Source organism: Salegentibacter holothuriorum (assembly GCF_900168045.1).
In the GTDB taxonomy this organism is placed as follows: Bacteria; Bacteroidota; Bacteroidia; order Flavobacteriales; family Flavobacteriaceae; genus Salegentibacter; species Salegentibacter holothuriorum.
On sequence record NZ_FUYY01000002.1, the window covers coordinates 115,344 to 230,686 of the forward strand.

Annotated in this window: 107 protein-coding genes (2 of these 107 cut by a window edge); 40 read left to right on the top strand and 67 right to left on the bottom strand. The window is 36.9% G+C overall.

Features of this window, described 5'->3' with window-relative positions; all coding sequences use genetic code 11:
- Positions 1–1,458, bottom strand: the 5' portion of a protein-coding gene (locus B5X51_RS04825) for a GH92 family glycosyl hydrolase (RefSeq protein ID WP_079719762.1). The gene continues 801 nt to the left of window position 1, outside the view; 1,458 of the gene's 2,259 nt are visible here — the first part of the coding sequence; its start codon is at positions 1,456–1,458; its stop codon lies beyond the left edge, outside the window.
- 430 nt (positions 1,459–1,888) lie between these two features.
- Here B5X51_RS04825 and B5X51_RS04830 point away from each other — a divergent pair, with 430 nt between their 5' ends.
- Together B5X51_RS04830 and B5X51_RS04835 are read left to right on the top strand one after the other, a co-directional pair.
- Positions 1,889–2,707: a sensor histidine kinase gene (locus tag B5X51_RS04830; RefSeq protein ID WP_317042105.1), complete on the top strand. Its 819-nt coding sequence runs from the start codon at positions 1,889–1,891 to the stop codon at positions 2,705–2,707.
- A complete protein-coding gene (locus tag B5X51_RS04835; protein ID WP_079719764.1) occupies positions 2,704–3,405 on the top strand; it encodes a LytR/AlgR family response regulator transcription factor in 702 nt (233 codons plus the stop codon). Before B5X51_RS04830 ends, B5X51_RS04835 begins: the two co-directional genes overlap by 4 nt.
- Here the strand turns inward: B5X51_RS04835 and B5X51_RS04840 are convergent.
- Complete coding sequence (locus tag B5X51_RS04840; RefSeq protein WP_079719765.1) at positions 3,402–4,424, bottom strand: helix-turn-helix domain-containing protein; 1,023 nt, start codon at positions 4,422–4,424, stop codon at positions 3,402–3,404. The genes B5X51_RS04835 and B5X51_RS04840 overlap by 4 nt on opposite strands.
- A gap of 685 nt (positions 4,425–5,109) precedes the next feature.
- Here B5X51_RS04840 and B5X51_RS04845 point away from each other — a divergent pair.
- The 10 genes from B5X51_RS04845 to B5X51_RS04890 all read left to right on the top strand — a co-directional run bounded on the left by B5X51_RS04845 (position 5,110) and on the right by B5X51_RS04890 (position 15,433).
- Positions 5,110–5,445: an arsenosugar biosynthesis-associated peroxidase-like protein gene (locus tag B5X51_RS04845; RefSeq protein ID WP_079719766.1), complete on the top strand. Its 336-nt coding sequence runs from the start codon at positions 5,110–5,112 to the stop codon at positions 5,443–5,445.
- Positions 5,446–5,510: 65 nt separating this feature from the next.
- Entirely contained in the window at positions 5,511–6,569 is a 1,059-nt protein-coding gene (gene arsS / locus B5X51_RS04850) for an arsenosugar biosynthesis radical SAM (seleno)protein ArsS (protein WP_079719767.1), read from the top strand.
- Between the two features lie 24 nt (positions 6,570–6,593).
- Entirely contained in the window at positions 6,594–7,223 is a 630-nt protein-coding gene (locus B5X51_RS04855; protein WP_079719768.1) for a TIGR04282 family arsenosugar biosynthesis glycosyltransferase, read from the top strand.
- The gene (locus B5X51_RS04860; RefSeq protein ID WP_079719769.1) at positions 7,216–8,028 is read left to right on the top strand and encodes a purine-nucleoside phosphorylase; all 813 of its coding nucleotides are present in this window, start codon (positions 7,216–7,218) and stop codon (positions 8,026–8,028) included. The genes B5X51_RS04855 and B5X51_RS04860 overlap by 8 nt, the downstream gene beginning before the upstream one ends.
- Positions 8,029–8,128: 100 nt before the next feature.
- Positions 8,129–9,415: an NAD(P)/FAD-dependent oxidoreductase gene (locus B5X51_RS04865; protein ID WP_079719770.1), complete on the top strand. Its 1,287-nt coding sequence runs from the start codon at positions 8,129–8,131 to the stop codon at positions 9,413–9,415.
- A gap of 53 nt (positions 9,416–9,468) precedes the next feature.
- Entirely contained in the window at positions 9,469–10,038 is a 570-nt protein-coding gene (locus B5X51_RS04870; RefSeq protein ID WP_079719771.1) for a transposase, read from the top strand.
- 49 nt (positions 10,039–10,087) lie between these two features.
- Positions 10,088–11,671: a 4Fe-4S binding protein gene (locus B5X51_RS04875; protein ID WP_079719772.1), complete on the top strand. Its 1,584-nt coding sequence runs from the start codon at positions 10,088–10,090 to the stop codon at positions 11,669–11,671.
- Positions 11,672–12,457, top strand: a complete 786-nt coding sequence (locus B5X51_RS04880; protein WP_079719773.1) for a glycosyltransferase family 2 protein — start codon at positions 11,672–11,674, stop codon at positions 12,455–12,457.
- Entirely contained in the window at positions 12,457–13,923 is a 1,467-nt protein-coding gene (locus tag B5X51_RS04885) for a cellulose synthase family protein (RefSeq protein WP_079719774.1), read from the top strand. The genes B5X51_RS04880 and B5X51_RS04885 overlap by 1 nt, the downstream gene beginning before the upstream one ends.
- Positions 13,924–14,047: 124 nt before the next feature.
- Positions 14,048–15,433, top strand: coding sequence for an MptA/MptB family glycosyltransferase (locus B5X51_RS04890; RefSeq protein ID WP_079719775.1), 1,386 nt, complete (start codon positions 14,048–14,050; stop codon positions 15,431–15,433).
- Here B5X51_RS04890 and B5X51_RS04895 read toward each other — a convergent pair.
- The 11 genes from B5X51_RS04895 to mvaD all read right to left on the bottom strand — a co-directional run bounded on the left by B5X51_RS04895 (position 15,404) and on the right by mvaD (position 24,702).
- Positions 15,404–16,030, bottom strand: a complete 627-nt coding sequence (locus tag B5X51_RS04895; RefSeq protein ID WP_079719776.1) for a lipid-A-disaccharide synthase N-terminal domain-containing protein — start codon at positions 16,028–16,030, stop codon at positions 15,404–15,406. The genes B5X51_RS04890 and B5X51_RS04895 overlap by 30 nt on opposite strands.
- A 209-nt stretch (positions 16,031–16,239) precedes the next feature.
- Entirely contained in the window at positions 16,240–17,211 is a 972-nt protein-coding gene (locus B5X51_RS04900) for a deoxyhypusine synthase family protein (RefSeq protein WP_079719777.1), read from the bottom strand.
- Entirely contained in the window at positions 17,204–18,079 is an 876-nt protein-coding gene (gene speB, locus B5X51_RS04905) for an agmatinase (protein ID WP_079719778.1), read from the bottom strand. The genes B5X51_RS04900 and speB overlap by 8 nt, the downstream gene beginning before the upstream one ends.
- 45 nt (positions 18,080–18,124) lie before the next feature.
- Positions 18,125–19,528 carry an arginine decarboxylase gene (locus tag B5X51_RS04910; protein ID WP_079719779.1) on the bottom strand — a complete coding sequence of 468 codons (1,404 nt, stop codon included), beginning with the start codon at positions 19,526–19,528 and terminating at the stop codon, positions 18,125–18,127.
- Between the two features lie 285 nt (positions 19,529–19,813).
- Entirely contained in the window at positions 19,814–20,656 is an 843-nt protein-coding gene (locus B5X51_RS04915) for a pseudouridine synthase (RefSeq protein WP_079719780.1), read from the bottom strand.
- 94 nt (positions 20,657–20,750) lie between these two features.
- A complete protein-coding gene (locus B5X51_RS04920; RefSeq protein ID WP_079719781.1) occupies positions 20,751–21,227 on the bottom strand; it encodes a nucleoside deaminase in 477 nt (158 codons plus the stop codon).
- A 22-nt stretch (positions 21,228–21,249) separates the two neighbouring features.
- Positions 21,250–22,155, bottom strand: a complete 906-nt coding sequence (locus B5X51_RS04925) for a geranylgeranylglycerol-phosphate geranylgeranyltransferase (RefSeq protein ID WP_079719782.1) — start codon at positions 22,153–22,155, stop codon at positions 21,250–21,252.
- An 11-nt stretch (positions 22,156–22,166) separates the two neighbouring features.
- Positions 22,167–23,105 (bottom strand): mevalonate kinase family protein, encoded by a 939-nt coding sequence (locus tag B5X51_RS04930; protein WP_079719783.1) that lies wholly within the window; start codon positions 23,103–23,105, stop codon positions 22,167–22,169.
- The gene (locus B5X51_RS04935; RefSeq protein WP_079719784.1) at positions 23,102–23,362 is read right to left on the bottom strand and encodes a DUF2442 domain-containing protein; all 261 of its coding nucleotides are present in this window, start codon (positions 23,360–23,362) and stop codon (positions 23,102–23,104) included. Before B5X51_RS04935 ends, B5X51_RS04930 begins: the two co-directional genes overlap by 4 nt.
- Positions 23,337–23,600 (bottom strand): DUF4160 domain-containing protein, encoded by a 264-nt coding sequence (locus tag B5X51_RS16085; protein WP_217699536.1) that lies wholly within the window; start codon positions 23,598–23,600, stop codon positions 23,337–23,339. The genes B5X51_RS04935 and B5X51_RS16085 overlap by 26 nt, the downstream gene beginning before the upstream one ends.
- A complete protein-coding gene (gene mvaD, locus B5X51_RS04945) occupies positions 23,596–24,702 on the bottom strand; it encodes a diphosphomevalonate decarboxylase (protein WP_079719786.1) in 1,107 nt (368 codons plus the stop codon). The genes B5X51_RS16085 and mvaD overlap by 5 nt, the downstream gene beginning before the upstream one ends.
- A gap of 168 nt (positions 24,703–24,870) precedes the next feature.
- On the opposite strand from mvaD, the gene B5X51_RS04950 reads away from it, so the two are divergent.
- Entirely contained in the window at positions 24,871–25,347 is a 477-nt protein-coding gene (locus B5X51_RS04950) for a TspO/MBR family protein (RefSeq protein ID WP_079719787.1), read from the top strand.
- Here the strand turns inward: B5X51_RS04950 and B5X51_RS04955 are convergent.
- Entirely contained in the window at positions 25,344–26,564 is a 1,221-nt protein-coding gene (locus tag B5X51_RS04955; RefSeq protein WP_079719788.1) for a BaiN/RdsA family NAD(P)/FAD-dependent oxidoreductase, read from the bottom strand. The genes B5X51_RS04950 and B5X51_RS04955 overlap by 4 nt on opposite strands.
- Positions 26,565–26,637: 73 nt before the next feature.
- Entirely contained in the window at positions 26,638–27,324 is a 687-nt protein-coding gene (locus tag B5X51_RS04960) for a glycerophosphodiester phosphodiesterase (protein ID WP_079719789.1), read from the bottom strand.
- A gap of 192 nt (positions 27,325–27,516) precedes the next feature.
- Between B5X51_RS04960 and B5X51_RS04965 the strand changes: the two genes are divergently transcribed.
- From B5X51_RS04965 to B5X51_RS04980, 4 genes are all read left to right on the top strand, one after another.
- The gene (locus B5X51_RS04965) at positions 27,517–28,038 is read left to right on the top strand and encodes a DUF421 domain-containing protein (RefSeq protein ID WP_079719790.1); all 522 of its coding nucleotides are present in this window, start codon (positions 27,517–27,519) and stop codon (positions 28,036–28,038) included.
- A gap of 125 nt (positions 28,039–28,163) precedes the next feature.
- Complete coding sequence (gene gntA / locus B5X51_RS04970) at positions 28,164–28,859, top strand: guanitoxin biosynthesis heme-dependent pre-guanitoxin N-hydroxylase GntA (protein ID WP_079719791.1); 696 nt, start codon at positions 28,164–28,166, stop codon at positions 28,857–28,859.
- Positions 28,860–28,861: 2 nt separating this feature from the next.
- Positions 28,862–29,479 (top strand): FMN-binding negative transcriptional regulator, encoded by a 618-nt coding sequence (locus B5X51_RS04975; protein ID WP_079720719.1) that lies wholly within the window; start codon positions 28,862–28,864, stop codon positions 29,477–29,479.
- Complete coding sequence (locus B5X51_RS04980) at positions 29,470–30,051, top strand: DUF1989 domain-containing protein (protein ID WP_079719792.1); 582 nt, start codon at positions 29,470–29,472, stop codon at positions 30,049–30,051. Before B5X51_RS04975 ends, B5X51_RS04980 begins: the two co-directional genes overlap by 10 nt.
- Before the next feature lie 111 nt (positions 30,052–30,162).
- On the opposite strand, the gene clpX is transcribed toward B5X51_RS04980, so the two are convergent.
- The 8 genes from clpX to B5X51_RS05020 form a co-directional block, all read right to left on the bottom strand.
- Positions 30,163–31,395, bottom strand: a complete 1,233-nt coding sequence (gene clpX / locus B5X51_RS04985; protein ID WP_079719793.1) for an ATP-dependent Clp protease ATP-binding subunit ClpX — start codon at positions 31,393–31,395, stop codon at positions 30,163–30,165.
- Between the two features lie 52 nt (positions 31,396–31,447).
- Complete coding sequence (gene clpP / locus B5X51_RS04990) at positions 31,448–32,125, bottom strand: ATP-dependent Clp endopeptidase proteolytic subunit ClpP (protein ID WP_079719794.1); 678 nt, start codon at positions 32,123–32,125, stop codon at positions 31,448–31,450.
- A 107-nt stretch (positions 32,126–32,232) separates the two neighbouring features.
- Positions 32,233–33,555, bottom strand: a complete 1,323-nt coding sequence (gene tig / locus B5X51_RS04995; RefSeq protein ID WP_079719795.1) for a trigger factor — start codon at positions 33,553–33,555, stop codon at positions 32,233–32,235.
- Between the two features lie 87 nt (positions 33,556–33,642).
- Complete coding sequence (locus B5X51_RS05000; protein WP_079719796.1) at positions 33,643–33,984, bottom strand: phage holin family protein; 342 nt, start codon at positions 33,982–33,984, stop codon at positions 33,643–33,645.
- An 89-nt stretch (positions 33,985–34,073) separates the two neighbouring features.
- Positions 34,074–35,612, bottom strand: coding sequence for an SGNH/GDSL hydrolase family protein (locus tag B5X51_RS05005; protein ID WP_079719797.1), 1,539 nt, complete (start codon positions 35,610–35,612; stop codon positions 34,074–34,076).
- Between the two features lie 9 nt (positions 35,613–35,621).
- On the bottom strand, positions 35,622–36,881 hold the full coding sequence (locus B5X51_RS05010) for an OmpP1/FadL family transporter (RefSeq protein WP_079719798.1): 1,260 nt from the start codon (positions 36,879–36,881) through the stop codon (positions 35,622–35,624).
- Between the two features lie 119 nt (positions 36,882–37,000).
- Positions 37,001–37,765, bottom strand: a complete 765-nt coding sequence (locus tag B5X51_RS05015) for an alpha/beta fold hydrolase (protein ID WP_079719799.1) — start codon at positions 37,763–37,765, stop codon at positions 37,001–37,003.
- Between the two features lie 25 nt (positions 37,766–37,790).
- Positions 37,791–38,504, bottom strand: a complete 714-nt coding sequence (locus B5X51_RS05020; RefSeq protein ID WP_079719800.1) for a pyridoxine 5'-phosphate synthase — start codon at positions 38,502–38,504, stop codon at positions 37,791–37,793.
- A gap of 90 nt (positions 38,505–38,594) precedes the next feature.
- On the opposite strand from B5X51_RS05020, the gene B5X51_RS05025 reads away from it, so the two are divergent.
- The 8 genes from B5X51_RS05025 to murI all read left to right on the top strand — a co-directional run bounded on the left by B5X51_RS05025 (position 38,595) and on the right by murI (position 46,563).
- Positions 38,595–39,251, top strand: coding sequence for a CBS domain-containing protein (locus B5X51_RS05025; protein WP_079719801.1), 657 nt, complete (start codon positions 38,595–38,597; stop codon positions 39,249–39,251).
- Positions 39,248–40,132: an NAD kinase gene (locus B5X51_RS05030; RefSeq protein ID WP_079719802.1), complete on the top strand. Its 885-nt coding sequence runs from the start codon at positions 39,248–39,250 to the stop codon at positions 40,130–40,132. The genes B5X51_RS05025 and B5X51_RS05030 overlap by 4 nt, the downstream gene beginning before the upstream one ends.
- Before the next feature lie 100 nt (positions 40,133–40,232).
- Complete coding sequence (gene porG / locus B5X51_RS05035; RefSeq protein ID WP_079719803.1) at positions 40,233–40,937, top strand: type IX secretion system protein PorG; 705 nt, start codon at positions 40,233–40,235, stop codon at positions 40,935–40,937.
- A gap of 1 nt (position 40,938) precedes the next feature.
- Positions 40,939–41,679 (top strand): isoprenyl transferase, encoded by a 741-nt coding sequence (locus B5X51_RS05040; protein WP_079719804.1) that lies wholly within the window; start codon positions 40,939–40,941, stop codon positions 41,677–41,679.
- A gap of 7 nt (positions 41,680–41,686) precedes the next feature.
- The gene (gene bamA / locus B5X51_RS05045; protein ID WP_176132726.1) at positions 41,687–44,305 is read left to right on the top strand and encodes an outer membrane protein assembly factor BamA; all 2,619 of its coding nucleotides are present in this window, start codon (positions 41,687–41,689) and stop codon (positions 44,303–44,305) included.
- Between the two features lie 33 nt (positions 44,306–44,338).
- A complete protein-coding gene (locus B5X51_RS05050) occupies positions 44,339–45,142 on the top strand; it encodes an OmpH/Skp family outer membrane protein (RefSeq protein ID WP_079719805.1) in 804 nt (267 codons plus the stop codon).
- A gap of 43 nt (positions 45,143–45,185) precedes the next feature.
- Positions 45,186–45,695 carry an OmpH/Skp family outer membrane protein gene (locus B5X51_RS05055; RefSeq protein WP_079719806.1) on the top strand — a complete coding sequence of 170 codons (510 nt, stop codon included), beginning with the start codon at positions 45,186–45,188 and terminating at the stop codon, positions 45,693–45,695.
- 70 nt (positions 45,696–45,765) lie between these two features.
- The gene (murI, locus tag B5X51_RS05060) at positions 45,766–46,563 is read left to right on the top strand and encodes a glutamate racemase (protein ID WP_079719807.1); all 798 of its coding nucleotides are present in this window, start codon (positions 45,766–45,768) and stop codon (positions 46,561–46,563) included.
- Here murI and B5X51_RS05065 read toward each other — a convergent pair.
- Positions 46,560–47,606 (bottom strand): PorP/SprF family type IX secretion system membrane protein, encoded by a 1,047-nt coding sequence (locus B5X51_RS05065; RefSeq protein WP_079719808.1) that lies wholly within the window; start codon positions 47,604–47,606, stop codon positions 46,560–46,562. The genes murI and B5X51_RS05065 overlap by 4 nt on opposite strands.
- A 60-nt stretch (positions 47,607–47,666) precedes the next feature.
- On the opposite strand from B5X51_RS05065, the gene B5X51_RS05070 reads away from it, so the two are divergent.
- The gene (locus B5X51_RS05070; RefSeq protein ID WP_079719809.1) at positions 47,667–48,590 is read left to right on the top strand and encodes a NifU family protein; all 924 of its coding nucleotides are present in this window, start codon (positions 47,667–47,669) and stop codon (positions 48,588–48,590) included.
- Positions 48,591–48,602: 12 nt separating this feature from the next.
- Here the strand turns inward: B5X51_RS05070 and B5X51_RS05075 are convergent, their stop codons facing one another.
- On the bottom strand, positions 48,603–50,855 hold the full coding sequence (locus B5X51_RS05075) for an inorganic phosphate transporter (RefSeq protein ID WP_079719810.1): 2,253 nt from the start codon (positions 50,853–50,855) through the stop codon (positions 48,603–48,605).
- A 439-nt stretch (positions 50,856–51,294) separates the two neighbouring features.
- On the opposite strand from B5X51_RS05075, the gene B5X51_RS05080 reads away from it, so the two are divergent.
- The 3 genes from B5X51_RS05080 to B5X51_RS05090 all read left to right on the top strand — a co-directional run bounded on the left by B5X51_RS05080 (position 51,295) and on the right by B5X51_RS05090 (position 54,560).
- Positions 51,295–51,495, top strand: coding sequence for a dodecin family protein (locus B5X51_RS05080; RefSeq protein WP_079720721.1), 201 nt, complete (start codon positions 51,295–51,297; stop codon positions 51,493–51,495).
- 68 nt (positions 51,496–51,563) lie between these two features.
- Positions 51,564–53,603 carry a thioredoxin domain-containing protein gene (locus B5X51_RS05085; RefSeq protein ID WP_079719811.1) on the top strand — a complete coding sequence of 680 codons (2,040 nt, stop codon included), beginning with the start codon at positions 51,564–51,566 and terminating at the stop codon, positions 53,601–53,603.
- A gap of 72 nt (positions 53,604–53,675) precedes the next feature.
- The gene (locus B5X51_RS05090; protein WP_079719812.1) at positions 53,676–54,560 is read left to right on the top strand and encodes a mechanosensitive ion channel family protein; all 885 of its coding nucleotides are present in this window, start codon (positions 53,676–53,678) and stop codon (positions 54,558–54,560) included.
- On the opposite strand, the gene tsaB is transcribed toward B5X51_RS05090, so the two are convergent.
- The 35 genes from tsaB to B5X51_RS05265 all read right to left on the bottom strand — a co-directional run bounded on the left by tsaB (position 54,557) and on the right by B5X51_RS05265 (position 100,101).
- Positions 54,557–55,216 carry a tRNA (adenosine(37)-N6)-threonylcarbamoyltransferase complex dimerization subunit type 1 TsaB gene (gene tsaB / locus B5X51_RS05095; protein ID WP_079719813.1) on the bottom strand — a complete coding sequence of 220 codons (660 nt, stop codon included), beginning with the start codon at positions 55,214–55,216 and terminating at the stop codon, positions 54,557–54,559. The two genes, B5X51_RS05090 and tsaB, sit on opposite strands and share 4 nt — an antisense overlap.
- Positions 55,217–55,231: 15 nt before the next feature.
- Positions 55,232–56,464: an efflux RND transporter periplasmic adaptor subunit gene (locus tag B5X51_RS05100; RefSeq protein WP_079719814.1), complete on the bottom strand. Its 1,233-nt coding sequence runs from the start codon at positions 56,462–56,464 to the stop codon at positions 55,232–55,234.
- Between the two features lie 3 nt (positions 56,465–56,467).
- Complete coding sequence (locus tag B5X51_RS05105) at positions 56,468–57,907, bottom strand: TolC family protein (RefSeq protein WP_079719815.1); 1,440 nt, start codon at positions 57,905–57,907, stop codon at positions 56,468–56,470.
- 62 nt (positions 57,908–57,969) lie between these two features.
- On the bottom strand, positions 57,970–59,088 hold the full coding sequence (locus B5X51_RS05110) for an efflux RND transporter periplasmic adaptor subunit (protein WP_079719816.1): 1,119 nt from the start codon (positions 59,086–59,088) through the stop codon (positions 57,970–57,972).
- Between the two features lie 109 nt (positions 59,089–59,197).
- Positions 59,198–60,463, bottom strand: coding sequence for an ABC transporter permease (locus B5X51_RS05115; RefSeq protein ID WP_079719817.1), 1,266 nt, complete (start codon positions 60,461–60,463; stop codon positions 59,198–59,200).
- 1 nt (position 60,464) lies between these two features.
- Positions 60,465–61,712: an ABC transporter permease gene (locus B5X51_RS05120; RefSeq protein WP_079719818.1), complete on the bottom strand. Its 1,248-nt coding sequence runs from the start codon at positions 61,710–61,712 to the stop codon at positions 60,465–60,467.
- Positions 61,705–62,406: an ABC transporter ATP-binding protein gene (locus B5X51_RS05125; protein ID WP_079719819.1), complete on the bottom strand. Its 702-nt coding sequence runs from the start codon at positions 62,404–62,406 to the stop codon at positions 61,705–61,707. Before B5X51_RS05125 ends, B5X51_RS05120 begins: the two co-directional genes overlap by 8 nt.
- Before the next feature lie 106 nt (positions 62,407–62,512).
- Positions 62,513–62,746 (bottom strand): hypothetical protein, encoded by a 234-nt coding sequence (locus B5X51_RS05130; protein ID WP_079720722.1) that lies wholly within the window; start codon positions 62,744–62,746, stop codon positions 62,513–62,515.
- A gap of 90 nt (positions 62,747–62,836) precedes the next feature.
- On the bottom strand, positions 62,837–63,376 hold the full coding sequence (locus tag B5X51_RS05135; RefSeq protein WP_079719820.1) for a DUF420 domain-containing protein: 540 nt from the start codon (positions 63,374–63,376) through the stop codon (positions 62,837–62,839).
- The gene (locus B5X51_RS05140) at positions 63,373–64,110 is read right to left on the bottom strand and encodes an SCO family protein (protein WP_079719821.1); all 738 of its coding nucleotides are present in this window, start codon (positions 64,108–64,110) and stop codon (positions 63,373–63,375) included. The genes B5X51_RS05135 and B5X51_RS05140 overlap by 4 nt, the downstream gene beginning before the upstream one ends.
- Position 64,111: 1 nt before the next feature.
- The gene (locus tag B5X51_RS05145) at positions 64,112–64,756 is read right to left on the bottom strand and encodes a thioredoxin domain-containing protein (RefSeq protein WP_079719822.1); all 645 of its coding nucleotides are present in this window, start codon (positions 64,754–64,756) and stop codon (positions 64,112–64,114) included.
- A gap of 87 nt (positions 64,757–64,843) precedes the next feature.
- On the bottom strand, positions 64,844–65,206 hold the full coding sequence (locus B5X51_RS05150; RefSeq protein WP_079719823.1) for a cytochrome C oxidase subunit IV family protein: 363 nt from the start codon (positions 65,204–65,206) through the stop codon (positions 64,844–64,846).
- Positions 65,207–65,224: 18 nt separating this feature from the next.
- Complete coding sequence (locus B5X51_RS05155) at positions 65,225–66,205, bottom strand: cytochrome c oxidase subunit 3 (RefSeq protein ID WP_079719824.1); 981 nt, start codon at positions 66,203–66,205, stop codon at positions 65,225–65,227.
- A 47-nt stretch (positions 66,206–66,252) separates the two neighbouring features.
- Positions 66,253–66,834: a cytochrome c oxidase subunit 3 gene (locus tag B5X51_RS05160; RefSeq protein ID WP_079719825.1), complete on the bottom strand. Its 582-nt coding sequence runs from the start codon at positions 66,832–66,834 to the stop codon at positions 66,253–66,255.
- Positions 66,825–67,727, bottom strand: coding sequence for a heme o synthase (cyoE, locus tag B5X51_RS05165; RefSeq protein WP_079719826.1), 903 nt, complete (start codon positions 67,725–67,727; stop codon positions 66,825–66,827). Before cyoE ends, B5X51_RS05160 begins: the two co-directional genes overlap by 10 nt.
- A gap of 129 nt (positions 67,728–67,856) precedes the next feature.
- Complete coding sequence (locus B5X51_RS05170; protein WP_079719827.1) at positions 67,857–69,974, bottom strand: gliding motility protein RemB; 2,118 nt, start codon at positions 69,972–69,974, stop codon at positions 67,857–67,859.
- A 120-nt stretch (positions 69,975–70,094) separates the two neighbouring features.
- Complete coding sequence (locus tag B5X51_RS05175) at positions 70,095–70,817, bottom strand: energy transducer TonB (RefSeq protein WP_079719828.1); 723 nt, start codon at positions 70,815–70,817, stop codon at positions 70,095–70,097.
- 44 nt (positions 70,818–70,861) lie between these two features.
- Positions 70,862–71,266 carry a VanZ family protein gene (locus tag B5X51_RS05180; protein ID WP_245828704.1) on the bottom strand — a complete coding sequence of 135 codons (405 nt, stop codon included), beginning with the start codon at positions 71,264–71,266 and terminating at the stop codon, positions 70,862–70,864.
- Positions 71,256–71,636, bottom strand: coding sequence for a glycine cleavage system protein GcvH (gcvH, locus tag B5X51_RS05185; protein WP_079719829.1), 381 nt, complete (start codon positions 71,634–71,636; stop codon positions 71,256–71,258). The genes B5X51_RS05180 and gcvH overlap by 11 nt, the downstream gene beginning before the upstream one ends.
- 62 nt (positions 71,637–71,698) lie before the next feature.
- Positions 71,699–78,865 carry a T9SS outer membrane translocon Sov/SprA gene (sov, locus tag B5X51_RS05190; RefSeq protein WP_079719830.1) on the bottom strand — a complete coding sequence of 2,389 codons (7,167 nt, stop codon included), beginning with the start codon at positions 78,863–78,865 and terminating at the stop codon, positions 71,699–71,701.
- Positions 78,866–78,869: 4 nt separating this feature from the next.
- Positions 78,870–79,451: a Holliday junction branch migration protein RuvA gene (gene ruvA, locus B5X51_RS05195; RefSeq protein ID WP_079719831.1), complete on the bottom strand. Its 582-nt coding sequence runs from the start codon at positions 79,449–79,451 to the stop codon at positions 78,870–78,872.
- Positions 79,452–79,541: 90 nt separating this feature from the next.
- The gene (locus tag B5X51_RS05200; RefSeq protein ID WP_079719832.1) at positions 79,542–81,827 is read right to left on the bottom strand and encodes an NADP-dependent malic enzyme; all 2,286 of its coding nucleotides are present in this window, start codon (positions 81,825–81,827) and stop codon (positions 79,542–79,544) included.
- Positions 81,828–82,039: 212 nt separating this feature from the next.
- Positions 82,040–82,963 (bottom strand): tRNA epoxyqueuosine(34) reductase QueG, encoded by a 924-nt coding sequence (gene queG, locus B5X51_RS05205; protein WP_079719833.1) that lies wholly within the window; start codon positions 82,961–82,963, stop codon positions 82,040–82,042.
- 62 nt (positions 82,964–83,025) lie between these two features.
- On the bottom strand, positions 83,026–84,399 hold the full coding sequence (locus tag B5X51_RS05210) for an FAD-binding oxidoreductase (protein ID WP_079719834.1): 1,374 nt from the start codon (positions 84,397–84,399) through the stop codon (positions 83,026–83,028).
- A gap of 136 nt (positions 84,400–84,535) precedes the next feature.
- Positions 84,536–85,408 carry an AtzH-like domain-containing protein gene (locus B5X51_RS15885; RefSeq protein WP_176132728.1) on the bottom strand — a complete coding sequence of 291 codons (873 nt, stop codon included), beginning with the start codon at positions 85,406–85,408 and terminating at the stop codon, positions 84,536–84,538.
- A 247-nt stretch (positions 85,409–85,655) separates the two neighbouring features.
- Entirely contained in the window at positions 85,656–86,990 is a 1,335-nt protein-coding gene (locus tag B5X51_RS05220) for a cytochrome P450 (RefSeq protein ID WP_079719835.1), read from the bottom strand.
- 9 nt (positions 86,991–86,999) lie between these two features.
- On the bottom strand, positions 87,000–88,022 hold the full coding sequence (gene ruvB / locus B5X51_RS05225) for a Holliday junction branch migration DNA helicase RuvB (RefSeq protein ID WP_079719836.1): 1,023 nt from the start codon (positions 88,020–88,022) through the stop codon (positions 87,000–87,002).
- A 160-nt stretch (positions 88,023–88,182) separates the two neighbouring features.
- Positions 88,183–90,009, bottom strand: a complete 1,827-nt coding sequence (locus tag B5X51_RS05230) for a cytochrome c oxidase subunit I (protein WP_079719837.1) — start codon at positions 90,007–90,009, stop codon at positions 88,183–88,185.
- A 27-nt stretch (positions 90,010–90,036) separates the two neighbouring features.
- Complete coding sequence (locus B5X51_RS05235) at positions 90,037–91,104, bottom strand: cytochrome c oxidase subunit II (RefSeq protein ID WP_079719838.1); 1,068 nt, start codon at positions 91,102–91,104, stop codon at positions 90,037–90,039.
- A 30-nt stretch (positions 91,105–91,134) separates the two neighbouring features.
- Positions 91,135–92,514 carry a quinol:cytochrome C oxidoreductase gene (locus B5X51_RS05240; RefSeq protein WP_079720725.1) on the bottom strand — a complete coding sequence of 460 codons (1,380 nt, stop codon included), beginning with the start codon at positions 92,512–92,514 and terminating at the stop codon, positions 91,135–91,137.
- Between the two features lie 25 nt (positions 92,515–92,539).
- Complete coding sequence (locus tag B5X51_RS05245; RefSeq protein ID WP_079719839.1) at positions 92,540–93,241, bottom strand: c-type cytochrome; 702 nt, start codon at positions 93,239–93,241, stop codon at positions 92,540–92,542.
- A 5-nt stretch (positions 93,242–93,246) separates the two neighbouring features.
- On the bottom strand, positions 93,247–93,774 hold the full coding sequence (locus B5X51_RS05250) for a DUF3341 domain-containing protein (protein WP_079719840.1): 528 nt from the start codon (positions 93,772–93,774) through the stop codon (positions 93,247–93,249).
- 5 nt (positions 93,775–93,779) lie between these two features.
- The gene (gene nrfD, locus B5X51_RS05255; protein WP_079719841.1) at positions 93,780–95,588 is read right to left on the bottom strand and encodes an NrfD/PsrC family molybdoenzyme membrane anchor subunit; all 1,809 of its coding nucleotides are present in this window, start codon (positions 95,586–95,588) and stop codon (positions 93,780–93,782) included.
- A 32-nt stretch (positions 95,589–95,620) separates the two neighbouring features.
- Positions 95,621–98,689 carry a TAT-variant-translocated molybdopterin oxidoreductase gene (locus B5X51_RS05260; protein WP_079719842.1) on the bottom strand — a complete coding sequence of 1,023 codons (3,069 nt, stop codon included), beginning with the start codon at positions 98,687–98,689 and terminating at the stop codon, positions 95,621–95,623.
- Positions 98,690–98,742: 53 nt separating this feature from the next.
- Entirely contained in the window at positions 98,743–100,101 is a 1,359-nt protein-coding gene (locus B5X51_RS05265; protein WP_079719843.1) for a c-type cytochrome, read from the bottom strand.
- A 222-nt stretch (positions 100,102–100,323) separates the two neighbouring features.
- On the opposite strand from B5X51_RS05265, the gene B5X51_RS05270 reads away from it, so the two are divergent.
- A complete protein-coding gene (locus B5X51_RS05270; protein ID WP_079719844.1) occupies positions 100,324–100,713 on the top strand; it encodes an SPOR domain-containing protein in 390 nt (129 codons plus the stop codon).
- Positions 100,714–100,795: 82 nt separating this feature from the next.
- Here the strand turns inward: B5X51_RS05270 and infB are convergent, their stop codons facing one another.
- Genes infB through rimP form a run of 3 tightly spaced genes read right to left on the bottom strand, consistent with a single transcriptional unit; the run spans position 100,796 to position 105,365 of the window.
- Positions 100,796–103,603 (bottom strand): translation initiation factor IF-2, encoded by a 2,808-nt coding sequence (infB, locus tag B5X51_RS05275; protein WP_079719845.1) that lies wholly within the window; start codon positions 103,601–103,603, stop codon positions 100,796–100,798.
- Between the two features lie 55 nt (positions 103,604–103,658).
- On the bottom strand, positions 103,659–104,891 hold the full coding sequence (gene nusA, locus B5X51_RS05280) for a transcription termination factor NusA (RefSeq protein WP_079719846.1): 1,233 nt from the start codon (positions 104,889–104,891) through the stop codon (positions 103,659–103,661).
- Positions 104,892–104,903: 12 nt separating this feature from the next.
- Entirely contained in the window at positions 104,904–105,365 is a 462-nt protein-coding gene (gene rimP / locus B5X51_RS05285; RefSeq protein ID WP_079719847.1) for a ribosome assembly cofactor RimP, read from the bottom strand.
- A gap of 159 nt (positions 105,366–105,524) precedes the next feature.
- Here rimP and B5X51_RS05290 point away from each other — a divergent pair, with 159 nt between their 5' ends.
- Positions 105,525–106,355, top strand: coding sequence for a universal stress protein (locus B5X51_RS05290; RefSeq protein WP_079719848.1), 831 nt, complete (start codon positions 105,525–105,527; stop codon positions 106,353–106,355).
- Here the strand turns inward: B5X51_RS05290 and B5X51_RS05295 are convergent.
- Positions 106,352–107,875 carry an AsmA family protein gene (locus B5X51_RS05295; protein WP_079719849.1) on the bottom strand — a complete coding sequence of 508 codons (1,524 nt, stop codon included), beginning with the start codon at positions 107,873–107,875 and terminating at the stop codon, positions 106,352–106,354. The two genes, B5X51_RS05290 and B5X51_RS05295, sit on opposite strands and share 4 nt — an antisense overlap.
- 181 nt (positions 107,876–108,056) lie before the next feature.
- Here B5X51_RS05295 and B5X51_RS05300 point away from each other — a divergent pair, with 181 nt between their 5' ends.
- The 8 genes from B5X51_RS05300 to B5X51_RS05335 all read left to right on the top strand — a co-directional run bounded on the left by B5X51_RS05300 (position 108,057) and on the right by B5X51_RS05335 (position 112,792).
- Positions 108,057–108,269: a hypothetical protein gene (locus B5X51_RS05300; RefSeq protein ID WP_079719850.1), complete on the top strand. Its 213-nt coding sequence runs from the start codon at positions 108,057–108,059 to the stop codon at positions 108,267–108,269.
- Between the two features lie 68 nt (positions 108,270–108,337).
- A complete protein-coding gene (locus B5X51_RS05305; RefSeq protein ID WP_079719851.1) occupies positions 108,338–108,967 on the top strand; it encodes a metallophosphatase domain-containing protein in 630 nt (209 codons plus the stop codon).
- A gap of 217 nt (positions 108,968–109,184) precedes the next feature.
- A complete protein-coding gene (locus tag B5X51_RS05310) occupies positions 109,185–109,520 on the top strand; it encodes a hypothetical protein (RefSeq protein WP_079719852.1) in 336 nt (111 codons plus the stop codon).
- A gap of 166 nt (positions 109,521–109,686) precedes the next feature.
- The gene (locus B5X51_RS05315; protein ID WP_079719853.1) at positions 109,687–109,938 is read left to right on the top strand and encodes a DUF3098 domain-containing protein; all 252 of its coding nucleotides are present in this window, start codon (positions 109,687–109,689) and stop codon (positions 109,936–109,938) included.
- A gap of 6 nt (positions 109,939–109,944) precedes the next feature.
- Positions 109,945–110,739, top strand: a complete 795-nt coding sequence (locus B5X51_RS05320; RefSeq protein ID WP_079719854.1) for an undecaprenyl-diphosphate phosphatase — start codon at positions 109,945–109,947, stop codon at positions 110,737–110,739.
- Between the two features lie 14 nt (positions 110,740–110,753).
- The gene (truB, locus tag B5X51_RS05325; protein ID WP_079719855.1) at positions 110,754–111,467 is read left to right on the top strand and encodes a tRNA pseudouridine(55) synthase TruB; all 714 of its coding nucleotides are present in this window, start codon (positions 110,754–110,756) and stop codon (positions 111,465–111,467) included.
- A gap of 30 nt (positions 111,468–111,497) precedes the next feature.
- Positions 111,498–112,208 carry an energy transducer TonB family protein gene (locus tag B5X51_RS05330; RefSeq protein WP_079719856.1) on the top strand — a complete coding sequence of 237 codons (711 nt, stop codon included), beginning with the start codon at positions 111,498–111,500 and terminating at the stop codon, positions 112,206–112,208.
- 2 nt (positions 112,209–112,210) lie between these two features.
- On the top strand, positions 112,211–112,792 hold the full coding sequence (locus B5X51_RS05335; RefSeq protein WP_079719857.1) for a DNA-3-methyladenine glycosylase I: 582 nt from the start codon (positions 112,211–112,213) through the stop codon (positions 112,790–112,792).
- 34 nt (positions 112,793–112,826) lie between these two features.
- Here B5X51_RS05335 and aat read toward each other — a convergent pair whose 3' ends face one another.
- The 3 genes from aat to B5X51_RS05350 all read right to left on the bottom strand — a co-directional run bounded on the left by aat (position 112,827) and on the right by B5X51_RS05350 (position 114,896).
- Entirely contained in the window at positions 112,827–113,474 is a 648-nt protein-coding gene (aat, locus tag B5X51_RS05340) for a leucyl/phenylalanyl-tRNA--protein transferase (RefSeq protein ID WP_079719858.1), read from the bottom strand.
- Between the two features lie 167 nt (positions 113,475–113,641).
- A complete protein-coding gene (locus B5X51_RS05345; RefSeq protein WP_079719859.1) occupies positions 113,642–114,016 on the bottom strand; it encodes a DUF3127 domain-containing protein in 375 nt (124 codons plus the stop codon).
- Position 114,017: 1 nt separating this feature from the next.
- A complete protein-coding gene (locus B5X51_RS05350) occupies positions 114,018–114,896 on the bottom strand; it encodes a flavin reductase family protein (protein WP_079719860.1) in 879 nt (292 codons plus the stop codon).
- Positions 114,897–115,008: 112 nt separating this feature from the next.
- On the opposite strand from B5X51_RS05350, the gene B5X51_RS05355 reads away from it, so the two are divergent.
- Positions 115,009–115,343 carry the 5' portion of a sensor histidine kinase gene (locus tag B5X51_RS05355; protein WP_079719861.1) on the top strand. 820 nt of this gene lie beyond the right edge of the window, so the window shows 335 of its 1,155 coding nt (coding positions 1–335); the start codon lies at positions 115,009–115,011; its stop codon lies off the right edge, out of view.

Sequence of the window (115,343 nt, forward strand, 5' to 3'; positions counted from 1 at the left end):
CATTTGTGCTACACACCAATCGTTGTAAGCATATTCCAAAGTTTTGGTCACCGATTCGTTACCTAAGTTATAAGGTATATAACCATACTCCTTTAACTCCTTTAAACTTCTTTGGTCTTGCATCATAGTAACCTTCAAAGCTTCATAAGCTTTTTCTACATCAAAACCTTTAATTCCTTTAAAATAAGCTTCAACAATTACAGGAACAGAATGGTAACCAGTCATAGTATTGGTTTCGTTTCCATAAAGCGTCCAAACCGGTAAGCTTCCACTTTCCTCGTAATACACCAACATACTATTTACAATATCTGCGGTGATCTCAGGATTGGTTAAAGTCAATAAAGGGTTTTGAGCTCTAAACGTATCCCAAAGTGATAAGGTAGAATATGTAGTAAAATCTTTTTGAACAATACTATCGTTTTGCAAACGAAATTCTCCGTTTTTATCACTAAAAATAACCGGTGCTAATTTTGTATGATAAAGCGCCGAATAGAAAATAGTTTTTAAAGAATCTGTTGGAGATTCTACAATGATATCTGAAAGTGCCTTCTCCCAGGATTCGTTAGCTTCTTTTTTAGTGGTATTAAAATTGAAATTAGCATCGCCATCCATATTTTCCCTCGCATTCTCAATACTTACTGAAGAAAGGGCAACAGCTACCTTCAACTCCTTACTATCTTTATCGAAATAAAGTTGAGCTGAAGTTTTCTTATTACTAACCTCTGATGCTGCTACCGCATTTTTCCCTGAGAACAATTCAGATTCTATGATTGGCGCTGAGAACTTAGCGACAAAAAATACTTTTTGATTATTTGCCCAACCAATGCTGTGACGATAACCGGTTATAGTATATTCATCTTCTACTTTAATCGCAGTTTCTGTGGGCTCATCCCAGTTTATAGCAAAACCCAGGTCTATTACTACAGATTTTTCTTCTCCTTTCCCAAAGGTATACTTATGATAAGCAGTTCTTTGGGTTGCACTAAGCTCTACATTAATATCAAAATCTTCAAGGAATATTTGATAATAGCCAGGCCTGGCGGTTTCATCTATGTGCGAATATTTAGAGAGGTACGGAATATCTTTTCTTTCCTTTACCTCTTTTCCAAGGTCAATCTTTCTGTTTACGGGCATAAACAAGATATCGGCAAGATCACCAATTCCGGTTCCAGAAAGATGCAAATGACTAAAACCTGCAACCAGGGAATCTGAATAATGATAACCAGAAACCCAGTCCCATCCACTAGTACCATTATCAGGACTCACCTGAACCATACCAAATGGACTGCTTGCACCGGGATAAGTATGGCCATGCCCCCCAGTTCCAATAAAAGGATCTACATAAGAAGTTAATTTTTTAGTTGATTTTTGAAAATCAGTAGCTTTATCATCTTGTTCTTCACAAGAAACCAATGCCAATAGAAAAATAAAAAAGAGAAGGGGAAATTTTTTAAACATTTTTTTCTTAAGTTATGTTGTATTAAATAAAATACAGGTAGATATTTCATAAATATTTATATATTCAGCCACCCAAAAAATAATATTAGACAAACAACATTTAAAAAAAGCCGAATAGCCAAAAACTATCTTTTTCCATTCTATGCCACTACGAAAACGTTTTAAACGAGACTTTTTTTTAAATGATAAATGGGAGTATAAAATCACTCCATTAGATCATATAATTTTCTGGTCGGTCTATTTTATTTTTAACACATTAAGATGGGGAAGTTACTATGGTGATTATCTTTATTCACTCAAAACTAACTCGTTAGGCTTTCCCATACATATTATTTTATGCTATCTCACTATCTATCTGCTGATACCTAAATTTATTTACACCAGAAAGTTCTTATGGTTTATTTCCATTTTGATTATTGCCATATTTTTGATGGTATTATTAAAATTTGAACTCACCTACCTTCTAATAAGCAATAATGTTTGGCCAGAAGGCCCTGGCGAAACTTCTACCTTCAGTTTAAATTATATAATGGTAATGATGCTGGGCGAACTTTATGTAATATCATTCGTTACTGCTATAAAGGTCACTATAAATTGGATGAGTGAAAATAAAAGAGCCGCAAAACTGGAAAAAACGCAGCTTGAGACCGAATTAAGGTTTTTACGCTCACAGATATCACCACATTTCTTTTTTAATACATTAAATAATATTTATTCCCTTAGTCTTAGTAAATCTAATAAAACTCCCGAAACAATTTTGAAACTTTCAGAATTAATGCGGTATTTGCTTTATGAAACTAAACCAAATTCACAACCTTTAGATAAAGAGATTAATTGCATAAAAAACTATCTGGACCTGGAAAAAATTAGATATGGCGAGAAGTTAAGCTTAGATCTAAAAGTTGAGGGAAATACAGCTAATAAAAAGATCACCCCAATGCTACTTATACCATTTATTGAAAATGCTTTTAAGCATGGAGCCAATAAAAGTATTAAAGCCGTCTTTATTAAGATAGAACTCATTATTAAAGGGGATATTTTGTATTTTAGAGCCAGCAATAGCCTACCTAAACCAGAAGAAACTAAAACCTACCTTCAGAAAGGTTTGGAAGACAAACAACAAGGAGGAATAGGAATTGAAAACGTAAAAAAACGCCTTAGTCTTTGTTATAATAAAACAGATTATGAACTAAAAATCACTAAAGATGAAACTGAATTTTTAGTCGACTTAAAGTTAAAATTAGAATGAACCTTAATTGTGTAATTATTGATGATGAGCCTTTAGCGGTAGACGTAATTAAAAACTACATCTCCCAGGTAAAAGGTCTGGAAATAATAGCAAGCTTCAATAGCGCCCTGGACAGCATTGAATTTTTGCAGGAAAACCGGGTAGATTTACTATTCTTAGACATAAACATGCCTATTTTAGACGGCTACAGCTTTTTAAAGAGTACAAACATTAAGTCGCAGGTAATCATCACCACAGCCCATGAGGAATATGCTGTAAAAGGATATGAGCTTGAAATTTTAGATTACCTGGTAAAACCCATCCCTTTTCCCCGATTTTTAAAAGCAATAAACAAGGCTAAGAAAACTAAAGAAGAAAACAAGGACGAAAACGAGAGCTGGAAAAACAAACATCTTTTTTTAAAAATCAATAAGAAAAAGATGAAAAAAGTTTACCTGGATGACATTCTGTTAATTGAAAGTTTAAAAGATTACATCAAGGTAATTACACCTAACAAGAGTTATATAATCCATCAAACTTTAAGCAGCTTCACTGAAAGCTTACCTCCCAACAGATTTATAAGAATTCACAGGTCCTACACAGTTTCTCTGGATAAAATTGAAGCATTAGAAGGCAACAGCCTGGAAATTAATGGTAAAAGATATGTTATTGGACGTAGCTATTTATCAGAAGTTAAGGATATTATTCTAGAAGACTAATCCTCTAAAACCTTTCGTGTTTTCAAAAAATATTTAGGATTTACACCGTATTTCTCTTTAAATATTTTAGAAAAATAACTTCTATTATTAAGACCTATAGCAGTCACAATTTCAGAAATATTTTTATCGGTGGTCATTAGCATTTCTTTGGCGGCCTCCAATTTCTTATGCTGCATATATTTATTCACGGTAAGATCGTAAACATATTTAAAACCTTCCTGGAGCTTATTTACATTAGTGCCAGCCTCCTTGGCCAATGATTCTACCGTTAAATTACTCCCCAAATCACCCTGGATACGTTTTACCACATAATCTACTTTCTGAATATCTGATTGCCTTAAAATTTGTGGAAGCTTATCCCCAGATTCATCATCTTCATATTGTGAAATTTGTATCACCAGCATTTGAAAAGTTTTTGCCTCAAGATATAAGGAACGCAGGAATCCTGAAAACTCCTTGGTATTTATCTCGTTCATGATATCAGCAGCTTTAATGCTATAATTCCCCTGGTAGAAGAATTGTCGCTCTGCAACCGCATCTTTAAAAAGCTCTTTTAAAGTAGGATCAAGATTTACAAAATCGTAATTTCTACGGTGCGCAAACACAGAACGAATTATCTCCAAGCTCGAAACGTGAGTCGGTTCGTTGGCTTTAAAATAAAGTACATGACCATTATGGGCACTACTGGAAACCACAATGTTTTGATAGGCTTTAATATCATTGACTTTTTCGGTATCCTGAAAAGAATGCCCAACGGTGCCAGCAGAGCAAAATATGAATTTTAGCGGATGTACGGTATTTAAGGAAAAGCAGATCTTTACATCTTCATAAAACTTACAATTGTAAGTGATAAACCCCATGCCGGAATCAAAGCTGATCCCCCTAATAAATCCTTCACCTACATGTTTTGGAAGCTCTATAGTATGCTCTCCACTACCATTTTGAACCGGCACATCCAGGCTTTCAGAAATATCTTGAATAATTTCCTCTACCGGCAAGGTTTTAACATCTATTCTCATAAATTTAATTCTTAGGGAAACCCCTGTAAATCAATTATTTATTTCTTGATATTCATACTAATTCAGTAATTATCATCAGAATTAACGTTGAATAAATCAATGTAAAGATAAAACACTTAGCAAATATACACTTAAAAGTCATTATCATTTTTATTTTAGACTAATGTTAATGTAATATAGGCTACAGGTACCTCTCCTAATTATTGAGTAGTTAAAATACATAATTAAAGGCTAAAGCACCTTATAAACAGTAACTTTTATTTGAATAGTGGCAAGCAAAACAGATTAATTATCAGATATTTACACTATTAATAATCACGCCCTTGCCTACTCTGGCTAGGTCCTCAATACCAAACACCTATGGATCTTATTTATATATTTTTGGGCTTAGAAATTCTAGCTATACTGGCCGTTTCTGTTTTTTATGCAAATAAAATAATTAAAACGCTTAGAAGAAAGTAAATTAATTTGCGCAAGCTCACCAGTCAGGTATCAAATCAACACAAGCCTTTTGAGTATTTGAATCTCAATTACAGAGTACTCGTAACCCATTCTTTTCTTAAACTTTCTAGCTTGTAAAATTTCCAAAGAAATTCAATTACTGCCATTTCCCTAAAAATTGATTGGTCGCGTAAGTTTTAATAGATATTTTAGACCAAAATAACTTTAAAACCTAATAACTGCTATGGCTAAGACCTATTATAATCCCGACGATCTAAGAAAATTTGGTGAAATAACCGAGTGGAGCGAAGAGCTAGGAAATAAATTTTTTGATTACTACGGAAAAGTTTTTGAAGAAGGAGCGCTCTCCGCAAGGGAAAAATCACTGATAGCTCTTGCCGTTTCTCACGTGGTAAAATGTCCTTACTGCATTGATGCCTATACTAAAGACGGCTTACAAAGAGGAATCACCAAAGAAGAAATGATGGAAGCCGTACACGCTGGTGCCGCTATAGAAAGCGGGGCAACCCTTGTACACGGCGTACAGATGATGAATAAATATGATAAGTTAAGCATGTAAGACCTTATCTTACCGCTCAATCTTACAAATCATTTTCTTCAAATAGCACAAAATGTAATTTTTACATGGCCTTATTAAAATCTTTATCGGCTAGAAAAAACGATCTTTCTAAACCAGAAAATCAATTAGCCTTTTTGAGTAACGGAATTTTTAAAGAAGGGGAACTTCCTTTTTTTAAAGATAAAATTGCCAAAACCGGTAATTACCCGTTAAAACCTAAAAAACTGGAAATTCTTCAGCTTAATTTAGGTTATATGTGCAACCAGGTTTGCTCCCATTGTCATGTAGACGCCGGTCCAGACCGCAAAGAGATTATGACCAAAGAAACCATGCAGCAGTGCCTGGAGGTTATTAAAACCACGAAAGCCCATACTCTAGATCTCACCGGAGGTGCTCCAGAGATGAACCCAAATTTTAGGTGGTTTGTAGAAGAAGCTTCAAAAGCAGGGATCAAAGATTTTATTGTTCGCTCAAACCTTACTATAATTCTGGCGAATAAAAAATACCATGATTTACCAGAATTCTTCAAAAAATACAATGTGCACGTAGTTTCATCACTGCCTTTTTATAAAAAGGAAAAAACAGATAAACAGCGTGGCAATGGCGTATTTGACAAATCTATCAAAGCTCTACAAATGCTTAACGCTGTGGGCTACGCACAGCCAGAAACCGAACTGAAACTGGACCTGGTTTATAATCCCGCCGGTGCCTTTCTACCTACCAACCAGCAAGCATTAGAACAGGATTTTAAAACCGCACTTAAAGAAGATTTCGATATAGATTTTGATAATCTTTTTGCTATTACTAACCTACCAATAAGTAGGTTTCTGGAATTTTTAATCGCTTCAGAGAATTATGAAGATTATATGTATGCGCTTGTAGAGGCTTACAATCCCGCCGCGGTAGAAAGTGTGATGTGCACCAATACCATTTCGGTGAGTTGGGATGGCTGGTTATACGACTGTGATTTTAATCAAATGCTGGAATTAAAAGTAGACAGCAAAGTGCAGCATATTAGCGATTACAACGAAGATTTACTCAATAACCGGGAAATAAGAATTTCGCAACATTGCTACGGCTGTACTGCAGGCGCAGGAAGTAGCTGCCAGGGATCAGTCGCATAATTTTCACTTCTTAAATTTTAAACTTTGAGCCTTAAACCTACCGAAGCTTTATTAATTATCTTTACCAGGAATCCAGAACCCGGAAAAGTAAAAACCCGGCTCGCCATAGATATAGGCAATAACGCTGCTTTTGAAATTTATAAGTTTTTACTAAACCATACTGTTTCGGTTACTAAAAATCTTGCCGTTAGCAAAGAAATATATTATTCTGAAACAATTGCCAACAACGACATTTGGAAACCTGAAATTTATTCTAAAAACCTTCAGCAGGGAAAAGAATTGGGAGAACGAATGAAGAACGCCTTTAAAGAAGGTTTTGAAAATGGTTATAAGAATATTATAATTATTGGCAGCGATCTTTACGATTTAAATCAGGAAGATCTGGAAAAAGCCTTTCAATTACTTCAGGAAAAGGATGCGGTAATTGGCCCGGCTACAGATGGCGGCTATTATTTATTGGGAATGAATCAATTGTTTCCGGAAGTTTTCCAGGAAAAAGAATGGGGAACCTCATCGGTATTGGAGGATACTTTAAAAGATTTAAAAGAAAAAAATATCGGATTCCTTGAAGCCAGGAACGATGTAGATTATTATTCAGATATTAAAGATCATAAAGATTTTCAGCAATTTTTCAATAAATTAAAAAATGATTAAAGATATACAGGAAACTACTAAATACCTGAAGGAAAACGGATTTGAAAACCCGGAAATCGGGATTATCCTGGGTACTGGTTTAGGCCAACTTTTAGACGAAATCAAGATAGAAATTGAGGTAAGCTACAATCATATTCCGCATTTCCCAACCGCAACGGTAGAATTCCATAAAGGGAAATTAATTTTTGGAGAACTGAAAGGCAAAAAAATAATGGTTATGCAAGGCCGTTTTCATATGTACGAAGGCTATACTATGCAAGATGTAACTTTTCCTGTTCGCATTATGCATCAGCTGGGTATAAAAAAACTGCTGGTTTCCAATGCTTCCGGCTCGGTAAATTTAAAGTTCAAAAAAGGAGAACTTATGTTAATTGACGATCATATTAATTTGCTGGGAGATTCTCCTTTAGCATTTAAAGAGGTCTCACAATTGGGGGAGCGTTTTGTTGATATGAGTGCGCCTTACGATGCTGAAATGAATGCAGCATTTGAAACTATCGCTAAAAAAGAAAGAATTACACTGCACAAAGGAGTCTATGCGGCACTTTTAGGTCCGCAATTAGAAACCCGTGCAGAATATAGAATGTTGCAGGTATTGGGAGCAGATGCTGTAGGAATGAGTACCGTCCCCGAAATTATTGTGGCCAATCATTTAAAGCTACCGGTTTCCGCTATCTCTGTAATTACCGATGAAGGTGACCCAGACAACCTAAAACCGGTAAATATCGATGAAATTATTGCTATGGCCGCAAAAGCAGAACCAAATATGATTAAGCTTTTTAAGGAAGTAGTAAAATCTGTTTAAGTAAAATTGCTCTGAACAAATTCAAAAGGATATTTAGAAAATAAATCTTTAATTTCGAAGCAAGCCCTGGAGCTTTTTAAATTTCGATCATCGAGCAAATATGGAACACATCGTTATTATAGGAAATGGAATTGCAGGAATTACCTGTGCGCGGCATATCAGGAAAAATTCCGACGCAAAAATCACCGTGATTTCTGCGGAAAGCGATTATTTCTTTTCCCGCACCGCGCTAATGTATGTGTATATGGGCCATATGAAATGGAATCACCTGAAACCTTATGAAGACTGGTTTTGGAAGAAAAATAGAATTGAACTAAAAAAAACCTGGGTTGATTCCATAGATTTTGAAGAAAAAACCTTGCAATTTTCCTCAGAAGAAACAATGAGTTACGATAAGCTGGTTTTGGCAACAGGTTCAGTTTATAATAAATTCGGTTGGAAAGGTCAGGATCTAAATGGCGTGCAAGGCCTGGTTTCTAAACAGGATCTAGAGCTCCTGGAAGAAAACACGCAAAACTGCAAAAAAGCAGTAATTATTGGTGGGGGTTTAATTGGTATTGAACTCGCCGAAATGCTCAAAACCCGAAATATTGAAGTCACTTTCCTGATTCGGGAAGAAGCTTTTTGGCATAATGTATTGCCAATTCAGGATGCTAAAATGATCTCTAAACACATCAAATCCCACGGCGTAGATCTTAGAGAAAAAACAGAACTGGATAAGATTATTGGCGATGAAAATGGAAGCGTTAAATCTATAATCACAAAATTGGGCGAAGAAATTGAATGCCAATTGGTAGGACTTTGTACCGGGGTTAGACCCAATATAGATTTTCTTAAAAAATCTGCATTGGAAACCGATAAAGGAATTCTGGTTAATGAATTTCTCCAGACCAATATTAAAGACGTTTATGCTATTGGGGATTGCGTACAATTAAGGGAGCCTCTACCCCATCGAAAACCTATTGAAGCCGTCTGGTATGCCGGCCGTATGATGGGCGAAACCCTGGCACAAACCTTAACCGGGAATGCCATGAAATACAAACCCGGGAACTGGTTTAATTCAGCTAAATTCTTCGATATTGAATATCAAACTTACGGCAATGTTTCAGCAAAACCGGGTGGCAACGAAATGCATTTTCACTGGCAGCATAAAGATAACACCAAAGCCATTACTATCGCTTTTGATGCTAATTCTAATAAATTCCTTGGAATAAACACCTTCGGGATTAGGATGCGTCATGTAATTTTTGATCAATGGTTAAATGAAAATAGAAAAATAGATCACGTCTTGGCCAACCTAAAACAAGCCAATTTTGATCCTGAATTTTATACTCGTTACGAGAAAGACATTTTTAAAAGTTTTAAAGAGAATCTAAAGAAATCTTGATGAAACAGACCCCACAGGTCTCCGAGACCTGTGAGGTCTAAACACCTTAGAATATGAAATATGAACCAATAATCGCTGATAGGTACTACCACATTTATAATCGGGGTAATAACAAGCAGTCTATATTCTTTGAAGAAAAAAATTACGATTATTTCATCAGCCTTATTGTAAAATATTTAATTCCTGTAGCTAATATTTACTCCTACTGTTTGATAAAAAATCATTTTCATATTCTAATAAAAACCAAAACTGATATTCCAAATTTAAAAATTTCTAAAGCTCTTTCGAATTTATTTAATGCATATGCCAAGGCTATAAATAAGGCTTACAGCCGCTCAGGCAGTCTTTTTCAAGACCGTTTTAAACGGAAGATTATTGAAAATGAAGAATACCTAGAAACTTTAATTATATACATTCATCTAAATCCGAGAAATCATAAGTTAATAGAAGATTTTAGAGCCTATAGACATTCCTCTTATTCAAAAATAATTTCAACGGAAAATTCCTTTTTGAGCAAGGAGCAGATAATTGACCTTTTTTATGATAAATCTAATTTCGCGTCTGTTCATTTTCAAAGACAGGAAGAAATACTTGAACTGGATAAAAATATTTTTTTAGAATAAACTCAAACCTCACAGGTTTTGAAAACCTGTGAGGTTTAACGCACAATATATGAGCAAAATAGAACACAATATGTCTCTCACACCAGAGGCACCGGCAAAGCTTTCTACTACCCAACGTTTGGCCAGTGGCATAGGTTTGGTTGGGCTTTTTATTTTAGTGCTTGCCCTGGCTAATGTAAACTTCCCCAGCAAAACCTTATTCCTAAGTTTATCTTTAGGACTTATTGCCTTAGGAACGGTAATCTTTGCAAATGATCTATACCTCGGCAAACACGCCGGTATCAAAAACGACGGAGTTTGGTTTAAATCGCTTAGCGGGCGCGGATTTTGGGCCTGGGTTCTTGGAATTGTTCTTACACTTTTTTACGTAGTGCTATATTGGTTCCCGCAGTATTTAGGATTAAATGCCGATGGAGAAAATACCGGAATCATATCTTTATTCGATCCATTAAGCTATTTGATTAGCGGGAATCCTGCCAGCCAATGGTTTGTTTATGGAACGCTTTACACCCTGGCTATCCTCACTTTTGGTTATAAATTTATTTTAAAATACCGCAATAATCGCTACGAGGTAATTCGTACTTTTTCGGTGATGTTCTTTCAGTTGGGTTTCGCATTTCTACTTCCCGAAATTTTAATTCGGTTGAATCAGCCTTACTATAATCCCGCAAATATTTGGCCACTTAACTACGATCTGTTTACCGATTATAAGATCAACGAATTCCTTTCTGCAGGTAATGTTGGCGTAATTATGCTAGCTTTTGGTTTGATTTCAATCTTTGTAATTACCCCTATTTTAACTTATAAATATGGAAAACGATGGTACTGCAGCTGGGTTTGTGGCTGTGGTGGCCTCGCAGAAACCGCCGGCGACCCTTACCGCCATCTTTCTGACAAATCTCAACATGCCTGGAAAATTGAACGCTGGGTGATTCATAGCGTATTGGTTTTTGTTACGGTAATGACCATCGCGGTTTTATATTCATTTTTAGGCGACAGCGCCAATGATTTCTGGCTTACCAAAGATGTTTTTCTTTGGGGTACTGCCGGATTTCTTACTTTGCTTTTTGCCGTAATTATGATCTTTAAACGTAAAGAATTGGCGAAGGATGCTAAATATGGTGCGATTGGTTATTTAGTAGTGATTCTATCAATAATAACCCTCAATTATTTCAGCGGAAATGGGAATATCTTTTTCTTCGGAGGTTATCAACTTAGAGAATGGTATGGCTTTTTGATTGGTGCCGCTTTTTCAGGAGTTATTGGCGTAGGCTTTTACCCAATTTTTGGGAGTCGCGTTTGGTGCCGCTATGGTTGCCCAATGGCAGCCATCTTAGGAATGCAGCAACGACTTTTTTCAAGATTTAGGATTACTACAAACGGCGGCCAGTGTATTTCCTGCGGAAATTGCTCTACCTATTGCGAAATGGGAATTGATGTACGCGCTTATGCTCAAAAAGGTGAAAATATAGTGCGCTCCAGCTGTGTAGGCTGCGGAATTTGCTCGGCAGTTTGCCCGCGCGGCGTTTTAAAACTCGAAAATGACGATATGGACGGGCGCATAAACTCGGAAGAAGTGCTTTTGGGAAATGATGTAGATTTAATGGATTTGGTAAACCAGAAATCGAAGTAAATGCCGCAAGAAAATCTAGAACCTCAGGGCAATCAAACGAAGCATAGATCAGAAAACAATTCCTTTAAAAAAGTTAAATCTGAAGAAATCGAGTCTTCTGAAGTTATTAAAGTAATTATTCCGGCTTATAACGAAGAAGAATCCATAGCCAAAGTTATTGCAGAAATTCCGGAGATTGTTCAGGAAGTCATTGTGGTAAGCAACAATTCCACCGATGCTACCGAAAAAAATGCCCAAAATGCAGGTGCCACAGTGCTTCGGGAAAACCGAAAAGGTTATGGTTACGCCTGTTTAAAGGGAATGGATTATATTTCAAAACAAGAAAACAAACCCGGTATTATCGTTTTCCTGGATGGAGATTACAGCGATTTCCCTGCCGAACTAATTAAAATCATCAACCCAATTATTAAGGAAAATAAAGATTTGGTTATTGGTTCCAGGGTTAAAAGATGGCGTGAAAAAGGTTCAATGACTTTTCCGCAGATATTCGGAAATTGGTTGGCAACTACCCTAATGAAATTATTTTTTAACGCCAGGTTTACAGATCTGGGTCCTTTTAGAGCAATTAAATACCACAAGTTGCTTGAACTTGAAATGCAGGACAAAACTTACGGATGGACGGTAGAAATGCAATTAAAAGCCTTAAAAAAAGGATTTTCTTATACCGAAGTGCCGGTACATTATAAAAACAGGATTGGCACCTCAAAAGTTTCCGGCACTGTAAAAGGTGCTATCTTTGCAGGAGTTAAAATACTGGGTTGGATCTTTAAATACAGCTTCAAATAATGGATTTAGCCGTTATCATCATATACACACTTGCCCTGCTATTTATTTTCTTTTATAGTATCTCGCAGCTGCAATTATTATTGAATTACCTAAAGGCAAAAAAAGAAGTGGATGCTTCAGAAAAATTCGACCTTAAAAATCCTTCCGAAACTCCTTTTATTACCATTCAGCTTCCACTTTACAACGAACTCTATGTCGTGGAACGCCTGTTGAAAAATATTGCGGAAATTGATTATCCACGTAAAAAATTAGAGATCCAGGTTTTAGACGATTCTACTGACGAATCCATTAAAAAAATTGAGCTGTTAGTAAAAGAACTCCAGCAAACCGGACTCGACATCCAACATATTACCCGAAAAGACCGAAGCGGATTTAAAGCCGGTGCTTTAAAAGAAGGTTTAAAAATCGCAAAAGGAGAGTTTATCGCCATTTTCGATTCAGATTTTTTACCTAAAAAAGATTGGTTGCTACAAACAGTGCCTTATTTCAAAAATCCTGAAATCGGGGTAGTGCAAACCCGCTGGGGACATATTAATCGTGATTACTCCCTACTCACCAAAATCCAGGCTTTTGCATTAGATTTTCATTTTATCCTGGAACAAACCGGCCGTAATTTTGGCAGGCATTTTATCAACTTTAACGGCACCGCCGGAATATGGAGAAAGGAATGTATTTTAGATGCAGGAAACTGGAGCGGAGACACCTTAACTGAAGATCTTGACCTTAGTTACCGCGCGCAACTTAAAAACTGGCAATTTAAATACCTGGAAGATGTTGAAACCCCAGCCGAACTACCGGTGGCAATAAGCGCGGCGCGTTCGCAACAATTTCGGTGGAATAAAGGTGCTGCAGAGAATTTTAAAAAGAACTTCAAGAAGTTACTAAAAGATAAATCGGTTCCCGTCGGGACGAAATTTCACGCATTCTTTCATCTTCTAAATTCCAGTATGTTTTTAATTATTCTGGTTTTAGCAGTTTTAAGTATTCCGGTATTATTTATTAAAAACAATAATCCGCAGTTTGGCTGGTATTTTAATTTTGTGGCATTCTTTTTAGTAAGCACGGTAATTTTCTTTCTATGTTATTACACGGCCTACGCGAAAATTCACGGAAAAAGCTTTAAAAGTTTTTTGAGTTTTATAGGGATGTTCTTTACTTTCTTCTCGGTAGCGATGGGATTCTCTGTTCACAACTCCCTGGCGGTTCTGGAAGGACATTTGGGGAAAAAATCGGATTTCATTAGAACCCCAAAATTCAATGTAAGTTCCCTGAACGATTCCTGGAAAAAGAATATTTATATTCAGCAGAAATTTTCATTAAGTATTGCAGTTGAATTCGCGCTATGGCTGTATTTTGGTTTCGGAGTCTATAGCGCTTTTATGCTGAACGATTTTAGCCTGGCTATTTTTCACTTGATGTTATTTATAGGCTTTGGTTTTGTGGTTTTTAGATCGGTGAGAATATAGTAGAATGAATCAAAAACCGTAATTGCGTCATTACGAACGAAGTGAAGTAATCTCTTCATTATTACTCCAAGTACAGATTACTTCGTCCCTCGCAATGACAACTAATTTTCAATAAAAATATGCCGTGTCAGATTTCCTTAAAAATCATAAGTTTTCCATCCTCCTAATCTTAACAGGAATTGCTTTTTATTGGTCTTTCGCTTACGATCTAAACCGTGCTGATTTTATAAAATTGATTAGTCTTTATACCGGCTTGTTTTTTATCAGTTTTAAGCTTATTCAGTTAGAAAAGAATAATTTTTGGTTGTTAGCCGGAACCGCAGTTCTATTCCGACTCGTCTTTATTGCAGCCACACCAAATCTTTCGCAAGATTTTTATCGCTTTATCTGGGACGGACAATTGATCCTGGAAGGAATAAACCCATATTTATCGGTGCCTAATGATTTGAAAGAACTCACAACTTCTCTCGAATTCACAGAGCAAAAACTACTACAGGGAATGGGCAGTTTAAGTGCCGGCAATTTCACCAGTTATCCACCAATAAATCAATTGCTATTTGCGATTTCAACATTTTTAGGAGGGAGAGGTATTTTGGGTTCTGTGGTCGTGATGCGATTTTTTATCATCCTGGCTGACCTAGGGACGCTATATTTTGGAAGAAAATTATTGCTAAAATTAAAGCTACCTGCGCAGCAGATCTTCTGGTTTATCCTCAATCCTTTTATCATTATAGAACTCACCGGAAATCTACATTTTGAAGGTGTAATGCTTTTTTTCTTAATCTGGTCAATTTACTTATTGCATCAAAAAAAATGGCTTTGGAGTGCGATGCTTTTGGGAATTTCAGTTTCGGTTAAATTGCTTCCTTTATTGTTTTTGCCGCTGCTATGGAATTATTTTATAAAAAGTAAAAAGATAGAAAATTCAGATATTCAAGCTCTAAATTTCAAAAAACTCCTGGGCTATTATTTTATAGTTGGGCTAACCGTAATAGCTAGTTTTCTGCCTTTTATTTCTTCGGAATTTATCTCAAATTTCTCAACAAGTATCGCGCTATGGTTTCAGAAATTCGAGTTTAATGCGAGTATTTATTACGTAGTTAGATGGGTTGGATTTCAACTGAAAGGATATAATATTATTGCCACCGCCGGGAAGATCTTACCCTTAATTGTAATTTTAATTCTAGCAGGACTGGCCTTTTTCCGAAGAAATAATTCTACCCAAAAGCTAATTGGCACCATGCTTCTGGGAGTTTCAGCCTATTTCTTTCTAGCTACCACGGTGCATCCCTGGTATATTACCACGCCACTTTTACTTTCGGTTTTTACTAAATTTAGGTTTGCGCTAGTTTGGTCTTTTTTGGTCGTGTTAAGTTATTCGGCTTATACTGAGGCCGGATTCCGGGAGAATTACTGGTTAATTGGGATTGAATATATTGTAGTAATTGGGATTTTTCTGCTCGAAATTTTTAAGTCAAAGCTACTTACGAGACTTCCTTATTATAATTAAATTCCTAATATAAACCAGGCCTCCAAAAAAGTGGGCTGCGAGTAAAACGGGATCGTACCTTAATATTCCATAAATAAAAATAAGACCGGACCCTAAAAGGCTAATCACCCAAAAATTCCAGGGTAAATCTGATTCCTGATTTTTTTCGGCATGAATCCATTGATAAATAAAACGTGAAGTATACACGAGTTGTCCCACTATTCCCAAAACTATTATCCATGTAGAAATATTTTCTCCTTTAAAAAGATCGGCCCAATCTAATTGACCTAGGAAAATGAGATATAATGCAATAAGGATTGGTAGAGCGATAACATAGATTTTAAACATAATTCCAGACTTCTCCCACTCTCCCTGAAGTTGTAGGTTTCTAAAATAGCCACCATAAACTAATAGTTGCCCAAGCATAATAGCCATATCATCCCGAAGATATCCATAGATAAATAATAACACCGCACCTTGAAGACTAAGTTTCCAAAACAGCGTTGGCGTTTCAATTTTATTTGTTTTCTCAGATTTGATCCACTGCATCACTAAACGCGCGGAAAATAAAAGCTGGGCTAAAAAACCAATCGCATAAATAAACCAACTACTACTCATATTTCAACTAAATTAGATCCGGGGGAATTAATAAATCACCTCGCGGTAAGTCCATTAGGCATCAAATGAAAAATATTTTGAATTTCGAGGTAAGTCCCGGAGCCTTTAGACATTGATTATCGAGTAAATTTCACCCATAAAAAAAGCTGTTCAATACTACACAAAATAATGTAGGCGAACAGCTTTAAACACTTATAATTCTATGTTAATTACATATCCAACAAATACGCAAAAATCAGAGGTGCCACAATTGTAGCATCACTCTCTATAATATGTTTTGGTGTATCTATATCCAATTTTCCCCAGGTAATTTTCTCATTAGGAACTGCTCCCGAATAAGATCCATAACTGGTAGTTGAGTCTGATATTTGACAAAAGTAACTCCAAAAAGGTGTATCAGTACGCTCCATATCCTGATATAACATAGGCACAACGCAAATTGGGAAATCGCCGGCAATTCCGCCACCAATTTGGAAAAATCCAATTCCGTTTTTAGAATTGTCGGTATACCAATCTGCAAGGAAAGTCATATACTCAATTCCAGATTTCATAGTGCTGGCTTTTAGTTCGCCTTTTAACACATAGGAAGCAAAAATATTCCCCAGGGTACTATCTTCCCATCCGGGAACTACAATTGGCAAATTCTTTTCTGCTGCAGCATACATCCAGGAATCTTTTAGATCAATTTCGTAGTGCTCTTCCAATACGCCTGAAAGCAATAATTTATAAAGAAATTCATGCGGAAAATAACGTTCTCCATTAGCTTCGGCGTCTTTCCAAATCTTTACAATATGCTTCTGAATTCTTCTAAAAGCTTCTTCTTCCGGAATACAGGTATCGGTAACCCTATTCAGGCCCTTTTCTAACAGATCCCATTCTTCTTGCGGGCTTAGATCGCGATAATTTGGCACACGCTTATAATGTGAATGCGCCACGAGATTCATCACATCTTCTTCTAAATTGGCACCGGTACAGGAAATGATTTGTACTTTATCTTTCCTTATCATTTCGGCAAAAATCTTACCGAGTTCTGCTGTACTCATAGCACCGGCAAGCGAAACTAACATTTTAGAACCGCCCTGAAGTTGCTTTTCGTAATCTTTGGCCGCATCTACAAGTGCAGCCGAGTTAAAATGTAAATAATATTTTTCTATAAATTGAGAAATAGCTCCTTTACTCATCTTCGTCTTCTTCGTTATAATTTTGATATTTAAATTTGTAGCTCAACATTTTATAATACAACTTGGCCGCAAGAAAATCTGATGATCTTTCATTTTTATTTGGGCAAAGTTCTACGATGTCAAAACCTACTACATTTTTCTTTTTGAACATCATTTTAAGAAACTCCAGGGTCTCATACCAGAAAAGTCCGCCTGGCTCCGGGGTGCCGGTAGATGGCAAGATAGAAGGATCAAAAGCATCTAAATCTATAGTAATAAACACATTTGGCGTCATTTGTCCAATGGCATCATCCTGCCAGTCTTCGTAAAGATCGTGAGCAAAATAAACCTGATTATCGTCCATATGCTCTACTTCAGAAACATCCATAGACCGAATTCCCACCTGAACAAGATTTGTCGTTTTACTGGCTTCATGAACCGCACAAGCGTGGTTGCAGGAAGAACCTTCATATTCTGGTCTTAGATCGGCATGTGCATCAAGTTGTACAACCGTAAGGTCTGGAAAACTTTCACTAAATGCCCTTATAGAACCAATAGAAATAGAATGTTCGCCACCAAAAAGCGTCACAAATTTCTCCTGTTTAATGTAGTTTTTAGTGGTTTTATAAACCGCTTCTACCATTTTTTCTGGAGAAGAATTTTCTGTAACCGGTGGTGCGAGATATATTCCCTTTTTATAGACTTCGCTGCGGGTTTCGATATCGTAAAGTTCCATGTTTTCTGAAGCTTCTAAAAAGGCTTCAGGCCCTTTATCAGATCCTTTTTGCCAGGTACTGGTGCCATCGTAGGGAACCGGGATCAATACCACTGTCGCATCGTCTATGCGAGAATATTTATCTGGTATTCCGGCGTAATTCTTTTTGTTCATTGTAAATGCTTAATTGGTTGTTGGTTATATAAAGTTATTAATTTTTTATTTGGCACCATTATAGCCCAGTATTTTTAGCATATCACTAGCATCCTGCTGCTCGCTAAAAAGCTTAGTGCTTATATTCCCATCTGAATCTTTATCTATTAAAAGATGTTTTGGCTGCGGAATTAAACAGTGATGCAAGCCTCCAAAGCCACCAATACTTTCCTGATAGGCTCCTGTATTAAAAAAGCCAATATATAATGGTTTCTCCTTCTTAAACTTAGGAAGATAAATAGCGTTTACATTCTGCTCTGAATTATAATAATCGTCACTATCACAGGTTAAACCGCCAAGCAAAACCCGCTCATACTCATCGTTCCAACGGTTTATGGCCAACATTACAAATTTCTTGCTAATGGCCCAGGTATCTGGTAAGGTGGTGATAAATGAAGAATTGATCATATTCCATTTCTCACGATCATTTTGCTGCTTTTGGTATAAAATCTCATAAATAGCGCCGCCGCTTTCTCCCACGGTAAAACTTCCAAATTCAGTAAAAATATTGGGGACATCAACTTCAGCTACTTCACAATATAATTTAATCTGGTTGATGATCTCATCTACCATATAAGCATAATCGTACTCAAAATGAAGGGAATTCTTAACTGGAAACCCGCCTCCAATATTTAAACTATCCAACTCTGGACAAACTTTTTTTAAGTTTACATAAACCCGTAAACATTTCTGCAGCTCGTTCCAGTAGTAAGCTGTATCCCTAATCCCGGTATTGATAAAGAAATGCAGCATCTTTAGTTCTACCTGCTCATTTTCCTTAATCTTTTTATTGAAAAACGGAACAATGTTCTTATAACCAATTCCAAGCCTGGAAGTGTAGAATTCGAATTTTGGTTCCTCTTCTGAGGCGATCCTTATTCCAATAGGAAATTTCCCTTCTATTTTTTCTGAAAGTAGATCTATCTCTTCATAATTATCTATAATGGGCATACAGTTTTTATGACCATTATTAAGCAAGCGCGCAATGTTTTCTATATACTGGTCGCGTTTAAAGCCATTACAAAGCACATAAGTATCATCGGTAATTTTCCCAGATGCTTTTAATTCTTCCACAATATTAATATCAAATGCCGAAGAGGTTTCAATATGGATATCGTTCTTTAAAGCTTCATTTAAAACGTGTTGAAAGTGAGAGCTTTTTGTACAATAACAATAATTATAATTAGCCTTATAATCGTGTTTTTCCATGGCATCTGCAAACCATTTTTTGGCTCTGTGAATGTTTTGGGAAATCTTAGGCAAATAGGTGAATTTTAATGGAGCTCCGTATTCTTTGATCAACTCCATTAGATCTATATCGTGAAACTTTAATTCTGTTCCCTCCAGGGTAAATTCTTCCTGCGGAAAGTAATAGGTCTGGTCTATTAAATCGCTGTATTTTGTATTCAATTGATAAGTTTATATGTATTAGAGATAAAAATTAGGCATTAATTTTTCGCATCAAAAAAATTGAGTGGTAAATTAATGTTAAGAAAAAATGATAAGCGCTTGAAATAAAGCGCAGAAAGGGCGCTAAACAAAGAATTTTAGTAGACGAAAAGGCTCGTCTATCATCGGCATAATAAATTCCTGTCAATTAAATAGGTACATTATAAATTCAAAATAAAAAACCGGAAAAGGAGTCTCCTAATCCGGTTCAAAAATATTAAAAAACTTAATACGGAATTACTTTTTTTAAAGCATTCCTAAATTTATAACTTCCTGATCTGTAAGCCTTCTAAAACGACCTCTTGGCAGATCCTTTTTTGTAAGTCCGCCAAAAACTACACGATCCAGTTTTTCAACCTCAAATCCCATGCTTTTAAACATTCTTTGAATCACGTGGTTTTTGGTACTTTTAGTTTCTATACCAACTTCATTCTTAGGCCTGTCAGCAATAAAACTAACGTCCTGTATATTCACTTTTCCATCTTCAAGGAAAATTCCATTTCTAATTTTCTCCAAATACTCTACTGAAAGTGGCTTGGTTAAGTTTACCTGGTAAATTTGTCTAATTCCATTTTTGGGTTTACCAAGTCTTTTAGCTAAAGTACCATCGTTGGTGAACAACAAAAGGCCCATGGCCTGGGTATCTAATTTACCTACGGGATCCAGTTTTGCTTTAGTGGCTTTTGCCATAATATCCATTACTGTTTTCCCACCTTTCTCAATACTTCCAGTTACATAAATACCTTTTGGTTTATTTAAAACAAAATATTCAGGTTTTTCTGGATTAACACTTCTTCCGTCAAATTTCACTTCATCGGTTGGCGCTACTTTAAAGCCCATTTCGGTTACAATATTTCCATTAACGGTCACATTTCCGGCAGAAATAAAGATATCGGCATCACGGCGGGAACAAATCCCGGCGTTGGCAATATATTTATTTAAACGAATTCCATCGGTCTTAGAAGGGGCTTTAGGGGCTGATGCTTGCTTTTTAATGGGTGCGTTACCGCGGGCAAAAGACTTCTTGGTCTTACCACCGCCCTGTCTTCCGCTAAACTTTCCGCCTTTAGATTTATCGTCTCTACTCATATCGCTAATTTTTTGCAAAGGTACTCTATTGATTTAGAGTGGCATTCTATTTAATTGAAAGTTTTTATACTGATTTATACTAAAAATAGCGTATCTAATAATCAATTTTATCGCCTTTTGCTTCCCATTTTTGGAAAATTGGAAGGCCTTCTTCTCGCATCATATTAATAAAAGGAATCTTACGCTCGTTCATATTAAGAGCAATTTCATCATAAACAAACTGATCGTCAAAACCGATCCTGGCAGCATCTTCCCGACTTAAAGCGTAATACACTTTGCTAGGCCGCGCCCAGTAAATAGCACCCAAACACATTGGGCAGGGCTCACAAGATGTATAAAGAATGCAATCTTCTAACTGGAAATTCCCCAGTTTTTCACAAGCCTCTCTTATTGCTGCCACCTCGGCATGTGCGGTAGGATCGTTGGTAGAAGTTACTTTATTACTGGATTCGGCAATAATTTTTCCATTCTTTACGATTACAGCACCAAATGGGCCGCCAGAACCTTTATCCATTCCTTCTTCTGCTAACTGAATAGCTCTTTTAAGAAAATAGCTATGATCTTTTTCCATAAATAACTTTTGAATTTAAATCTTAAAAAACACGGTTTAGCACCTCATCAATATCGATAAGCAAAATACTAAAAACTCCGGCTACAATAATAAACTTTAAAATATTGTGTAACAGTAAAAATTGCCATTTCACTTTACTGAAAAATAAAAACAGCGTAAAAAACACCAATAAAATAAGAGAGGTATAAAAGTAATATTCCATATAACCGGTATCAAAACGCCTAATTAAAAGCACCGTTGGGATTATCGCTAAAATACTTAAGATAGAAAGAAAAAATTTACTGAGTTTCTCTCCATATACTATTGGTATGGTATGATAATTTTGAAGCAAATCGCCCTGCATATTCTCCAAATCTTTCACCAACTCGCGCATCACGATCATTAAATAAAGGAAGGTTGCGTGAATAAAGATTACCGTTTCAAAATTTTTATAATATATAAAAACTACAAAAAAAGGCGTAATGGTAAGTATTGAGGCTACCAGATTTCCAAGAAATAAAATCCGTTTTAAACGATGGGAATACAACCAAATGCCGAAAATATAAATTGAAAAGAAGACTACGGCTTTAAATGAAACATAGCTGGCAAAAAATATAGCCAGCAAATTGAGAATAAAGTAAACCGAAAGCTTGGTGCGTTGGCTTACAAACCTATCAAGCATTGTCTTTTTAGGCCTGTTTATTAGGTCTTTTTCACTATCGTAAAAATTATTGATAATATATCCAGAAGCAATTACCGTTGCAGAAGAAAGAATAAGAAAGAATAAGTTATCGTCAAAAAGAATTTCTCTTAAAGGTAGCTCTGGTGCTAAAATAAAGGCTGATGTAAGGTATTGTGCTAAAATAAGCACCAAAATATTATACCCGCGAACCACCGAAAATAAACTAAACATTTTCAGCAATAAGCGCTTGTTAGAAATAGACGCCATGTAAGGGTTGTTTAGAAGTTGTAAACCACTTCTAATTTGTAATCTTTAAGTGATTTTCTGGCTTTCTCAATATCTTCTGTAAAACCCAGGATATAGCCACCACCACCAGAACCACAAAGCTTGAGGTAATAATCGTTAGTATCTATACCGTGTTTCCAAAGTTTATGAAATTGAGCGGGGATCATTGGCTTAAAGTTATCCAACACCACGTGAGAAAGACGTTTTACATTAGAAAACAACGACTTCACATCTCCTTTAAGAAAATCTTCTACGCAAGCATCGGTATGTTTTACAAATTGCTCTTTAAGCATTTGTCTAAAGCCTTCCTGCTTCATATTTTCCATAAAAATATTCACCATTGGGCCTGTCTCACCGGTACTGCCACTGTCTAATAAAAATACGGCACCAAGTCCATTTTCGGTTTGGGAAGGTATTCCTGCCGGTTCAATATTATCTTTAGAATTAATTAAAATAGGAATGCTTAAATAACTATTTAAAGGATCTAAGCCTGAAGATTTTCCGTGGAAAAAAGACTCCATTTCTCCGAAAATCTTTTTCAGTTTTAATAACTTATCACGGGTAAGATTTTCTAAAACCGTGATCTTTCCGGTTGCATATTTATCATAAATAGCCGCCACCAAAGCACCACTACTTCCCACACCATACCCCTGAGGAATAGTAGAATCGAAATACATGCCTTTTTTAATATCAGCTTTAAGTTTTGTCAAATCAAATTGCACCAAATCAGGATTGTTTACCTGCAGTTCACCTAAGTAATCAGCAAAACGGTTTAAACTTCTATTAGAGGCAATCGCAGCTTCAGAAGGATCTTCATCTACTTTTAAAGCTCCATTATAAAAATTATAAGGAATGGATAAACCTTTGGAATCTTTAATGATTCCGTACTCTCCAAAGAGTAAGATTTTTGAATAAAATAAAGGTCCTTTCATACTGTTTTGGTATTTTTCTCTTGGCTATAATTTAGCATTCCGTAAGCAGAAAGATCTTCATCTACTTTATTCCAATGCACGCCATAACCACCCGGCGAAATTTCAAAATCCAGGAGTTCATCTTCAGAAGCCTGGTTTAATTTAGGATACCATTTTAAAGGAGCGCCAATCTCACGACCGTCTTCGAGTAGAAAAAAAACTTTCCCTTCCCTAAACTTCACTTCGTTAATTTTAATATGCGCTTCCGTTAAATTCATAGTTTGTAAAACTCGTCCCACTTTTAATAAAAAAGAATCTGTTCTTTTCAGCAATTTCCATAATTGCCTTTAAATCATTCTTTTTCACTCCAAAATTATATACCAAAGTTAAGGAATCTAATTCAATTTTAACTTCGCCCCCTTTTCCAGTAACATGAATATGTTTTGGAAGATGCTCATTTGAATAAAAAAAGAACCGAAATCCCTTTTCGTTAAATATTGTGGGTATTAGTTTAATTTAGCTTTTCTGCTCCCTTTCCAACCTGGTCGCAAATATACTGCCCTTTTTCACAATAGGCAACAAGCTCATTCTTAATGAATTCTAAAACTTTTTCTTTATGTTTTTCCGGGTAAAGCAGGTGTACATTGGCACCGGCATCGAGAGTGAAACAAATTGGAGTTTTAGTGCTTTCCCTAAACTCCCATATTTTATTGATGATTTCAAGCGTATTAGGCTTCATTAAAATAAAATAAGGATTGCTGCTCATCATCATTGCGTGCAACGTAAGCGCCTCACTTTCTACAATAGCAATAAATTCTTCTAAATTTCCGGAAGCAAAAACTTGCTTCAATTTATCTAAATTTGAATGCGCCTGGGCGAAACGTTCTTCAGCAAATGGATGGCCGTGCATTAATTTATGGCCAACACTACTGCTTACCTGCTTTTGTCCTTTATCTACCAGCAAAATTGTATCCTGGAAACTTTTAAAAACCTCATCAATCTCAAACGGATATTTTATTCCGAATAAATCACTGCTTCCTGGGATATTCTTGTGCTCGCCCCATTCAATCAATTCGCCTTCCAAACTACGGCAGGCGCTTCCAGAACCTAACCTGGCTAAAAAAGAAGCTTTCCTATAAAAAAACGCTTCATTCGTAATCTCAGCAAGAGTAGAAAGTTCAGGATTCAATTCTTTTTCCAGGCTCATTACGCAAAGCGCAAGGGCGCTCATCCCGCTTGCAGAAGATGCTATCCCGCTGCTGTGTGGAAAAGAATTTTCAGTATCTATAGTCAGCTTGTAATCTTTTAAGAACGGAGCATATTGCTCAATACGTTCAAAAAACTGCTGAATTTTTGGTTTAAAATCTTCTTTCTTTTTTCCTTCAAAATAAAGTTCAAAATCAAAAGTTGCAGATGGCTCCGGTTTCTTCTGAAACTCCATCTTTGTGGTAGTTTTACAATTTTTCAAGGTAAAACTTACCGAAGGATTAGCCGGAATCTGATTTTCTTTTTTTCCCCAATATTTCACGAGGGCTATATTGCTGGGGGACTTCCAGGTTACTTCTCCTTTTTCTACTTTGTTTAAAAATTGCTTTGGAATAAAATCCTGTTCGCGCATAGCAACGTTTTAGTAAACACACCTCTTGCCGAAGCTTAAAGCGTTGGATTGAACATTTAAATCATACTTAGTGGGCAAAGATATGTTTTATGTTTTGGGAATTTTCTTTCCCTCTCCAAATAAATTTTTATTTTAGTAGGGACGGTACTCGGCATTAGAAACTAAATAATGACCAAAAAACTTATTTTACAAAGTTCTGTATCCATTGGCATTTGTTTGCTCTTTGGACTTATGGGTGTAATTGCCACACAAACGGGCCATGAAATCTGGTACCCCAATTTAAACAAACCCTGGTTTAAGCCTCCCGATATATTTTTTGGTTTTATTTGGCTAATAATGTACATACTAATGGGTATTGCTGCCGGAATTGTATGGAACAAAGGTTTTTATCATAAATGGGTAAAAACCGCTTTATATCATTTTGGATTTCAATTGCTCATAAACGGTTCCTGGTCCTTACTTTTCTTCGGACTACAAAAACCATTTTTAGCTTTACTAAGCATCACGCTGCTATTTATACTTATACTACTCACCATCAAATGGTTCAAAGTGGTAAGCAAAACCGCAGCTTATTTAATGATTCCATATGCAGTTTGGGTATTATTCGCAATGATCTTAAATTTTGAGATCTGGCGACTTAATTAATCTTCACTCATTGCTTTTGCGGCAAGAAATCCACCCGTCCAGGCATTTTGAAAGTTAAATCCGCCGGTTATGGCATCTATATTTAAAACTTCTCCCGCTAAAAACAGGTTTTTATGAAGCTTGCTCTCAAAAGTTTTAAAATTAATTTCTTTCAAATTAACTCCGCCTGCAGTTACAAATTCTTCTTTGAATGTACTTTTCCCGTTTACTTTAAAGATCCCTTTAATGAGTTGATCACTTAAATCTTGAAGCTGATTTTTATTTAAATCGGCCCAGGTAGTACCTTCTAAGATATTAGAAGCTATCACCAGGTTTTTCCACAAGCGTTTAGGCAAATCGAATTGCGCATTTTTTACCACCTGTTGTTTAGCTAGTTCTGTTTTTAGATCTTTTAAATCAGCTAAGATTTCTTCTGAAGTAAACCCGGGCAACCAGTTTACCAGTATTTCAAATTGATAATTTAGCTTCTCCAGATCCCTTGCCCCCCAGGCTGATAGTTTTAAAATCCCCGGACCACTCATTCCCCAGTGGGTTATTAACAAAGGCCCTTTACTTTCTAAATTAATCTTTTTAGAATTTATTTTCACCTCTGCCTCAGTAGTGATCCCGGGTAGATCTTTAATTCGGACATCTTGAATATTGAAAGTAAAAAGAGAAGGTACCGGTTCTATGATCTGATGACCGAGTTTCTTTAGCATGCTCCACATCTTAGGATTACTCCCGGTGGCGAGCATAATTTTTCCTGCTGAAAAATCACCTTTATTCGTTTTAACACTCCAGAAGTTTTCTTCCTTTCCAAAATTTTGAACCGCGTGACTCTTAAAAACCTGAATCTTTAATCTTTCGGTTTCCTGCAAGAAGCAGTTGATAATACTTTGCGAATCATCTGAAACAGGAAAAACCCGGCCATCATCTTCAATCTTTAACTCAATTCCCCTTTTCTCAAACCACTCCATGGTATCCCCGGTCATAAACCCATGAAAAGGCCCCAGCAATTCTTTTTCCCCACGAGGGTAATTAAGGCTAAGTTCTTTCGGAATAAATTCGGCGTGAGTTACATTACACCTGCCACCGCCAGAAATTTTTACTTTGGTTAGCACTTCTTTGCCGCGTTCAAAAATGGCAATTTTTAGATTGGGATTAAATTCAGCTGCATTTATCGCTGCAAAAAAACCTGCCGCTCCACCGCCTATAATTATAATGTCTAAATACTGCATTTTTCTTTGGTTCAAAGTTTCGAGTTCAAAAATTCAAGATTTCAGCATTCTTGTATTTTGACTCGTATTTTCATTAAAAAAGTCTATCCGGAAAATCAGAAATAATTCCGTCTACCCCAAATTCGCGCATCCGCTGAATATCCTTTAGTTCGTTTACCGTCCAGACATTTACCTTAAATCCGGCCTTGTGAGATGCCTTCACATTATCTCGGGTAATTATTCCCAAAGAAGGATGAATTGCCGATGCTTTTAGAAGTTTTCCCAGCTCTATTGCTTCGGCAACACTGGCTTTACTCAAAATCCCCAATGCTATATTTTCGTCTAGTTGCCGCATCTGAAACAACTCATTTTTCTGAAAACTGGAAACGATAAAATCTTTATAGTTCCAGTTTTTTTCGGCTATATATTTTTTGATGATTTCGGCAGTAGCCGTCGCAGTATTCAAACCTTTTAATTCAATATTTATAGTGCATTTTCCCTGAATAAAATCCAGAACCTCGGTAAGTTGAGGTACTTTAAATGCATTCTCCACTTTTAAAGCTTTTATTTCGGCTAAAGACTTTTTAGCGACTTCACCACTTCCATTGGTATTTCGGTCTAAAGTAAAATCGTGAATCACGACCAACTCACCGGTTTTACATCTATGCACATCAATTTCTATAGCATCAACGCCAAAATTCAATGCCTTTTGTATGCTTTCCAGGGTATTTTCTGCCAAATGCCCTTTGGCTCCACGGTGACCAATTTTCAATAAATCCATTTTGCAAAGGTATTCAATTAACTCAAATGCGTGTTTTTTTAACGATATCTGGTTTTTTGTTGAACGTTTAGAAACTCTTATAAATTCTTAACATTTTATTGTAACCGATGCTGCTTAATTTTATGTTGTACCTCTCGAAAACCTATTATATAATATTAATTTTAAAGGTTTCCGGATAAATTAAACTACACTATGGAAAAATGGTTTGAAGCGTCGTGGACGTCTATAATAGCAATTTTATTAACCGCTTTAGGAATTTACGTGGCCATTATACTTTTTACAAGAATTGCGGGAAAACGTAGTTTTTCTAAAATGTCAAGTTTTGACTTTGCGATGACGGTTGCGGTAGGTTCAATTATAGCCTCAACTATTTTATCTAAATCTGTTAGTTTGGTACAGGGAGTTGTAGGTCTCGCCGCAGTATATATTTTACAAATCTCGGCCGCGTTCTTAAGACGTTGGCCCGCGGTTCAAAAAGTAATAGATAATGCTCCCTTACTAATTATGGATAGGCAAACTATTTTATATGATAACTTAAAAAAAGCCAGAGTAACCGAAAGTGATTTGCGCTCTAAATTAAGGGAGGCAAATGTTTTACACCTCTCACAGGTTCGTGCGGTAGTATTTGAATCTACGGGAGACATTTCAGTTTTACATACCTCACAAGAGGACCAGGAGCTGGAGGACTGGCTCACAAAAGATGTAAGGAGGTAAATCTACCTTTTAAAATAGATTATAGGGCTGCCTGTTAATCTTATTAAATTTTGAATTAATTTATTCTTAAACCTTATGGAACGCCAGCTTAGAGATGGTAGTTTTATAAAAAACCATTCGATATTATGATTTCTTCCGGAGTAAAACCTAAAGTGAAAAAGTGGAAAGTTAATGCAGATGAAGCTGCAGAATTAGCATTTGAAGATTTTGTTCTAACTAAAGACCATCCCTGTATGATGGCACAAACCGTGGTGGGCCAGAATCATTTAGACCTGCATACCTACGATGAATTTCCAAGCCGAAGAACAGCCAAAGAAATATATAAAGATTTACAGAACTATATAGAAAACTACGATTTTGAGTCTAATGAATTCTATACATTTATGGCGGTTTTTAAAGACCAGGATTCATTTTCTGAAACGCAATTTGAAACTGCACTTTGGAAACAACTGGAGTTCTTACACGATATAGATAATGAAGACTGGGATCCTGAAGTAAGCGATAATCCCAAAGACAAAAATTTTAGTTTTAGTATTGCCGGAAAAGCTTTTTATATAGTAGGCATGCATCCAAACAGCAGCCGCAAAGCCAGGCAAAGTCCTTATCCCGCAATTGCTTTTAATTTACACTGGCAATTTGAAAAGTTAAGAGAAATGGGGGCATTTAATACCGTTCGTGATAAGATTAGAGAACGTGATATAGAACTGCAGGGAAATATAAATCCTATGTTGGAAGACTTTGGAGAAAATAGCGAGGCCAGGCAATATAGCGGCCGTAAAGTTGAAGAGGAATGGAAATGTCCTTTTCACAGAAAAAAATAACTATGTATCAGCCAAAAAAATACAAAAAGGACGATCCTGAATTCCTTTTTAAATTTATACAACAGCATCCTTTCGCAACTTTTATACTTAATGGCGAAAAATTCTTAGCTACGCATATTCCGGTCCTGACGAAAGGGACTGCAAACGACTTTCGTCTCTTTTCGCATATAGCAAACCATAATGAGCAGTTTAAATACTTAAAAGACGATACAGAAGCATTATTGATTTTCCAGGGTCCACACGGCTATGTTTCTTCTTCCTGGTATAAAGAAAAAGACATTAGCACCTGGGATTATTCAGCGGTACACGTAAATGTAAAGCTTAAAATGCAATCCCGGCAGGAACTGGAAGACTCGCTAAAAGAACTGGTTGGCACTTTTGAAAAACCACAGGAAGATCCATTATACTATAAAGATATTCCAAAGAAAATGATTGAAGAGCATTTGCCCTTAATTACAGGTTTCTGGTGTGAAGTAGAAGAAATTAAGGGTATTGCAAAACTGCATCAGGGTTATGATAAGGAAGATATTAATTCGGTAACCGCACATTTGGAAAAACAGCAAAATAATTTAAATTCCGCGTTAAGCGAAAACATTAAAAGAGAGCATAAATGCAAGTAATAAAAAAACAATCTGGAGCTGCCTTTAAATTAAAAAAAGGACAGAAACTGAAAGTGATAGATGCCGAAGGTGAACAGGTTAGTGATATGGTTTTATTTAATGCAAAAGACAGGAGAGAGAAAATATCATCGGGAAAAACCCTTGACTTTGAAGAATCTGTTTTAATAAGCTCAGGCCACTTTCTTTGGAGCAATCGCAGCAATAAAATGGCAGAAATTCTTGAAGATACAAATGGGAGAAACGATTTTCTACTCGCGCCATGTAGCCCCGAAACATTTAAGGTGATGTATGATGATTATGATGGCTACCACCCCAGTTGTTTTGAAAATTTATATACCAGCTTGGAAGAATTTGAAATTCAGCCAGACGATATTCCTACGGCTTTCAACATTTTTATGAACGTTCAATTTGATGAGAAGGGAAAAATTAGCGTTGAACCACCATTAAGTAAAGCGGGCGATTACGTATTATTTGAAGCTAAAATGGATCTCATTGTAGCTTTAACCGCTTGCTCTGCCGAAGACAGCAACAACGGTAGTTTTAAACCTATACATTACGAGATAGTGAAATAAAACCTCAAGTTTAAAAATAAAAAAAGCTGTCTGGAAGATGAGTTTTAAAACACAATTTACAGACAGCTTTCACCCATTAAAAAATGAGCACTAAAATATACCTACAACGTTTTAAGATACCGCTTTAAGCTTATTTATAGTAGATTTATTTAATTTTTCTTCAGCATATTCACGAGTTACCTCAAGTTTACTTTTACCGCTTTCGGGCATTTCAAACATCGCATCAGTAAGGATTGCTTCACATAAAGATCTCAATCCTCTTGCCCCCAATTTATACTCTACCGCTTTTTCCACAATATAATCTAAAGCATCATCGGTCATATCGAACTCAATATCGTCCATTTCGAACAACTTCTTATATTGTTTAATAATAGCGTTTTTTGGTTCGGTTAAAATAGATCGAAGCGTACTTTGATCCAGCGGGTTCATATAAGTTAAGGCTGGTAACCTTCCAATTATTTCAGGAATAAGTCCGAAATCTTTTAAATCCTTCGGAATAATATATTTAAGAAGGTTGGTTCTTTCTATACTATCATCACTCTTTGAAGCGCTAAAACCAACCGCCTGCATATTCAAACGCTTGCTGATATTTCGCTCAATACCGTCAAAGGCTCCGCCTGCAATGAAAAGGATATTTTCGGTATCTACCTCAACAAATTTCTGATCGGGGTGTTTACGCCCTCCTTTTGGAGGCACATTAACCGTAGTTCCTTCCAGTAATTTCAGCAAGGCCTGCTGAACTCCTTCCCCAGAGACATCTCTGGTAATAGAAGGATTATCGCTTTTACGGGCAATTTTATCTATTTCATCAATAAATACAATTCCGCGTTGTGCTTTTTCAACATTATAATCGGCTGCCTGAAGCAATCTTGTTAAAATACCTTCTACATCTTCCCCAACATATCCTGCTTCGGTAAGCACCGTAGCATCTACAATAGCCAAAGGCACATTAAGCATTTTTGCAATGGTTTTAGCAATAAGGGTTTTCCCTGTACCGGTTTCCCCAACCATGATAATGTTAGATTTTTGAATTTCAACATCATCACCGCTTGCCGGCTGCAAGAGTCTTTTGTAATGGTTATAAACCGCTACAGACATCACTTTTTTGGTTGCTTCCTGCCCAATTACATATTGATCTAAAAATTCTTTGATCACTTTGGGTTTACTCAACATCAAATCTGAGGACAATTCTTTCGCCTCACCCTGTTTGAGCTCTTCTAAAACAATGCCGTGAGCCTGCTCTATACATTTATCACATATATGCGCATCCAGCCCTGCTATAAGCAAATTAGTTTCAGGTTTTTTTCTACCGCAAAACGAACATTCTAATTCTTCTTTCGCCATTTCATCAAATTTCAATTCTCAGTATATAAAATAATCAACTGAAAATTAATTCTTATCCTTCTCTCGTTAAAATTTCATCTATCATACCGTAATCTTTGGCTTTATCGGCCTTCATCCAGTAATCGCGATCACTATCTTCTTCTATCTTCTCGTAAGTTTGTCCAGAATGTTTAGCGATAATATCGTATAACTCTTTTTTAAGGGTTAAAATTTCCCTTGCGGTGATTTCTATATCACTAGCCTGCCCCTGGGCACCACCAAGAGGTTGGTGAATCATCACCCTGGAATGTGGCAAACCGCTTCTTTTTCCTTTTTCACCTGCACAAAGTAATACAGCTCCCATTGAGGCTGCCATTCCTGTACAAATTGTAGCCACATCTGGTTTTATAAACTGCATAGTATCATAAATTCCCAAACCTGCATAAACACTTCCTCCGGGTGAGTTAATGTATATCTGGATATCTTTAGAAGCATCTGTGCTTTCTAAAAACAACATTTGCGCCTGGATAATATTTGCAACCTGGTCGTTAATTGCTGTTCCCATAAAGATAATTCTATCCATCATTAGCCTGGAAAAAACGTCCATAGCCACAGCGTTCATTTGTCGCTCTTCAATAATATTAGGAGTCATCCCTGTTGGAGTCATACTGCTCACTATTTTCTGGTAATAATTACTATTTATACCGTGATGCTTAGTGGCGTATTTTTCAAATTCTTTTCCGTAATCCATTAATCTTCTTTTTTTTAAGCTTTTTCTCTTAGCTGCCTTTTAAGTGAAAAGGCGTTAACCCGAATGGTTTAACGCCTTAAATATAAGTATAAATTTATAGAAAAAGCTTACTCGTAAATCTCTTTCACAAATTCATCATAAGTCACTTCTTTTTCTTCAAAAGACATTTTCTCTTTGTAGAAACCAAGCAATTTCTCATTCATTAATTGCTCTGACATTCTTTTTACTTCGTCCTGATTAGATAGGATTCTTGCCGCGATATCGTCAAGTTCCTTATCTTCAGGGTTCATTTGGCCAAACTGCGCCATCTGTTCTTTGATCTTTTCTTTCGCAAAAGCTTTAAGATCTTCAAACTCTACTGTAAGTTTATTTTCGTTTACAATTTTACCTTCAATTAACTGGTAACGCAAACCTTCTTCGCTCTTTTCATATTCTTCTTTGGCTTCATCTTCTGTCATTGGCTTTTCACCAACTGTTTGAATCCATTTTTGAAGAAATTCTTTAGGAAGTTCAAATTTTGTTTGCTCAATAAGCTGCTTGGTCACATCGTTCATTAACTGCTGATCGCTTTGCTGCTTAAATTGCTTTGCTGCATCTTCCTTGATCTTTTCTTTAAGCTCGTCTTCACTGGTTACTTTACCTTCTCCAAAAAGCTTATCGAATAATTCCTGATTAAGTTCAGCAAGTTCTCTATGACTTATTTCATTTACCGTAAACTCAACTTCAATATCAAGATCGTGAGCTTTATCGTGCTCTACATCCAGATGCTGAACAAGGTCATGATCATCTTCAAAAAGACTTTTGGTCTTTAAAGTAATCACATCTCCAATTTTAGCCCCAACAAATTTATTTAGATTTCGTTTGCCCTTGATTTTTTCTAATTCAACTGAAGTGTTCTTCTCAATTCCCTCTTCTTCATTTTTGAAAGTTCCGGCAACGATATCTCCTTCTTCGGCTTCATCTTTAGAAGTGATCTTCCCATATTGCTTACGCATAGACTCAATCTGGCTATTTACCATTTTCTCGTCTGCAACAATATTATAATGAGTTACCGGTTTTTCAAGTTCAAGCTTTACATCAAAATCTGGAGCCAAACCAAGTTCAAACTCAAAAGTATATTCTTCTTTATTCCAATCGAAATTCTCCTGTTCTTTAGGAATAGGATTTCCAAGAACATCCAGTTTTTCTTCGGTAAGGTATTTATTTAATGAATCCTGTAAAAGCTTATTTACCTCATCTACCAAAACGGCCTGACCGTATTGTTTTTTTACCATTCCCATAGGCACATGACCTTTTCTAAAGCCGGGAATATTGGCGTTTTTACGGTAATCTTTTAGGATCTTTTCAACTTTACCGGAATAGTCTTCTTTGGCGATATCTACTTTTACCACCGCATTCAATTCATCAATATTCTCTCTGGTAATATTCATCTTGACTTGTTATAAAAATTGGAGTGCAAAATTACACTTTTTTCCCAAGCCAACAAAGTTTCAAATTATTGAATTCCAGTATAGTTCCTAATCTTTTCCCAATAACGAAAAAAGCAAGGATTGAAACAAGGATAAAAGCAAGCTAAAAAGCAGCGCAATGAAAAAGCCACTAACCCCAAATCCTGAAACAAAAGCATCAGCTAATAAAATAATTATCGCATTGATAACCAGCAAAAATAAACCTAGCGTTAAAATAGTTACGGGTAAGGTGAAGATCACCAAAATAGGTTTCACCAGCAAGTTTAATATGGCAATAACCAGTGCTACAACAATGGCAGTTAAATATCCGCTTACTTCAACACCAGGTAAAAATTTAGCCAGGATCACCACAGCAAGTGCGGTAAGTAAAATTCTTAATATAAAATTCATAATATTTAGATTAGTTAGTTTCTGAAAAATACAAAAAAAGCGCCGGAATAGATCCGGCGCTTTATATTTATAAACTAAGTAGTGGTTTTTTATTGCACCTCGTTACTTGCAGTAACAGTGCTATAAGTACCAACATTTACTTTAGGCACACTAGCGCTATAAGTTGAGTTAATAGCATCAATGATTTCGTTGGCCATCACTGCATTTCCTCGGGGGGTTAAATGAATTCCATCAAGAGAAAAAGCTCCGCCTGTGGCGAAAGTGGAAGTTATAGTTCCTCCATCAAAAGAAATGCCGCCTTCGGCCAATTGTTTCAGCATTGCATTTGCATCTACTAATGCAAGACCATTTGCCTGAGCCAATCCAGAAATAACCTGGTTATATTTCTGAGTAGCGTTTCTAACCAAAGCCTGCTCAGCATTTGTCAATACATGCTGATCTCCTAATGGAACAGAAACTCCGTTCACCATATTAGGATTATCACCTACGGTAGTTCCCAGGAAACCGGCACTGGTTAAAGGAATAAGATCTGTTGGAGTTGCCTGTCTCAACTGACTTAACAAAGCAGCAGTTTGGGGATCAAGGTTAAAAGGCTCCCCCTGAATGGCCTGACCTATATTAGTAAGCGATTCATCTTGCAATGTCACATAATTTTGACCTTCAGCAAAGTTAATTTGTCTTGCCTGAGCTTCTTCTGCTGTAATAAAACCGGCTTGAACCAAACCTGGAAGAACTTGCGTATTATACGCTGAAAACTGCTGATTAAGCGCTCCTGCTGTTGCCGCGTCTAACGGAATAGCCTTAATAGGAACGGTAGTAAAAAAAGGAACCGATGCAACATCAGGAATATTTACAAGCACCCCTCCACTGGCGTTGGCAGCCAGACTTTGTACCATTTGACTGTATACGCTACCAAAAACATTAGAATCTGTGATATCACTATCACCGTAAGTAGTAGGATCGGTATTATTAGTTTGATCTACACCTGTCCCTCCAGAAGTAGCATAACCCAACACATCGTTATTTCCTATCCATAAAGAGAAAAAAGTTGGGTTTTGGGCAAGTGCATCTTGCATAACTGTGGCATCTGGCGAAGAGGCAAAACGAACAAAATACGGGTTAGCAGATTGCGTAGCCAGGTTTTGAATATTTCCGTAGCCAGAAAAACCTAGATGATAAGACTTAGCTCCCGGCACACCCATATTACTAAATGGCCCCTGCAATACATTTCCAACTTCGGTGGTTGGCTGCATTCCTGAATAAACCCGCGGAGAAGGATCACCATTTGCATCAACTGCCAATACCAATCGGTTTTGCGTAATTTGGTTTCCACCTAATAGGAGCCCACCGGCATTATCACTCATAAACGGAATGGTAAATTCCTCTACATCCTGAGTTTTTTCAAACTGCTGAGAAAGAATGTTTGGATACGCGTTTTCCTGCCCGGTAATATAAAGGGCATTGTCTGCATAACCGGCCGTAAGGGAATTACCCAGGGCTACATATCTTGAAAAGTCGGCTTCACCATTGGTATAAGCACCGGCTTCGTCTACCGGATTATCAAATTCTGGCTCACAGGAAACAATTCCCAAAGCCACCACTGCTATATATTTAAAATAATGTCTCATCTTCTAATTTTATAATTTATAGGTTACACCAAGTCCCGGAATAAAGGCTGAAGTCTTATAAGTTCCTTTAAATGGAACTCCGTCATAATTTGGAAAGTCTGCCGGATCTGGAGCGTAAGATTCGTCTACCTCTTCATATCTATTATAAAGGAAAGCAGCATCTATAGAAAATTTATCACTCACATTTACAGAAAGACCACCGGTGAATCCGTGTGCGTCGTTTCTTGGAGTTTCTGGCGCAAAATAACCAGACTGTACCGGAGACTCATCAAAGTAATATCCAACTCTCAAAGTAATAGTTTCATTAGCAAGATATTGTAAACCAAATCTATAGGTAGAGGAGTTTTTATAATTACGTGGATTTTCAGAATCTGGAATTTGCGGATTTGCAAAGTCCAGGTCTAAAGAATTATACACATCCCAATAAGTCATATTATAATCAAAAGCTAAAAGCCATTTATCTAGAAGTGCATAAGACACCCCTACCGTAAGCTCGGCTGGCATTGGTAAAGACGCATCAAATTCTGTATCCTGAAATGGCGCTAATGGAGAATTAGGAATATTCTCAAAAGTAGCATCTCCACCTTCGGCATCCACCATAATTTCACTTCGGTAATTAACACCAAAACGCAAATCTTCAGTCGCATTATACATGGCACTGGCAGACCATCCAAAAGCGCTAACCCCACTGGCGTCTACTGTTACATTAGCACGATTACCGTCTAAATCGGTTAATGTACGGTTAAGGTTACGGTTAAAGTTTACCGATCCATTTACATAGATTGGTCCTCCCCCAACACTTATTTTATCTGAAATCTTTACAGAAGCTAAAGCCTGGAAGTAAATAGCCTGAAGATCTATATTATTCACTAAATGAGATCCCGCCCAATCTGTTGGCCATTCTACACTACTTCCATAGGGAGTATAAGCCGCTAAACCTAAGGTTAACCAATCGTTTACACGATAAGAACCATAAGCATAAAAAGGAGTTCCCACCGCACTATCAGTTTCAGAACTAAGCCCGAATTCTGAATTTTGATATTTCACATTAGAAAATACAGCACTGGCGCCTGCAGCTACATTTATTTTGTTTTCAAGGTACACGAGTCCTGCCGGGTTAAAGAAAGCAAGTTCAGCATTGTTAACCACCGCCACTCCTGTGTGGCCCATAGCAAGCGATCTTTGCCCCTGAAGACTCACCCTATACCCACCAGCATAAGTTACCGCCGCCATTAGACCAAAAAGGCCAAGGAAAAGTAATTTTTTCATAATTGATTTGGATTTATTTCTATTCTAATAATTTATTGCTTTCAAATTTAGCATAAATTACATATTACTCAAGAAAATTGCAATATTTATTATGCGCACATAATAAATTGAGAAGGATTTTAAAGAAAATTAACCACAATGCTATAGAAATCGTTCATTTTCTCAGCATGCACCCAGTGACCTGCATTTGCAATTTCTTTAAATTCTGCCTTTGGAAATTGACTTTTTATATCGGCTTTGTCTTCTTCTTTAATATAATTTGAATTTCCACCTTTTACAAAAAGCGTAGCCTCCTTAAAAGTTTTATCTTGCGGAAGCGCCCTGCCAATTTCTTCAATATTATTTTTTAAAGTTTCTAAATTCACTTTAAGGCAATAAGTGCCCTCAGATTTGCGCTTTAAGTTTTTTAACAGAAAAAGTCGCACCGGTTTTTCTGAAATAAATTCTGAAAGTATTTTATCGGCATCCTGCCTTGATTCCAGATCGGTATCCTCCAGGGCCGTTAAGCCTTTCAAAATTTGCTGATGATGTGGTTCGTAATATTTTGGAGCAATATCCACTACGATAAGTTTTTTTACAAGATTAGGGTAATTTGCAGCGGCAAGCATTGCAGTTTTACCCCCCATGGAGTGCCCCATCAATATAATATTTGATAAAGAATGCTGCTCACAATATTCCTCAATATCTTTAGCCATTAATTCATAACTATGAGCATCTGTATGCGGACTTTTCCCATGATTACGCTGATCTATAAGATGAACCTGAAGATTCTCTTCTTCCGCAAGCTTATTACCAATGGTTTTCCAATTATCGCTCATCCCCAAAAAACCGTGGAGAATTAAAAGCGGCGCACCCTCTCCTATTATTATAGAATTTAATTTCATGTTTATTCTTATTTCGAAAAATGAATTATTTCAACAGCTCAAGATATTTATTGATTGTAGATTCCAATCCCATATATAGAGCTTCAGCGATTAGTGCATGTCCAATAGAAACCTCATCCAGATGAGGAACATTGTCATTAAAAAATTTAATATTTTCCAAAGAAAGATCATGACCGGCATTAATCCCTAAACCTAATTTATGCGCTAATTCTGCACATTGCTGGTAAGGCTTTACAGCAGATTTATCACCTTTGGCAAAATTTACTGCAAAATCTTCGGTATATAATTCAATACGATCTGTTCCTGTTTCTGCAGCACCTTCAATCATTTTCTCATCTGGATCTACAAAAATTGAAGTCCTAATTCCGTTATTCTTGAATTCCTGAATTACTTCCTGTAGAAATTCTTTGTTTTTAATAGTATCCCAACCCGCGTTTGAGGTAATAGCGTCTTCAGCATCTGGCACTAAAGTAACCTGGGTCGGTTTAGCTTGCATTACGAGATTAATAAATTTAGCCACCGGATTTCCTTCAATATTAAATTCGGTTTTCACTATAGGTGAGAGATCCCTAACATCCTGATAAGTTATATGCCGTTCATCTGGCCTGGGGTGTACGGTAATACCCTGCCCTCCAAAAGATTCTATATTTTTAGCTGCTTCAACCACATTGGGAATACTGCCTCCGCGAGCATTTCTTAAAGTGGCAATTTTATTGATGTTTATACTTAATTTCGTCATTTTATAAGCTTTTGTTTAACAAAAATACAAACTTGGAAATGCCCTAATGAATTTTATTTTAATTAATTTGCATAAAAAGGAAACGACATCATGAAGATGGATGATTTTATAATAAACGATGTCTCCATAAGGCATTTTTCTGATAAAATTGGGGAGGTCCAGGACTTGTTCAACCAGCTAACCTATTCGCATTTACCGGTAGAAAACAATGGTATTTATATGGGTTGCATTTCAGAAAATGATATTCGTTGCTTTGAAGCCGAAAAATCTCTGGAAGATTACCAATATGCTCTAGAAGGTTTTTTTGTTAGAAACACTGATTTCTGGTTGGATATTTTAGAACGCTTTGCAAAAAACAACACTAATATTTTACCGGTTTTAGATGAAGAAAGCCATTATTTAGGCTATGTTGAATTAAACGAAATTATTACATTATTCAATGAAACTCCATTCTTGAGCGAAGCAGGAAATATTCTGGTAATTCAAAAAGGAAGTAAAGATTATTCTTTTAGTGAAATTGTACAGATTATAGAATCTAACAGCGCCAATATCCTGGGCTCGTTTATATCAAAAATTGAAAATGATGTGGTTCAAATCACCGTAAAATTAAGTCCTTCGGGAATAAATGAAATTATCCAGTCTTTCCGCAGATATGGTTATAAAATAATTTCAGAACACCGGGAAGACAATTTCAACAAAAACCTTAGGGACCGCTCTAAGTATCTAGACAAATATATGAATATATGAAAGTAGGCATCTACGGTCAGTTTTACCATACTAATGCCGGAACTTATATAGCAGAGCTTCTGGAATTACTAAAACGTAAAAACATCAATGTAATCATTGAGAAAGATTTTCTGGAACTTATACATTTAAATAAAACCATTGACGAAGATTATTCTCATTTCAGCACGTTTGAGGAACTGGATAACAGCTTTGATTTATTCTTCTGCATTGGCGGAGATGGTACTATTTTAAAATCTATTAATTACATCAGGAATTTAGACATTCCCATAGTAGGCATCAACACAGGGAGATTAGGTTTTTTGGCAACCATGCAAAAAGAGGAGATTAAAAATAGCTTAGAGACCATATTGCAAAAAAATTATAGCATTTCCTCACGTACCGTATTAAATATTAGTACTAATCCTTCCAGCCACGATCCCGTTTTTAAAAATATATCTTTAAATGAAATAGCCGTAAGCCGAAAAAACACTACCTCCATGATCACGGTTGATACATGGCTAAACGACCAGTATTTAAATTCTTACTGGGCCGATGGCTTAATTGTGTCTACCCCAACAGGATCTACAGGTTATTCTCTTAGTTGCGGCGGCCCGGTAATTACACCAGATGCGGGCTCTATTATTATCACTCCTATTGCGCCGCATAATTTAAATGCGCGTCCCCTGGTTGTAAAAGACGACACAAAAATAACCCTTCGGGTATCTGGCCGGGAAGAATCCCATTTGGTTTCTATGGATTCTAGAATTGCCACTCTAGAAAATGATACTGAAATTATTATAGAAAAAGCACCCTACACAATAAACCTTGTTGAACTTAAAGGCGATAGTTTTCTCCAAACGCTGCGAAAAAAGCTTATGTGGGGAGAAGATAAGCGCAATTAAGCAATAAATGATTTTAAAAACTGTTTAAGAACATGTACAAATTTGCTCAAATTATTGTAGAGCAAACATTATTGTTATATTTGCAAACTTTTGAAAACCTATGAGGTACCTATTAGTTGTAGTAATATTGCTTATTTTTACTCCAAAGACACATTCACAAACATTTGAGGTAGGACCATATATTGGTGGCGCCAATTACATTGGTGACGTAGGTCGAACCAGTTTTGTCCTGCCTAATAGCCTTGTTGGAGGTGCACTTCTTAAATGGAATCGCAGTCCACGCCACGCTTTTAGATTTTCTCTTTTATACGCTGAAATAAATGCAGACGATGCAGATTCTAACGATCCTAGAAGGGCTAATAGAGGCTACTCCTTCAACAATACCATTGCAGAGGCTTCCCTGGGTATAGAGTACAATTTCTGGAGTTTTGATCTTCACGAAGGCCACCCGCAAAGCACACCTTATCTTTATACGGGAATCACATATTTTAGGGCAGATCATTTATTATTGGATTCCAATTTCCCAAATGGCCAACTGGAAAATCAGGGTGCCAACTGGGATTTTGCAATACCGGTGGTTTTTGGTTATAAAGAAAGTATTACGCGCCATATTGTAGGGGCTTTAGAAGTAGGAGTTCGTTATACATTTACCGACAATCTAGATGGAAGCTGGCCTGAAGAAATTTTTGGAAATAGAATGCCAAACAGAGAATTTGGAAATAGAAATACCAATGATTGGTATGTATTTACAGGTGTGAATTTCACCTTTTCATGGGGCAGAGAACCTTGCTATAGCCGATTTTAATATGAATTACAAAGAGAACATAGATATTAAAAAATTACCGAGACATATTGCCATAATTATGGATGGTAATGGGCGATGGGCTAGACAAAAGGGCTTTTTAAGAGCTGCCGGGCACGAAGAAGGCACAGCCGCTGTTAGAGATGTGGTAGAAGCTTCAGCAGAAATTGGTATTGAATATTTAACACTATATGCCTTTTCAACGGAAAACTGGAAACGGCCAAAACTAGAAGTAGACACCTTAATGCGCCTATTGGTTTCCTCTTTAAAAAAGGAAATTAAAACTCTTGAGAAAAATAATATTCGGCTAAACGCAATAGGTAATTTAAAAACACTCCCAAAGAAAGTTTATAGAGAACTTCACGAGGTTATGGAAAAAACTAAAACCAACACTCGCATGGTTCTAAACCTTGCCCTTAGTTATGGTTCTCGAGAAGAATTAACCTCTGCAATACGTGAAATTAGCCTGAAAGTTAAAAATAATGAAATAACCGCCGATGCTATTGATGAATCGGTTATAAATCAGCATCTTTACACCCGAAATTTTCCGGAAATAGATTTATTGATCAGAACTAGCGGAGAACAACGCATTAGCAACTTCCTGTTATGGCAAATTGCTTATGCAGAATTATATTTTACAAAAATATTATGGCCAGATTTTAGAAAAGAAAATCTTTTTGAAGCCATTTACAATTATCAAAATAGAGAAAGACGATTTGGAAAAACCAGTGAGCAACTCAGTTAGCGCATTCATGACGAAGAAAATATTTAGCCTTCTGGCCGTAGCATGTAGTTTAATTTTTAGCATTTCTTCACAAGCTCAAGGCTTACCATTAGCAGATGGTAAAAAATATATAATTGGAGATATTAAAGTTACAGGGACTGTTAGTTTTAACGAGCAAACCGTGATTGCATATACCGGCTTAAAAAAGGGAGAAGAAATATATATTCCCGGCGACAAAATTAGCAGCGTGATCAATAAACTATGGGATATTGATCAATTTAGCGATATCAATTTCTATATTACTAATGTAAGTGATGGTAATGTTGCCGATTTGGAAATTGAAATCCAGGAAGTTCCAAAACTAAAGGAAGTTAAAGTTACCGGCCTTAAAAAGCGGGAACAGGAAGAAATTATTAAGGAGAACAAACTGAGAACCGGCGCTAAGGTATCAGAGAACCTTATTACCACAACTAAAAACTATATTGAAAGTAAATATCGTAAAGAAGGATATTTTAATGCTAACGCAAAAATTAGCACCAGCGAGGTAATTGATACTACGGCGAACACCAACCTGGTAAATATGCTTATAGACATAGATCAGGGAGATAGAGTTAAAATTGCTGAAATCAACTTTAGTGGTAACGAAACATTTTCTGATGCCAAGCTTAGAAGATCTATGAAAAACACGAAGCAGAAAAATATTATTCGCTTCTGGAAAAGATCTAAATTTGTACGGGCAGATTATCAGGAAGACAAAGAAAGCCTTATAGATGACTATAAGGAAAGCGGTTACCGTGATGCAAGAATCGTAACAGATTCCCTTGTTGAAATTGATGACGAAACCATTGCTTTAAACCTTAAAGTTGAAGAAGGAGACCAATATTATATAGGAAATATTGATTTTCTTGGAAATTCGGTTTACACAGATGCACAATTAGCACGTGCTTTGGGAATAAAAAAAGGTGATGTTTACAATGGCGTTCTTTTAGACAAAAGAATTGCCGATGAAACCAAACCAGATGGAGAAGATCTTTCTAACCTTTATAAAAATAACGGTTATTTATTTTCTAACATCAATCTTGTAGAAACCAATGTCTATAACGATACCATAGATTTTGAAATAAGAATTGTTGAAGGAAAAGAAGCTTATTTCAACAACATTAAAGTAACCGGAAACGACAAAACAAAAGACCACGTAATTTACCGTGAGCTAAGAACCAAACCCGGGCAAAAATACAGTCAGCAAGATGTGGTAAACACAGTAAGGGAACTTGGGCAACTTGGTTTTTTTGATGCAGAACAATTAGAGCCAAAATTTGTAGATCCAGATCCTCAATCGGGTACTTTAGATCTTGAATACTCTGTGGTAGAAGCAGGTGCCAGCCAAATAGAATTGCAAGGTGGTTATGGTGGCGGAGGCTTTATTGGAACTCTAGGGCTTTCTTTCAACAACTTCTCCTTGTCTGGAATTTTCAACAAAGAAGCTTACAAACCGGTACCTATGGGAGATGGGCAAACACTTTCCCTTAGAGCACAGGCCAGTACTTTTTACCAAACTTACAGCCTTTCATTTATGGAGCCCTGGCTAGGAGGTAAAAAGCCGGTAAGCCTTCAAACTTCTTTTTCTTACACAAGGCAGTTCTTATTTGATTATATAAATAGAGAAGCTGATAGAAGTAGAAGTTTTGATATTCTTGGGGTAAATGTTGGTTTAGCAAAACGTTTAACAGTGCCAGATCCTTACATCACAGTATCTCACTCTTTAGGTTTTCAACGCTACAATCTAAATAACTATAATACAGGCTTATTTACTTTTGGTGACGGGCATTCTAATAACTTCACCTACACTTTCGGACTTACAAGGGATAACACTTACGTAAATCCTATTTTCCCAATGGGAGGTTCTAAATTTAAGCTTACTGCTAAATTCACACCTCCATTCTCTCTTTGGAATGGGGTTGATTATGCCAATTTAGCCGAAAAAAGAGAGTATCAATTAGAAGATGAAAATGGCAATCTTATTAACCAGCAAGGCGACAGGGTAACTCCAGAAAATGCTGTTGGTGATCAACGCAAAATAGACCAAAAGAAATTTAACTGGTTAGAATTCTATAAGGTTAAATTTAGCGGAGAATGGTATACTCAAATTTACGACAAGCTTGTTTTAAAAACCAATGCCGAATACGGTTTCCTTGGAGCTTATAACAGCGAACGTGGCGTACCTCCTTTTGAAAGATTCTTTCTTGGTGGTGATGGTCTTGGAGCATTTAGTTTAGATGGTAGAGAGACTATCCAGTTAAGAGGGTATCCAAACCAATCTGTAGTTCCTTTAGATCGCCCAGCAGGAGTTAACGATGATGGGGCCACCATTTATAACAAATATTCTTTAGAGCTTAGATATCCTATAACCCTAAAACCTTCGGCATCTATTTACGCACTTACCTTTTTAGAAGCTGGTGCTTCTTATGATAACTTCAGGGATTTTAATCCTTTCCAACTTAATAGATCTGCAGGGGCAGGATTAAGAATCTTTATGCCGGCCTTTGGACTACTGGGAATAGATTTTGGATATGGTTTCGACTCTATAGGAGGACAACCTGGAGCTAATGGATGGGAAACTCATTTCATAATTGGACAACAATTTTAATTTGGCACGATATTTTCTATATTCGATTTAAGTATGCTTAAAAGAACATCTTTATTCACACTATTTATTTTGATTGGGCTTGGAGCTAACGCTCAAAAGCCAATAAATATAGGCTTTGTGGACATGGAGTATATACTTGAAAATGTTCCGGAATATCAGCAAGCTTCAACTCAATTAGATCAAAGAGTTAAAGAATGGCAAAATGAAATTGAGCAAAAACGAAACGAAATTGCTGAAATGAAAACCAACTTACAAAATGAGCGAGCGCTACTTACTCCTGAATTAATTGAAGAACGGGAAGAAGAGATCGCTTATCAGCAAGAGCAGGCAACTAATTACGAGCAGAAACGTTTTGGCCCAAAAGGTGATTATATGATTCAAAAGAGGCAATTAATAAAGCCTATTCAAGATCAGGTTTTCACAGCGGTACAGGAAATAGCTGAAACCAGGGATTTCGATTTTATATTTGATAGAAATGCTGAATCAGGAATGCTTTTTGCTAAAAACCGTTTTGACTTAAGCGAGCAGGTTTTAAGAAGTATCAATAGGGCTTCTAACCGAAGACAAATTGAGACCAAACAAGAAGAACTGGAACTGGAAAGAGCTGAGGCGCGCACAGCAGAAGAAGATAAAGAATTAAGTGAACGCGAAAAAGCAATTCAAGATAGAAAGAACGAACGAGAGGCTTTAATAGAAGAAAGAAGAAGAAAACAGGATTCTATTAAAGAAGCAAGACAAAAAGAATTTGAACAACGCAGAGAAAGAATTTTGAAAGAAAGACAACAAAAAAGAGATTCAATTGAAGCGGCCCGAAAAAGAAAAGACACAATAAACTAAATAATTTTAAACCTTAATACTTAAACAATTAATATCAATTAAAATGAAACAATTCAGAACACTTTTTATAGCCCTTGCATTAACCATAGGAGCTACTGCATTTGTTAACGCACAGAGCAAAGTTGCCCACATTGCAACTCAGGAACTAGTAGAAACTATGCCTGCTTATAAAGATGCCATGTCCCAGCTGCAAAAGCTAGAAAAAACTTATGATGCAGAGATTAAAGATATGCTTACCGAAGCTCAAAACACTATGCAACGTTACCAATCTGAAGCTGAAACAGTAACAGAAGAAGAAAATGCAAAAAGAGCAAGTGAACTTCAAGCAACTGAAAGAAGAATCCAGGAGCACAGCCAGAGAGCAAGACAGGAACTTCAAAAGAAAGAAAACGATCTTATTAGACCGGTAATTGAAAAAGCCCGTGAAGCTATCCAAAAAGTAGCCAGAGAACAAGGTTTTGACTATGTACTTGATTCTACTACGGGAACAGGAGTAATTCTTGCCGATGGTAAAAACCTTATGGCAGATGTAAAAGCCGAATTGGGAATGTAATTTTCACCCAAAACATAAATAAAGATTAAAAACTGCGTCCCTTATAGGCGCAGTTTTTATTTTTGTACCAATGAGCAATTCACAACCTATAGGCATATTTGACTCCGGTGTTGGAGGAACTTCTATTTGGAGGGAAGTTCACGAATTACTCCCTTTTGAAAAAACTATCTATCTAGCCGATAGTAAAAACGCGCCCTACGGAGAAAAACCAATAGAAAAAATTAAAAATCTTAGTCGGAAAAACACTGAAAAGCTCCTGGATATGGGCGCTAAGATCATTGTTGTTGCCTGCAATACCGCCACTACCAATGCTATTAAAGACTTAAGGACTGAGTATTCCATTCCTTTTATAGGCATTGAACCGGCAATTAAACCGGCTGCTTTAAAATCTAAATCAAAAACCATAGGCATACTTGCCACCCGCGGAACCTTAACCAGCACGCTTTTCTCCCAAACTTCAGATTTTTATGCAAGAAATATTAATGTGGTAGAAATTGAAGGTCGCGGCCTGGTAGAACTTATTGAAGCAGGTGAACTGGATTCCCCTCAAATGAAAAGCCTTTTACTTAAATTACTGGAACCATTCTTTGTAAATAAAATAGATTACCTGGTGCTGGGTTGTAGCCACTATCCTTATCTTATTCCTATACTCAAAGAATTACTTCCAAAGGAAGTAGTAATTATAGATTCTGGAGAGGCTGTAGCAAGGCAAACAAAATCCATTCTTGAAACCAATAATTTATTGCTGAAGGAAGAACCAATGCAAAGACCTATTCCAGAATTTTTCAGCAACACCAATCTAAAGGTGTTGGAAAATTTAACTGAAGCCGCAAAATATAGTTATAAAGTCAGCTATCTGGATTTCTAATTAACTGCCGGGACATTTCTATCCCATCGCCATCTACTTTTTCCAAAATTGTATCCTATAGTGATTTGATGAAAGCCATTATTGCTTAATACTACCGAGTTGAACTGATAGCTAAAAGTATAACCAAATATAAAATTATTGTAATCTAAACCTACAAATGGAGTAATGTACTGCAACTTTTGACTTTCAATTGCATTACCCTCAGCAGTGTACTCGGCTCCTTCAAAACTATTTCTGTATGAAAGTCCGCCCCATAATTGACCAAAATCTACATTGTGATAAATTTTCAAATTTAAGTCAATATTCATTTCATTAGTAGCTTCACGTAGTTGAAATAAGGTAGACGGCTCGTAACTCCAGTCTTTATTATAATCGAATACATAACCTGTAGAAAATAAATACTTGCGTTGATTGCTGGGAACAGCAGCAGAATAAAAAAGCTCCCGATTTACCGAGATCAAATTTTTTGCAGCTAAATGTGCATAAAAATCAAGGTAGTAATAGGACATACCCAAATCCATATTCGCAAAAATATCGGATATATTATTTCCGCTGACAATGGGATCATACACTGTAAAACCGCTTTGATCTAATCTATGCTGAATAATACCGGCACTAATTCCAAAGGACAATTTATTCAGGGCTAATTCACTTCTGGAGAAAAGCAAGTGATAGGCAAATGTTCCGTAAGCCCCAATTTTAGAGAAATTTCCATTCTGGTCATTAAAAACAATTCCACCAATACCAATTTTGTCTCCAACCCTACCATTTACAGCCAGTGTTTGTAAGCTGGGAGCATTATCAACGTCAAACCATTGCTGCCTGGCAGTAAGCCTTATTTGATTTCTCATAGTCGCACCGGCCATAGAAGGATGAATAAGAAAAAGATTATCGGTTAAATAATCTGAATAAACAGGTATTACTTCCTGGGCTTTCGCTGGGGAGCACAGTAAAAAAACAAATAATATTACAAAACTATTTTTGGCAACTATTGAAAGTTCATTTGTTTTAAAACACCTGATAAATAAAGATTTAATACCCATAAGAAAAGTAAAGATATAGATTAACTAAGTTTTCTTTAGTACTTTCGCAAAAAAATAAATATGAGCAATTTCACCATAAATATACAAGGCACCAACAAGCCGGGAATCATTAAATTTGAGACCAATAAATTTTTAACCCGGCACGAAAACTTTGAATTTAATAATATAGATGAAGCAGCTAAATCTCCATTAGCACAACAATTGTTTTATCTTCCTTTTGTAAAAACTGTATACATCGCCCAAAATTTCATCGCGATAGAAAAGTATGATATCGTAGATTGGAATGATGTGCAGGAAGAAGTTGCCTCCCAAATAGAAGATTTTCTAAATAAAGATGGCGTAGTAATTAAGGAAGATGCAGACCAAACAAAAAATGTTCCCGTTACGGTTTATGCTGAAAGTACTCCAAACCCTGGAGTAATGAAGTTTGTAGCAAATAAGAAGCTGGTTTTAAAAACTGCTGAGTTTAAAAATATTGATGAAGCAAAAGACGCACCACTTGCACAACAACTTTTTCATTTCCCTTTTGTAAAAGCTGTTTTTATAGATTCTAATTACGTTTCTATCCATAAATATGATGTAGCTGAATGGGAAGAAATAACATTAGAGTTAAGAGAATTTATCACCAACTACCTACAGGATGGGAAAGAGGTTTTAAAAGCTGAAGCGTCAGTACCTCAACAAACAGAAGCGTCAACCCACCCTGCTAATCCAGAGGTTAGCCAGGAGATTAAAGACCTTGATGATACTTCAAAACAAGTAATCGCAATTTTAGATGAGTATATTAAGCCTGCAGTTGCAAGTGATGGTGGAAATATTCTTTTTGACTCCTATAATCCTGAGAGTAAAACGGTAAAAGTTATACTTCAGGGAGCTTGTAGCGGCTGCCCTTCTTCAACAATGACACTTAAAAGCGGAATTGAAACAATGCTTAGGGATATGCTTCGCGGAAAAGTAGATTACGTAGAGGCAGTAAACGGGTAATTTCTGGAACTGTTAAAGCGTAGATTTTGCTTCAACATAGAATTCCCGAAATAACTGAATTAAATTAAGTGTAGACGATATAAGGTCTTTAGACTCCAGTAAAAGCCCAAAGTAAAGTTTGGTGTTTTTAGGACTGCTTTCTGAAGACCTTATTCGTTTAATTTGTTTCTCTATTAATTCAGAAATCGTGTCGAGCAATTCTTGTTTTTCAGCAAGAATATCATCTAAACGCTCAAAATCATGCTCATCAAACGTATATTTTATTTCGGTAAATAGCTGCTCCAGCTTTTTATCTATCTTTTTTAAATCCCGTATCTGATTAAATTTCAGGTTTTTGTGATTGTTATTCACGTGCTCAAAAGAATTCCGGGTGATGTAACGGGTAGAGTTCACCATTTCCTGCAAGTAATTCAATAGATGAATATAAAACCGACTCGCTTCCACTGAATCTTCATCTAATGATCTAATAAAATAATAGACATTTCCCTTTAGGTCATCTACTTCAGTTTCCAACTCGCCTACTTTCTTATTATTCTTTTTTAGCTTACCAAGGTCATGATATCCAAGGTTATCTATAGTTTTGGTATATCGCTTTTGAATTCCAGAAATCACCTGGGAGATATTTACCGAACTTTCTGAAGTAATTTCATTAATGGTAATAATATCTGTGCGTTTGTACCTTTTTTGTTGCTTGTTGGCCTTTGTCTTTTTTGCATGTGCCACGGTATTTTTAATAACAAAAGCAGCAGTTATACCAACCAAAATCGCAATAGCTATGATTCCGCCAAAATAAATTATTACAGCGAAAAGCGCTGCTCCTAAAAAAGCTACCACAGCAGTAATAAACCAGCCTCCAATAACATTAAGAACTCCAGCAACCCGGTAGACCGCACTTTCTTGATTCCAGGCCCTATCTGCCAAAGAAGTTCCCATGGCCACCATAAAAGTCACGTAGGTAGTAGAAAGCGGAAGTTGCAAGTTGGTCCCCATAGAAATTAAAATACTGGCTACCACCAAATTCACAGAAGCCCGAACCAAATCGAATGCCGGGGGTGCAATTCCCCTTCCTGTTGTTTTAGTTTTAGGAGTTTCAAACTGCGTATCAATTCTTTTTCTAATTTTATCAGGAATTACGTCTGATACTGCACTTCCAAACATCATAGAGTATCTAACTATAGTTCGGGACAAGTAATTGGCATCAAAACGCTCTGAACCTTCATTTTGCCTGGACAATTTTACCCCGGTATCTACAACGGCTTTAGCTTTTCCAGAAAACCAAATAGTGAGCACCATCACTCCTCCGGCAAAAATCAATATAATTTCAGGAGTAGGAACACTACCCGCAAGATCACTCATTAACAATTCTGAAGCTGGTACTCCAGAAGCACTCCATATCTCATAAGATTGCCAGGCCGCAATAGGGACTCCAATAAAATTAACAAGATCATTTCCTGCAAAAGCCAGGGCCAGGGCAAAAGTCCCAACAATAACTATTAGTTTAAGAATGTTCACCTTAAAGAAACTCGTAAGTATCTTAGAGAGAATTGTAAAACCTATCAAACTAAAAATTATAATTTGTATACGATTATTATTCACATCTTCTACAAAATGCTCTGATACAAAAGTTAAACTGTTTAATCCTTTAATAAGGATAAAATAAAAGATGGCCGCAAGGGAAACTCCGCCAAAAACAGCTCCTGTATATTTTAGCCTTTTTTCATATTTAAAAGAAAGCACTAAGCGTGAAAAATATTGAACCAGTGCACCTGCTACGAAGGCTATAATTATAGCCAGCAAAATCCCAAAAATAACTTCAGAAGCTTTTTCTACATTTATAAAGTCTACCAAATTAGAAATATCCCTGGTTGTAGTGAAGATTTTTAAAAGGGCAATACTAACGGCTGCACCAAGCAATTCAAACATAATTGATACCGTAGTAGAGGTTGGCAAGCCCAGTGAATTAAAGAAATCCAGCAGTAATACATCGGTAAGCATTACGGCCATAAAGATGACCATGATCTCTTCAAAATAGAATTCCTGCGGAAGAAAAATCCCTTTTCGGGCTACCTCCATCAATCCGCTGGAAAATATCGCTCCTACTGCTACACCAAGACTTGCAATTATTAGAATAGAGCGAAGAGAAACAGCTTTGGAACCCACTGCAGAATTCAGGAAATTAATAGCATCATTACTCACCCCAACCACTAAATCTGTAATGGCCAGAATAAATAAGAGTCCAAGAATTATTAAGTATACATCCTGCATGTGAACAAAATCATTTCAACCTGCAAAATTCAACGATTTTTTCCTATTATTATCCTTTTGTAGGTTATTAAAACTTTAATTAAATCTTAGCTCCTTAACATAAAGATTTTTTGGCTTCTTCAATACTTCAACCATATAGGATAGAGTAATTTAAACGAGCGTGATTTTCACTCCATAAACTTTTATTTAAAAACCCGTTGGTTTTGCTTCGAATGAGTTTACTTAAAAAACAGCTCAAACCGGGCAACTAGTAAAAAACTTCGGAGCAAGCTCACGAAGCATTGTTATTGGAAAATATAATCTGATTTCTAGGCAAGCCTCGGAACATTTAATCTCGATTATCGAGTAAAATCCCCCACTTTTAAAAATGCACCTACCCTCCACTAAATTTTGGGTATTTTTAAAAGAACTGATTTATAACATTTTAAAACCAAATATTATGTCTATTGTAAAAGTCATTGAGATTTTGGCAAATTCAACCGAAAGTTGGGAAGACGCCACAAAGAAAGCGGTAAAGCACGCATCCAAAACCGTAAAAAATATAAAATCTGTTTATGTTAAAGAACAAAGTGCACTTGTAAATGGAGAAAACATTACCGAATTTAGGGTTAATGTAAAAATCTCTTTTGAAGTCAGTTAATTTTTCCTTAGAATATTGACAACGCTCTCCGGGATTCCAGGGAGCGTTTTTCATTTAAAAAAACAAGCATGCCAAAACCAAATTTTACCAATAACCTAATTAACGAAACCAGCCCCTACCTATTACAACACGCGCACAATCCTGTAAATTGGGAGGCCTGGAATACTAAAAGCCTGGAAAAGGCACGCAAGGAAGATAAACTCTTACTTATAAGCGTGGGCTATTCGGCTTGCCACTGGTGTCATGTTATGGAGCACGAAAGCTTTGAGGATGAAGCCGTAGCCAAAATTATGAACCAGCATTTTATAAATATAAAAGTTGACCGGGAAGAACGCCCTGATGTTGACCAGGTTTATATGAATGCTATTCAGATAATGACCGGTGCAGGTGGCTGGCCTATGAATATTGTAGCCTTACCAGACGGACGGCCGGTTTGGGGTGGCACCTATTTTAGAAAGGAACAATGGAAAGATGCTTTAAAACAACTCTCTGGGCTATATCAAACCAAGCCAGATGAAATGAAAGCTTATGCTGCTAAACTTGAAGCTGGATTACAGCAATTGCAACTCATTGAAACTCCCAAAGAAGAAACTCCCTTTACCAATGATTTCATAAATGAAATGCTTGAAAAATGGAAAAAAACATTTGACGCTAAAAATGGCGGTTCGCGGGGAGCGCCAAAATTTATGCTTCCGGTAAACCAATCTTTCTTATTTAGATATGCTGTTCAGAAAGATGACAAAGATATCTTTGAACATAGCCTGAACAGTCTAAACAAAATCTCATACGGTGGAGTTTTTGACCATATTGGCGGCGGATTTTCAAGATACTCGGTAGATGAGCGCTGGCACGTACCACATTTCGAGAAAATGCTCTATGACAATGGGCAATTGGTTAGTCTTTACAGCAAGGCTTTTGCTTTTACGAAAGATAATTGGTACAAAGAAGTAGTTTATAAAACCCTGGATTTTGTAAAAGAGGAACTTACCGATGGTACCGGAGCGTTTTATTCCGCTTTAGATGCAGATAGTGAAGATAAAACCGGGAATAAAAGCGAAGGCGCCTATTACGTCTGGGAAAAAGACCACTTACAAGATTTACTAACCGAAGATTTTTCAATTTTCGAAGCATATTATAACATTAATTCCTTCGGAAAATGGGAAGATAATTATGTGCTTATTCGATCTAAAAGTGATGAAGCTATTGCTGAAGCATTCAATCTTAGTTTACCTGAATTAAAAGAAAAGAAAAAACACTGGACAAAAATTCTAAAACAAGAGCGGGATAAAAGAACAAAACCGGGACTGGATGATAAAAGTTTAACTTCCTGGAATGCACTTATGCTAAATGGGTACGTAGATGCCTATAAAGCTTTTGGAGAATCAGAGTTCCTGGAAAACGCATTAAAAAACGCAGCGTTTCTTCAAGAGTATCAGTTTAAAAAAGATTTTAGACTTTGGCATAATTTTAAAAACGGGGAAAGTTCAATAAATGCTTACCTGGAAGATTATGTTCTTTGCACCGAAGCTTTTCTAAATTTATATGAAGCTACTTTTGAAGAAAAATGGCTGGAAATTGCAGAACAATTAATATTGGTTTGCCTGGAAGACTTCCAGGATAAAAAAACGGGATTGTTCTATTTCACTTCTTCTAAAGATGAAGCTTTAATTACGAGGAATTACGAGTTAAACGATAATGTACTGCCGGCATCAAATTCGGTTATGGCTAAAAATCTATTTAAAGTTTCTAAAATCACAGGGAATCAGGAATATTATGATTTAGCAAAAAAAATGCTCAAAACAGTCCAGCCCCAAATAAAAACCTATCCGCAGTCTTATGCTAACTGGCTGGACTTGATGCTTAACTTCACTGAAGCTTTTTATGAAGTTGCGATCACAGGTAAAAATGCTATTTCCATAAAGAAAGAATTAGAACAGGAATTCTTTCCACACACCATTTTTGCGGGGAGTGTAGAGCCATCAGAAATATCAATTTTAAAGAACAGGTTTAAAAGCGATAAAGATCTAATTTATATCTGTAGTGGTGGAAAATGCGATCTTCCCTCAAATTCTGTCGAAAATTCTATTGATAAAATAAAACATTTTTAACAAAAATTAAACAGGAAAATTTCTTTTAAATAAAAAATTTATAGTCAATTTGTTTTTCAAAAAATTGAAATTATGGATAAACTAAACGATTGGGGCGATATCGCAAAAGAATACGCAGAAAAATTTATTGATTACCTACCTACTTTAATTGGTGCACTGGCACTTCTAATAATTGGGCTTTGGGTAATTGGTTTAATTGTAAAATATGTAGAAAAACTATTCAAAAAGAAAGACTACGATAAAACCTTAGAAATTTTCACTTTAAACGCTCTAAAGTGGGGACTTAAAATAATATTGTTTGTTCTTTTTATCACACAACTTGGTGTACAAAGCGCTTCACTGGTAGCCGCAATTGGTGCTGCAGGTTTAGCTATTGGTCTTGCTATGCAAGGATCACTCTCTAATTTGGCCGGTGGTGTTATCCTAATTATATTAAAACCTTTTAAAGTCGGAGATTGGATAGAAGTTCAAGGAGTTTCGGGTAGTGTGGTTGAGATTTCCTTATTTTATACCAAATTAGACACCTTCGGAAATCAGCGTGCAGTCATTCCAAATGGTGAGTTGAGTAATGACAATATTATCAATTACAGCTTTAACGGAACCAGAAAAGAAAACCTAAGCTTTGGGATTTCTTATGATGACGATTTGAAAAAGGCTAAAGAAGTACTTAGAAACCTGGTAGAAGAACAGGAAGATGTTCTTAAAGACCCTGCACCGCAAATTATTGTTTCTGAACTTGGAGCCGATTCTGTTAACTTTTCAGTGAGATATTTTGCTGAAAACAGTAAATTCTGGGATCTACACTGGTATATGATTGAAGAAGGAAAAATAAGACTGGAAGAAGCCGGTATGACAATTCCTTATCCTCAACGTGATGTTTATCTTTATGATCAAACAAAAATGAATGGTACGATTGAAAAGAGATCGAAAACCAACGGTGCTAACTCCGCCGATTAACCGGCAATAAAATCTTTTAAATAATAAGGTTCAAAATAAGCGACATCTTCGGTGTCGCTTATTTTGTATTTGGCTTCTGCTAAATTGCACATTTCTCTTGCAGACGGTAATTTATCTAAAATAAATTCAGCCCTGGGATGTGCACAAATAGCTCTAAATTTTTCCACACCATTTCCTACAAATACTGTTTTATCTTTTTCAAGATAATCGGTGAAAGAATTTTCATCTAAAACCTCAGCCTTAGTTTCTCTTATTTCATTGAGGTTTTCATCAAAAACGCTAGCATAAACCTCCATTCTACGCGCATCTAACATAGGGATCACAAATCCCTTTTCCAGTTTAACCTGGGCAGCCAAAGAGGCCAGAGTGGCTATAGCTATTAAAGGAATGTTCAATGAAAAACATAGCCCTTTTGCTGTAGAAACTCCTATTCTTAAGCCTGTATAAGAACCTGGACCTTTACTTACCGCGATAGCATCAAGATCTCCCACCCTTAAGTTGTTTTCCTTTAGAATTTCATCTATAAAAACGTGTAATTTCTCGGCATGAGAATAATTATTGCTCCTATCTTCCTTTAATGCCAGCAAAGCACCATCTTTTGAAAGTGCAACTGAGCAATTTGTAGTAGCGGTTTCTAAGCAGAGTATTAAAGCCAAATCCTGTGGTTTTTCTTATTTTTTAATTACCTCAACATCATCGCCCTCTTTAAGGCTCTTGGTTACGGTATTATACGGTCCTGTAATCACGGTTTCCCCTTCGGTTAAACCTTCAGTAATTTCAATATTACTATCATCCTGAATTCCTGTAGAAACCTTTCTAAGTTCGGCTTTTTCACCCTCCTTTAGAAAAACGGCTTCATATTTTTGATCTTCACCTTCAGCTGCCGTGGTATCATTCTTAATCACAATCGCACTAATAGGAACCCCTATTATATTATCTTTTCTGTTAGTGATTATATCTACCGTAGCGGTCATACCAGGTCTAAAAGGAGAATAATTATCTGCTTTCCCTTCCAAGAGATCTTTGTAAGATTCCTCTAAAATACGAACTTTCACTTTAAAATTAGTCACCTGATCTGTGGTAAGCGCAGCATCAGCCGAATTTGAAATTTCAGTAACAATTCCTTTAAATTCTTTCCCTAAATAAGCATCTACCTCAACAATAGTAGAATCTTCAACCTGCACCTTTACAATATCGTTCTCATTCACATCTACCTCTACTTCCATGTTGGTTAGGTTAGCAACCCTAAGAATTTCTGTACCGGCCATTTGTTGCGTTCCAACAACTCTTTCTCCCAGTTCTGCATCTAATTTTGAAATGGTACCACTCATTGGCGCATAAATATTTGTTCGCCCCAGGTTATCCTGAGCTTCTTTTACGGTAGCCGATGTGCTTTGCATATTATAGTAAGCCGATTCTTTATTGGCCTGCGACACTTCATATTCTGAAACAACGCGATCCCACTCAGCTTTAGAAATCACACCTTTTTCAAAAAGACTTTTGTTTCGGTTGTAATTGGCTTCAGCCTGCTTTAAACTTGCCTGGGCCTGAGCATAATTTGCACGAGAAGTTTCTAAACCCGCCTGGGCTCTATTAACATTAGATTGATAAATATCTGGATTTACCCTAACCAATAGATCTCCTTTTTCTACAGCTTGCCCTTCAACAACAGGAAGCTCTATTATCTCCCCGGAAACTTCTGAAGATAATTTAACCTCAATCTCTGGCTGAATTTTACCGGTAGCCGAAACAGTTTCTACAATATCTATAGGTTCAATTTTGGTGATTTCTACTTCTTTAAAATTGCCAGTCTTCCCAAACCAACCCGCTTTTTTACCAACTATAAGCAAGAGGATAAGCGCAAGAGCAATTCCAATAATTATAATTAAAGTCTTTTTTTTCATAGTTTAAAATTTAAGATCGGTCACCGGTACTCCAAAATATAATTCAAGTACTTTTAATTTAAAAATATAATCGTATTTGGTTCTAAGCACTTCGCTTTGGGCATTTTCGTATCTTAATTTTGCCTGGCTAAATTCAAACGCATTAGAAATTCCAACATCAAAACGTTGGGTTGAATATTCAAAAGCCTGCTCCTGGGCATTTGCCGCAACCAGTGAAGCTTCATAAGCTTCAAAAGCTCCCTCGGCATCTACATAGGCCTGATAAACATTCGCTTCAAGATCTAGTTCTGCTTGCTCTAATTCATACTCTGCACGCCTGGCATTCACCTCGCTTCTTCTTACCTGATTCCTGGTAGCCAAACCATTAAAAATTGGCACACTAACCTGAACTCCATAGCTTACACCATCGTTTCGCTGCAACTGCTCAAAAAACGGTAAAGGACTACCAATAGTAGTTAATACATTTGGAGTAACTACAACATCTCCGGTACTTTCTACAACTCCAATTTCGCGGGTAGGATCGTTAGGATCTATTTCTCCACCAACAACGCGTCCCTGTCCAGATTCCCTGGTATTATAATTGAAGAAAGCACCAACGCTTGGGTAATAAGCCCCTTTGGCTATTTCCACATCTTTTTCGGCGATCTCCTTGTTAGCTTCAGCAATTCTGATTTCAGATCTTTCTTCCCTGGCTTGCGCTACGACATCTTCTACCGGATTATCTAAAATTTCTGTACCAAAAATAGCATAGTCCCTATCTACAATATCAAAATTCTCATAATCTTTAATAAGTAATGTTTGCGCTAAACTAATAAGGGAAATCCTAATATTATTTTTAGCCACAATCATACGTTGTTGCTCATCAGCAAACGTTGCTTCAATTTCCAAGAGGTCTCCCTGAGGCAAAGATCCAGCTTCTACCAATTGCCCTGTTCTTTCCATTTGCTCCTGGGTAACTTCATTTTGCATCCTAAGAATCTCAAGGTTTTGCTTATTAAAAAGCACCTGTAGATAGGCATCTGCGACAAAAAGGGTAATATCATCCTTCATTTTATCCAGTGCATACTGGCTGGCAAGTTTTGATATTTTTGCGCGTTGCAATTGCTTAAAATTCCTAAGTCCGTCAAAAAGATTCACACTGGCAGTAACCCCTGCTGAAAAGTTTCGGGTAGTTTGCGTTTGCAGTACCCCGGTGGTCACATTTTGGGTAAGACCTGTATTCCAGGAATTCGTTGCCGAACCATTTACATTTGGCAGAAAATTACCAATAGCATCTCTTTTCCCCAACTCGGCGAGTTCTACATTTAGCTCGCTTTGTTTTACTGAAATATTATTTTCTAATGCGTAGTTTACACATTCTTGAAGTGTCCACTCATTATTTTCCTGAGCTTTTGCAAGCAAAACAGAAAATAAAAATATGGTTAATAAGCTGTATTTTTTCATAATCGGAATTGTAGTTGATGAGTCTGTGAAATTCTAAACTTGTTACATTTTGAAATAAAAATCTATTTTCCGGCGAATTCCGGACTAGGTTGTACTTTGTTCCAAACCTTAATTTTATCGTCTTTAGAAATACCATTTTTCACTTCTACCTGAATTCCATCGCTAATTCCTAATTCCAAATCCCTTCTTTCAAATTGCTGATCTCCGGTTTCAACTTCCACAAATGGCTCCTGAGTATCTGAGTCAAATTGCACCAAAGCTTCCTTAATTGCCAATACTTCATCTGCCCTATCTAAAATAATAGAGGCATTCGCGCTTAAACCGGCACGAATAAAAGTAGTATCAGCTTTATCTAAGGTTCCTTTAATCTCAAACTGAATTGCTCCATTTTCATCAACTCCTTTTGGAGCTATATAGTCTAAAACTGCATTAAAAGTTTTATTCTCTATAGCACCTACCGTTACTTCAAGCGGCAACTCTTCTTTAATTTTCCCTACTTCACTTTCATCAACTTTTCCTTCAAAAATCATTTCATTAACATCGGCAAGGGTCGCTAAGGTAGTACCATCATTAAAGTTATTACTTTCAATTACCTGGTTTCCTACTTTTACTGGAACATCCAGCACCATTCCATCTACCGTAGAGCGAATAAGCGTATTGGCGGCACTGCCAATACCACTAGTGGTTCCTGTTTGCACAATTTCGAAGTTCTGTTCTGCAGAGCGGTAGTTTTGCTGCATCCTTTTGTAATTGGCTTCAGCATTGTCAAAATCGTTTTGAGAGATCACTCCTTTTTCGAACAAAGATTTCTGTCTTTCAAATGTCTTTTTCTCATTATCTAAATTGATTCTGGCTGTAGCTACGGCATCTTTCGCGCTTTGCAAAGAATTTACATTTGGGATAACTCTTATTTTCGCAATAAGATCTCCTGCCTTCACTTTTTCACCTGCTTCAATATATATTTCATCTATAATTCCAGAGATGTTAGGTTTTATAAGCACTTCTTCCTTCGGAACAATATTTCCTGTAGCCACTGTTTTTTTGACGATGGTTTCTATGGAAGCCTGTTCGGTTTCATAAACCCTGGGATCCTCCTGGTTTTTCTGAAACAAATAGTATAACGCACCTACAAAAACCACGGCGATTAACACTAAAATTGAAATGGTAACTGTTTTTTTCATCTGTTTATATTTTGACTCATAATTGGAAAATCTGCACAGGCTCAAAATTTCCTGTGTTGCTAAATTTCAGCTCCCGCATTTTGCCGGAGCTATTTTGGTTTGTATTCATTTATTCTGTCCTAAGGGCATCTACAGGTTTTATTTTAATTGCATTTTGAGCCGGAATAAGTCCCGCCAATAATCCGGAGATTACCAAAATAGCCAGGGCAGTAAGTACCACTCCCAAATCTACACTTGGATTTGCGAACATCATTTCTGAAGTATCCATCCCGCTCAAAGCATAATTCACTCCTGCAATTATTCCTGTTGCAAAAATTATCCCTGCCATACCCGAGATAATAGTCAGAAAAATAGATTCCATTAAAATTTGCCCTCTAATAGACCAGGGCGTAGCACCAAGAGCACGCCTTACTCCAATTTCATTAGTTCTTTCTTTTACAACAATCAGCATAATATTACTAATCCCAATAATACCCGAAAGCAACACGAGAATACCAACAAAATAGGCCACTGCTTTTAAGGCTACAAACAAACCGTTTATTTTGCTAAATTCTTCATACAAGTCAAAATTTCCAACCGCCCTATCATCTTCGGGGTGAATAGAATGCCTGCTTTTTATAAGATCCAAAATACGCGACTTTAAGCTAGTGATAGAATTCCCATCGTGAGCAGTAATCGCCATCCAACCTACGGTATCACCCATATTAAAAGCCTGGGAAAACGCAGTAAATGGCACATAAATTTCCTTTTGAGCTTCTTCTGCATTTCCGCCGCCACTGCCTTTTTTCTTATAGGTGCCTATTACCATAAAATTGACACCGTTTATTTTGAGATAAGTTCCTAAAACCCCTTCCTCCTTCTCATAAAGCTCGCGCCTAACCCCTTCTCCAATAATAGCAACTTTACGTTTTTCTTCAATATCGAGATAATTGATAAACCTTCCGGAGGTAACATCCATAGGTTCTTGTTGAATAATTTCAGGGTAATCACCATATACATTAAAAGCACCGGTTTGAAGCCCACGAACCACATTATTATTTCCACCGAAACCGCCTAATTGATTCCTTGGAGAAATAAACCTAAGACCGGGCACATTCGCCCTAAGCGCTTCAACATCTCCTGTCTTAAAATTATAGCGTCTTCCTTTAGGTAAGCCTTTATAGGGTTTAGATGCCGTTTGCGTCCACATAAACATCGTGTTGGTAGCGATCCCTCCAAATCCTTTTTTCACACCATTCTCGAGCCCCTTTCCCGCAGCAAGCAGAATTACAAGAATAAATATACCCCACATTACCCCAAAGGCAGTAAGTATAGTTCTAAACCAGTTAGAACTTAGTGCCTCAATTATTTCGCTCCATTTATCCCTGCTAAACATACTATTCGTCTCTTAGTGCTACAATGGGTTTAATTCTTGCGGCCCTCCAGGCAGGAAAAAATCCGGCAATTGCACCGGCAAGCACCAAAATAAAAACGGTGGTAAGGGCTACATTAAAATTAACTGCAGGATTAGCGATATACTGTGTTTCTATAAGTGGACCAACAAATTCCAATAATAACAAACTGGCAATTAAGCCAATAAATCCAGCAATTGCGGTTACAAAAATAGATTCGTGCAGCACCATTCCAACAATAGAAAGAGGTTCTGCCCCCAGTGCTTTTCTAATACCTATTTCCCTGGTTCTTTCTTTTACGATGATGAGCATAATATTACTTACTCCAACAACCCCTGCGATAATAGTGCAAATGCCTACTCCCCAAAAGAAGAACTTTATCATATCCATAAGATCGTAGAAGCGTTTAGCATTTTCCAGAGAATTATTAATACTCACAGCACTTTCGTCATCTGGAGCTATTGTATGAGATTCTTTAAGTTGATTTTCAATATCGGTAGAAAAGCGATTAGAAGCTGCCAGGGCAGCTTCAAAACTTTCTTCTGGCTCTAAAGTAAAGGCCATATTAGCTATATTATTTGCCCCACCAAAAACACGTTGGGCGGTAGAAAGCGGCATAAAGACACGACTCTCTTCCCTTTCCCCACCGGGATCGGTATACACTCCAATTACTTTAAAATTTATTCCGGAAATCTGTACGTATTTTCCTATTGGGTCCTTACTATCTTTAAAAAGATCGTTTCTAACTTTATTGCCTACCACCACAACTTTTTCAAAATTGTCGTGATCTTTATAATTTAAAAACCTTCCCTCTATCATCCCGCTATTTTCAAGAAACTGATAATCGGGATAAACACCTTCCACACGATAAGAACCCGATTCCTTGCCGTAGTTCACTATTCCATTCCAAATTCTAAAAACAGAAGACCTATATTCTAAATCGTCCTGATGTTTTAAGGCCGTGTAGTTAAAATCCTCATTCTTCATTTGAATTCTTCTACCGGGATTTAGACCTTTGTGTTCCTTTGAGGTCACCCCTGTATAGATATATATAATGTTAGCGGCATCCCTTTTGAATTCCTGAGAAATACCGTTGCGCATACCCTCACCAATTCCCAGAAGAATCACTAAAATAAAGATACCTGAAGCCACCGAAAGCCCGGTTAAAAAGGTTCGTAATTTATTTTTACGAATCGTATCAAAGATCTCTTCCCAACGTTCTAAATCAAACATTTTCCAGTGCTCTTACTTGGTTAACCCTTGTATCCTGAATTATCTTACCATCTTTTAAATTCACAATCCTTTTTGTCATTGCGGCAATATCGGGTTCGTGAGTTACCACAAGTATAGTTCTACCTTCATCATTAATTTCCTGAATTAGGTTCATCACTTCATAAGATGTTTTTGAATCTAATGCTCCGGTAGGTTCATCGGCTAAAAGCATCTTTGGATCGCTAGCCAGGGCTCGTGCAATCGCCACTCTTTGTTTTTGCCCTCCAGAAAGTTCATTTGGCAAATGCCCGGCCCAATCTGCAAGACCAACTTTTTCCAGGTAAGACATTGCTTTTTCTATTCGCTCCCCTCGTTTCATCCCCTGGTAATACAGCGGAAGCGCTACATTATCTAAGGCATTTTTATACGAAATAAGATTAAATGATTGAAAAATGAAACCAAGAAATTTATTACGGTAACGAGCAGCTATTTTTTCGTTGAGATCTTTAATAGGCACTCCATCAAGAGTGTAAGAACCTGAATCTGCTTCATCAAGCATCCCCAGAATATTCAAAAGAGTAGATTTCCCAGATCCCGAGGATCCCATGATAGAAACAAGTTCACCTTCGGCTACGTTAAAGTTAATCCCTTTTAAAACGTGTAGCGAATTACTGCCCATTTTATAGGATTTGTGAAGATCTTTTATTTCTATCATCGCAATAAAATTACAGGTTACTAACTCTTTATATAAAAGTGCTACCCATAAGACTCTACGAGAAAGAAAAAGTTACAGTATTTTTAAGAAAATATTTTGAAATTTCTTAAACTTCCTGAGATTTTTTGACTTTTCTACGAGAACGGTAAATATAAAAACCTAAGGCGCCAACCAATAGATATGGGAAAGCCATAAGGTAAAGAATACCATTGTTAATTCCTTTTGCTGCGCTTTGATCGGTATCACTCTCCAGAACCGCACGACACATAGAACATTGCGCATTGGCCAACTCTGGCAACAGAAGTAACAAGGAGATAAGAATTAAAAACCTAATTTTCATAGCGGTAATTTCTAGATGCAAATTTAAGAAATTTTACAATCAAGTTTTTAGTACAATTGTTAAGACTTGATCTCTTGAATAAAAAATTTTTTAATAGTATGGCCACATAAAAATATAGACAAGCACTCCAGTAATAGCCACGTACAACCAGATAGGAAATGTCCACCGAGCAATCTTTGCGTGCTTTTGATATTCACCGGTTAACCCTCTATACATAGTAAAAAGAACTAAAGGCACAATAATAGCCGAAAGTAAGATATGCGTAATAAGGATAAAGAAATATATAGGTCGCAAAACACCTGCACCCCCATAAGGCACAGGGTCATTACTTATTTTTGAGATTACATAACTCACTAAAAATATAGCAGAAAGCCCAAAGGCAGTAATCATAGTATTACGATGTAGTTTATACTCCCGAATACTCATAAAGAAATAACCAAGCATTAATAAAATAGCGGTTGAACCATTTAATACTGCATGAAAAAAAGGAAAAGTGCCTGTTTGAGTTCCAAATATATTGTAGCGCTCAGGCAAGTACATTAAAATAAGTACCAGTATAGGTACGAATACAGATAAGGCAATTATTACCGGTACTGCAATTTTATCGGTTTTTGTTAGTGTTCTTTTCACAATAATTTCTTAATATCTTCAATTAAAATATCAATTTGCGGCTCTTCCTCGCCTTCTACCACAGATTTGTTTCTTTCTATTGAACCACGGTAGTAAATTATAGGATTTCCATACTTATCCAGGCGAGATCTAATATAACCTTCTTTGTCTACCAGCGCGAATAAACCCTGATGCGCAAACCCACCGGGCACTTCACTATTTTCTCCTGCATAAATATTAAAACCGCCATTAGCAAGCCCATAGATAGCATCTTTCTCACCAGTTAACAGGTTCCAATTAGGATGATCTATCCCATAATTTTCAGCATAAGATTTTAAAACCTCTGGTGTATCATGCTTTGGATCTATAGAAAAAGAAGCTATTCCAAAATCATTTCTATCTTTAAATTCTGACTGAACCTCTACAAGATTTTGGTTCATTATTGGGCAAATTGTAGGACAGGTTGTAAAGAAGAATTCAGCTACATAGACCTTTCCAAGATAATCTTCACTGGTAATTGTATCACCTTCCTGGTTAATTAATTGAAAATCTGGAGCTTTTTTCTTTCTACCATTAATCTCAATATAAGTTAATTCCTTATCTGAATTAGTTACTTTTTTCTCATCTTTCATGTTCAACCTATCAGCCTTTACTACTTCACCGCTACTAATGGTTTCTACAATTTTAGGAATAAAAATAATTCCAAAGACCAAAATAATTAAGGAAAGCCCTATGTAAGAATATTTTCTTTTCATTTTAATTATTTTTTCTATCGGCGTTGTTCTTTTTTAAAGCCAATCTATATTCAGCAAGAATCACTTTAACATCATCATTCATTTTATCGCTTAACTCTGCTACAGATCTTGAATCATAACCGTAGACCTTTTCAAAATCCTCATCATCATCCCTTCCTCTTAAATTAAGGTCTTTATCTATAATAAAAACATAGGGGGTGTAAGTTCCCTGTAACTTATGGGGAGTATTAAAGCTTTTAAAAGTTGCTGCTATTGCTTCAGGAGGACCAAAAACAAATTTCCATTTTTCGGTTTCAGAAATACCGCTAAATTCATTTTTGAAATTTTCAGCTTGTTGGCGTGTATCTTCCGGCAACACCACTAGAAACTGAAAATCATCAAATTCGTAGTATTTCTCCAGAATTTTTTGATCAAGATTAAAGGTATTGCCTTTAAGATCATCCAGATTTTCACCAAAGAACGCTACGATGCTTATTTTATCTTCCAAACTAATTGACTTCCCTTCAAAATCTTCAAATTCAGAAACATCGTTAACACCTTCGGTTAACACGGGTAATTTAGCGAAGTTATTTTGCCCTGAAGCAAAAAACATATAAGCAATAATAGGCAATGCAAAGAGCACTAAAAGCACAAAAAACTTTTTCATAGTCCTGTATATAAAAGTGGTGCAAAAATAAAAAGACGGTTTAACAAAACCGCCTTTCTATGCATTTTTAACTTTTAAGTCTTTTCCTTAAAAATCCCAGGCTACATAGCCATTTTTATAGACCTCATAGATATAACCTCCTTCGGTCAAAAGAATAAAAATTAGGTAACTTATAAGAAAGATTGCTGTCCAAACTATTGCCCGGCGCAAACCTTTAGTCTCTCCCTCAAGGTGCATAAAAGACCAGGCAATATAGTAAGCTTTATAAATTGTAAGTATGATAAATATCCAGTTAAGGAGTGACATACTTAAGAAAGAAGTATCTGTTAGGAACTCGGGCTTTAAAATACCCAAAACAACCTCCACAATAGTAACTACGGATAGGATTGCAAAAACCGTCCAGATTTTCTTTGTATTAGATTCGTGTTGATGTGCTGTATCGTGTGCCATTTTTATTTATTTCTGAAATTATACCAGGTAAAAGAATGTAAAAACAAATACCCAAACTAAATCTACAAAGTGCCAGTAAAGACCAACTTTCTCTACCATTTCATAATTCTTTCTGCGCTCGTACGTACCAAGAATTACATTAAAAAAGATAATGATATTGATAACTACCCCAGAAAAAACGTGAAAACCATGAAAACCGGTAATAAAGAAAAAGAAATCTGCAAATAACGGTGGCCCATATTCATTACGGGTAAGATTAGCTCCTTCTACCACTCCAACAGCTTCACTATTTAGCTTAGCAATAGATTCTTCCCGTGAAAGGATAATTTTCTCACCTTCATCATTTACAACTTGAGTTCTAATTAGAAGATCTGAATTTTCACTAAAACCAGCTTTTACTTCTCCTATAGAGTAAGATGGCAAAGATTTTTCACTTTCATACCAAATTCCATTTCTTGATTCGTGCTCTACTCTACTTGATGCTTCTGCAATGGCAATATCTGAAAGAGCTACCCTGTGCCCATCACCATCAATAAACTGTAATATATTCCCTCCTTCTGTATAGACAGCACCGTAAGTTCCATTGATGAAATTTTTCCATTCCCAGGCTTGAGAGCCAAGGAAAATAATACCACCAATAATAGTAAGAAACATATAAAATGTTACTTTTCCTTTCTTTAGTTGATGACCGGCATCTACTGCCAAAACCATAGTTACAGAAGAAAAAATAAGTATAAAGGTCATTAAAGCCACGTAGTACATTGGAGCATCTACCCCATGTAAAAAAGGAAAGTGATTAAAAACTTCATCGGCAATTGGCCAGGAGTCCATAAATTTAAATCGGGAAAATCCATAAGCTGCAAGAAAACCAGAGAAGGTAAGTGCATCGGAAACGATGAAAAACCACATCATCATTTTGCCATAGCTGGACTTTAAAGGCTCATTTCCACCACCCCAGGTTTTACCTTCGGTGCCTGTTCTAACAACAGTAGCTTCCATAGAAGAATTTTTAAATTTTAAGTATTCCGCAAAAATACGTAATTTTATTATTTAAAGAAATATAAAAATACAAACAGGTAAATCCACATAAGATCAAGAAAATGCCAAAAAGTCGCACCTAACTCAATACCAAGCATTTGACCTTTTTTATAGCGTTGTTTAAAATGGTTATAAATTACCACCAAAAGTGTGATTATACCTACCACTAAGTGCGCCATGTGCACTAAAACCAACACATAAATAAAAGAAGTTGTAATGCTACTTTCACTTCCTGTAAAGTAATAACCATTAGCTATAATTTCAGAAAATCCGTTAAATTGCAAAACTACAAACAACACCGCAAGCACCAGTGTGCCAATTAACATTGCAGAGGCATTTCTTCGATTACCGGATAAAATATATTTTTTTGCAAGAATAAAAGTCAAGCTACTCACTACTATTACGAGTGTACTCCAAAAAAAAGCCGATGGCAACTCAAATTCAGTTAGCCAATCTGGCCTTGTTTTACTAACAACATAAGCACTGGTTAAACCACCAAAGGTCATTATCATACTAATTATCCCAAACCAGAGCATCATTTTTTTAGCCCTATCATATTTGTGCTTTTCAGCACCTTGAGTTAAATCCATTGTCTTATAAATTTATCTAAAACATATACAATTTGTAGCAGCGTAATATAAGATACGCTCGCAAACATTAATTTTTTAGCTGCCTGAGCAGTTTTCTCCTTATACAATTTTACCGCATAATATAGCATCCCTAATCCCAGTAAAAGAATAACTGCACCTGCTACGGGAGTTAGAAATAGCTTACCTGTAACTCCAAATACAGGAATCAAGGAAACTAAAATAGTCCATACCGAATAAAGAATAATTTGTATTGCGGTTCCTCTATCCCGTTTTCCGGTAGGCAACATAAAGAAACCTCCTTTTTTATAATCATCATAGAGCCACCAGCCAATTGCCCAAAAATGCGGGAACTGCCAGAAAAATTGTATCATAAATAAAGTTCCAGGCTCTATACTAAAATCTCCGGTTGCAGCCACCCAACCTAACATAAAAGGAATTGCTCCCGGAATGGCTCCTACAAATACAGATAGCGGAGTTTTAGTCTTAAGCGGCGTATATACACTTACATATATAAAAATACTTATTGCCCCAAACATCGCTGTTTTAGGGTTAATAACATATAGCACGATAAGTCCTGAAAGTGTAAAAACACTGGCGATTATAAACGCGGTACTTACCGACATTCTTCCATCGGGAATAGGACGGTTTTTGGTACGATCCATAAGCGCATCCAAATTACGCTCTATAATTTGATTATATGCATTTGACGCACCAACCATAAAATAGCCGCCAATAGCCAACAGAAAGACTATGACAAAATCTATGTTATCGGCGCCTAAGAAATAACCGGCAATAGATGAAAATACCACACTTACAGCAAGCCGTACTTTGGTAATTTCTTTAAAGTCTGTTAAGATAGAAGCCGAGGAAGTATGTACACCGGTGCTGCTCAAAAATAGGTTTTTTCAATTGGCGCAAAGATACTCCTTAATTGGGTTTTGGCAAGGGGGCAAAAATGTTAATTTTCAGCACTTAATGAATTGCTATAATATTCAAAAAAATTATAAAGAAATACAGCGTGTTTAATAATCATAATACCAATTAAAAATATCGGTTCTTATTCCAAAATTTAACCAGCTTGTAGTATTCTCAAAATTTTGAGGAGTTTTTACATCGGGGTCAAAAGTTCTATAAATAAAACTCCCATACACTTTTAAATTAGTTGCCGGGTTCAAAATATAACCGGCTTCAATACTGGAAAATAACGAATTAGTAGTGTTTCCCTGGCCTATTTTCACACCGGTATCAAACGGACGTTCACGTTCGCTACTAAAGATATCGCCCCCATAAGCAGCTTGATTAGTTGATACATTATAATCAAAACCTCTTTTGCCGTAAATAAACTTAGCATTTCCATACCACCGGTCTTTTTTATAACGAGCAATAGCCAGTATTTCTCTAAAATTAGAACCCCATAAATGCGCCATAGATTGATTATTATGCCCATAATTTAACACTCCTGTATTATGAGAATAGGTATAAGGCCGCACCTGATTATATTCAAGCTGAAGAAATAAACCAGGAACTTTAAAAGCATCAAAATATTTTAAGCCTAACTGGTAACCAAGTTTGTTTTTCCAGCTTTGCTGTCCACCAAATACATCAGAAGTAGAAAATTCATCAATTATCATTTGTCCATAAACATTGATATTATCTGAAAACTTATATTTTGAAGTCAAACCAATAATTGCATTTCCGCCTCGTGCTCCAGTAGAGAATTCTATGGCTCGGTAAAATATGATCGGATTCAAATAATTTAAATCGAAACCACGCCTATTATCGTTTTCCCAAACTACAGATTCAAACAAACCAATATTAAGCCTTTTGGTAACATTATAACTTAAATAATGGTTAGCCATATATTTTGTTCTAAAGGAGCCATTTTCTGTAACTTCTGGTCTCACATCGCGCAAAGACATCCAGGTATTGGTATATTTTAACTTCCAAAACGTGGTGTTGAGTTTAAAATAAGGGTAGGGCGAAGCATTATCACTCATTAAAAGAGAACGGTAGCCGTCTCCAATAAAGTTTTTCCCGTGACCAAATTGCAAGTTGAAGAATTTATTTGGCGTATAAGACAAATAACCTTCAGCTACAGGGTAATCATAGCCCTCATCCATAAAAGGTTTTGCAATACCTCTACCGGGGATTATTGCAGGATCACCACCATCTGGCCTTATAGATTCTGCGAAACGGTTATAATAATCGGCAAACCTACCCTGATTTTCATAAGCTACTGTATAAAAATTAAAGTTCCCCCCTAAGCCACCCTGGAAAATTAGCGCCCGGGTATTGTTATAAGTGAAATCGAATTCTGTTTGCTGAAAATCTTTACCAAGCTGCAGATCTAAAGCAAAATCTAAAGTAAACCAGTAATCTTCCGTTTGATATTGAACCAAATGTTCATTAAGTAATTTACGCCCAGCCCAGGAATTCACATCTTTAAGTAGCTTATTTTCATGCGCCTTAAAATCGTAATATTTAGAAACTTCAGAAAAAAGCAAAGGCTTTGAAGCGGCGTGAGTATTCACTCCTATTTTATTAAATTCAGCATCAAACCTGCTATAATATTCGTGAGAAAGTGGAATATTAATCTGACTTTCATACCGAGGCCGGGTAAACTCTCCAGATTGAATTTTATCGTACTCGCCGGTTAAATCATTTTCAATTGGCTGTAGTAACTTGGGCTCTTCTTTTTTGTAAGTCTTTTCAGAAGTCTGTTTAAATTGCTCAAGGTTCAATGATAAGGGAATTTTAACCGGCATTTTAAACTGAACAAAGATAGGTCTACCGTTATAAGTTGCCGGTTTAATTTTAGAAAGTAAACTAAAAACACGTCGCATCTCAACCTTCAATTCTGAATATGCCGCGTCCAGATAGATGATCTGGAAATCACCAGATTTATCAACTTCAAAAATAACCTTAAGTTCTCCTTTGTAAGCCTCATCAATTACTTCAGAAGGAACTTTATAATTATCAATAATAAACTGCTTTAAGGTATTTTTAAAACAAACCTCCTTCTTCTCGAAATCAAGGTTTATACATTGTGGAAACTCTGGAAAGCGCTGGGTATTGCTTTGAGCCTGGAACTTTAAATTAATAGTAATTAATAAAACCAGAAGAAACAGATAGCTCCTCATACTCAATTTGTGAAAGATTGGTTACACCCGGGAAATATACATTTTTTTGAATAGAGTAAACTAGCTTAAAATAAAAAATCCCGGACACAGCCCGGGATTCATATTCAAAATAGGATATTTTTAATCTTGTACCTGGAAGATAATTGGCAGAGAGTACATAACTCCAACTGCTTTTCCTCTTTGTTTACCAGGCTTCATTTTTGGTAATTTATTGATCACCCTTGCCGCTTCACGCTCCAATCTTGGATGAGGAGCACGAGACATCACATTGGCAATATTTCCCTTTTCATCAATTTTAAACTGAACAATTACCCTGTTTACACCAGAAAGACCAAGCTCTGCACCAAGATCGGTATCAAAGTTACGGTTTACAAACTGGCTTATTTTCTGGCTCATACATTGCTTACGCTCTTCATTATTTTTCAGGTTTTCACAGCCTGGGAAAATTGGCACATCTTCAATAACAGCGAAAGGAACATCTTCAACTTCTTCTTCAACAGGAGCCTCAACAACTTCCTCTACTTCAACTATCTCATCAAGATTTGTTTCTGTAGATTCAATTTCGTCTTCCTCAACCTCTTCTTCATCCTCTACAACTTCAATAACCTCTGGTGCCGGAGGCGGAGGCGGTGGTGGTGGAGGCGTATTCTGCATCTCTGTAATTGGGATTTCTTCATCGTCTAAGTCGTCCATATTTAACTGACCGGTATCAATGGCTTCCTTTTCATAAGTCTTCCATTCAATAGCACGCCAGGTAATTAACAGGACCAGGACAAGCCCCAACTGGAGAAACAGCACGCTCTTTCTCTTTAAATCGGCTTTTGGATTTTTCTTTGGTTCCATAATTGGTTATTGATTAATAAGGATTGCTAAATTAAATATTTTTTCTAAAAAACTAAATTAATCTTACTATTTAACCTTTTTAGACTCTTTTCAAAGAAAAGAAAGATAATAACAGCAAGCAAAATACCAGCAGTATTAGCCAGAATATCAAACCAATCTGGCTCGCGATAACTGGTAAGCACACCTTGTAAAAGCTCAATTAACATACCAAACAGTGCTGCAAGGCCTGCAATTTTAAATAAGTTATTTTTATAAGTACTTTTAGGTTCATTTTTCAACATAAAATATACCTTCCACAATACCAATAACCCAAAATACGCTCCCAGGTGTAAAAGCTTATCTGTAGGACTAAAGCTTCCAACACTAATTTTACCGAGTTTCACTAAAGAGGAAACCGTTAGCAAAATAGTATAAAAGCAGGCTACAAATAAAGCAATTTTAGTTACCAAGAATTTCTTTATAAGCATCTGCGCTTAAAAGTTCTTCTAACTGTGATTCATCAGAAAATTTCACTTTAATCATCCAGCCTTCTCCATAAGGATCTGAATTCACCTTTTCTGGTTCGTCTTCAAGACTTTCATTAAACTCAATGATCTCACCTGATAATGGCAAATAAAGGTCTGAAACGGTTTTTACAGCTTCTACAGTACCAAACACCTCTTCTTTATCAAGGGTCTCATCTACGGTTTCTACTTCTACATAAACGATATCTCCTAGCTCGCTTTGAGCAAAGTCTGTAATACCTATCGTAACAGTATCACCTTCCACCTTAATCCATTCGTGATCTTTAGTGTACTTTAATTCTTGTGGAATATTCATTAGTTCTATTTTATATTGGAACAAAGTTAATTTTTTAAAGCAATACTTCAAACAAGGCTCAATTAATTTCCAAAATTATATCTAAGTGTTATACCAGATCTTATAGTTGTTTGAGGAAAAGCAGTAGAAACAGCATATTCAGAGAAATTATGCTCGTAATAGAATATGGCTGTTAAATTGCTGGAAATCGCATAATCTGTAGTAAAATTAAGTCGCCAAATATCCTGCCCGGCAATCACCTGGCTGGTTTCTAAATCTAAATACCTAATTATGCTTTTATTTCTTCTAAAAGAAACATCAGCTTTAAAATTAAGATCACTGCTTAAAATTCTATTTCTTCCGCCAAGACCTGTGGCAATTTTTAAATCTTTTATTCTATATCCAGCACCAAATATATACTCATTTCCGGTAGTTTCAGTAAGCAAATTATTATCAAAGCTTAAGGAAAGCATTCGGTCTTTTCTTACTTCTGCTAGTAACTGAATAGCATTTTTCGTTTCCAGATCTAATCGGAATAACGGGGTGAACAATTCGGTTAAAACAATATTTGAATACAGCATAGGGTTTTTAAAATCCCCAGCCTGGTTAGTATCAAACTCATTTTCTGGATTGTAATCCAGGTTAGTTTGAAACTGGTTGATGGTATAATTTGACTGATAACCATGATTTATAGAAAACCTTCTAAATTTATCTCTAAACCAGCCGATACGCATTAACCCGGTATATTTCATATTCCAGTTAGGCAAAGGCATATCTCTAAATGCACCCAACTTGATATTTGCAGGATCCTTACCTGCGTAAGCTGAAACAAACGCAGGAAGCAAGACAGCCTGGTTTGTTTTACCTATTCCTGTTGGGTAACCGTCTTCATCTACATCATTAGGATCTAAACCACGCTCCCGGGCTAACCTTTGGGCAATTTCCAAACGATTCTCCCTAAAACTTTCAAAAGTTGCTGAAGATTGCTCGTTAGACTGATTAAAAGCAGTCTTTATAAGAATGGTAGAAATATTAAAGTTTCCGTAGTTATACGGCGTTAATGAAATATACTCCAGAGTAGTTGGATTCACCCTAAAATTCTCTGAATAATTTTCTGAATAATTCCTATTAGCACTAATATCTACAGTAAGGTCTGGAATTATATCCAGAGAAGCCTGCATATCTAATTGCTCGTTCTTTAAAGTTGAGTATTGCTGATTGAAATTCTGAAATAAAGTTAACCAACCTCTCCTGGCAGCCTGGTACCTTACCTCATCCTGCCAGCCAAAAGTGAAGGCAGAACTAGGTTGCAAAGTTCCCATAAAACCAACACTTGGCGTATAACCGGGAAGGAAAGTACCTTCATTTTGCCTATAGTTTATTTGAACCCTGCTTAAAATAGTTACAAAATCTACCAAAGTATTATAGCTTTTACTGGTTTTTTGAACCACCTCAGCATTCTGTGATTGCTGCGCATCTTGAGGTGTCCCATCCAGGGTAGGCACACCTGCACTACGTTGTTTTATAGTTTGACCGCGTCTACCATCTTTCTTTTCCAGACCCAAATAGGAATATAATGCCTCCATATCAAGATTAGCATTTATTTGGTGGGAACTTGAATTTTGTACGCTATTTCCAATATCTGGGATACCTTCCAGATTTTCGTAAATCCTGGAACCGCGTTGCCACTGGAAATCGCCAGTATAAGAATAAGTTGCATTTATAAAATCCAGTACCGGAATTTTATCAAAAGGGAGATCGTAATTCACCTGTAAATTCTGGTAATGCAAATCTGGAGTCCCAATACTGAAAAAATTATCCCAAACTCCAATAGTATTATCTGCAAAACCATCTTTATCTATATAGTTTCTAACAATTCTATTATTTGAAGCGTTAAAAGCAAAGTTTAGAGAATTTGTAAGATTATAATTTATGCCATATTCCCAATTGAATAGATAGTTGCGCTGATATAGAGTTGGAATTCCTAAGTCTTCATCTGAAAGTTCCAGCGATCTAAATTTCTGCTCATTGTACTGTCTTAAAATAGTAGAGCTCGCATTGATATTAGAAGGCAATAAATTCACATTAAAATCTCTTACCAGCGAATAATAATCGCTACTATCTAATACTGAAATATTCTTAAAAGGCTCTACTTGCTTAGGTTCAAAATTGAACTCGTAAGTAGCACCCGCCCGTACATTTTGATTTAAAGATTCTTCAATTTCAAAATCTCTGTGATCTACCTGATTGTAAGAAGTGGTAAAAGCAAAATTCTCAATATCATAAGGCATTGGCTTTGCTTCCCCGGTTCGCTCTTTCCGTAAGCCAATAACATTTACGCTTTGTCGCTTGGTATAAGATTGAGACTGTCTTTTTACCTGTTCTCTTTCAGCGGGATCAACAATGTCTGCAAGTCGAGTTTCCAATTCTAAATCCAAAAATACCTGATCGTATTTTGGAGTAATTAATTCTTCGCCCCTACTATAATTAAAAGGAATTTTAACGCCCCATTTTTCCGGAAGTAACTGGCCGGCATTTATATTGGTAACTACATCATACTGCTGCGAATTTTCCCTGCTTCGTTGATTTGGACCTTGCTCTATAGTTCCAAAGCCTACCGTACTTTTTCTACCGGTGGCAGCTACCGTAGCAAAGTCGGCCAGGTTGGTATCCATATTAATTATAGTTGCCCAGCCACCTTCATTATCCAGATCTGAAAGTCTTAACTCGTTAAACCAAACTTCTCCACATAGATCCTGCACGCCACTCGTTGGTGTTCCATTTTTTAAGCCCAGCATTAGCACCCGTACATTTCCAAAACTAGGATTACCTTTTATTCCCAGGCGAAGTTGGTCCATCTCATAAGGATCTTCTTCACCTACAAGCTCCAAATTTTCGGTAAAGAAATTTAATTCTCCTGCATTTAAAGCGGGATCTCCAAGCACACTGGTCTTAACCCGCTGCAACAAATCCATGGATAATTCCATTCTATTCCCTGCCGGCCAAATTTCTTCAGCAGACCTTGCCCCAAATTGGGTAGGACTCAAAGGCACTTCTATTTGATAATAGTTATCAGTGAAATCGGTTCCCATTCTAATAAAAGCAACCAATTGGCCGTCTTTTAACGGCGTTCTGTTCGGCAAAGATTCGGCATGTAAAAACATTTCTAACTTTTTATACTGCCGCATATCTAGCTGAAAATTCTTGTAAACTGCCCTGGCATCCTGCGCTTCCAGGTCACAAACCCTAAGTGAAAGAGATTGTTCGTTTTGCCTAATATTGGTATTATTTTCAAAGAGCTCTTCTCTAATCACACCAGGAGGCAACACATAAGGCACAGGTTCCCTATTCTCATTTTCTTCAATATTTACCGCTGAAACCTCAAAAAGAGTGTTTTGATTATCAGGAAGTATATCCCTATCTCTCAAACCACGGTTATACCTTCTATAATCCCCTCGTACCAATTCCATAGTACCAAACCTCAACAAGGTTTTTTCCTGGAATCCGCTAAGGAACATCCTCATAAAACGTATAGACCTATAATCTGCAATACCTCCTTTTGCATCTGTTGGCTCATAGATTGGTATTTTAAACTGAAGCCAGCGTACAGGCAGTTCATTTCCGTTTCTAAGCGTTGTAGTTAGCTGCTTTTCGTCGGTAATATATTGATTATTTTCAATGCCCATACCCGGAAAAAATGGTATTTCATATTCAAAATAACTATCTATGGTGTTCATCGTGTTATCACGATTTACATCTTCTGTGGTAGGCAAAGTGGTATTCCCCCTATTGGTATCTCCAACTTCCGGAGGCGAATTCCCATCGGGACCATTATAGCTTTTATATCGGCTAACAATATCTCCTGTTGTATTTAGAAAATATTCGTAGTTATCTGCTGCCGGATCGGGGAAATTGCTGAACTCCGGAAATTTTATAGCTTCCTGCGCATCTGAAAGCCCGTCATAACCTACATCCTGATTTCTGCGTTCTTCCCCCTCTGTATTAAAAGCATAAATTAAAGATTGGTCTGCCGGAACCTTAGCCACCTGGGTTTCTATAGTATTTTCTGTTCCGCCGCTAGCTGGCAATCCATTTTCAAATTGCTTGCGCCCATCTTTTAGCACATCTTCAGAAATGTTCCCTAAATTAAAATTTATTGTTCCAGCTGAATTTCCACTATTTTCAGCATAGATATAAGGGTCCATCACCCAAAACTCTATAAACTCTACATTGCTTTGTTCAAAGTTGGTAGTATTTATACCGCGCATTATTCCACCAAAATTATTAGATGGATTTGATAAACTACCTTGGGTGGCTAATAGGTTAAAGTTGTAAGGACCACGCTCGGTTGGAAAGTAAGCCAAATCCATAGTATAAACCACCTGGGGTTGCCCCTGTACTACATCGGTATTTGGAAATATCTCGCTTAGCGCCACTCTTCTTGTCGCATAATTTGAAATATCATTATCTGAAATTCCATCGGGGCGGTTACTACTATAGAATATGGGATCTATGGTATACCACGATAAATTTGCACGTCTATGCCCTACCCTATCATCACCATTAGCCAGCTCTCCCCCAAAACCAATAGGCACACTACTTAACTCCCAGCTAAGCGGGGAACTAATATCTATGGTAGTTTGCGCAGCTTCAAAGTCGTCTATATAGGTAGTTGCCTCGCCTTGAAAGTCATTAACTGCCGGTGCTCCCGGCTGCAAATAAGCAAACTCCCCGGTTACCGAAAAATTAGAAGGCACATCGGTATCAATATTTGGCAGTTTATTTACCAGCCTGGTAAACAAAGGAACTTCGGTAGAATAATTTACGTTGAAACCAAAAATAGAATTATTTATAGGCTCATAGCTATAATTTGCTTTTTGAGTAAGTGGTCGCTCCTTCAGGTTTAAAAAAGTAGCTCCAACTAAAAAGTTTTCATTAAACTGGTGCTCTACATTAATCCCGGTAAAACGTTTGGTTTGCTGCCCAAATAAGGCATTATTTTCAGTATTTACCTGTATTGGAATATCTGAAGCCAATAAAGCTTCATCCAGAATTTGTACTCTTCCCAATTCATAATTTACCACATAATCTACACCTTCCTGCAAGACCCTTCCCCCTGCCGTTACGGTAACTGATCCCGGTGGTAAATTAAATCCAATTGGAATCCCTTCAACTTCGCCCGATTTATACCTTCCTTTTAATTGAAATTTATTTTTATCGGCATCTTCCTGCTCAGCCTGGGTTTTTGTGGTTCTGTATAGCGACCTAAAAACGTATTTTTGCTGGTTGGCATTCCAGGTTTCAGGATTATTATAAACTTCTGTTCCGGTATTTGGGGAATTATCCAATTCATCAAAAAGATGCTTTCCAAAAGGCTCTACCGTCGTAAAAATAATATTTCCGCTTTGCGGATCTATTGTTAAACCGGGTACATAATCAAAGAAACCATCACCCCCATTAATGGGATCGTTGTTATTATTAAGCTTGTCTAAATTAAACACACGAAGCAAAGGCGTTTCACTCACATCTTCCGGAAGGGCCACAGCCCCATCTCCCGCCGGCTTTATATAATTTAGGGGTTGCGGATCTGTGTATAGAATGTTCAATCTAAAATCGTCTCGCTCTAACTGATATGCTCCTAGACTATAAATATTTTTCATCATTAAATCCCAAACCGGCTCATCTACATTGGTGATAGTGCTTTTAAGCATTTTTACCACCAGATTCTGGTTTACCCGTTGGTTGGAACCGGGAGTTCCATTTGGATCTTGAACAGGGTTATTATCTCCTGTGGCATTCACCCCATCGTTAGCAAATTCGCCTACTTGATAAACTTCACCATTTACAGTATATTGAAATGCAACAGCAAGAATTTCGTCATTGCTTAATCGTTGGTTTAAGGATATATACCCTAATTGGGTATTCAGGTTGTATTCGTTAGGCTGTAATTGCCGGGCATTTTCCAACTTTACATAATCCAAACCTTCAGAGACCTGCACCCCGCTAAAACCATTATCTACGGTAGCAACGTCGCGAATAGCCGGTGTTAAAACAGATTCAGCCGAACCATCTATCCCAAAAGGATTAAAATCGTTGTTGGCATTATCCGGAAAACTTCCGGCAGGCTGATTGAAAAATCCGGCGGGAATATTATCAAGGCCAATATTTCCTGGAGCATTTGTCTCTCCTAAATCCTGAATCCCCACAATATTACGGGTATCCGTGAGATTCTGCACGTTATTGGTACGATTGGTTACCCAAACCTGCACTCTTTTTATTTGAATATTCGCATTGATAAAAGGATAATCTTTAAGGGCATCGTCATAATGATCCCTAAAATAATGAGAAAGAAAGAAGTGCCGATCCTGATCGTAATCCAGGGCAAATTTCTCAAATTCCTCTACCGCAGCGCCACCTTCAACATTCACCGTACGACGCTCAGATTTTTGTTCCGAAAACACACCGGTAATCCTGGTTTTACCAAATTGTAATTCCGTTTTAAATCCGAAGAGGCTTTGGGCTCCCTGCATTAGTGCATTATTGAGCGGCATATTCACATTACCTACTTCAATTTTCCGTATTATATCATCTTCGGTTGGGGTATATTCAAGCTTTAGTTGATTTTGAAAATCAAAAGTAGACTGGGTATCATAATTGGCCGTGATTTGCAACCGTTCCCCAATTTGCCCCAAAAGACTAAGGCTTATTCTCTGGTCAAAATCAAAAGTGAGATTACTACGATTCCTCGGGGAAAAAGCCGGATTGTCTTGTTTGGTATACAACAAGCCAAGATCCATCTCTACCGTTCCCTGCGGAACAATATTGATTTCTGAACCTCCAAAAATACTTTCAAAGAAATTATTATTTACATAAAAATCGGGCAGTAAATCTCGCTGAATTTCCTCGGAACCTTCTTTTCGGCCCGCTTGTGCATCAATCTTCCGTTTAAAGTAATTCCGCATTTCTTCATCCAGAACAAGTTCCTCATACTCCTGGGGAGTTAGGATTAACGGGATAGAAAGATCTAGATCCCCTAATTTTTCCCGATAAATATAGCGGTCCAGGATGGGATCGTATTCATAAAATGAAGAAATAAGCTGTGAATCTGGCAGGGAAATTTCACCCAAAGCATACCCTGTCTCAGTAGAATCCCGGGGGGTTTCCTGTGCAGTGGAACTCAATGAAATTATCAATGACAACAACAAGCTAAGTCTAACCGAAGTTGACAATTTCAAGTAATTGTACCTCAATTCTTTACAGATTTTTAAGAGCCATTTTTATAATAGATTCTACGGTAGGGGCTTCAGAATCTTTCATGATTTTATCTACTACCCTGGTAGCCTGCTTTCTCGCAAAGCCCAGAGTCTCTAGTGCAGATAACGCTTCTTCTTTTATTGTATTGTCTTGAGGAACAAAAACTTCGTCTTCCCCATAGATTTTTAATATTTTATCTTTTAAATCTAAAATCACCCTTTGGGCGGTTTTAGCTCCAATCCCCTTAACGCTTTGTATGGTAGGCACATCGGCATTAGCAATCGCTTCTTTTACCTGGTTAGGCTCTAAAGAAGATAACATGGTTCTTGCTGTACTGGTTCCTACTCCCGAAACTGATATTAATAACCTAAAAATATCACGCTCTGATTTTTGATAAAAACCATATAGCGTATGGGAATCTTCCTTTACGTGTAAATGCGTATAAACACTTATATTTTCTGAATCTGGAATGAGGGAAAAAGTATGCAGGGAAATATTGACCATATACCCAACACCGTTGCAAGCGATAACTAAGTAGGTAGGATTCTTCTCTATTAATTGCCCCTTGAGATGATGAATCATAAAATTTTAACTTAACGATCCAAATGTAGTAAATAAAAGTTAAGCCCGAAACCTTTGTTTCGGGCTTAACTACTGTATTTCCACCTTATTTTACTTTTTTTGCTTCTTTTCTTTTTCCTGAGCATCTACAACAGTCACCGCAGTCATATTTACAATTTCTTCTACACTTGCTCCAAGCTGAAGAATATGAACCGGCTTGCGCATTCCCATCATAATTGGGCCAATAGAATCTACATTGTTCAGCTCTTTTATAAGCTTATATGTACTGTTGGCTGAATCTAAATTTGGATAGATTAAAGTATTCACCTTTTTTCCTGCCAATTTTGAAAATGGAAATTTATTCTGAAGCATTTCACGGTTTAATGCAAAATCTGCCTGTAATTCTCCGTCTACATGCAAATCGGGATGATAGCGATGCAAATAAGAAACAGCGTCTCTTACTTTAGTTGCGTGAGGGTCTTTAGAAGAACCAAAGTTCGCATAAGACATCATTGCAACTACCGGTTCCAAACCGAATAACTTAACTGTTCTCGCCGTCATTTGAGCAATTTTTGCAAGATCTTTAGCCGGCGGATCTATGTTGATAGAGGTATCACTTATAAAAATTGGCCCACGAGAAGTGTTCATAATATTGGTAGCAGCAACACGAGTTACCCCGGGAGCCATTCCAATAAGCTCTAACATTGGCTTTACAACCGTTGGATATGCTCTTGAATAACCGGAAAGCAAGCCATCGGCATCACCCTCATTAACCATCATGGCTGCGAAATAATTACGTTCTCGCATTAGCTTTTCGGCATCATAAAGGGTCACCCCACTTCGGTTCCTGGTTTTCCAGTAAACCTGTGCGTAAGCTTTTCTATGCTCTTCTTCTTCATCAGATTTTGGATCTATAATAGCAACATCTTCATTAAAATCTATCTCGTCCATCAATTCTTTAATCACTTCACGACGACCTAACAAAATAGGAATTGCGACACCCTCATCATGCACAATTTGGGCAGCTTTAAGGACATCAAGATGATCGGCTTCAGCAAAAACAATTCGTTTAGGATTCATTTTTGCACGATTAAGCAACAACCTGGTAATCTTATTGTCACTACCCATTCTTTCCAGCAGCTCCTCTTCGTATTTCTCCCAATCTTGAATTGGCTGTCTTGCCACACCACTCTCCATCGCAGCTCTCGCTACAGCCGGTGGCACTTTAGCTATTAATCGCGGATCAAAAGGCTTAGGAATAATATAATCTGAACCAAAATTAAGTCTGGTCTCGCCATAAGCGATATTCACTTGTTCTGGCACAGCTTCCTTGGTAAGTTCGGCAAGGGCTTTCACCGCAGCCATTTTCATTTCTTCGTTTATTTTAGTTGCCCTAACATCTAAAGCCCCTCTAAAAATAAATGGAAATCCCAGTACATTATTCACCTGGTTAGGATGGTCACTTCTTCCCGTGGCCATAATAATGTCTTTACGGGTATCCATAGCCAATTGGTAATCAATCTCTGGGTTTGGATTTGCCATAGCAAAAACAATAGGACGTTTCGCCATACTTTTCAGCATTTCTGGAGAAACAATATTGGCGATAGAAAGGCCTACAAAAACATCGGCATCCTTCATCGCTTCCTCAAGCGTATCTATTTTTCTGGAAGTTGCAAATTCTTCCTTTTCTTCAGAAAGACCCGGCCTATCTTTTCTAATTACGCCTTTACTGTCTGTCATCACAATATTCTCTGCTTTCGCTCCAAAGGCTTTGTAGAGTTTTGTACAGGAAACCGCAGCAGCACCAGCACCGCTTATTACAATTTTTGCCTTTCCTATCTTTTTCTTAGTGAGCTCTAGCGCATTAAGTAAAGCCGCAGCAGAAATAATAGCCGTTCCATGTTGATCGTCATGCATTACAGGAATATCTAGCTCTGCCTTCAACCTTCGTTCAATTTCAAAAGCTTCGGGAGCTTTAATATCTTCAAGGTTAATACCCCCAAATGTAGGAGCGATGTTTTTTACGGTTTCAATAAACTTATCGACATCTTTTGTATCTACCTCAATATCAAAAACATCTATATCTGCAAAGATCTTAAAGAGTAGACCTTTTCCTTCCATTACCGGTTTAGATGCCTCGGGACCTATGTCACCAAGACCTAAGACCGCGGTTCCATTAGAAATCACTGCAACCAGGTTTCCCTTTGTGGTATATTTATAAGCATTCTCTTTATCCTTTTCTATCTCGAGACAGGGCTCTGCAACCCCGGGTGAATAAGCCAGGGAAAGATCTCTTTGCGTAGCGTATTTCTTGGTTGGTTTAACTTCTATTTTTCCTGGTTTTGGCTTGGCGTGATACACCAAAGCTTCTCTTCTTTTTCTAGGATTATTACTCATAATTTAATTTTTCTGCTAATTACAAAGGTAGCAAGCTTAGCTTCAATATTATCTTTCTTTAAACAAAAGAAAATTTAAATTTCAAAAAATTAGAAGAATATTTTCCTACGGAAATTTTTATGAAAAATCAACAACAGAAAGCTGTTTTATCCTGAATTATATGCAAAATAACTAATATAGTTAGATCCCAACCTGAAGTCTGAAACCAATAATTAGTCTCTTAGAAACTCAATATTTCTCTTTAAACCTTCAAATTTAGTTCTCTTTACAGCCGATTTTCTAAAGATCTCATTAAAAGTTTCTTTGGTAAGTTCTTCCCAGCCCTTTTTATCTTTCTCCAGTAATTCTGGATGCGGATTAAATAAAGGCTCGTTATGTGGCTTTGAAAATCTATTCCAGGGACAAACGTCCTGGCAAATATCACAACCAAACATCCAGTCTTCAAACTGGTTTTTATATGAATTAGGCAATTCGTCTTTAAGCTCTATGGTAAAATATGAAATACATTTACTGCCATCTACCTTGTAAGCATCTATAATAGCATCAGTAGGACATGCATCTATGCAGGCAGTACAGCTCCCGCAGTGATCGGTAACCGGCGTATCGTATTCCAAATCAAGATCTACTATCAATTCTGCAATAAAATAGAAAGACCCGGTTTGTTTGGAGAGTAAATTGGAATGTTTCCCTATCCAACCGAGTCCGCTTTTTGCAGCCCAAACTTTATCCATAACCGGCGCCGAATCTACAAAAGCACGCCCCTCAATTTCACCAATTTCGTCTTGCATAAACTGTAATAATTGCTTCAGTTTATCTTTAATTACAAAATGATAATCCCTTCCATAAGCGTATTTGCTAATTTTATAAGAATCTTCTCTTTGGGTTTCTCCAGGATAATAGTTCAGCAACAGGGAAATCACACTTTTAGAACCTTCTACCAATTTTGTTGGATCCAGCCGCTTATCAAAATTATTCTCCATCCAGCGCATTTCACCATGCCGATTTTTATTCAAAAATTCTTCTAAGCGTGGTGCTTCTTTTTCCAGAAATTCTGCTTTAGAAATCCCACAAGATAAAAATCCGAGGCGTTCGGCTTCGGATTTTATCATATTTGTATATTTTGACCTGGTTTCCATTTCCTGCACAAAATTATTGTAATTAATTTACAAATTTTATTTCCGCACAGAAAATTCTGGGTTTAATCACAGGGCTCAATATTTTGATTGATATGGAAAAAATTTTGTGGATCATATTTCTTTTTAATCTGTCTCAGACGCTTAAAATTTTCGCCGTAAGAATCTTCAATTCTTCCATCTTCCTCTTCCATCATAAAATTAACATAACCACCACCAATAGCATAAGGTTTTAAAGCTTCGTAATAATTCCTGCACCAGGTGGTAATTTCTTCAGCATCATTGGCGTCTGGGGAGACTCCTACAATAACTTGCGCCCATCTTGCCTTTCTATTTGTCCAGGCAGTATCTTGAGCAGACACTTCGTGAACAGCACCATCTATTGGATATAAATGGGTAGTAGAATGTAAAGTGGGAGTTCTTGACCCATATTTAATATTTACCTGGATACTTTTATCATTTAACTCATTCAAGTAATGCGCTTTCCAGTACCATTGTAAACCGGTTGGGTACAGCTCATCAAACATACCGTTTAAGGCGGGCATTGGAATTTCACTTACAAAATCAAGAATAGGTGGTCCAAATTCCCTAATAGGTCTAAATATTTCTTCGGCCTTTTCTATTGGGCCCGTATAGTTCCAAACTATTCCACAAACTCTTGTCATGTGAAGCTCTTCCGGGAAAGGCTCTCCTGGAGGGACCATAAGAAATGCGAAAAAACCATACAGATCCTTATCAGCATTTTTCATGATGTCGTCGTAAAACCTCATGACTTCTTCTGCCTTTTCAAGAGGCCAAAACATAGGGCCAGCATATACATTTTTAATTTCGAGAAGTTTAAAAGTAAAGGAAACTACAACTCCAAAATTTCCTCCACCACCTCTAAGGGCCCAAAATAGGTCTGAATTTTCATTTTTATTTGCTGTAACAAGTTCTCCCGAAGCGAGAACAACTTCTGCCTCAATAAGGTTATCTATGGTCAAGCCACCTTTTCGACTCAAATAGCCTATACCTCCTCCAAGCGTAATACCGCCAATACCGGTGGTTCCAATAATACCGCTGGGCAAGGCGAGTCCAAATTCATGAGTGGCTTTATCAACATCTGCAAGGGTATTTCCGGGATAGATCACTGCAGTACGTTTATCGCTATTTATTTGAATATCTTTCATTTCAGAAAGATCAATTACCAACCCATCTTCACATAACGCCAAGCCAGCTCCATTATGCCCTCCACTTCTTATGGAAATCTCCAGGTCGTTTTCTCTACCAAAATTCACTGCCTGAATAACATCTTGTTTATCCCTACACTTTAAGATGATGCCGGGATGCTTATCTATCATTGCATTATAGATTTTCCTCGCTTCATCATACTCCTTGTCTTCTGGTAGGATAACCTGGCCATGAACTCGTTTTTTAAATTCTTTGATTTTAGCTTCCATAATACTCCCTTTTTAATTAATAGTCTTATCAAATTCTAGTTCCTATATCAGGAACTCTTAAATCATCTTAATTATGAAAAACCTAAAATTTTATCAGCGAGGGGAGCTTGGAAAATTTATTTTTTGGATTGACCATTCAGTTTTTTCTTTCGTATACTTTGTTATCAATATCTTCCATTAATTCCATCATTTCTTCTTCCGGACTAAAGTCAATGATCCTTGCATCTTCAATAACTTTAGCCGTATGACCAGGGGGCATATAGAAAACTTCTCCTTTCGAAATAATTTCAGTAGGACGATCTTTATATTTTGCCTGCAACTTTCCTTTTTCCAAATAACCCCAATGCGGCACCTGGCACAAATCATCTTTCTGCCCTATTAAAAGTGGAGCAAAATCGGTTCCAGCAGGAGGTTCGTTAATAGCCACTACCATTCCTCCCCATCCTTCAACATAATTGATCATATTTCCTTTGGGAAAATCAGATTTTGAAATATGAGTTTTTTCGGGAGTTTCTGGCCGGTTTTTTGTTTCAGTAAGCGGAGCCATATGTTCGTGAGTGATTTTCCACCCATCGTTTGTTTTAATAAAAAGTAAAGCTCCCTGCATTTTCAAATCATAAGATTCTTCACCTCTTTTAAATTCTAAATCGTAATGAAAAGTGACATTAGCCACGTCTCCACCATATATGTTGATTTTTAAATCTTCCCACTCCCATTTTTCAATTTCGGTAATAGTTCCCAGGAAATTTCGCTCGAAGTTTTCATTTTCTTCAGAACCCTGCCTCTTTTCGCCATTCTGAAACTCCGTGAATTTTGGGCCGTATGCATGCATCGAGATTAATTTATCAACTTCATTATCCCTTATGCTTTGCTCAATCTCATCCAGAGCTTTCTTAACTTCTTTCTTTGCTTCCGGGTATTCATTACTGATTTCCAGATCATTTTGACTATAAATAGCGCTGAAACCAAAAAGTAAAACAATTACAATAAAAATTTTAGCTTTCATCATTCTTAGTTTTATGATTATTTCCTTACGGAATAATCAATGTACAACTAATTGATTTACAAAACAATAAGTGATTTCAGGGGGTTTTTATAATGTATTCTGAGCGATCTTTCGGAAGAATAGTTTTTCGCAAACTTAAGTGCTTTCAGAAACTATGGAAATAGGAACAATGACTATTTATTGATCTAAAGCCAGATCAATATTTTTTGATACTCAGTAATAAAACAGATTATTCGAGTAGAATATAAAATTAGGCTCTCATTTGAAATTTTAGAGTAGCGTTTTTTGGTTTGAGTGTAATAAGTGGCTTAATATCGATCTCATCAAATACAGGAACTATTTTATATTGGCTTACCAATTCAGTGACTGCAATGATCATCTCGAACATGGCGAAGTTATTACCTATACATTTCCTGGGGCCGGCGCCAAAAGGAAAATACTGAGAGGAATATTTTCTTCCTCCTTCGGCGAAGCGTTCCGGTTTAAATTCATCTGGATCTTCCCATAGGTCTGGATGACGATGAACCTCGTAAAGAGAGAACAATAAATTTGAACCAGGCTCGAAATATTTCCCTTCAAACTCATCTTCCTCCAGGTTAACCCGGTCTATAAAATATGCCGGCGGATATAATCTCATAGACTCTTCAATCACCTGTTGGGTAATCTTGCATTTGGTCACATAGCTCATTAAGTCTAGATCCTGTTCCTTTAAGGCAGATATTTCTTCATAGATTTTCTCTTGCCATTCCGGGTTAAACGCAAGCAATTGAGCTGTAAAGGTTAGTGAATTGGAAGTAGTCTCGTGACCTGCTGTGAAAAGAATCAGGATCTCATCGATAAGCTGTTCCTCATCCATAAAATTACCGTCATCATACTTTGCTTCCAACAGCATATCCAAAAGATCATCATAACGTTCTTTTGAATTCCTTCTTTCCTGAACAATCTTTTTTAAAATGTTCCTGGCTTCGGCAGTAAGTTTAAGATAACTATCTATCTTACCACTTGCTCTAAACCACCAACCCAGGTAAGGCTGCCGCAGCTCCTTAACAAGCATTTTCTGGGTCTCTTCTGTAATATATTGCAACCTGTTGATCTCCTTCTGATTCGCAGCACTGCTAAACAAAGATTTTACCACCGTTTGAAAAGCGAGATCATTATAAATAGGAAAAATATCCAGTTCTCCCTTTACTGTGATCTTTTTATATTCCAGTAATATTGCCTGCTTTATAGAATCAAGCAGATTGGCGAGTTGTTTTTTATGGAATGCCGGCTGAATTAGTTTTCGTTGTTTTTTCCAGTGCTCCCCTTCTGAAGTTAGCAATCCTTTTCCAACGTATTTAACCAGATCTTTAGTTTGGATCTCAGACTTTACGAAATTCTTCTGATTCTTTTGAAGTACATATTCCACCAGTCCCGCATCTCTGGAAAATATCACCGATTTATTAAATCCAATATTCAGCCGAAAAGTATCTCCTTTCTCCTGAAAATTATCATGATGAAAGGGCAGTGGATTCTTTAAGATATTAGCAGAATGTTTTAGGAATTTCAGTAAAGATACTTCAGGTATTTTGTGAGAATGTGCCATAATTTTTATTTAAAAAAGTCCGCCCTGGATGTCTCCTTTCACCCTACCTAAATGTTTATAAGCGGCTTCAGTTACTTCCCTTCCTCTTGGAGTTCTATAAATAAATCCCTGCTGGATAAGAAAAGGTTCGTACACTTCCTCAATAGTTTCGGCACTTTCACTAACCGCAGTAGACAGGGTAGTTAATCCTACCGGACCTCCCTTAAATTTATCAATAATAGTTTCCAGGATTTTATTATCCATCTCATCCAAACCGTGAGCATCTACATTTAATGCTTTAAGTCCGTACTTAGCAATCTCCATATCTATTTTGCCATTTCCTTTAATTTGGGCAAAATCCCTTACCCGTCTAAGTAAAGCATTGGCAATTCTTGGAGTACCACGGCTTCTACCAGCAATTTCTATTGCAGCGTCCAGGCTAATAGGAACCCGAAGGATCTCAGAACTACGCTGTACAATGTCTGAAAGCAATTCGGTTGAATAATATTGTAAGCGACTGGAAATACCAAAACGCGCCCGCATAGGCGCCGTAAGTAAACCTGAGCGCGTTGTAGCTCCAATAAGTGTAAACGGATTTAAATTAATTTGCACTGTTCTTGCATTTGGCCCAGACTCAATCATAATATCTATTCGGTAATCTTCCATTGCTGAATAAAGGTACTCTTCAACAACTGGACTTAACCTATGGATTTCATCGATAAAAAGAATATCCCTATCATCAAGATTGGTAAGCAAACCGGCAAGATCTCCAGGTTTATCCAAAACAGGACCTGAAGTGACTTTTATTCCCACGCCTAACTCGTTAGCCAGAATATGAGCCAAAGTAGTTTTACCTAATCCGGGAGGGCCGTGAAAAAGCGTATGATCTAAAGCTTCGTCCCTTTGGTTTGCAGCTTCAACAAATACTTTAAGATTCTCCAAAACCTGATCCTGGCCGGCAAAATCGTCAAAACTTAAGGGGCGCAATGCCCTTTCGATATCAAATTCTTCTGGGGAGAAATTTTCTCCTGAAGGATCAAGGTTTTCATTCATAAATCATAAAAATTATCGCGCTGTATATAAGCAAAGATAAGGAAAATACCTTGGGCCATTTCCATAAGAATTTAGTCAATTAATTATAGCTGAAAATAAGTCTAAAAGCAAAAAACCTCTCCGTTCCGGGAGAGGTTTTTATATATTCTTCTTATTAAGTTCAGTGATTTAATTCTTCTTCGTGATCTTGAAGTGGAACATTCTGTGGAACAAAATCCTGCCCAGGAATCACATAATCTGTTCCATCAAGGTTCATCTTACTGTAATCGTAAGACCAACGGTAAACAGAAGGAATAGCGCCAGGCCAATTTCCGTGAATGTGCTCTACCGGAGTAGTCCATTCTAAAGTAGTTGCATTCCAGGGGTTTTGTGTAGCTTTTTGCCCGAAGAAAATAGAGCTAAAGAAATTGTATAAAAATACAACCTGAACACCGGCAGTAATAATTGCAAATACAGTAATAATAACATTTACATCAGCAAGATCATCAAAATATGGAAATGCGGTGTTTGTATAATAACGTCTTGGTAAACCAGCCAGACCAATAAAGTGCATTGGGAAAAACACCCCATAAGCACCTACAGCAGTGATCCAGAAGTGAACATAACCAAGGTTCTTATTCATCATTCTACCAAACATTTTTGGGAACCAGTGGTAAACCCCGGCTAAAAGACCGTAGATCGCTGAGATACCCATCACAAGGTGAAAGTGAGCAATTACAAAATATGTATCGTGAACGTTAATATCTAATGTTGAATCCCCAAGGATAATTCCTGTTAGACCACCGGTAATGAATGTTGATACAAAACCAATAGAGAACAACATTGCGGGATTCATTTGCAGATTCCCTTTCCAGAGCGTAGTAATCCAGTTAAAGGCTTTTACTGCAGAAGGAATTGCAATTAATAATGTTGTAAATGTAAATACAGAACCTAAGAATGGATTCATTCCTGATACGAACATATGGTGACCCCATACAATTGTAGAAAGGAATGCAATTGCAAGAATTGAAGCAACCATTGCACGGTAGCCAAAGATTGGTTTACGTGAATTTGTAGCTAAAACCTCTGAAACAATACCCATTGCAGGTAGAATTACAATATAAACTTCCGGGTGACCAAGGAACCAGAATAAGTGTTCAAATAAAACCGGAGAACCTCCCTGGTGACTTAATACTTCACCCTGGATATAAATATCACTTAAAAAGAAAGATGTTCCAAAACTTCTGTCCATTATAAGTAAAAGTGCTGCAGATAGAAGAACCGGAAAGGAAACCACACCAATAACGGCAGTAATAAAAAATGCCCAAATGGTAAGTGGCAGTCTCATCATAGACATTCCCTTAGTTCTAAGGTTAAGTACCGTAACAATATAGTTAAGTGAACCTAAAAGTGACGAAGCAATAAAGATAGCCATGGAAATTAGCCAAAGCGTCATCCCCATACCAGAACCGCCAATAGCCTGAGGCAATGCACTAAGAGGTGGATAGATTGTCCAACCAGCAGAAGCAGGTCCAGATTCTATAAATAAGGAACTAAGCATAATCACACAAGAGATAAAGAACAACCAGTAAGAAAGCATGTTCATAAACCCTGAGGCCATATCTCTAGCTCCAATTTGAAGCGGAATAAGCAGGTTACTAAAAGTACCACTCAAACCGGCGGTTAACACAAAGAAAACCATTATTGTACCGTGTATGGTAACCAAAGCAAGGTATATTGACGGCGTCATTACTCCTTCTGGAGCCCATTTATCTCCTAAAAGCCATTCGAAGATCACAAAAGATTCTTCTGGCCAGGCTAATTGTAAACGGAAAAGTACGGACATCATAATCCCCACAATACCCATCAAAATACCTGTAATAAGATATTGCTTGGCAATCATCTTATGGTCTGTACTAAATATGTATTTAGTAATAAAAGTTTGTTTATGATGATGTCCGTGATCGTCGTGGTGATCTTGAGCCGGTGCTGTTGCTATTGCTGACATATCTAAAGTATATTCTTTTTAGTTCTGTTATTCTTGTGATTCCATAACGGCAGCAAACTCGTCTTGCTCGCTTAACCATTGGTTGTATTCTTCTTCGCTTTCTACAATAATCTTCATCTGCATATTATAGTGTGCGTCGCCACAAATCTTATTACATAGCAGAAAGTAATCAAATTCGTATGAATCTAATGGAGCTTCCCCTTCAGCCATTAAGATTTCGCTGTTTTCTTTTCTAATTTCGTTTATGGTTTTCACTTTATCAACCATATAATCTGAATTTCGCATCTCTGCTGTAGTAATATCCGGAGTAAATGCAAATTGAGTTACCATTCCAGGTACAACGTTCATCTGCGCCCTAAAGTGTGGGAAGTAAGCAGAGTGAAGTACATCCTGAGATCTAAACTTAAAAAGCACCTTCTTTCCTACCGGAAGGTGAAGCTCTGTAGTTATTTTATCATCATCTGCATAAGAATCATTTACATTAAGCCCTACAGTATTTATGCCTTCAATAAAACGTACATTGGCTTCTCCCAGTGTATTATCTTCTCCAGCATATCTAGCTTGCCAGCTAAATTGTTTAGCGTAGATCTCAATAACAATAGGATCTTCATCTTCACCAATGTTCATAATATCACTCCAGGTAAATAGACCATAAATAATTAAACCTGCAAGGGTAATTACTGGGATAATAGTCCAAATAAACTCAAGCTTATCGTTATCTGCAAAAAAAAGAGCTCTGTTACCTTTCTTTCCCTGGTATTTATAAGCGAACCAGTGAAGTAGTGCCTGTGTAATAACCTGCACTACCATAATTAACCCGATAGATATAAACATTAATGTGTCTACCTCATTACCGTGTTCGGAAGCCGACTCGGGAAGATATAATTTACTCCAGTGCCAAAAACTGTATGCCATTCCCACATAAAGGAAGATCATAAACCAAAGCATAAGTTTGGCTTGTTGCCTATTATCATTATCGTTAGCTATTTCAGAGCTCTCGGCACCCGGGCCTTTAGAGAGCTGAAAAATCTTAGACATTTGCCAACCGGTAACGGCCAATAGGGCTAGTACAATTATTACTAAAAATACGGTCATTTTATAATTTCTTCTTTAAACAATCTTTTATTAATAATGGAAATGTTCACTTTCCTTAATATACGGGTTGCGTTTAGCGAGCAGTGGAGCTTTAGTAAGCGCGTTAAAGATTACAAAAGTAAACAATCCTCCAAAGAAAAATACTGCACTAATTTCAGGTATCCCTATAAACCATGACTCCCCTACTGTTGCAGGCATTATCATTGTAAATACATCTAAATAGTGCCCAATAAGGATAATTACACCAGTCATTACCACAAACCAATTTACTCTTTTGTAATCACTATTCATTAATACCAATAATGGGAAAACAAAATTTAAAACCACCATACCAAAAAATGGTAAGCTATAGTTTTCTATACGGCTAATAAAATAAACTACTTCCTCTGGAATATTAGAATACCAAATAAGCATAAATTGTGAAAACCAAAGGTAAGTCCAGAAAATACTAATTCCGAACATAAACTTAGCTAAATCATGTATGTGACTGTTATTTACAAAAGGCAAGTGTCCTCTAGATTTCAGGTAAATACTTACTAAAGCAATAACGGTAATACCTGAAACAAACATACTTGAAAATACATACCAGCCAAACAAAGTACTAAACCAGTGCGGATCTAAACTCATAATCCAGTCCCAGCTCATCATTGATTCTGAAACAAGGAAGAATACAAGGAAACCTGCTGCTAGCTTAAAGTTCTTTTTAAAGTAAGCATTATCGGTAGCTTCATCCAATCTTCTTGAATTTCTAACGAGAAAATGTCTAAAAACAAACCAACCACCTAAAAATATAGCTGCTCTTATTAAGAAGAAAGGTACATTTAAATAAGCTGTTTTATTCTGAATAATCTCATCGTGAGCCACAACTTCTGGATCCATCCATATAAATAAATGATTTAAATGAAATCCTGAAAGTGCTAAAAGCACAAACATAATGATACCGCCAGGGACAATGTACGCAGAAATAGCTTCCATTACTCTAAATAACACTGGAGACCAACCTGCTTGCGAAGCATATTGTAAAGCATAAAATGCTAAAACCCCCAATGAGATCATAAAGAAAAAGAATGCAGCTACATAAACTGCAGCCCATGGCTTATTTTGTAGTTGATGCAACTTATGCTCCAAATGCTCGGCGTCGTGTGCTCCAGCTTCTGCAGAATGAGCTTCATTTTCATCAGCATTTCTGCCAGGCTCATCATCTAATAGAACCCCGTGTTCTGCATCAGCAAAGTTAGCCTCAGCCGCGTCTTGATGAGATGCTTCACCATGATGTCCTTCCGCAGCTATTATTTCTCTAACATCATCCAAATCTGATGGCGCCTGTAGAAACCCAATTACGAGCCCAATAGCACCAACAATCATAAAAATAATTGCTGTTAATTTTAATTTACTGGATAGCGTATACATATTTATAGATCTAAATGCTTTGTTCTTAATTATTGTTTTCTTCATCTACGGTTAGCGCAGCACCTTCACCTTGAGACTCTTCTGCATTTTGTTGTGCTCTTTCTACCTCTACCGGATTTGCTTCAGCAATAGAGGCATCTTTCACTTCTTCAAAAGGTATTTCCTCACCGCCTTCCAGTTCATTTTTAAGATTCATTACGTAATGTGTAATCTTCCAACGTTCTTCTTCACTAGTTTGTACCGCATAAGAACCCATGGAATTTAATCCGTAATAGATTACGTGATAAACACTACCTTCGGTAATAGCACGTCCTATATCATCATAAGAAGGTACACCAAGAATTTTTTCCCTTTCAGTCAAAATTCCTTTACCATCTCCATTGTCTCCATGACATACAGCACAATATATAGTATATAAGGCTTTACCCTCATTAAGATTATCTTCTGTATAAGGAAGTGGGTTGGTAAGGTTAGCCTTAGCATTAGCCATACCTTCTGGAGAGTTCTCATAATCGTAAGGCATCCACCCTCTTGGAATAGTTCCTTCCACCGGAAGTTTAGCTTCCTGTCCATTTACAAAAATATCGTACTCCCCATAAGTTTCGTAGCCTATTGGTTCATACATATCTGGCATGTACTGGTAATTAGGTTTGTCGCTATCTGCACAAGACACTACAACGCCTCCAACTAAGAACAATACTATCGCTTTATAGAACAAATTTTTCATTCTGTCTATTTATTATCTATTAATTTAATTTCTGCAGCTCCGGTATCGTAAAGGAATTTAGTTAATTCGTCTACGTCGTGATTTGCAACATCTACCTCCATAAGGAACATATCATCGGTTGTTCTAACATCTGGATTCTCTGCTTGTTTAAAAGGCCATAATTTACTTCTCATATAGAAGGTAATCACCATAAGGTGGGCTGCAAAAAATACCGTAAGCTCAAACATAATAGGCACAAATGCGGGTAAATTTTCTAAAAAACTAAAGCTTGGTTTTCCTCCAATATCCTGAGGCCAGTCTTCTATCATAATAAAATTCATCATCGCAACTGATACCACAAAACCAACAACCCCATAAAGGAAAGAGGTTATGGCCAATCGCGTAGGCGCCAACCCCATAGCTTTATCTAAACCGTGAACGGGCATTGGGGTATAAATTTCACCAATATGATAACGAGCCTCTCTTACCTGCTTCACACCCTGCAAAAGCAAGTCGTCATCATTATAAATAGCGTGTATAACTTTTGATGCCATCTTAATTACTTATTTTTTAGTTCAGTTGCCTGTGCTACCCAATCTCCTCGCATAGAAGAATCAGGGAAGTTTTCTATTACTTCATCAAGCAATTCAAAATCATCCTCGGCAAGCTTACTTACCTGAACATAGGTGTAAAGACCTAACTGATGTAAACGTTGTTCAAGGAAAGGACCTACTGCTTTAAGTTTTTGCAGATTATCTGCAGTTTGATTTTCTGGATTAAATGATCCTGTTCTAGCTAGCATTGCATCTATTCTATCCTTTTGTATCTCAGTAAGTACTAACGCATCTGCATTTACAGTATCGTTATGCCCATTATCATTTTCAGCTTTATAAGCATCGTCATCACCCATTTTCTTATCAACCTTGGTAGCAATATTTTTCTTTGGCTCACCAACGTTAACCGGAGTATAATGTTTTACATCATCCCCATGCTCTGCTCTAAGTTTTTTATACTTTGCTCCAGAGGATTTAAGTATTGTTTTAACTTCAGCCTGGGCAATTACAGGGAAAGACCTTGCATATAAAAGGAACAATACAAAGAAGAACCCAATAGTTCCAATAAAAATACCTATATCAACAAAAGTTGGAGAAAACATAGTCCACGATGATGGAAGGTAATCACGGTGTAGTGATGTTACAATAATAACAAAACGCTCAAACCACATCCCAATGTTCACCACAATAGAAATAAAGAAAGAGAACATAATACTGGTTCGTAATTTCTTAAACCACATAAACTGCGGAGAAAACACATTACACGTCATCATTGCCCAATACGCCCAGGCGTAAGGCCCTGTTGCCCTGTTAAGGAATGCATATTGTTCATATTCTACTCCAGAGTACCAGGCTATAACCAGCTCGGTAATATAAGCAACACCAACAATAGAACCAGTGATCATAATCACAATGTTCATTAGTTCTATATGTTGTACAGTAATATAATCTTCGAGATTAGATACCTTTCTCATAATAATAAGAAGGGTATTTACCATTGCAAAACCAGAAAATACGGCTCCTGCAACAAAGTAAGGAGGGAAAATTGTGGTATGCCAACCCGGTATAACAGATGTAGCAAAGTCAAATGATACAATGGTATGTACAGAAAGTACTAATGGTGTTGCCAAACCGGCAAGAACCAAAGAAACCTCCTCAAAACGCTGCCAATCTTTTGCACGTCCACTCCATCCAAAACTTAATATTCCGTAGATCTTTTTATTGAAAGGGGTAATTGCACGGTCACGAATCATTGCAAAATCGGGAAGCAAGCCTGTCCACCAGAATACCAATGAAACAGAAAGATAAGTTGAAATAGCAAATACATCCCAAAGCAAGGGTGAGTTAAAGTTTACCCATAATGAACCAAATTGGTTTGGAATTGGAAGTACCCAATAAGCCAACCATGGTCTACCCATGTGAATCAAAGGGAATAAACCTGCCTGCATTACAGAGAAGATCGTCATCGCCTCTGCAGAACGGTTAATTGCCATTCTCCATTTTTGCCTAAACAATAAAAGCACGGCCGAAATTAACGTACCAGCGTGACCAATACCTACCCACCAAACAAAGTTGGTAATATCCCAGGCCCAGCCTACAGTTTTATTAAGTCCCCAGGTTCCAATACCCGTGGAAATAGTATAGATTATACAACCTACACCCCAAAGAAAGGCAATAAGGGCAATTGAAAAGACAATCCACCAGGATTTATTCGCCCTTCCCTCTACCGGTGCAGCCACATCCACAGTAATATCGTGGTAGGTCTTATCCCCGGTAACTAAAGGCTTTCGTATAGGTGCTTCGTAATGAGACATATCCTTTTTTAATTGATTTCTTTATTAATTTATTAAGCTTCTGTTGTATTCCTAATTTTGGTTTGGTACATCACGTTCGGCTTAGTACCTACATATTCCAATAAATGATACATCCTGTCATCTTCTTTCTTATCCCTAATCACAGCACCTTCATTGTTAATATCACCAAACGTCATAGCTCCTTTATCACAGGCTGCAGAACAGGCTGTTTGGAATTCACCATCTTCAATCACCCTTCCATCACGTTTAGCATCAAGAATGGTTTTTTGAGTTTTCTGAATACACATAGAACATTTTTCCATAACCCCTCTTGAACGCACAGTTACATCAGGATTAATAACCATTCTTCCAAGGTCATTATTCATATGGTAATCAAACTCTTCATTTTCAGCATAATTAAACCAGTTAAATCTACGTACTTTGTATGGACAGTTATTTGCACAATATCTTGTACCCACACAACGGTTATAGATCATTTGGTTTTGCCCCTGTCTTCCATGAGAAGTTGCAGCAACAGGACACACAGTCTCACAAGGAGCGTGATTACAATGCTGACACATTACAGGCTGGAATACCACCTGAGGATTATCTGCAGGCTCCTCCAATTCCCCGAATTCAGAAAGTGAACTTCCTAAACCAGAAATATTTTCCTTTTTATCCAGATCGTCAATAAAACTATCTTCTGAAGAATAATATCTATCAATACGCAACCAATGCATATCACGAGAACGTCTAACTTCACTCTTACCTACCACAGGAACATTATTCTCTGCGTGACAGGCAATAACACAAGCCCCACAACCAGTACAAGCGTTAAGATCTATAGAAAGATTAAAATGGTGACCAATACTACGATCAAAACCATCCCACATATCTACTTCCGGTGAAGTTACCGGCTTCTCAACGTGATCTAAGGAAACTTGAGGAACAGAATTCCACTCTTTAACATCTTTAGTATTAAATACCTCTAAAGTAGTTTCCTTGATAATATCTCCACGACCCATTAGGGTATTATGAAGCTGAACGCAAGCAAATTCGTGAACACCGGGAGCTTTCTCGATAGTTACAGATTGCACTGCATTTAAGTTTTTATATAAAGGGTAAGCATTTACACCTACTTGCATTTCTTCCTGCACTCCAGATTTCTTGCCATAACCAAGAGCTAATCCAACTGTACCTTTTGCCTGTCCTGGCTGAATAAGCACAGGAACATTTTCAACAACAACCCCATCTAAAGTTATGTTAGCATAACTTCCATTTAAGCCACCGTTAGAGACATTTTCGTTTTCAAGACCCATAGACTCAGCATCAGCCTTCGAAATAGTCAGGTAATTATCCCACGATGCTCTTGTTAGAGGATCTGGCATTTCCTGCAACCAGGGGTTATTCGCTTGCTGACCATCTCCCATAGAAGGTTTGGTATAAAGCGTTAGCTCCATTCCATTATTTTCTGAAGGTCGAGCCAACTCACTGGCAGCCGTCGCAACATTTACAGATCCTGAAGCTTCAGATGCTTCAATTTCCACTGGGGAAGTCGCTTTAAAAACACCATCATGAAGCGCGGTATTCCACGAAGGGATACTACCACTCCAGGTTTCTTTTATATACTCGTGATAAGATTTATCATTATCAGTCCATTTCAACAAGCAATCCTGAAATTGTCTTGTATCAAATAATGGTCTAATTGTAGGCTGCATCAAAGCAAAATCTGACGCAGTATATTGAATATCCCCCCAACTCTCTAAATAATGAGGAGTTGCAGCAACAAATTTACAAAGCTCAGCTGTTTCATCTGGTTTCATACTAAAAGCCAAAGAAACATCCACATTAGACAAAGCTTCAGTAAATTCATTAGCATTTGGCAAAGAATAAGCAGGATTCACACCCGCCATTAATACAGCACCAACAGCACCAGACTTCATGTCTTCAACAGCCTGCATCACCTCCTCAGCATTACCCTGACGGATCATACGAGGATTATTAGCATCCATTACACCACTTCCAAGCGCCTCATTAATTGCAAGCACTAAAGCTTGAGCATTAGCATCTGGAATTCCAGAAACAACTACAGCTCCGCTTCCAGCCTTTCTTAATTGACGTGCAGCTTTAACAACAGCATCGTCTATTTTGGCTGGTAAATCACTAGTAGATGAACCACCAGCAACATAACCATATAATGCCGCCAATACAGCCTTTTGCTGTGATGGAGTAACAGGAAAACGCTTATCTGCATTCGCCCCTGTTAAACTCATATTAGATTCAAACTGGATGTGGCGTGACATTTTACCATTTTCTGGCACACGTCCTTTAGCATAGCCAGCATCGTAACCACCACCCTGCCAGTCACCAAGAAAATCAGCACCAACAGAAACAATAGTTTCCGCTTTAGAAAAATCGTAATTTGGTAAAGCTCGCTTTCCAAATTTAGCCTGAAAAGCATTTAATGCATCATTTTCAGAAACTGTATCGTACACAACATGACGTACATTAGGATACTTTTCTGAAAACTCTTTAATCAATTTTGTTGTTGAAGGACTGGCAAATGTTTGAGTTAACAAAACAATATCACCCGAAACATTACCCAGAGCACTTCCAACCTCACGGTCAAACTCCTCCCAGGAAACGTTTCTCCCTTCAATCATTGGGCGTTTCACCCTATTAGCGTCATACATTGACAATACCGAAGCATGTACACGAGAATTAACCCCGCCCTTAGACTTCGATAAATCATTATTTTCAACTTTAATAGGTCTCCCTTCTCTGGTTTTCACCAATACACTGGCAAAATCAAAACCATCTGCAATAGTAGAGGCGTAGTAATTAGCCACCCCAGGAACAATACGCTCCGGTTGCACCACGTAGGGAATAGATTTAATAACAGGTCCTTCACAAGCAGCTAATGAAGCAGCTGCCGTACTAAACCCAACATATTTCAAGAAATCTCTTCTTGAAGTCTTTGAACTTTCAAGAGATTCTTTATCCCCAAGAAATTCATTAACCGGAATTTCCTCAGCAAATTCTTTTTGTTGCAGCGTCTCAACAACAGAGCTGTTTTCATTTAGCTCTTCAACACTTTTCCAGTATTTTTTGTTTGATGACATATATATCTTGATATTAACTTCTTAATTAACCCCGATTACTCGGGAAAAAAATTTTAGTAATGGCACTTCGCACACTCAAGGCCTCCCATTTGAGCAACTGTAAGCTCTTCTACACCGTACTTTTTAGATAATTCTTCGTGAATTTTCTCGTAATACTCATTCCCTTCCATTCTAACATTGGTTTCACGGTGACAGTTAATACACCAACCCATGGTTAACGGTGCATCCTGATAAACCACTTCCATCTCCTCAATTGGACCATGACATTTCTGACATTGAATACCACCAACCGTTACGTGTTGCGAGTGATTAAAGTAAGCGAAGTCTGGAAGGTTATGAATCCTAACCCACTTTACAGGCTTCTGCTCTCCAGTATAATCCTGTTCTGCAGGATCCCAGCCTACGGCATCGTATAGCTTTGCTATCTCACCGTCGTAAAACTCCTTAGAATATTCTTCGGTTGCAGTTTCAGGAGAAACTTCAGATATTGTTACGTGACAATTCATACACACATTAAGAGACGGAATACCCGAATGCTTAGATGTTCTAGCTGAAGAGTGACAGTATTTACAATCTATCTGGTTATCACCAGCATGAATTCTATGCGAATAATGAATTGGCTGAATTGGCTGATAGCCTTGATCAACACCAATTTGCATAAAGAATCCATAAGCAAACCAACCAACTACCAGCAAGCCAAAAACGGCACTTACCAATACCAAGAATTGATTTTCAACAAAAGATTTCCAAATTGGCTTTCCTTTTGGTTTTTCAGTAACCACAACACCACTTGCCTGAGCAAAATTTCTTAGCGTTTTATTAACAAGAAACAATACCGCAAGCAGCATCACCAAAACAAAAAGAAGTATTCCTAAAATAACATTTACAGAAACACCTCCGCCTGAAGATTCACCTCCAGTAGACCCACCGCCAGTTTGAGCCACTTTAGGCTCTGGTTTAGGTTGCTCTACATACGCAAGAATATCATCAATATCAGCATCTGACAATTGAGGAAAAGCCGGCATTGCGGTTTTATTATACTCCTCATAAACAGCTACAGCCTCATCATCCCCAGAAGCAATTAACTCCTGACTATTCTTTATCCACCGGTACAACCAATCCATATCCCTTTTCTCGGTCACCCCATGAAGGGCAGGACCAATTCCAGCAGAATAAGGCTTGTGACATGCAGCACAAAGCGAATTAAATAAGGATTTCCCATTCGCGGGATCCCCAAGATCTGACATAGCTGAAGAATCTTCCGAAGACTCCTCAGTTTGCTCCTGGCTGCCGGCTGCGGCATCTTGCGAGGCCTCATCCTGTGCAATTCCCAAAACGCTGAATGAGATAAAGAATGCTACACTTAAGAGCAATAGTCGCGAAGTTGAGTGGCGGTATTTCACCTTTTTCATATTATAAGTTGAATTAACGTCTTAACTTTGGTACGGTTTTTAAGGCCTTAAGCCTTAGTAATATTAACATTTCGCACCATTAAATTCGGCAACAAAAGTAATACTTAAAGTCGATTTTAGGAATGATACATATGTGTTAATCGGTAATTTATACTAGTTCTAAATAATAAAACACATCTTGTTTAAGTTATTAAATTATACTTTTGCCTTAAATAAATAACTATGAGAAAATTAAGCTTAAACAAAATTCTATTGAGTTGTTTTATCTCAGGGATTTCTTTTCTGAATTTAACAGCACAAGAAGGACAAGTGAATATAAATGAAAACGATAAGATCACTAAACTTCTGGAATTAAAATCTGAAATGAGCAGCAATAACGAAATTGGGGATCGCTTTAAGATTCAGCTCTTTTACGGGAATAATGGAGAGGCCAATGAAGTTATTAAGGATTATCGCAGCAAATTCGAATACCCTTCTTTAATTGCTTATGAAGCTCCAAATTACAAAGTATGGGTAGGCAACTTCAGAAACCGTCTGGAAGCCGATAGAGCTCTTCTCAAGATAAAAGAGAGCTTTCCTTCTGCCTTTATCCCCAAGCCACGACGCAAATAGATTTAAAGAGCGATTTTCAGAAAAATCAGAACATAAAAAAAGCGGCCTAAAGCCGCTTTTTTCTATTTAGTATAAAACTTTATTATTTAAGTTTCTTTTTAACTTCTACTTCACGGAAGGATTCTACTACATCACCTTCTTTAATATCATTGTAATTCTTAACCTGAAGACCACAATCATAACCTTTCGCAACTTCCTTAACATCGTCTTTAAAACGTTTTAATGAAGCTAGCTCTCCAGTATAAACCACAACGCCATCGCGAATTAAACGAATTCCTGCACTTCTGTAAATCTTACCAGAAGTAACCATACAACCTGCAATGGTTCCAACTTTAGAGATCTTAAAGGTTTCCCTAATCTCTGCAGTACCGGTGATCTCTTCTTTAAGTTCTGGAGAAAGCATTCCTTCCATCGCATCTTTAAGATCGTTGATTGCATCGTATATGATAGAGTAAGTTCTGATATCAATTTCTTCCTTATCAGCCACCTGTCTAGCATTTCCAGCAGGACGAACGTTAAATCCAATAATTACCGCATCTGAAGCTGAGGCAAGCAACACATCACTTTCTGTAATAGCACCTACTCCTTTATGAATAATATTCACCTGAATTTCTTCGGTAGATAATTTCAGGAAGCTATCGGTCAAGGCTTCTACAGAACCATCAACATCACCTTTAAGGATAATATTAAGCTCTTTAAAGTCACCTAAAGCAATTCTTCGTCCAATTTCATCCAGGGTAATGTGACGCTGAGTTCTAACACTCTGCTCACGTTGCAACTGAGTACGTTTAGCTGCAATATCTTTAGCTTCACGCTCATCTGCCATTACCTTAAACTTGTCACCCGCTTGTGGCGCACCATCAAGTCCTAGAATAGAAACCGGCGTTGCGGGTCCTGCTTCTTTAACTTCATGCCCACGCTCATCGTGCATTGCTTTCACCTTACCACTATGGCGACCTGCTAACACATAGTCTCCAATTTTTAAGGTTCCTGCCTGTACAAGGATAGTGGCAACATAACCTCTACCTTTATCAAGGAAGGCCTCTACTACTGTACCCGTGGCAGCTTTAGAAGGATTAGCTTTTAATTCTAGAATTTCAGATTCCAGTAAAACTTTCTCAAGAAGCTCTTCAACCCCCAATCCTGTTTTAGCTGATATATCGTGAGACTGGACTTTACCGCCCCAATCTTCTACAAGCAAGTTCATACTTGCAAGTTTTTCTTTAATCTTCTCTGGATTCGCAGTTGGCAAATCAGACTTGTTAATGGCAAATACTATAGGCACTCCTGCCGCCTGAGCGTGAGAAATAGCCTCTTTAGTTTGCGGCATCACATCATCATCTGCAGCAATTACAATAATCGCAATATCTGTTACCTGAGCACCACGAGCACGCATTGCCGTAAAGGCTTCGTGACCGGGAGTATCCAGGAAGGTCATTTTTTGACCGTTTTTAAGCTCTACTCCATAAGCTCCAATATGCTGTGTAATACCACCACTTTCCCCGGCAATAACATTCTCTTTACGAACATAATCCAGTAAGGATGTTTTACCGTGATCTACGTGACCCATTACAGTTACAATTGGCGCTCTATCTTCAAGATCTTCCGGATTTTCAGGTGCTTCTTCTACGGTTTCCTCGATATCAGCAGTTACAAAGTCTACTTCATAACCAAATTCATCTGCAACAATAGAAAGCGTCTCAGCATCTAAACGCTGATTCATCGTTACCATCATTCCAAGAGACATACAGGCTGAAATCACTTTCGTTACCGGTACATCCATCATCGTAGCAACTTCACTTACGGTTACAAATTCCGTAACCTTTAAAATCTTACTATCAGTTTCCTGTTGCGCAAGATCGTCTTCAGAGCGTTGACGGTGTTGATCTCTTTTATCTCTTCTATATTTAGCTCCTTTACCTTTACCTGATTTACCCTGAAGTTTTTCCAGAGTCTCACGAACCTGCTTTTGAACTTCTTCTTCGCTAGGCTCTTCTTTAGTAATAGGTTTCGCTCTTTTTCTTGGGGCTCCTTTTTTACCACCACCCTGATTTGAAGCTCCTGGCTTCACATCTTTACTAATTCTACGGCGACGCTTTTTACGCTTCTCCTTCTCTTTCTTTTCTTCGGCGGCTTTCTTATCGTCTTTTTTCTTTTCCGGTTTTTTAAATTGAGAAAGATCAATCTTCTTCCCGGTAAAGTTAGGCCCGTTAAGCTTGGTATAATTAGTTTTATGAGTCATAGACTCAGGCTCTTTAGCCTCTTCTTCTTTAGCTGAAGGCTCCGCTTCTTTTTTAACAGGCGCTTCAACTTTTTTATTCTCTTTAGAAGGTGTTTCTTCTTCCTTAGATTTTTGAGGCTCAGGTCTTTCTTCCTTGACTTCAGGCTTTTTGACTTCTGGGCTTTTGGCTTCAGGCTTCTTGGCTTCAGGCTTCTTGGCTTCCTCGGGCTGCTTAGGCTGCACTTGCTCTGACTTCTCCTCTTCTTTTTCGACTTTTTTCTCCGGCTTTTTATCCAGATCAATCTTGCCTACTTTTTTAGGACCAGCCAATTTTGCTCTTGAAGAGACTGCTGCTGCTTCGTCTTTACGACGATCATCTTCTTTCTTCTCTTCGGCTTTGCGTTTCTCTTCAAGCTCTCTTTCTCTTGCTAAACGCAATTCTTCCTTCTCCTTTCTCTTTTCTTCACCTACTTCCTTAGACTCAACTTTCTTGGATTTGTCGGTCTCAAATTCATCAGAAAGCACCTGATAAACTTCTGGTGAGATTTTGGTAGTAGGACGTGCCTCAATATCGTGACCCTTAGAATTTAAAAATTCTACAGCCCGGTCTAACGAAATATTGAATTCACGTAATACTTTGTTTAGTCGCATTGTTTTTGCTTCAGCCATAAATTGCCCTCTAAATTAACCTCTTTTAATTATTTATATTCTAATGAGTATTTTACTACTCTTCAAATTCTTCTCTTAAAACCTTCACTACTTCGCGAATGGTTTCTTCTTCTAAGTCGGTAAGTCTAATAAGATCCTCCAATTCTTGTTCCAAAACACTTTTTGCAGTGTCAAGTCCAACTCTAGAAAATTCTTTTATTACCCAATCTTCAATTTCATCAGAAAATTCTTTCAATTCAACATCTTCTTCTACTCCTTCTCTAAACACGTCTATTTCATAACCGGTTAACTGCCCGGCAAGTCTAATATTATGACCTCCACGGCCAATAGCTTTAGAAACTTCTTCTGGCTTAAGCATCACCTCAGCCGTTTTATTTTCTTCATCTAATTTAATAGATGTAATTTTTGCAGGACTTAAAGCCCTGGTAATATATAATTGATCGTTATTGGTGAAATTGATCACATCTATATTCTCATTCCCCAATTCACGCACAATACTATGAATTCTAGATCCTTTCATACCTACACAGGCACCAACAGGATCTATTCTATCATCATAAGTATCTACCGCTACTTTTGCTTTTTCACCAGGAACTCGAACCACATTCTGGATGGTAATTAAACCATCAAAAACTTCAGGAATTTCCTGTTCAAACAGCTTTTCAAGAAAGACAGGAGCGGTACGAGAAAGAATAATAGTTGGCTTATTTCCTTTAAGCTCTACACTTTCTATTATTCCTTTTACATTATCTCCTTTTCTAAAGAAATCTGAAGGAATTTGGCGATCTTTTGGCAAAACGATCTCGTTCCCTTCATCGTCTAACAAAATAATAGCCCTATGCCTAATATGATGAACTTCAGCGGTGTAAATTTCGCCTTCAAGCTCTTTAAAGTGCTTGAAGATATTAGTATTATCGTGTTCGTGAATTTTAGAAATAAGATTTTGTCTTAAAGCCAAAATAGCACGACGCCCCAAATCTACAAGTTTTACTTCTTCTGACACATCTTCACCAACTTCAAAATCAGGCTCAATTTTTCTAGCCTCGGCAAGAGAAATTTCCTGATTAGGATCTTCTACTTCACCATCAGCAACCACAACCCTATTTCTCCAAATTTCGAGATCTCCTTTATCTGGATTCACAATAATATCAAAATTATCGTCTTCACCATACTTTTTCTTTAAAGCACTCCTAAACACATCTTCAAGGATGGCCATTAGAGTTACACGATCTATCAATTTGTCATCCTTAAACTCTGAAAATGACTCAATCAAGGCGATATTTTCCATATCAATTTGAGGTTAAAATGTTATCATAACTTTAGCATCGGTAATCTCAGAATACGGCAACACCAATTCTTTTTGAACGGTATGCTTTCCTTTCCCTACGGGTTTAGGCTCTCTGGCTTTCCAGTTAAGCTTAATACCGTTCTGATCTACTTCAGTTAAAGTCGCTTCAATTTTTTCGTTATTGGTAGTCACCTGCAGTTTCCTGCCCAGGTTCTTCCGATATTGCCGTTCCAGATGTAAAGGTTCAGAAACTCCCGCCGAACTAACTTCCAAAGAAAAATCCTCTTCTTCTCTATCTAGATTGTGTTCCACTTTACGGCTCACCGCAATACAATCATTAACAGAAACACCATTATCACCATCTATTACAACCGAAATCTTGTTGTCTTTAGTGATGTTAAGGTCTATTAAAAATAATGAATTATTTTCCTGGAAAGCTTCCTTCAACAAATTTTCTACTTTATCCTGCAACATAGCTTATAAAAAGAGGGGACTCTGTGTCCCCTCGCTGTACTTTTTTAGTTTCAACGCTGCAAATATAATAATAATTTCAGAGAAAGAAAACCAGACTTCAAATGAAATTTTATTCTTAACTTTAATAAAGCAATCATTTTTAATCTCTTAGAAGAATTTATGAAAAAGATCCTCGTTCCAACCGACTTTTCCGATACTGCAGAACATGCATTAAAAATTGCTGCCCATTTAGCAAAAAAACATCAAAGTGAAATCTATCTTTTACATATGTTGGAATTACCTATGCAGCTTATAGATCCAGTAGGTGGAGGTAATAGTCAAAATTTACCGGAATCTCTATTCTTTATGAAATTAGCCCACCAACGTTTTACTAAACTTATGGCTAAACCTTTTTTAAAAGACATAAAAGTTCATGAAACGGTAATGTTTCATCAAGCTTTTAATGGCATTATGGAAGTAAGCGAGGAATATAAATGTGATATTATAATTATGGGTTCTCATGGGGCTAGCGGTTTTAAAGAAATGTTTATTGGAAGCAATACAGAGAAAGTTGTTCGCTCTTCCAACATTCCTGTACTTGTAATAAAAAATGAACATGAAAAATTTGAGATAGAGAATTTTATTTTCGCCACAGATGCAGACACGAATGACAAAAGAACCCTGGAAGCCGCTTATGATTTTTCAAAGCTCACCGAAGCTAAATTTCACATACTTTTTATTAACACTCCAAATAATTTTATTACCAGTACAGAGGTTAGAAAGCGTATAGAAAACTTTGTTTCAAACACGAAGGTAAAAGATTTTAAAATACATATTTACAACGATATAAGTGTAGAAAAAGGGATTTTAAGTTTTGCTCTAAAAAAACAGAAAACCCTAATTGGAATTGGTACTCACGGACATAAAGGTTTGGCACATTTTTTTAATGGAAGCATAAGCGAAGATCTAGTAAACCACGCCAATATGCCGGTAGTAACTTTTAAAATCTAAATAAAAGATTTTAAAGCACCATTTCTTATATTTTTCCATAAATAATTCCAGAATGACTTGGTTTGGGTACGCTGGGTCTTTATGTTTTTCTGTTCCTTTTCTGCTGAAGTTGCCTCGTTATTAACTATTAGGTTTGCTAAGGCAGAAAGGAACTTATTCTTTTCTTCCCCGTCTTCCTGAAGCACTTCTACTTTAAAATCATCATAAATCAGCTTCATATCACCGGTAGATCTTTGGCTATTTCCAGTAAAGTTGAATCGCATATCTCTAATTCCACCTTCAGATTTCACATTTAAGGCCGGCTTCAAGAATTCATTAATTCCTTCGCTCGAAATCCTGTCCATTTGTCCCGAAATAGTAAATACATCTGCTCTATTAGAGATATCAAAATTCCAATTTACATTAAGATTAGCCTCTCCCATAAACTGGGTTTGCACATCTATATCGGTTCTGGGAAAATCCTTTTTAGAAATTCCCATATTCGTAATATTATAAATACTGGCATCTAGATTTTTAAAAGTAACCTTCCCCGCCCCTCTTTTAGCCTTAATCAATTCTTCATATTGTATAGCTAGATCCTTTACCTTAATGGTATCCAGCTTTAATTTAATAGGTAACTCCCGAATCATTTTACTATACATGGGCTTTTGGCGCGTATCATCTTTTACTCGCTTATCACGGTAAATTTTTATATCTCCATTCGCTATTTTCACTTTTTCACTTAATAGGCTAAGCGAATCATTTTTCAGATTCCAGCTGAAAGAATTAAGCACCAATTTCTCTATGCTTAGATCAAACCTATCTTTCTCGTACGGGATATGCTGTTGGAATTCCTGTTTACCATACAAGGGTTTAATATTAATTTTGCTGAAAGTAAGCGAACCACTATCCATTTTTATATTCCCCACAAAAAGATCGTGTTGTGTGTTAAGATTAAAAAACAAACTGTCTGAAGCCATTTGAAGTTGCTCATAATTAAACGGAAACCCATTTTTTAAAGATTCCTTATCTGCGCTTACGTCTTGCATATTAAGCGACGGAATGCTGGCAAAAAGCTGATTTTTAACCGAATCGTTTTTAGCCATTTTAAAGCTAGCATTAGCAACCTCTACAGATTTGATCAACAGGTCTAATTTTGTTGAATCTCCATTTTTAGAGGAATCTTTTTTCTTTTCTTTCTGGGCTTCGGTATAAATTGTTACTTCAGGTTTGATAAGTTTTAGGCTAGAAATTTGAATTTTCTTATTGCTTAGGTATGCCAGAATATCAATCCCATCAAGTTCTATCTCCTCTGCATAAATTTGTATACCGTTTTTCTTAAAAACAGCCTTACTCAAGGAAGCGCTTCTACCTAAAATACTCGCATTCAAATTTTCATATTCAAATTCGGCCTTCTCCAGGCTTTCCTCCAGGGCAACTTCTATTTTATTTTCTATAAATAGATTACCCCCAATAATAGCGAGAACCAGCACAAAAAGAATAACAATAAAACCGAGAATTATTTTAGATCTTTTCTTCAAATTACATTTTTTACAACTGAAATTTACAATTTCAAAACACTAAGCCTCCTTGTTTAAGAGTTTTTAACTTAAAAAATTAACCCCAAAGTTTTCTTTGCGTTAAATTTTAGCAAAAGACTATAAACATCAAATTATCAATAGTTTTTGATTGTATATTTGCCCGACAACCCCAATAGAAATCATGATTTTTAAATTAAGCATCAAAGTAGTATTCATAGCCGCAGAAATCTTTCTAGCGGTATATAGCTTTGCGCTTAGTGATAGTCTCCTTATCAAGTTTCTTTTCTTTGCAGTAACAGCGGTAATTATCGCTTTTTCTTTAACCAAAATAACCAATAAATTACTACCAGTAGATAAAGATTATATTTCTTCGGAAGAAGAAGATAACGAGTAGACTTTATAAACTATCAGTATATTAAATCCGGAGATTTTTTTCTTCGGATTTTTTTTATATTCCCCACTATGAAGCTAATTTGTATTTCAGATACTCATAATAAACACAATCAAATCCCAATTCCTGATGGTGATGTCTTAATTCATGCAGGAGATATTACCGAAGGTGGCACCAAAAGAGAGGTGGTAGATTTTCTGGAATGGTTTTCTTCACAGCCACACCAACATAAAATATTTATTGCCGGCAACCACGATTTCTATTTGGAAAAAAATGAGGATAAAAATATTCAGGAAATCGTTCCACAGAATGTATTTTATTTGAAGAACAATGGTGTATGCATCAATAATATTAAGTTTTGGGGTTCTCCCATAACACCTGGAGACGGCACCTGGGCTTTTAATCAAAAACAAACTCAAAATATAAGTGAACATTGGGAGCAAATTCCCGAAGACACTCAAGTTCTTATTACCCATACTCCACCCTATAAGGTTAAAGATGTATTAAACAATGGGAAGCACGTGGGATGTGCGGCTCTATTAAAAGCGCTTCAAAAACGCCAAATAGGATTCCATATTTTTGGGCACGTTCACGATTCTTATGGGATTACTTCTATTTCAGGAACAAAATTTATTAATGCTTCCTGCCTGGATAATAAAGACAGATACCTACATAAACCCTTGAGCATCGAGCTTAAATAAATACAAAAAACTTCTTTCCATCGTTATAAAGAAATACCCCTAATTTTATTGTAGGATATTTCCCTCATTAAAAAATCTGCGAAACCTAATTAAATTTAAAAAAGCGACTTTAGTCGTTAAATATTTGCTAATCATAGCTTTATTAAATCTTTTTTAACAGAGATAAAGAAATCTAAGTGTAATTTAGCCAACGCTAACACCTATAATACCAATACCTATGAAAATCAATATTAATCCCAATGAAACGCTCGATGATTTTAAAAGCTTAATTTCCTATAGTATCTTTCACTTGAATTCAGAAGAAAATTCAAATTTCACTATACTGCACCGTGCTATTATCAAAAAATATTTTGATGCTAAGAATGTTAGAATTAACTATAAAGAGCATACCGTAGACTTACAAATACCGGTGGGAAAAAGAAAATATACTGGAATCACTTTTGAATGCCAGGACTTAGAACGTTTTCTAAAATCTTGTTTAAAGAAAGATGAAAAGAGCGTGGGGTTTTACCACGAAGCTTTAAATCATTATAACATATTTAACGCAGCTTAATACTTTAAGCAGTTAAAATTTAGAGCCATACGTAGTAGCGTATGGCTTTTTTATTATTCCACAATTAATTATTCAGCTTACTAATGATTTAACTAAAATTAGTTAATTTTGAAATTTCGTACCTAAAGTTACAATTCAATTATTTTTGCAGCGTTAACCAGATACTATGAGTAAAAATCAACAGCCCACAGATCATAAAAAATATTTCATTTTTGAAAAAAAGAATTATATGTTCATGTTTATTGGTCTGGCCGTAATAAGCCTTGGGTTTATGCTTATGGCCGGGGGTGGTAGTGACGATCCAAATACTTTTAATCCCGACATTTATAACTTTCAACGCATTCGTTTGGCTCCAACCTTAGTACTTCTTGGTTTCGCCATAGAAGTATATGCAATTCTCTTAAATCCCAAAAAGTAAACCACATTGAACGAATTAGACGCGGCCATACTGGGAATTATCCAGGGGCTAACTGAATTTCTACCCGTTTCTTCCAGCGGCCATCTAGAACTAGGTAAGGCATTATTAGGCGATAACAGTATACCTAGTGAATCTTTACTTTTTACCGTAATTCTTCACGCTGCAACCGCATTGAGTACCATAGTGGTCTTTAGAAAAGATATTGTAGAAATCTTTAAAGGACTTTTCCAGTTTAAATGGAATGAAGAATTTAAATTTTCTCTAAAAATTGTGCTGTCTATGGTTCCAGCAGCCCTAATCGGAGTTTTCTTTGAAGAACAATTAGAAAGTTTATTTGGCGGAAATATAATATTTGTTGGGTTTATGCTTATTGTTACAGCGCTCCTATTGTGGCTGGCAGACAAAGCCAAAAACACAAGCAAACCGGTAAGTTACAATAATGCTTTTGTGATAGGTGTTGCACAAGCAATCGCAATTTTACCCGGAATCTCAAGAAGCGGTGCTACAATCTCTACTTCGGTATTATTAGGAAACGATAAAACCAAAGCCGCTAGATTTTCGTTTTTAATGGTAGTGCCTTTAATATTAGGAAAAATTGCAAAAGACCTTTTAGACGGTAATTTAATGGAAAGTTCTACTTCTTTCTCTGTTCTTGCAATAGGTTTTGCCACTTCCTTTATAGCTGGACTAGCGGCTTGCACATGGATGATAAGTATTGTTAGAAAAAGTAAACTTTCCTATTTTGCTATTTACTGCTTTATTGCCGGAATTGTCTCTATAGCCGTTGCCTATTATAATTAGAAATCGAAAATTTTATGACTACAGAAATTGAAAAATTTACTCCTGAAGATTTTAAGAACGGCAAAATTCTCGTTTTTGACAAACCCCTGGAGTGGACTTCTTTTCAGCTGGTGAATAAAGTACGTTGGCTAATTAGAAAAAGCTGCGGAATAAAAAAAATTAAAGTAGGCCACGCCGGCACTTTAGATCCTTTAGCAACCGGTGTTCTGGTTATTTGTACCGGGAAATTCACCAAAAGAATTCCCGAACTACAGGGAACCGAAAAAGAATATACCGGCACCTTTACCCTGGGGGGCACCACTCCTTCTTTTGATATGGAAACTGAAGTTGACAAAACTTTTGAGACAAGCCATATTTCTAAAGAAAATCTAGAGGAAGCTGCGCTTAAACTCACTGGGGATATCAAGCAGGTACCTCCAGTTTTCTCAGCTTTAAAAAAGGATGGAAAACGACTTTACGAATATGCTCGAAAAGGAGAAGATGTAAAAGTAGAAAGCCGAGCTGTTACCATAAAAGAATTTGAGGTTGACGCACCAAGGTTTCCCGAAGTAGATTTTAAAATAGTTTGCAGTAAAGGCACCTATATAAGAAGTATGGCTAACGATTTTGGGCTCTCGCTTCACTCTGGCGCTTATCTTTCTTCCTTAAAGCGTACTCGTGTTGGAGAATTCACTATAGATAATGCTTTAGACCTGGAGTCTTTTGAAAAATTATTACCTTCAGCATAAAATAAACCTGCTTAGGTTTTGTTTTATAGCATGGATTTTTTCGAAAAACATAAAGCCCTCATTATTACCGTACTTTTTTGTTCGGTATTAATTCTTGGACTTTATAATTTCAACTTATCACAGCAGAAAGAAATTGAGCAGCAGATGCTGGTAGATTTGGAAGAATATACCAAAGCTAAAGAAACTAAGGAAGAAAATCCAGTAGAAGAACCTAAAAATAAAATCCCCGAAAACTCACCGAAAACGCATAGAGCATTTAACGAAAACCAGGAAGCACGGGAAGAGAATTTTAACAGGGAACTGGACGAAATTCTGAAAAAAAATAGTGCTCAACAAGAAGAAGCCTCAAACAATGAAAATGATGCTTCTACAAATGGGACCTTCGCTACCGGTAAAAAAACAGACAAAAAAAGATCTGATGGTGATAATACTTCAGAAGATATTTCAAGAAAATCAGGGAGTTTAAGAAATAGCTCTATTTCATTTTCGCTTCGCGGAAGAAATGCCGTTTCCATCCCAAATCCTATTTATACCTGCGACAATCCAGGGAAAATTGTGGTGAATATTACTGTAAATGCTGAAGGACGGGTTATAGATACTGATATCAACAAAGCAAGCTCAAACTCAGACAACGAATGTTTAACAGAAAAAGCACTCGAATATGCCCTTAACGCCAGGTTTTCGCGGTTAGCCGGCAGGAATGAACAACCAGGTACGATCACTTACAATTTTAAACCTTAAGAATGGAAAAACTAAACCGCTGCGGATGGTGTGAAGGGGATGAGCTCTACGAAGCTTATCACGACAATGAATGGGGTGTACCCGTGTATGATGATGATACTATTTTTGAGTTCCTAATCCTCGAAACCTTTCAGGCTGGTTTAAGCTGGATTACGGTGTTGCGTAAACGCGAAAACTTTAGGGAAGCTTTTGATAATTTTGATTATAAAAAGATAGCTAATTATTCCGAAGAAAAAATTCAGGAATTACTTCAAGATTCTGGAATTATAAGGAACAAGTTAAAGGTTAGAGCCACGGTAACCAATGCTAGGGCTTTTATAGAAGTTCAGAAACAACATGGTAGTTTTAGTAAATATATTTGGAGCTTTGTTGATGGCAAACCTATACAGAATAAAATTGAAAACTACAAAGAAGCCTCTGCAACTACCGAGATTAGTAATAAGTTAAGCAAAGATCTTAAAAAGAAGGGCTTTAAGTTTGTAGGCTCCACAGTAATATACGCACATATGCAGGCTACGGGAATGGTGAACGATCACGAAATATCTTGTTTTAGACATTCAGAAGTGAAAGACCTGGAAAAATAGCTAGCTTTTATTTAAGCGATATTCTGGTTAAAATCTAAGCAGGGGAATCTAAAAAGCTAAGAAATTGGTCCCGTGAAATTTCCACTGCGCCAAGACTTTCTAAATGCTGGGTATATACCTGGCAATCTATGAGTTTAACTCCGTCTTCTTTTAATTTTCTCACCAGGGTGATAAATCCATATTTAGAAGCGTTACTTGCCCTGGTGAACATACTTTCCCCACAGAAAACCTTCTTATCCTCCAGATAAATTCCATATAGACCGCCAACTAAATTACCTTCCTCCCAAACTTCTACAGAGTGCGCTATATTAAGTTCATGTAAATCCCCAAAGCAATCTATCATTTCCTGGGTAATCCAGGTGCCGTGCTGGCCAGCACGTCTTATTTCGGCGCAAGCTTCTATTACAGCTCTAAAATCTTTATTAAAAGTTACTGTGAATTTCTCTTTCCTCAGCAACTGTCTCATACTCTTTGATACTTTTAAATTCTCTGGAAAAAGAACCATTCTGGGGTCTGGACTCCACCATAGTAAAGGTTGAGAGGCATCATACCAGGGAAAAATCCCATGATTATATGCATAGATCAATCGTGGAATACTCAACTCTCCACCAATAGCCAACAGTCCATGTTCATCTGCTTCAGAAATGGGCGGGAATTTTTCGTTATGATCTAAAAAATGCAATTAACCGGTATTATTGAATGAATAGGAAATGTACAAAAAGAAAAAGCTTAGCCATCTTAATAGGATGCTAAGCTTTTTATAATTTGAATCTAATTTCACCCTGAGGTGAAACTTAGAAAAATTCAATTATTTAATTCAAAATTACTTGATTTTCTTTCAAAAAACGACTAAAAGGGAAGATCGTCATAATCTTCTTCATTTAGGTTGTTGGCAGGTTCAAAATTATCTGGTGGCGGTACATTCTGCCCTCCGGCAGACTGCTCTGCCTGTAAATTTTCTATTCTCCATCCCTGAACAGAATTAAAGTACTTTGTCTCGCCCTGTGGGCTTACCCACTCTCTACCTCTTAGGTTAATTCCAATTTTTACCGGCTGTCCTACCTGAAAATTGTTAAGTAAGTCTGTTTTATCCTGTACAAACTCCACCATAATATGTTGTGGATATTGCTCCTCGGTAGTTACTACCATTTCTCTTTTTCTAAAACCATTATTTCCAAAGGTTTTAGTTTCTCCTATCAATTTAATCTTGCCTTGTACTTCCATTTTAATCTGTTTTTGCTAATAATAATTTCCAGGCAGCATTTGTATCATTTTTCTCCAAAAATAACTGTGCCTGTGTATGAATCTCTTTTTTATTATTGGTTTTTACCAATTCTTCTAAATCTTTATTTTCTGCTATAAAACTCGCAATTTCTTCATCTTTTGGGAGTGCTTCTACATTTCCCAGTTTACCCAGATCATTACCGGTTAGGGTTTTACTTTTCCTAATTTCAGCAGGAATAGCATCTATTCCAATCCCTAAACTAGAAAGTGGTTTTGGCACCTCAAACATTCCCAGGTTGGCACGGCTATACCAGTTCCCGCCCATTCTCGCAACGAGATCTATTTTATGCTGATCTATAAAACCTTCTTCATCCAGAATATTTTCATTAATATGCATTTTAAGTACTTCACAAATCACAAGATTTCCGGCACCACCTTCCTGGCCAGTTTCAACAACCTGCTTTACTTTACACTCAAATTGCACTGGCGATTCAGCTACCCGAAATGGTCTTACCAGTTCCGATTTCAGCATTGAAAAGCCTGCTTTTTCAAATTCGTTTACGCCTTCAGCATATTCCGTACTGGAAAGAGACATTTGCTGCACAATATCGTAATTCACAATATTGATCACCACCTCATCTATATTTTTCACATTATTGTAAGTATGCTTTACCGTATTATCACGCCCCCTTCTGGCTGGCGAAAAAATTAGGGTAGGCGGGTTAGAACCAAAGACATTAAAGAAACTAAAAGGTGACAAATTTGGTCGACCTTCAGCATCTATCGTACTGGCAAAAGCAATGGGCCTTGGCCCAATGGCTCCCAGCAAATATCTATGAAGTTTTCCTGTGCTAACCTCCTTAGGATCTATTGTAAGCATACTTATTTTTTGGCAAAGGTAACGAAACCATTAGGGAATGAAAAGCCGGGGCATGCAATAAAATTCGTTTAAAAACGCTTATCTTTAAATCTTTCAAAGCTTAAAAGCCTTTATGAACTTCACAGACGAACGCAGATTTAATCGCTGGTTTATTATTATCTCGTGCTTTATTGTTGTAGCCCTAGTATTATGGAATACCAGTATTTTTTTTCAGCGTTTAAAAGAAGACGAAAGAGCAAAAATGAGCGTCTGGGCTAAAGCACAAGAAGCACTTGATAGGGAGCCTCCTCCAGAAGATGCCGATCTGGATCTTATTCTTGAAATTTTAAACAACAATACTTCTATACCTATTATTCATACTGATGCCGATGGGAAGATTGCGTATACCACCAATATAGATCCAGGAAAGTTAGAAGATGCAAAACGTGCCGAAAATTTATTAGCAGG

Bases quoted from the DNA above. Each gene is read 5' to 3' on its own strand.
- B5X51_RS05090 (WP_079719812.1), top strand. From the start codon at position 53,676: ATGGATAAACTAAACGATTGGGGCGATATCGCAAAAGAATACGCAGAA.
- B5X51_RS05310 (WP_079719852.1), top strand. From the start codon at position 109,185: ATGAAAATCAATATTAATCCCAATGAAACGCTCGATGATTTTAAAAGC.
- B5X51_RS05300 (WP_079719850.1), top strand. From the start codon at position 108,057: ATGATTTTTAAATTAAGCATCAAAGTAGTATTCATAGCCGCAGAAATC.
- queG (WP_079719833.1), bottom strand. From the start codon at position 82,963: ATGGAAACCAGGTCAAAATATACAAATATGATAAAATCCGAAGCCGAA.
- B5X51_RS05100 (WP_079719814.1), bottom strand. From the start codon at position 56,464: ATGAAAAAAAAGACTTTAATTATAATTATTGGAATTGCTCTTGCGCTT.
- B5X51_RS04845 (WP_079719766.1), top strand. From the start codon at position 5,110: ATGGCTAAGACCTATTATAATCCCGACGATCTAAGAAAATTTGGTGAA.
- B5X51_RS04915 (WP_079719780.1), bottom strand. From the start codon at position 20,656: ATGAGTAGAGACGATAAATCTAAAGGCGGAAAGTTTAGCGGAAGACAG.
- tig (WP_079719795.1), bottom strand. From the start codon at position 33,555: ATGAATATTACCAGAGAGAATATTGATGAATTGAATGCGGTGGTAAAA.
- B5X51_RS05055 (WP_079719806.1), top strand. From the start codon at position 45,186: ATGAAACAATTCAGAACACTTTTTATAGCCCTTGCATTAACCATAGGA.
- B5X51_RS05350 (WP_079719860.1), bottom strand. From the start codon at position 114,896: ATGCTTACAATAGATCCTAAGGAGGTTAGCACAGGAAAACTTCATAGA.
- gcvH (WP_079719829.1), bottom strand. From the start codon at position 71,636: ATGAATATTCCACAAGAATTAAAGTACACTAAAGATCACGAATGGATT.
- B5X51_RS05210 (WP_079719834.1), bottom strand. From the start codon at position 84,399: ATGGAAGCTAAAATCAAAGAATTTAAAAAACGAGTTCATGGCCAGGTT.
- B5X51_RS05105 (WP_079719815.1), bottom strand. From the start codon at position 57,907: ATGAAAAAATACAGCTTATTAACCATATTTTTATTTTCTGTTTTGCTT.
- B5X51_RS05125 (WP_079719819.1), bottom strand. From the start codon at position 62,406: ATGATAGAAATAAAAGATCTTCACAAATCCTATAAAATGGGCAGTAAT.
- speB (WP_079719778.1), bottom strand. From the start codon at position 18,079: ATGAACAAAAAGAATTACGCCGGAATACCAGATAAATATTCTCGCATA.
- B5X51_RS04925 (WP_079719782.1), bottom strand. From the start codon at position 22,155: ATGGCGTCTATTTCTAACAAGCGCTTATTGCTGAAAATGTTTAGTTTA.
- B5X51_RS04895 (WP_079719776.1), bottom strand. From the start codon at position 16,030: ATGAGTAGTAGTTGGTTTATTTATGCGATTGGTTTTTTAGCCCAGCTT.
- B5X51_RS05270 (WP_079719844.1), top strand. From the start codon at position 100,324: ATGAGAAAATTAAGCTTAAACAAAATTCTATTGAGTTGTTTTATCTCA.
- B5X51_RS04965 (WP_079719790.1), top strand. From the start codon at position 27,517: ATGGAAAAATGGTTTGAAGCGTCGTGGACGTCTATAATAGCAATTTTA.
- truB (WP_079719855.1), top strand. From the start codon at position 110,754: ATGACTACAGAAATTGAAAAATTTACTCCTGAAGATTTTAAGAACGGC.
- B5X51_RS05250 (WP_079719840.1), bottom strand. From the start codon at position 93,774: ATGGCATCAAAAGTTATACACGCTATTTATAATGATGACGACTTGCTT.
- B5X51_RS04935 (WP_079719784.1), bottom strand. From the start codon at position 23,362: ATGAATTTAACGGAAGCGCATATTAAAATTAACGAAGTGAAGTTTAGG.
- B5X51_RS04980 (WP_079719792.1), top strand. From the start codon at position 29,470: ATGCAAGTAATAAAAAAACAATCTGGAGCTGCCTTTAAATTAAAAAAA.
- B5X51_RS05070 (WP_079719809.1), top strand. From the start codon at position 47,667: ATGAGCAATTTCACCATAAATATACAAGGCACCAACAAGCCGGGAATC.
- B5X51_RS05015 (WP_079719799.1), bottom strand. From the start codon at position 37,765: ATGAAATTAAATTCTATAATAATAGGAGAGGGTGCGCCGCTTTTAATT.
- B5X51_RS04955 (WP_079719788.1), bottom strand. From the start codon at position 26,564: ATGCAGTATTTAGACATTATAATTATAGGCGGTGGAGCGGCAGGTTTT.
- B5X51_RS04880 (WP_079719773.1), top strand. From the start codon at position 11,672: ATGCCGCAAGAAAATCTAGAACCTCAGGGCAATCAAACGAAGCATAGA.
- murI (WP_079719807.1), top strand. From the start codon at position 45,766: ATGAGCAATTCACAACCTATAGGCATATTTGACTCCGGTGTTGGAGGA.
- clpP (WP_079719794.1), bottom strand. From the start codon at position 32,125: ATGGATTACGGAAAAGAATTTGAAAAATACGCCACTAAGCATCACGGT.
- B5X51_RS05050 (WP_079719805.1), top strand. From the start codon at position 44,339: ATGCTTAAAAGAACATCTTTATTCACACTATTTATTTTGATTGGGCTT.
- B5X51_RS05235 (WP_079719838.1), bottom strand. From the start codon at position 91,104: ATGACCGTATTTTTAGTAATAATTGTACTAGCCCTATTGGCCGTTACC.
- B5X51_RS05140 (WP_079719821.1), bottom strand. From the start codon at position 64,110: ATGAAAAGAAAATATTCTTACATAGGGCTTTCCTTAATTATTTTGGTC.
- B5X51_RS05220 (WP_079719835.1), bottom strand. From the start codon at position 86,990: ATGGCACATTCTCACAAAATACCTGAAGTATCTTTACTGAAATTCCTA.
- B5X51_RS05240 (WP_079720725.1), bottom strand. From the start codon at position 92,514: ATGTATACGCTATCCAGTAAATTAAAATTAACAGCAATTATTTTTATG.
- B5X51_RS05245 (WP_079719839.1), bottom strand. From the start codon at position 93,241: ATGAAAAATTTGTTCTATAAAGCGATAGTATTGTTCTTAGTTGGAGGC.
- rimP (WP_079719847.1), bottom strand. From the start codon at position 105,365: ATGTTGCAGGATAAAGTAGAAAATTTGTTGAAGGAAGCTTTCCAGGAA.
- B5X51_RS05200 (WP_079719832.1), bottom strand. From the start codon at position 81,827: ATGAGTAATAATCCTAGAAAAAGAAGAGAAGCTTTGGTGTATCACGCC.
- B5X51_RS04830 (WP_317042105.1), top strand. From the start codon at position 1,889: ATGGTATTATTAAAATTTGAACTCACCTACCTTCTAATAAGCAATAAT.
- B5X51_RS04865 (WP_079719770.1), top strand. From the start codon at position 8,129: ATGGAACACATCGTTATTATAGGAAATGGAATTGCAGGAATTACCTGT.
- B5X51_RS04975 (WP_079720719.1), top strand. From the start codon at position 28,862: ATGTATCAGCCAAAAAAATACAAAAAGGACGATCCTGAATTCCTTTTT.
- B5X51_RS04960 (WP_079719789.1), bottom strand. From the start codon at position 27,324: ATGGATTTATTGAAAATTGGTCACCGTGGAGCCAAAGGGCATTTGGCA.
- B5X51_RS05130 (WP_079720722.1), bottom strand. From the start codon at position 62,746: ATGAAAATTAGGTTTTTAATTCTTATCTCCTTGTTACTTCTGTTGCCA.
- B5X51_RS04900 (WP_079719777.1), bottom strand. From the start codon at position 17,211: ATGAGTAAAGGAGCTATTTCTCAATTTATAGAAAAATATTATTTACAT.
- B5X51_RS04920 (WP_079719781.1), bottom strand. From the start codon at position 21,227: ATGGAAAAAGATCATAGCTATTTTCTTAAAAGAGCTATTCAGTTAGCA.
- B5X51_RS05005 (WP_079719797.1), bottom strand. From the start codon at position 35,612: ATGAGACATTATTTTAAATATATAGCAGTGGTGGCTTTGGGAATTGTT.
- B5X51_RS05025 (WP_079719801.1), top strand. From the start codon at position 38,595: ATGAAGATGGATGATTTTATAATAAACGATGTCTCCATAAGGCATTTT.
- infB (WP_079719845.1), bottom strand. From the start codon at position 103,603: ATGGCTGAAGCAAAAACAATGCGACTAAACAAAGTATTACGTGAATTC.
- B5X51_RS05160 (WP_079719825.1), bottom strand. From the start codon at position 66,834: ATGGATTTAACTCAAGGTGCTGAAAAGCACAAATATGATAGGGCTAAA.
- B5X51_RS04930 (WP_079719783.1), bottom strand. From the start codon at position 23,105: ATGAAAGGACCTTTATTTTATTCAAAAATCTTACTCTTTGGAGAGTAC.
- mvaD (WP_079719786.1), bottom strand. From the start codon at position 24,702: ATGCGCGAACAGGATTTTATTCCAAAGCAATTTTTAAACAAAGTAGAA.
- nusA (WP_079719846.1), bottom strand. From the start codon at position 104,891: ATGGAAAATATCGCCTTGATTGAGTCATTTTCAGAGTTTAAGGATGAC.
- B5X51_RS05150 (WP_079719823.1), bottom strand. From the start codon at position 65,206: ATGGCACACGATACAGCACATCAACACGAATCTAATACAAAGAAAATC.
- B5X51_RS05155 (WP_079719824.1), bottom strand. From the start codon at position 66,205: ATGGAAGCTACTGTTGTTAGAACAGGCACCGAAGGTAAAACCTGGGGT.
- B5X51_RS05020 (WP_079719800.1), bottom strand. From the start codon at position 38,504: ATGACGAAATTAAGTATAAACATCAATAAAATTGCCACTTTAAGAAAT.
- nrfD (WP_079719841.1), bottom strand. From the start codon at position 95,588: ATGTCTCATTACGAAGCACCTATACGAAAGCCTTTAGTTACCGGGGAT.
- gntA (WP_079719791.1), top strand. From the start codon at position 28,164: ATGATTTCTTCCGGAGTAAAACCTAAAGTGAAAAAGTGGAAAGTTAAT.
- B5X51_RS05335 (WP_079719857.1), top strand. From the start codon at position 112,211: ATGGAAAAACTAAACCGCTGCGGATGGTGTGAAGGGGATGAGCTCTAC.
- B5X51_RS05260 (WP_079719842.1), bottom strand. From the start codon at position 98,689: ATGTCATCAAACAAAAAATACTGGAAAAGTGTTGAAGAGCTAAATGAA.
- B5X51_RS04840 (WP_079719765.1), bottom strand. From the start codon at position 4,424: ATGAGAATAGATGTTAAAACCTTGCCGGTAGAGGAAATTATTCAAGAT.
- B5X51_RS04875 (WP_079719772.1), top strand. From the start codon at position 10,088: ATGAGCAAAATAGAACACAATATGTCTCTCACACCAGAGGCACCGGCA.
- B5X51_RS05080 (WP_079720721.1), top strand. From the start codon at position 51,295: ATGTCTATTGTAAAAGTCATTGAGATTTTGGCAAATTCAACCGAAAGT.
- B5X51_RS05175 (WP_079719828.1), bottom strand. From the start codon at position 70,817: ATGGAACCAAAGAAAAATCCAAAAGCCGATTTAAAGAGAAAGAGCGTG.
- B5X51_RS04835 (WP_079719764.1), top strand. From the start codon at position 2,704: ATGAACCTTAATTGTGTAATTATTGATGATGAGCCTTTAGCGGTAGAC.
- B5X51_RS05075 (WP_079719810.1), bottom strand. From the start codon at position 50,855: ATGCAGGATGTATACTTAATAATTCTTGGACTCTTATTTATTCTGGCC.
- B5X51_RS05115 (WP_079719817.1), bottom strand. From the start codon at position 60,463: ATGTTTAGCAGGGATAAATGGAGCGAAATAATTGAGGCACTAAGTTCT.
- B5X51_RS05065 (WP_079719808.1), bottom strand. From the start codon at position 47,606: ATGGGTATTAAATCTTTATTTATCAGGTGTTTTAAAACAAATGAACTT.
- ruvB (WP_079719836.1), bottom strand. From the start codon at position 88,022: ATGAATGAAAACCTTGATCCTTCAGGAGAAAATTTCTCCCCAGAAGAA.
- bamA (WP_176132726.1), top strand. From the start codon at position 41,687: ATGACGAAGAAAATATTTAGCCTTCTGGCCGTAGCATGTAGTTTAATT.
- B5X51_RS05330 (WP_079719856.1), top strand. From the start codon at position 111,498: ATGGATTTTTTCGAAAAACATAAAGCCCTCATTATTACCGTACTTTTT.
- B5X51_RS05010 (WP_079719798.1), bottom strand. From the start codon at position 36,881: ATGAAAAAATTACTTTTCCTTGGCCTTTTTGGTCTAATGGCGGCGGTA.
- B5X51_RS05000 (WP_079719796.1), bottom strand. From the start codon at position 33,984: ATGAATTTTATATTAAGAATTTTACTTACCGCACTTGCTGTGGTGATC.
- ruvA (WP_079719831.1), bottom strand. From the start codon at position 79,451: ATGATTCATCATCTCAAGGGGCAATTAATAGAGAAGAATCCTACCTAC.
- porG (WP_079719803.1), top strand. From the start codon at position 40,233: ATGAGGTACCTATTAGTTGTAGTAATATTGCTTATTTTTACTCCAAAG.
- B5X51_RS05345 (WP_079719859.1), bottom strand. From the start codon at position 114,016: ATGGAAGTACAAGGCAAGATTAAATTGATAGGAGAAACTAAAACCTTT.
- B5X51_RS05265 (WP_079719843.1), bottom strand. From the start codon at position 100,101: ATGAAAAAGGTGAAATACCGCCACTCAACTTCGCGACTATTGCTCTTA.
- B5X51_RS04860 (WP_079719769.1), top strand. From the start codon at position 7,216: ATGATTAAAGATATACAGGAAACTACTAAATACCTGAAGGAAAACGGA.
- B5X51_RS15885 (WP_176132728.1), bottom strand. From the start codon at position 85,408: ATGATGAAAGCTAAAATTTTTATTGTAATTGTTTTACTTTTTGGTTTC.
- B5X51_RS05290 (WP_079719848.1), top strand. From the start codon at position 105,525: ATGAAAAAGATCCTCGTTCCAACCGACTTTTCCGATACTGCAGAACAT.
- B5X51_RS04885 (WP_079719774.1), top strand. From the start codon at position 12,457: ATGGATTTAGCCGTTATCATCATATACACACTTGCCCTGCTATTTATT.
- B5X51_RS05170 (WP_079719827.1), bottom strand. From the start codon at position 69,974: ATGAGGAGCTATCTGTTTCTTCTGGTTTTATTAATTACTATTAATTTA.
- B5X51_RS05120 (WP_079719818.1), bottom strand. From the start codon at position 61,712: ATGTTTGATTTAGAACGTTGGGAAGAGATCTTTGATACGATTCGTAAA.
- B5X51_RS05145 (WP_079719822.1), bottom strand. From the start codon at position 64,756: ATGAAAAAGTTTTTTGTGCTTTTAGTGCTCTTTGCATTGCCTATTATT.
- B5X51_RS04950 (WP_079719787.1), top strand. From the start codon at position 24,871: ATGACCAAAAAACTTATTTTACAAAGTTCTGTATCCATTGGCATTTGT.
- B5X51_RS05230 (WP_079719837.1), bottom strand. From the start codon at position 90,009: ATGTCAGCAATAGCAACAGCACCGGCTCAAGATCACCACGACGATCAC.
- B5X51_RS05030 (WP_079719802.1), top strand. From the start codon at position 39,248: ATGAAAGTAGGCATCTACGGTCAGTTTTACCATACTAATGCCGGAACT.
- B5X51_RS05305 (WP_079719851.1), top strand. From the start codon at position 108,338: ATGAAGCTAATTTGTATTTCAGATACTCATAATAAACACAATCAAATC.
- B5X51_RS05110 (WP_079719816.1), bottom strand. From the start codon at position 59,088: ATGAAAAAAACAGTTACCATTTCAATTTTAGTGTTAATCGCCGTGGTT.
- arsS (WP_079719767.1), top strand. From the start codon at position 5,511: ATGGCCTTATTAAAATCTTTATCGGCTAGAAAAAACGATCTTTCTAAA.
- B5X51_RS05040 (WP_079719804.1), top strand. From the start codon at position 40,939: ATGAATTACAAAGAGAACATAGATATTAAAAAATTACCGAGACATATT.
- B5X51_RS04870 (WP_079719771.1), top strand. From the start codon at position 9,469: ATGAAATATGAACCAATAATCGCTGATAGGTACTACCACATTTATAAT.
- clpX (WP_079719793.1), bottom strand. From the start codon at position 31,395: ATGGCGAAAGAAGAATTAGAATGTTCGTTTTGCGGTAGAAAAAAACCT.
- B5X51_RS05315 (WP_079719853.1), top strand. From the start codon at position 109,687: ATGAGTAAAAATCAACAGCCCACAGATCATAAAAAATATTTCATTTTT.
- B5X51_RS05085 (WP_079719811.1), top strand. From the start codon at position 51,564: ATGCCAAAACCAAATTTTACCAATAACCTAATTAACGAAACCAGCCCC.